Below are 84,127 nucleotides of genomic sequence, written 5' to 3'. Positions count from 1 at the left end.
CATTAGAAACCACCCACTTATAGTAATGATTCAATTATAAACAAAAAAAAGGCAGAAACGCTTTTCAAAATTCAACGTTTCTGCCTTTTCTTTAATTTAGAGACTTTTTCAGTGGCCTCCACTCAGCAGGGGGGTCCTTGTATGATAATCAGACTTCTTCGCAATATTTATCAAAAGCATCCTGAAGCTTTTGGACTACTGCCATCGGTTCGTGCCCTTCGATCTCATGACGCTCCACCATTTTGATGATTTCTCCGTCCTTCATAAGTGCGAAGGATGGTGATGATGGAGGGAATCCGGTAAAATAAGATCGCGCCTTTTCTGTCGCTTCCTTGTCCTGTCCCGCAAAGACCGTCACAAGCTGGTCAGGACGCTTATCATAATGCAGAGAGTGAGCTGCAGCAGGGCGGGCAATCCCGCCGGCACAGCCGCAGACAGAATTGACCATGACTAGCGTAGTGCCTTTCTGGGACAGCGCATTATCCACATCCTCCGCAGTAGTAAGCTCTGTATATCCGGCTGCCACAATTTCCTGGCGGGCCTGGCGAACGACATCGTTCATAAACAAATTAAAATCCATATTCATTCTTTATCGCCCCTCATATTAAATAATTTGAGTTATATCTCTTCTAATAATAGCAATTTCATGCTGCTCTTTTCAATGCATTCAACTCAAAGAGGCTTGCTTAGGCAAGCAATAATAAAATCCGTCCAGTATAAACCAATAAAATTCTAAAATAAAGTTTATTAGCCAGATATTGGGGAATGATAACAGTACAGCTAGATCCATACCCCTAAACTCCCTAGATATGGCCGGTGTTCCGTTGAACACCGGCCGCTTTTTTATTTTCTTGCCTCTTTAAAGAGAGCAAATAAATGCTCGACGGCAGAAGCAACCGTCCTGCCGCCCGATATAACTTCATTTTCCATTTGCGGCAGCTCTTTTCTGACATCAGGATGCTGGAAGAAGCTATACTGAAGCTGATCCATTATCATGCTGTTTATCCACTCCTTCGTCTGCTCCCGCCTCCTCTGGCTGAACACGCCGGAATGGGAGGCAGAGCCCTTAAAACTTTCAATGTCATCCCAAATTTCCGGGATGCCTTTCCCGGTCAGGGCAGAGCAGGCATGCGCTTTCGTTTCCCAGCCCTTTGTAGCAGGCTGGAGAAAATGGACAATGCGGGAATATTCTTCTCTTGTCTTCAATGCCTGAGGTTCATTTGCACCGTCTGCTTTATTGACGATTATGGCATCTGCAATCTCCATGATACCTTTTTTCATTCCCTGGAGTTCATCCCCGGCCCCCGTCAGGACAAGCAGCATAAAGAAATCGACCATTTCTCTGACAATGATTTCGCTCTGGCCGACTCCGACTGTTTCAACGATGATCACATCATAGCCTGCCGCCTCGCACAAAAGCATGGTCTCCCGCGTTTTCCGGTGCACGCCGCCAAGCTTCCCCCCTGCAGCTGAAGGCCTGATAAAGGCATTTGGATTTCTCGAGAGATTTTCCATCCGCGTTTTATCGCCAAGAATGCTTCCGCCGCTGATGCTTGAGCTCGGATCGACCGCAAGCACTGCCACTGAATGCCCCTGACCGCACAAAAGGCTCCCGAACGCTTCAATAAAGGTGCTCTTTCCTGCCCCGGGCACTCCAGTAATGCCGATTCTGATGGAATCGCCGGTATGGGGAAGAACCTCCTGCAGCAATTCCTGAGCAGTCCTGAAATGACGCTCTGCATTACTCTCTACCAGCGTGATCGCTTTCGCCAGGAGGCTCCTGTTTCCTGAAAGAATCCCCTTCTTCAGCTCATCCACCGACAGATGATCCGCCTTCTTTTTTTGAAATTTCGGGCCCTTCTGCACAAAAGACGGGGGGCCGGCCATCTCTTTCCCCTCACGAAGGGAAGTGGAGAAAAGGTCAGGCGGACCGCCATCATGCCAGCTCGGCTTTTTGTCCTTCATTATTCAGCCACTTCCTCATAGCCAAGCTTTCTGTAGATCTCCTGCACGACCTTTTGGGCAGCGGCAGGAATGACCGTCCCGGGACCGAAAATGGCTGCTGCTCCGTTATCGTATAAATATTGATAATCCTGAGCTGGTATCACTCCCCCGATTATGACGAGTATATCCTCCCTGCCCAGCTTTTTAAGCTCTTCAACCAGCTGTGGAAGAAGTGTTTTATGGCCGGCAGCAAGTGAGCTCATGCCTATCACATGGACATCATTCTCCACTGCCTGAAGAGCTGTTTCGGCCGGGGTCTGGAAAAGCGGTCCGATGTCCACATCAAAGCCCAGGTCAGCAAATGCTGTGGCAATTACCTTCGCTCCCCTGTCATGGCCGTCCTGTCCCATCTTGGCAATAAGGATTCTCGGACGCCTTCCTTCGTTTTCAAGGAATCCGTCCGTAAGGCTTTTCACCTCGGCAATTTCTTCCTCGTTGGTAAAAGCAGAACTGTATACACCGCTGATAGAACGGATGACTGCTTTATGGCGCCTCGCTGATTTCTCGATTGCAAAAGAGATCTCCCCGAGTGTGGCTCTGGCCCTGGCAGCCTTCACCGCAAGGTCCAAAAGGTTCCCCTCTCCTGTATCAGCAGCTTTCGCAAGGGCATCAAGCGCCGCGGCAGCTTTTTCACTGTCCCTGGTGTTCTTCAGCTTTTCAAGCTTATCTAATTGCTTAAGCCTTACTGCTGTATTATCAATATCCAGTATGTCAATCGGATCTTCTTTTTCAAGCCTGTATTTATTGACTCCGACGATTGTTTCTTTCCTGCTGTCAATCTGGGCCTGCCTCCTGGCAGCCGCTTCTTCGATCCGCATTTTCGGGAGACCGGTCTCAATCGCTTTGGCCATTCCTCCCAGGCTCTCAATTTCTTCAATATGCTGCCATGCTTTTTGAATCAGCTCATTGGTCAAAGATTCTACATAGTAGGATCCTCCCCACGGGTCGATCACATCTGTGATGCCTGTCTCTTCCTGCAGATAAAGCTGGGTATTGCGGGCAATCCTTGCGGAAAAATCAGTCGGAAGGGCAATGGCCTCATCCAAAGCATTCGTATGCAGTGACTGGGTATGCCCCATTGCAGCTGCATGTGCTTCTATCAGCGTCCTTGTTACGTTGTTGAATGGATCCTGCTCAGTAAGGCTCCACCCCGATGTTTGGGAATGCGTCCGCAAAGCCATGGATTTCGGATTTTTCGGATCGAAGGATTTCATCATTTTCGCCCAGATATACCTTGCCGCCCGCATTTTGGCCACTTCCATAAAATAGTTCATCCCAATTGCCCAAAAGAAGGAGAGGCGAGGGGCAAAAGAGTCAATATCAATTCCGGCCTTCAGACCGGTCCTGACATATTCAAGCCCGTCTGCCAGCGTATAGGCAAGTTCGATGTCTGCAGGCGCCCCCGCCTCCTGCATATGGTAGCCTGAAATACTGATAGAATTGAACTTTGGCATATATTGTGAGGTGTATTCAAAAATATCGGCAATGATCTTCATCGACATTTCCGGCGGATAGATATATGTATTGCGGACCATATATTCCTTTAGAATGTCGTTCTGGATCGTTCCTGACAGCTTTTCCTGGCTTACACCCTGTTCCTCGGCCGTAACGATGAAGAATGCCATGACAGGCAGGACAGCGCCGTTCATTGTCATCGACACAGACATCTGGTCAAGCGGAATCCCGTCAAACAGGGTCTTCATGTCAATGATCGAATCAATGGCCACCCCCGCTTTTCCAACATCACCTACCACGCGCGGATGGTCAGAATCATAGCCTCTGTGTGTAGCCAGATCAAAGGCAACCGATAATCCTTTTTGCCCCATTGCCAGGTTTCTGCGGTAAAACTGATTGCTTTCTTCTGCCGTTGAAAAGCCGGCATACTGGCGGACCGTCCATGGCCTGTTGACATACATGGTCGCATAAGGGCCCCTGGTATACGGCGGCAGACCTGGCTTATCATCCAGATGGTCCAACCCTTTAATATCTGATTCTGTATACAGCGGCTTGATCTCAATATGTTCATTGGTCTCGAACCGCAGGCTGCCGGCATCCCCTTCAGCCAGCCTGTCTGCCTCCTGCTTCCAGTCATTTTCCGGTTCTTTCTGGCTTGCGCCGAACAAACTGATGCTCTTGAAATCCGGTTTGTTAGCCATTCAATTTCACCTCTGTTTCTTCTAGTAGGTTTGCAAGAATTGAACAGACATTGCTTTTGGCAGTGATAAAGTCATGAATGCCAAGCCCTCTCCATTCATCCGCCGGTGAATCGGGAAGCCCTGCAAGATAAACAACTGAATCCGGATACTTCTCCTTTAATTCTTTCAGCAGCTGTTTTCCAGCAGCCTCATACTGCTGATTGGTGCCGCAAATGCAGTAGCAGGTATATCCCCTTTCCAGAAGCTCTTCTGCATCAGAAAAGCCAAGGACACCCGGGCTGTGTTCGGCAGCGATTCCCCCAGCAGCGAAAAAGCCGGCAGCAAAGTCGGTTCTTGTTTTATGCTCCTTTAATTCCCCGAGCGAAATCAGCCCTGCCCGCAATTGCCCGCCGCCGCGTCCCAATTCCTGAGCCTTTATCCTGAGATTCTCAAAGGTGGCTGATAGCCTCTCCTGGTGAAGCGGCCTGATTGTCCAGCTGAGGGAATCTTCCTTTTTAGGCTGGCCTCCCCTGTCAGGCAGCTTATCCTCAAGATTGGCATATACATTTGTACCTATTATACTTTCCTTCCTCGTCTCGGCATCATGCTTCTTTTTCTCCAGGATATCTCTTGTCTGTTCCTGGATCCATCCTTTCTCCAGCGCATCAGCCATGCCGCCGAAGGATTCAATTTTAAGGAAGATATTCCACGCTTCTTCCGCCAGTTCATTTGTAAGGCTTTCAATATACCAGGATCCGCCTGAAGGGTCTGCCACCTTCAGGAGATGCGCCTCTTCCCTGAGAAGCAGATGTATATTGCGGGCAAGCCGCTGTGAAAAAGATCCTGAATTCCCCAAAACTTCATCGAATGTTCTTACCTGCAGGTATTGGACTCCTCCAATCACCGCGGCAAACGCTTCATTTGCTGACCGAAGCAGATTGACATAAGGATCTGCCATCGTTTTTGTAAAATAAGATGTTTCTGACGCAATGACCATTTTTTGCAGTTTTTTTGGAGCTCCAAAGGCTGCTGCGATTTTCCCCCATATCATTCTGGCGGCCCGCAGCTTGGCAATTTCCATAAAAAAGTTTCCTCCTGATGCAAAGCTGAAGACCAATTTTGAAAGTATATCCTCAAGGGAAAGATGGCGGTCCAGAAGCCTGCTCACATGCTCTGTCGCTGCAGCGGCTGCAGCTGCGACTTCCAGCGCAGCATGGGCTCCCCCGTTATGATAAGGGACAGCATCGGCGAGAATCGTCTTGAGCTTCGGCATTTCAGCAGCCGCTTTCTCCAATATAACCGCCCAATCATCATAAAGCCCTTCTACAACCTGACCTGCAGGAAGACCATTGGATGCCGCTTCAGCCAGCGGATCCTTTCCTATGTAACCGTGTATCTCCTTAGAATGCGGCAGGTTTTCCAGAACAGCAAGCATGCTGGATTGACTCCCTGCAGCATTAATGGCAAAAGGAAATTCTTTTTGAGCTCCATCCAGTATTTCCGGGAAGCTTTCAAGGAAATGCTCCTCAACAGGAAGAACAATAGCATTCTGGCCATTCTCCAGCGCCCGCTTTAACTCATGCTTCAGTTCTTCTGCAGTTTCTCCAGAAATCCTCTGGGCAATTTTCCAGTCATTTTTGCTGTAGCCCAGCGGGTGGATGCCCCGGCGGTAATCCTCCTGCCCCGGATATTGCGATATTGGAGCCAGTGCTGAAGTTTCCGCTGAATAAAGCGGTTTCAATTTTATGTTTTCATAGGTTAGCCGGACTAACGATTCTGCCGCCCTTCCTTTTAAAGCGGATTCTGCTGCCCGCTTCCAATCTTCCATCGTTTTTTCGGGAAATGATATTTTCTCCATCTCTTGATAACTCATAGAACGCTGCTTGTGACAGCAGCTTCCCTCCTCCCAGGAACTGAAATTCATCAATATTCTAAATTATTTTTCTAATATTATTGTAGTATACAAGAGCTCAACTGGCAATGAAGGACAAAAGGACGATCTCCCTTTTCAAACAAAGCTAAAAAACGCTGCAGCTTGATTAAACTGCAGCGACTTTCGTTCTTCTTAATAGACAGATGTATTTTCTATTGATGTGTTCTCAAGTATCTCTTTAACCCTCTGCAGAAACCGTCCGCACACAAGGCCATCAAGGACACGGTGGTCCAGTGACATACAAAGGTTGACCATATCCCGGACTGCGATCATGCCATTGTTCATGACGACCGGGCGCTTAACAATCGATTCAACCTGCAGGATTGCAGCCTGAGGATAATTGATGATGCCCATTGACTGGACAGACCCAAATGAGCCGGTATTATTGACTGTAAATGTGCCGCCCTGCATTTCTGCTGAAGTCAGCTTGCCGCTGCGCACTTTGCCGGCAAGCTCTGCGATTTCACGGCCGATGCCTTTGATCGTTTTTTCATCAGCATGCTTGATTACTGGCACAAACAGCGCATCGTCCGTTGCGACTGCAATGGAAATATTAATATCTTTTTTCTGGATGATCTTGTCCCCTGCCCACATTGAATTAATCTGCGGATATTCCTTAAGCGCCTGGGCTACCGCTTTGACAAAGAATGCAAAGAAAGTAAGGTTGAATCCTTCCTTTGTTTTGAATTCATTTTTGATGGAGTTGCGGTAGTCGACAAGATTTGTAACATCTACTTCCATCATTGTCCACGCATGCGGCGCTTCATGCTTGCTTCGAAGCATATTTGCGGCAATTGCCTTGCGGACACCTGTTACTGGAATTTCTATATCTCCAGGCATGACTGAAACATTTGGCGCAGCAGCTGGCTGCTTTGCTGCCGGCTCAGCTTGAACCTGAGGCTGTGCAGCAGGCTCTTGTGCCTTCTGCGAGGCTGCCGGCGCTTCCTGCCTTCCCTCGGCCTGAGGAATATTCCCTGAATCAATCAGCTTCTGGAGATCCTTCCTTGTAATGCGGCCTCCTGCACCTGTCCCGTTCACAAGGTTCAGGTCGATGCCGTGCTCCTGGGAGAGCTTTAGCACTGCAGGCGAGTATCTTGCCTTTGATGGACTGCTGTCTTCCAGCTTAGTTTCTGAAGGTGCTGCCTTTTCTTCTGTTTTAAAATTCTCTTTTCCTGCTGCCTCGTCAGTATTGCCGCCTTCAACTTCTATCGTCAGAATCACTTCACCGACGGCGAGTGTGTCTCCCTCGCCGGCAATCAGTTCTTTGATTACACCGGTAAAAGAAGATGGGACTTCTGCATTCACTTTATCTGTCATGACCTCAGCTAAAGGGTCATATTTATTTACTGTATCGCCGACGGAAACAAGCCACTTGGAGATGGTGCCCTCTGTCACACTTTCACCAAGCTGCGGCATTTTTATTTGTTCAATAGCCAATTGGCATAACCTCCATTGCTATATATTTTTTTATGGGCGGCGCTGCCAAGGCAGCGCCCTCCGCTTTTCTTCTGTCCAGCTCCAGGCGCTAGGTGCTCGAGTCATAAGCCACACAAGAATCAAAGGCAAAGAACGCCTTTTATTCTTCCGCGTCTTATGCTTGTCGCACCTGAACAGTCGCCTCCGCTTTTCTAGTACTCAGCGAGTTCTCTCATGGCTTTTTCTACTTTGTCAGGGTTGACCATGAAGTATTTTTCCATTGTTGGCGCATATGGCATAGCCGGGATATCAGGCCCTGCAAGACGCTTGATTGGCGCATCCAGTTCAAACAGGCAGTTTTCGGCGATAATGGCGGACACTTCGCTCATGATGCTTCCTTCTAAATTATCTTCTGTAAGGAGAAGTACTTTTCCTGTTTTGGAAGCAGCTTCAATAATTGCTTCTTTGTCAAGCGGATACACAGTCCTCAAATCAAGGATATGTGCAGAAATGCCGTCCTTCGCAAGTCTCTCTGCAGCCTGGAGGGCGAAGTGCACACAAAGGCCGTAAGTGATGACTGTGATGTCTTCGCCTTCCCTTTTCACATCTGCTTTGCCGATTGGCAGTACATAATCATCATCAGGGACTTCTCCCTTGATCAGGCGGTATGCCCGCTTATGCTCGAAGAACAGGACCGGATCTTCATCGCGGATAGCTGCCTTCAGCAGCCCTTTTACATCATATGGTGTAGAAGGCATGACAATCTTCAGTCCTGGCTGATTGGCAAATACGGCTTCAACGGACTGGGAGTGGTAAAGGGCACCATGGACTCCCCCGCCATATGGGGCACGGATGACCATCGGACAGTTCCAGTCATTGTTTGAACGGTAACGGATTTTGGCAGCTTCCGAAATGATCTGGTTAACGGCAGGCATGATGAAATCGGCAAATTGCATTTCTGCAATCGGGCGCATTCCGTACATCGCTGCACCAATTCCAACACCCGCGATGGCAGATTCAGCAAGCGGGGTATCGATTACGCGCTCTTCGCCAAATTTTTCATACAAGCCTTGAGTCGCTTTAAATACGCCGCCTTTTTTCCCAACGTCTTCCCCTAGAACAAATACTTTTGGATCTCTTTCCATTTCTTCCCGTATTGCCATAGTTACGGCATCAATATAAGAAATTACAGCCATTTTCCTTCCCCCTTACTTCTCAGCATAGACATATTTCATCGCATGTTCCGGATCGGCATACGGTGCGTTTTCTGCATATTCAGTTGCTTCATTAACCAGTTTCATTACCCGGTCATTGATTTCTTTTTCCAGCTCATCATTCATCAGGCCTGTTTCCTTCAAATAAGCGCCAAAAGTGATAATCGGATCCTTTGTCTTTGCTTCAGCCACTTCATCCGGTGCACGGTAGCTGCGGTCATCATCATCTGATGAGTGCGGCGTCAGTCTGTACGACACTGTTTCAACGAGTGTAGGACCTTCTCCGCGGCGGCCGCGGTCGGCAGCTTCCTTCACAGCCTTGTAAACTTCAAGCGGATCATTTCCGTCAACAGTCACGCCGGGCATTCCATAGCCAACAGCACGGTCGGCAACATTCTCACATGCCAGCTGCTTTTCAATCGGGACGGAAATCGCATATTTGTTGTTTTCACACATGAAGATGACAGGGAGCTTATGGACTCCTGCAAAGTTTGCACCTTCATGGAAGTCACCCTGATTGGAGGATCCTTCTCCAAAGGTAGTGAAGGTTACAAGATCTTTTCCTTCCATCTTTCCTGCAAGGGCAATTCCTACAGCGTGAGGGACCTGAGTTGTAACTGGGGAAGATCCCGTTACGATCCTGTTTTTCTTCTGCCCGAAGTGGCCTGGCATCTGGCGGCCCCCTGAGTTCGGATCTTCAGCCTTTGCAAAACCTGACAGCATCAGCTCTGTTGCCGTCATTCCGAATGTAAGCACCACGCCCATATCCCGGTAGTATGGCAGTACATAATCCTTATCAGTGTCAAGGGCGAAAGCAGCGCCTACCTGTGCTGCCTCCTGTCCCTGGCAGGAAATAACGAAGGGGATTTTGCCTGCACGGTTTAAAAGCCACATCCGCTCATCAATCCGGCGGGCCAGCAGCATGGTTTCATACATTTTCATTACCCTATCATCGCTTAACCCTAAATCTTTATGACGATTTTCAGCCATTTGTTTGCCTCCTCAAATTTCAATATGTAGCAAGAGCGCGGGGCTCTTTTGTGTTGTTAATAAACTTATAATGTTAGAAATACAGCGGGCAAGCGCCCTCCGCTTTTCTCTCTGTCCAGCTCCGGGCGCTAGCCCCTCGAGTCATAAGCCACTTTAGGATTGAAGGCAAAGAACGCCTTCTATCCTAAAGCGTCTTATGCTTGTCGGGGCTGAGCAAGCGCCCTCCGCTTTTCTAATTGTCCAGCTCCGGCTCCTAGGTGCTCGAGTCATAAGTCACTTTGGAACCGAAGGTAAAGAACACCTTCAATTCCAAAGCGCCTTAAGCTTGTCGCACCTGAACAGTCGCCTCCGCTTTTCTTTCTGTCCAGCTCCGGCGGCTAGAGCCTCGAGTCATAAGCCACCCAAGAATTAAAGGCAAAGAACGCCTTTTATTCTTGCGCGTCTTATGCTTGTCGGCTCTGGGCAAGCCGCCTCCGCTTTTCTAGCCATGTATTGCTTTGCCGTCTACTGCTAAGGCTGCTTCTCCGATGGCTTCGGAAAGTGTTGGGTGCGGGTGGATGGTATGGGCTACTTCCCATGGTGTGGCATCCAGCACTTTTGCCAGTCCGGCCTCGGATATCATATCTGTGACATGAGGGCCGATCATATGGACTCCAAGGATGTCATCTGTTTCCTTATCAGCGACGATTTTGACGAAGCCGTCCGATTCCCCGAATACAAGGGCTTTGCCGATGGCGCGGAAAGAGAATTTACCGGTCTTAACTTCAAAGCCCTTTTCCTTTGCCTCATCTTCAGTAAGCCCGACGCTCGCTGCTTCCGGGGAGCTGTATATGCATTTGGATATCAGGCTGTAATCCAGCGGTGAAGGATTTTCATTTGCAATATGCTCTACTGCAGTGATCCCTTCATGGGATGCCACATGGGCAAGCTGCAGTCCGCCGATTACATCGCCGATCGCGTAAATATGCGATTCTTTTGTCTGGAAATATTCATTGACCGAAATAAAGCCTTTTTCAAGCTGGATGTCGGTGTTTTCCAGGCCAATGCCTTCCGTATTAGCCTGGCGGCCCACAGAAACGAGGATCTTTTCAGCAGAGAACTCCTTCTGCTCGCCTTTTATTTCAGCAGAAATTCTCACTTCTTCTCCTTTTTGGAGTGTTTCCGGAAGGACCTTGGCCCCAACGGCAAACTTAACGCCTTTTTTCTTCATCAGCCGCTGCATTTCCTTGGAGATTTCCTTATCTTCTGTTGGAATGATGCGGTCTGCATACTCGATGACTGTAACCTCTGAACCGAAATCGGAAAGCATGGAAGCCCACTCGATCCCAATAACCCCGCCGCCTACAATAATAATAGACTTTGGAATCTCGGTCATTTCGAGTGCTTCGTCAGATGTCATCACCTGGGTACCGTCAATTTCGAGCCCAGGAAGCGTCCGCGGGCGGGAACCCGTTGATACGATGACGTTTTTTGGAATCAGCATTTCATTCTCGCTGCCATTGTTCATTTCAACTGAAATGGTTCCCGGCATAGGAGAAAAAATGGATGGGCCCAGGATTCTGCCAAGACCTTCGAAAACATCGATTTTCCCTTGCTTCATCAGGTGCTGGACACCTTTATGGAGCTGGTCGATAATCTTGTTTTTCCTTTCCTGCACCTTGCCGAAGTTGACCGAGACATCCCCGGTCAAAACGCCGAATTCTTCAGAATTCCGGGCAGTGGCATATACTTCTGCACTTCTGAGGAGCGCCTTGCTCGGGATGCATCCGTTATGAAGGCATGTGCCCCCCAGTTTCCCTTTTTCGACAACTGCCGTCTTCAGGCCGAGCTGTGAAGCGCGGATCGCGGCTACGTAGCCCCCTGTGCCTCCGCCGAGTATGACTAAGTCGTATTCTTGTGCCAAATCTATTCCTCCTAAACCGTTGCTTTATTTTTTTCCGAGCCAGGATAATTCTTTTCCGCTTCCTCGCCGAGCAGCACCCTGAGGGCTCCTTCAGCCAATGCCTGAAGCTCGTTCTCGCCAGGCTGCACAATGACATCCGCTATCCAGTTGATCCGGCTGCTTATATCCTTGATAAATTCCTTCCCGTAGGCAAGTCCGCCTGTCAAAATAATGGCATCCACCCTGCCGGAGAGGGCTGCGCCAGCGGATCCAATTTCCTTGGCAACCTGATAGGCCATCGCGGAATAGATCAGCTTTGCTTCTTCACTGCCCTTTTCAATCATCTTTTCGACCTCGACGGCATCGTTTGTCCCCAAATAACCGACAAGACCGCCTTGGCCAACAAGCTTTTTCATGATTTCATCGCGATAGAAGTTCCCTGAGAAACAAAGGTCCACCAGATCCCCTGCCGGGACGGTGCCTGCCCTTTCGGGGCTGAATGGGCCATCTCCATGAAGCCCGTTGTTCACATCAGTGACTCTCCCCATTTTATGGACGCCCACAGTGATCCCGCCGCCCATATGGGCAACAATCAGATTTAAATCTTCATATTTTCTGCCCAGCTTTTTAGCGACCCGTCTGGCTACCGCTTTCTGATTAAGGGCATGGAAGATGCTCTTTCTTTCAATCAGCGGAAATCCTGAAATCCTCGCAATATCTTCAAGCTCGTCCACTACAACAGGATCTACTATATAGGAAGGAATGTTCAGGCCTGACGCTATCTCGAAGGCAATGATCCCGCCGAGATTGGATGCGTGCTGGCCTGAATAGCCTTCCCTCAGGTCGCGGAGCATCATTTCATTGACTCTGTATGTGCCCCCCTCGATCGGCCGCAGAAGGCCGCCGCGTCCGCAGACGGCATCAAGCTTGGAGATATTCATGCCTTCTGTGTCGAGTGCTTCGAGGATTGTCCTTTTCCTGAAGGCATATTGATCGATGATTTTTTCAAACGAATTGATTTCCCCGGAATCATGGCGGATCGTCTTTTCAAAAATGGATATATCATTATCGAATACTCCGATTTTCGTGGAAGTTGAACCCGGGTTGATTACGAGAATTCGATGGTTGTGTACCTGCAAGATTAAACCTCCAATTCAGATGGTCTCTTTCTATCATTATAGCCGCAGGATCTGCTGCTATATCATTAAAATCAAAGAGGCTGAATAAATTATTCAGCGCTCTTGTTGTCTTGTTTCAGCATCCGGGGATTAGCGCCTGCTAAGGATGTGGTGCCCGTTCTGAAGAAATTGGCTCCGTGAATTACGCATTCTTTCGATTCTTTCTTCAGCCATACGGTCAGCAGCCTTATAAGTAGGTATAGCATCCCTTTTGGCAATTTCGATTACCTTTTCAATATTGTTGTAAATAGTCTCAACCTTTTTCATAGCCCTGTCGCGGTTGTATCCGTACAGCTCGTCAGCTACATTGATGACCCCGCCGGCATTGATGACATAATCAGGAGCATACACGATTCCCATTTCATGGATCAGATCGCCGTGGGCAGTATCTTTCAGCTGGTTGTTGGCTGCACCGGCGATGACTTTCGCCTTCAGCTGAGGAATGGTTGAATCATTGATGACAGCTCCGAGGGCGCATGGTGCATAAATATCGCACTCTACTCCGTAAATTTCATCCGGATCCACTGCCTTTGCACCGAACTCATCCACAGCGCGCTGAACTGCCTCTTTATTGATATCCGTCACAATAAGCTGTGCACCTTCTTCATGCAGATGACGGCACAGATTGAATGCCACATTTCCCACTCCCTGAACAGCAATGACTTTGCCTTCAAGAGAATCGCTGCCGAAAGCTTCTTTTGCAGCTGCTTTCATTCCGCGGTACACGCCGTATGCCGTGACCGGGGAAGGATTCCCTGAAGATCCGAAAGCCGGTGAAATGCCCGTTACATAATCTGTTTCCTCATGGATCATATCCATATCTGCTACCGTTGTGCCTACATCCTCAGCAGTGATATAACGGCCGTTCAGCCCTTGGATATAGCGGCCGAATGCACGGAACAGCTCCTCATTCTTATCCTTGCGGGGATCTCCGATGATGACCGTTTTGCCCCCGCCCAGATTCAGGCCGGCTGCTGCATTCTTGTACGTCATCCCTCTTGCAAGGCGCAGGGCATCTTCAATTGCCGCCTCTTCAGACTCATACGTCCACATGCGCGTCCCGCCGAGAGCCGGTCCAAGGGTTGTGTCATGGATCGCGATGATTGCCTTCAGTCCTGATTGTTTATCCTGGCAGAATACAAGCTGCTCATAATCATAAGTCTCCATATATTTGAATAATTCCATTTTAATATTCCTCCCCTGTTTTTCAAAAAATTAAGATGATGCAGAGCAAAGGGCCAAAGCGAGTGAATTCAGCTTGCTATCTGCCGAATCGGCCCGTGATGTCAGGACGATCGGCGCTTTGGCGCCTGCAATGACTGCCCCGACCTTTGCACCTGCAAAATACATCAGCGATTTATATAAAGCGTTGCCAGTCTCAATAGCAGGGACAAGCAGTATATCCGCATTTCCTGCTACATCGCTGGTGATTCCTTTATGCCCGGCTGCAGCCGGCGAAATTGCATTATCCAATGCAAGCGGGCCGTCAACAATGCAATTTTTGATCTGGCCCCTTTTATTCATCATGGCCAGAGCGGCAGCATCCAAAGTTGCCTGCATAGCAGGATTGACGGTTTCAACGGCAGCAATCGGAGCCACCTTTGGATTGTCGATGCCTATGCTTCTCGCAATTCTGACTGTATTATTAATGATTTGCTCTTTCTGCTTCAAATCCGGCGCAATATTCATAGCGGCATCCGTAATGATGATGAGCCTGTCGTAGCCAGGCACTTCAAAAACAGCTGCATGGGAAAGGACATTGCCCGTTCGAAGCCCATATTCTTTATTAAGGACTGCTTTTAATATAATCGAAGTTGAAAGATTGCCTTTCATCAGCACGCTGGCTTCTTTTTGGCTTACTGCCCTTACAGCCATTTCAGCTGCTGCTTCTGCTGTTCCTGTATGGATGACTTCTATCTTCCCAGCTTCATTCTCCAGATTTTTATCATGGAGCAGTTCTTTAATCGCTTCTCCGTCGCCGAATAATTTAAAATGAGCCAAATTGCGCTTGGCCGCTTCCGCTACTGCTTCCATTACTTCATGGTCTTCTGCTGCGGCAACTGCGACTGTCTGTTTTCTGTTTCCTGCTGCTTTTTCTATGAGCGAGCTCAACCTCAATTTGTTTTCAACCCCTTTAATCAAATGCTGCGACACCAATATTACAATATGCAAGAACCGTGCCAGCCTGCATTTACTGAAAACGCTTTATTCATCACACTAAAGAGCCTGCAGGATCTTTCACACTATGAAAATTATTGCATGCTATTATTTGCAAGGTTATATTTTTCAAGCTTATAATACAAATTCCGGACTGACAGCCCCAGGCTTTTAGCAGCTGCCGTTTTATTGCCCTTATGCTTCTCCAAGGCCTTTTTTATCATGGATGCTTCAAAGCTTTCCACAAGCTCGGCAAGCGAGGCATCATTGCCGCCATATTCTTCCGAAACTGAGCTTGTATTCGTTTCTCCTCTATGCTGCTTCAGAATCATTTCAGGAAGATGCCTTACCTCAATTTCTGTTTCATGATAGCCCATAAAAATAATGGCGCGGCCGAGAATATTATCCAGTTCCCTTACATTGCCCGGCCAGTCATAGGAAATCAGGGCTGAAATGGTTTCATCGGAGGCTTTATCCACATTGCGGCCATATTCCTGGTTGATTTTCTGGATCAGCCTGCTGCATAGCTGGGGAATATCCTGTTTCCGATTCCTTAATGGCGGGATATGTATTGGCATCCGGTTTATGCGGTAATATAAATCCTCCCGGAAAGTCCCTCCAGCAATTCCCTTCTCCAGATTAACATTGGTTGCCGCAATGATTCTCACGTTTATCGGAATCGGCTTAGTGCCGCCAACTCTTGTGATCTCATTCTCCTGCAGCACCCTGAGCAGCTTGGCCTGTGTATTGGCTGTCATTTCGCCGATTTCATCAAGGAAGATGCTGCCGTTATTGGCCTCTTCAAACAGGCCGCGCTTCCCTCCCCGCTTGGCGCCTGAAAAGGCACCCTCCTCGTAGCCAAAAAGCTCGCTCTCCAGCAGGGATTCCGATAAAGCCGCACAATTGACCCTAATGAATTTATTGTATTTTCTCCCGCTTGCATTGTGGATGGCATGGGCAAACAATTCCTTACCCGTACCGGACTCTCCTCTGAGAAGGATGGTTGCCGGCGTTTTAGCCCCCAGCTTGGCCTGTTCAATCGCCAATGTCATTTCTTCTGATGTGCCGATGATATCTTCAAACGAATACTTGGCTTCAAGCGTACGGATAATTTGCCGTGCCCTTGTAAGCTCCCTGTTCAGGCTTTTGATTTCAGACATATCATGGATGACACCGACGCTTCCCTTCAGCTTGCCGTCCACAATTACGGGAGCGACATTAACAACCACTTCTTTTTTGCCGGGGCCGACTCTCATCGCCGCTCCCCTTACTGCCCTTCTGGACTGAAGGACCTTCATATGTACACTTTCCCCTTCAGAAATATCCGCCGTAGCCGGCTGTCCGATTACCTGTTCCTCTGTCAGCCCTGTAATCCTTGTATAGGCTGGATTGATCAGCAGCCCCTTTCCATTTTCGTCCACCACCGAAATAGCTTCATCGCTTGACTGGATGATAGCCTGGAGCATGGTCTGTATTTCTTTCAGGTTTGTAATTTCTTCGGCGAGATTGACCACTTCGGTAATATCCTTAAAAACGGAGAACGCACCGATCAGCTCTCCCTTTTCTCCGATCATCGGAATTCTGGTCGTTATGATTTCCAGCCCGTTGGCAAGCACAAGCTCCTGATTAAGCTCTGTCCTTTTCGTTTCCAATACCCTCGGAAGGCAGCTGCCGGGTATTACATCAAGAACGTGCTTTCCGATAGCCCTTTCCCCAGGGATGCCTGTCATCCTCTCGGCGCTGCGGTTAAAGAGAATGATCAGGCCTTCCCTGTTGACGACGACCATTCCGTCATCTGTGGAATTGAAAATCAGGTCATGCTTATATGTTTCATTTTTAAATTCCTCGATAAGCTCTTCTTTCTCCTCGAGAAGCTTGCTGATGAGAAAGGCTACACTTCCGGGAATAAGCACTGTATTTTTCGAACGTGCTTCCCTGAGATCAATAAAAACCTTCTCTTCACCTGTCACTTCAATGATGATATCAGGATCATCTTTTATGTATTCTCTCCAATCCGGACCGGTCCGAATCCCTTCCAGGCGGGCAAGCTGGATACCCGGGGCATTGTCATTAATATCGACAACCGCTGATACATCAAGGACCGCGGTTTCTCTCAGCAGCCGCAAAATGGCCGTTCCGCCTTTCCCGGCACCGACTATCATAACTGTCTGCATGGCTATCCCTCTCTTAGTACGAAGATTTTTTCACTGATAGTCTGCAAGATCTTTCAATACTATTGTAATTATTTTCTCCATGCTTGACAAATTTCTTCTATAATTTATCATTACCGATGAAGAGACTTTTTTTAATGAGGGGCAAAATATGATAAGAATCGCTGCATTAGTCATTTTATTGATACCCGGCTTTATTGCTGCCATTGGTGTTAAACTGATGAGGGATATGGTATTTGGCATTCTCCAAAGTCCTTTCCCATATTTATGGCTTCAATTCCTGGCTGGCCTGCTCTTCTTTTTGCTGGGGCTTGGGTTTGTTGCCGGCTTCATACTGTACCGCGACCGCAAAAGGAATAAGGTGCAGGACCGCTTTAGAAGAGAGAGGGCTCAGGCGAAAAAGGCTGATTGATTATATATTATAGACTTCCTGCAGCGCTAATATTTCGATCAAAGCCTTACCATAAAAAGAACAGCACCCCGTTCGCTGCCGGGGTGCTGTTCTTTGCAGATAAGCATTTTTATTGGAAATTAATATTTTGCAGCAGATCTTTCAGAAGGGAGGGATGGAGATGAAGCCTTTGCAGATTTCTCCCGAAACGGCAATCAAGCTTGCCGAGAAGCTCAATGTTCCTTTAGAGCAAATCATGCATATGCCGCAGCACATTCTAATTCAGAAGATGATGGAACTTGAAAAAAAGGATTGAAGGGACTATTCGAAATGCATGCTGTTCCTGACAGCATAGAAGGTGCCCCTCACTGAAGTATCCAGCTTTCTTGATTGGCTTTTGATCTGGAGCTGCGTTTCCGGATAGGCGACCTGCAGGATGGATACTTCCCCTTCTCCCTTCGTCTCAAGCAGGCCCATCAATATCTTCCTTTGATGGTCCAGTACGGCGATTTCCTCCATCTGCCTCTCAAAAAGGCTTAATGTCTGTTCATATTGCTTATACTGTTTTTCACTCAGCTGATTTATGTATTGTTCAAAGATTTCAAGCTGCTTTTTGCCCTTTTCCATTTCAGCAGCCATTTTTCTATATGCCAGAAGGAGCGTCTCAAGCTCTTCATTGACTATATTCCTGTCAAATCCTTCAATTTGTATAATGGTTTTCCTTTCCAGCCTGTTGCCGATGATGCCTGCCTGCACTCTGCCTTTTGCCTCGATCAGGCCTCCAATCAGCTTCCCCTTTCTTTCATCCGCAAAGATGTTTCTTCCTTTCAAAATTCCGCCGATCGAATAATAGCCGATATGGATATCCCCGCCCGCTGTCAGGCTGCATTCATTAGAATGCTTAATATAAATGTTTTTTCCTGCAGTTATCCTGCCGGAGCCCTGGCCGAACGCGCCTCCTTTAATGAAAATATCCCCTTTTTCCGAAACGATTTCTTCAAACCCGCTGACGCCAAGTTCTCCCAATATAGAGATATCAAGTGAAGCATTGACGCTGTATCCCGGCTTGACAATGCCCCTGACTGTTATGCTTCCGTCAAATTCGATATTGCCTGTTTCAGGGCCTGCATCACCTTCTATAACCAGATGGCGGCCTACAGAAATTTTGCCGCCCCGGAATGTGACAACACCGTCGCATAACGCCCTCAGCACGATTTTACCGTCTTCTTCGCACGCTTTTACTGTTTTTTTGTCATATAGCAGTTTTTTATCTTTCCCTTTTAACGGAGGAACCGGATCTCCTGTCAGCGTCTCACCATAAATTCCTTCTTCAGCAGGGATTTTTTCGCCGAGCCAGTCCCCTTCCTGAACCTCATCAATGAAATTCATATCAAAATAATTGGCTGTGCCGTCCTCCCTTATGGCCGGCTTCCTTTCGCTCTGCTCATAATAGCAGATGACAGCATCGCTCCCATGCTGGGGAAGAAGGCCTTTTGCAATGACAGCTTCACTCTGCACAGGAACATTTCTCAGCACATCCTCCTCAACCGCATGTTCAACCCCAAGTTCCTGAAGCTGCAAGGATATCTGATCGGCTATAGCCTTGAATTCTGCTTTAAAATAAGCTTCCGTGCAGTTCAGCCGCAGCTTTGCTTCCATCATGTCCCTGGAAAGACTTACAGCTGCCAGGGGTTTCAGCTCGCCAATCAGCTTCCTTTCTGAATTTGCCAGTTCAAGCGCCTCTTTCAGCACCATAAATTTTGTAATAGAGATTCTCGGATAATCGAACAGTTCTTTTTCCAGTCTTTTTAAAGAATAGCCTTTTTTAAGGACAGTTATATAAACTTGATCCTCCTCACATTCGATTGTTAGTGACTCATCAGAAAATATTTCCATAGGACTATTCCCTTCCCAATAGGCATTTGTATTAAGTATAGCGGAAAAATAGGCATTTTGGCAGGTTCCTGCATAAATTAACAGAATTTTTGCCATTATCCCGCCTTTTTTATACAAAATAAAAAGCACCCCAGAATGGAATGCTCAGCTTTAAAAAAAATATGATTTCATTTTTAAGGTCTTCTTTCAGGCAGCCGCGGCATAAATTAAAAAACCTTAAAAATGCCTAACCCTTTCAAGAAGCTTTATGCTCGAGGCGCAGTTTATCAGCGACCATTGCGATGAATTCTGAGTTGGTGGGCTTTGCTTTTGTCATGCTCACAGTGTAGCCGAAAAGAGAAGAGATGCTATCGATATTCCCCCTGCTCCATGCCACCTCGATTGCATGGCGGATCGCCCTTTCCACCCTGCTGGCAGTTGTATTATACTTTTTGGCGATATCCGGGTAAAGGACCTTTGTAATGGATCCGAGCAGTTCAATATCGTTATAGACCATGGATATTGCTTCGCGCAAATATAAATAGCCTTTAATGTGGGCAGGGACGCCAATTTCATGAATGATGCTAGTGATGCTTGCATCAAGATTTTTAGGCTTGGATTCCGTTTGGCTTCTGTAGGCGGATGACTGGGACTTGCGGATGACCTGATTGGATTTGCCGCTCACCTGGCGGATATGGCCGGCGAGATTCTCCATATCAAATGGTTTGAGAATGAAATAAGAAGCCCCAAGGTCCACTGCTTTTTTCGTAACATCCTCCTGGCCGAAAGCAGTAAGCATGATGACATTCGGCATTGTTGATCTCCGCGATTCACGCAGCTTTTCAAGCACTCCCAGCCCATCCAGATGAGGCATGATTATATCAAGGACAAGAACGTCCGGTTCAGTTTCTTCGAGCACCTCCAGGCATTCCTGGCCATTATGGGCCACCCCGCTCACTTCCATATCCTCCTGGGATGCGATATATTCTTCCAGAAGCCCGACAAGCTCGCGATTGTCATCCACGATACATACTTTTATTTTTCTCACGTATTGTTTCCTCCTCAAATCCATTTGTGGTCTCTTTTTCTATCTAGTTCTATTCTAAATGACAAATTCGACAATGCAACCGAAATTCCTTTTGTTTTTTGAACTTTTCTTAAAAACCTGATAAAACCTTTATTTTTCTTCTGTTTTCTCCCACATTCGACTTAATTCGCAAATACAGTGATGATTCAGATGGATTTTGTCGATTATTCTTTAAATTGGACAAAAAAAAGAAGGCCAGGTGCATGCCTTCTTCATCGATGCATTTCAGCTTGCTTTTTCTTCGCTTTTTTCATAAATGTCTATTCCTGCTTCATTAAGCATCCACTCTATATGGACGCCGTACCCGCTGGTAGGATCATTTACGAACACGTGTGTGACTGCCCCGACAACCTTTTCGTTCTGAATGATCGGGCTCCCGCTCATCCCCTGGACAATTCCGCCGGTCTTATCGAGCAGCTCAGGATCTGTCACTTTGATGACCATCCCTTTTGTAGCCGGGAATTTCTGCGGTATAGTGCTGACAATCTCAATATCAAACAGGTCTACTTCGTCATCATCTACAACCGTAAGGATCTGGGCGGGGCCTTCTTTTACTTGATGCGAAAGCGCTATTGGCATCGGCTTATCCAGAATGCCGTTCTTCATGCCCCTGTTCAGTTCGCCAAAAATGCCAAAGGGGCTGTTTCTTTTGATATTTCCAATCACCTGTTTATCTGAAGAAAATCTTGCGAGCTTCTCGCCAGGATTCCCGTTGCTGCCTTTTTCAATGGATGTAACAGTCGAACGGACAATTTGCCCATCATCGACCACGATTGGTTTTTTTGTATCCATATCACTGATTACGTGCCCGAGGGCTCCATATTTCATTGAACCTGGATGATAAAAGGTCATGGTGCCGATTCCGGCCGCAGAATCCCTTATATACAGGCCCAGTTTAAAGTTATTTTCCGCCTTATCTTTAAGGGGCATCAATTCAGTGCTGATTTTTCCGTTTTCCCTTGTAAGTGTGAGCTTCATTGCCTTGCCAGTCTGGCCGGCTTCCTGGACAAAAGGCGCCACATCGGACATCTTCTCAATATTTTGGCCGTTTATCTGTGTGATGATATCTCCTACTTTGATTCCTGCAGTTTCGCCGGGGGACGCCTTTCCGTCTTTTGCATCCACAAGGTGATGGCCGACAACCAGCACCCCGACCGTATTCAGTTTAACCCCGATTGACTGGCCTCCGGGAATGACCTTAAAATCCTTCAATACATTTACATCAACTTTTTTCACTGGAAATCCTGCCAGTTCAAGCAGCATTTCGTCTTTTCCAATTTTTTTCCCCTGTACAGCAACCTGGCTTCCCTCCTGCTTAAGAGCTGCTGCCGCTTCTGTTTTCATTGATGCTGACACAGGTGCCGCCTTGCTGAAATTGTATGTTTCACCTTCAAATAGGGTAATCTCTTTGGGAATGCTGATATATTCTTGAAAGGGTTTGGAAAACCCTGCTGCAATTAATGAAACAAGGAGAATTCCACCAATTATTTTTCTTAGTAGCTCTAAATTCAAAACTTTCACTCTCCTCGCTTCTAGTCCACTCGTCAAATGGCTACATCTTTAATTTTGCCTCCTTAGTGAGCATTTATAACCTTTGCCCATATAAAAAAAGCTACCCTCTTTGGATAGCTTTTCAAGTTATTTTTATTTGCTGGGCAAGCTGGAGCAATTCTTTCGCATGCTCTTTCGTCAAATCAGTAATTTCCACCCCGGATATCATCCGTCCGATTTCCTTGATTTTATCCTCTGCATTGAGGGGTTTCACTGTTGTCTTGGTCCTGCCGTCACGTGTAGATTTTGCAATGAACAGATGTGTATCTGCCATTGCAGCAACCTGGGGAAGGTGGGAAATGCACAGAACCTGTGAATCCCTGGAAACATGATGGATTTTCTCCGCAATGGCCTGTGCAACGCGTCCGCTGACTCCTGTGTCAACCTCATCGAAGATAATCGATGTGACCCCCTGATGCTTTGAGAAGATGCTTTTCAGGGCCAGCATGATTCTGGACAGCTCACCGCCTGAGGCAACCTTTGAAAGAGGCTTGAGCGGCTCGCCAGGATTGGTGGATATATAAAATTCTACCTTGTCAGCACCATTGCGGTGGTAGCCGCGGCTGGACAATTCCTCGAAATTCACTTCGAATACCGTCTTCGACATATACAGCTCTTTCAATTCCCTATGAATGAGAGAGGTGAGCTTCTTTGCACTCTTTCTCCGAAGCCTGCTTAGTTGCTCGGCTTCAAGGCTCAAGTCCTTCTGGAGCGAGGAAAGCTCCCTTTGAAGCTGGTCAATATGCGTTTCCTTATTTTGCAGTGTCTCGATTTCTTCTTCTATCCCTGAAGCATATTCAAGGATTTCCTCGATTGTCTTGCCGTATTTCCTTTTCAGCTGATTGATTTCTGTCAGCCTTTCTTCAATTTCATTCAGCCTGGCAGGATCATATTCAAGAAAATCGAGCTTGCTCCTCAGACTGCTCGAAACATCCTCAAGCATATAGAAGCTGTTGGATACGGCATCGGCCATTTCCTTATACTCAGGATCCAATTCAGCAGCCTCCTGCAGGTGCCCCATGACAAGGCCGATCCAGTCCAGCCCCTTCTGCTCCCCCTGCAGTGCTGTGTAGCCAGCCTGCATGCTGTCATATATCCGTTCAAAATTTCCGAGCTTCGTTTTTTCTTCATACAGCTCTTCGTCTTCGTTGATTTTCAGCCCGGCTGTCTCAATTTCCTCCAGCTGAAATTGAATCAGATCAAGCCTGTGGGCCATCTGCTGTTCATTCTCGCTCAAATTCCTGAGCTTTTTGGCTGTTTGTTCATACGATTGGAATACTTCCAGATATTCGTGCAGGGCCGGCATGATCTCCTCAGAGCCGAACTGATCAAGCAAAGATAAATGCAGGGTTTCATCCATCAATTCCTGGTGCTCATGCTGTCCATGGATATCGATGATGGTCGACCCGATCTCACGGAGCGCAGCAATCGTCACCAGCTTCCCGTTCACCCGGCATACACTCTTGCCTGTACGTGAAATATCACGGCGAAGAACGACCATCCCTTCCTCAATGTCAATGCCGAACTCCCTTGATTTTCTATAGCAGGGATGATCCGGGCCATCTATTTGAAAAAGCCCTTCGATTTCAGCTTTCTGCTCGCCGTGCCGGACAAACTCTGAAGAGCCCCGGCCTCCCACTAAAAGGTGGATGGCATCGATGATGATTGATTTGCCTGCACCCGTTTCCCCCGTCAATACAGTTAAGCCCTTTTCAAAAGAAACAGAAAGGGCCTCTATAATAGCGAAATTTTTAATGGATAATTCACTTAGCAAAGATTTTCACCCCAATTTAAAGCATATCGATGAAGCGGTTGGATATCACTTCAGTATCTTCAGGTGTTTTGCAGATGATCAGGCAAGTATCATCGCCGCATATCGTACCGAGAATCTCTTCCCAGTCAAGATTATCTATCAGCGCGCCGATTGCCATCGCATTCCCGGGCAGCGTTTTCATAACCAGCAAATGGCCGGCAGTATCAATCCTGACAAAAGCATCCATTAAATTGCGTTTTAGTTTCTGCAGCGGATTGAACCTTTGATCCGCCGGCAGGCTGTATTTATATCTTCCATCCATTAAAGGAACTTTTACAAGATGCAATTCTTTTATATCCCTTGACACAGTTGCCTGGGTCACATTAAAACCGGCATTTTTCAGCTCGTCTACAAGATCATCCTGTGTTTCAATATCGTTATTGGCAATGATGTCTCTTATTTTAATATGGCGTTGTCCTTTATTCACTTTATCACCTCTATAGGCAGTCGAAACCTGATTTCTATCCATATGTTAGCCGATTTTCTGCTGAATGTACAATTTTTTCTGCAATAGACAGCAGGAATAGCCAGGAATCGCCATGATTCGAAGGCCCGGCGCCGAAAAAAAGGAATAAGCCTGATGCTTATTCCTCTTCTTTCTGCTGCTTTGATTTCAGCTCAGTATGAGCTTCCTTGACTACTTCATCCACAGAAGCAGAAAGTCCATTTTCGCCTTTTTCCTTTTCCCCTTCCCACCTCAGGTGAAGAAGAAACTCAATATTTCCGTCCCCTCCTGTTATGGGGGAATAGGAAAGGTTTCTGACATCATAGCCCTGTTCCAGCGAAAAGCGGATCATTCGCTCAATGACGTCTGCATGGACCTTGGGATCGCGGACAATCCCTTTTTTTCCGACCTGCTCACGGCCTGCTTCAAACTGCGGCTTTACAAGCGCGATAATATCACTCCCGGAAACCAGCAGAGTTTTCAGAACAGGCAAAATAAGCTTCAAGCTAATAAACGATACATCAATCGACGCAAAGTCAGGCATCTCCCCTGCCAGATCGGCAGGTGTCACATAGCGGAAGTTGGTCCTTTCCATTACCTCCACCCGCTCGTCCTGCCTGAGCTTCCAGGCAAGCTGATTATAGCCCACATCCAATGCATATGACATTTTCGCCCCATTCTGAAGCGCACAGTCAGTGAAGCCGCCGGTTGATGCCCCAATATCAAGAAGCACCTTGCCTGAGATGTCCACATCAAACTCTTTGATTGCCTTTTCCAGCTTCAGTCCGCCGCGGCTCACATAAGGGATCAGCTTGCCTTTAACTGTCAGCGGAATATCAGCGCCGACCTTTTCACCAGGCTTATCGAGGCGGCTTTCATTCGTATACACAAGCCCGGCCATGATGGCGCGCTTTGCCTTTTCCCTTGTCTCGATAAGCCCTCTTTCTACAAGCAATACGTCTAAACGTTCTTTCTTACTTTTCATCTGTTAAGCCCTTTTTTGTTTTTTTCTCGCCAGCTTTGCGAGCTTTTGTACAGCCATCTCAGAGGTCAGGCCGATTTCTTCGAGCAGTTCCTTTACGCTTCCATGTTCAATATACTCATCTGGGATTCCCATGCGTTCGATAGCTGCCTGATGGAACCCGTTTTCATGGGCAAACTCAAGGACGGCGCTTCCGAATCCGCCCTGCAGGATAGCTTCTTCTATTGTTAGTATCGGCATATTTAAACTTAATATTTCTGACAGCATCTTCTTGTCAAGCGGCTTGATGAACCTGGCATTGACGACTTTTATAGAATAGCCCTGCCTTTCCAGCTGGTCTACTGCTTCCATTGCCATCGGGATGGTTGTACCAAAGGTAAGGATTGCAGCATCGTCCCCTTCCTTCAGCACTTCCCAAGTGCCGATAGGAATCTTGATCAGTGTCTCATCCATCGGCACACCGATCCCATTGCCTCTTGGGAAGCGCATCGCAATCGGGCCGTCATCATACGCAAGAGCTGTGTTGACCATATGCTGGCCTTCATTTTCATCTTTCGGCATCATCATGACCAGATTCGGCACATGCCTCATGAAGGCAATGTCAAAGACACCCTGATGGGTTTCACCGTCAGCGCCCACAAGGCCTGCACGGTCGATACCGATGAAGACATTCAGGTTCTGGCGGCAGATGTCATGCACAACCTGGTCATAGGCGCGCTGCAGGAAGGTCGAATAGATAGCCAGGAACGGCTTCATATTTTGTGTGGCAAGCCCTGCTGCGACAGTTGCTGCATGCTGCTCGGCTATCCCCACATCAAACATGCGGTCCGGGAACTCGCTCGCAAAGCCCTCGAGCTTTGATCCGACAGGCATGGCAGGAGTGATCGCAACAATCCTGCTGTCCTTTCTCGCCAGCTTCCTTACGGTTTCACTGACAAGCTTGCTCCAGGCCGGCGGCGGGTTGATCGGTTTGACAAAGTCACCTGTGTCAATTTTGTATGGGCCTGTCCCATGCCAAGTCCCAACTGTATCTTTTTCAGCCGGGGAATAGCCTTTCCCCTTCTTTGTAACCACATGAAGAAGGACCGGCCCTTCTGTTTTCTTAGCATAGCTCAGTGTTTCGAACAGCTCTTCGAAATTGTGGCCATCGATCGGACCAAGGTACGTAAAACCCATTTCCTCAAAAAACATGCCGGAAACCAGTAGATATTTCAAGCTGTCTTTTACTCTTTCAGCAGTTGAAGCAAGCTTTCCGCCGACTGCAGGAACTTTTTTGAGCAGAAGCTCGAGCTCATCCTTCACCCACTGGTACTTGCCGGCTGTCCGGAGTTTTCCGAGAACATTGTGCAGGGCCCCGACATTTGGTGCGATCGACATTTCATTGTCATTGAGGATGACAATCATATTTTTTTGCTCGTGTCCGATATGATTGAGCGCTTCAAGAGCCATCCCGCCTGTCAGTGCGCCATCCCCGATGATCGGGACGATATGGGAGTCCTCTTTTTTCAAATCCCTCGCAATAACCATGCCCATGGCTGCTGATAAAGAAGTCGAGCTGTGTCCGGTCTCCCACACATCATGCTCGCTTTCAATCCGCTTCGGAAAGCCGCAAAGGCCTTTATATTGCCTGAGCGTATCAAATTCGCAGGCTCTGCCTGTAAGGATCTTATGGACATAAGACTGGTGGCCCACATCCCAAAGAAACTTGTCCTTCGGGCTTTCAAAGCATTTATGGAGGGCAATCGTCAGTTCAACGACACCAAGGTTGGGTCCGATATGGCCGCCTGTCACTGAAAGTTTTTCTATAAGAAAATTCCTGATATCCTGGCTGAGATCTTCAAGTTCTTTATTTGAGAGCCCTTTTAAAAATGAAGGGTCCTTAATTGATAATAGATCCATGTCTTGGATCACTCACTTTCATTTCTATTTAAAACTCTGTTATTATTAATTCTCTTTTATTATAACGATATGACAATTTTCCACAACAAAATATAGCATATTCCCTGCATTGTACCATAAGAGTAACGCATTGCACCCGATTTTCCAACTGATTTCCCTTTTGGGGCATCCCTCCCTGCTGAAGGGCAGGGTCAGTTTAAATCACAAAAGCTTAAAGCTGCTGCATGCAAACAGGGAATTCAGTACTATCAAAAGCTGCAAAATCAATACATTCCTAACCAAGAACAAAAGCGCAAGCGCCTTGATCACCCATAAGGATCACAGACTATGAACGCCACGTCCTGTGGCAACGTCTGCATGACCCCCAACCTGGGGGCCTTATGACGAACCTCCCGAAAAGGCGTTCTTTGCCTTTTCGGGAGGTTTGGCTTGTTGCCCCGGCGCAGCTGCTGGACGCTGATCAAGAATTGATAATAATCCACAAGACATACAATTTATAATTTCCTTAACAAAGAAAAAGCCGTTGGCCCGATGCGGCAAACGGCTTCCATCTCATATCCGGCATTTGCAGGATCAACAGGAAATGCCAATTAGTCAGTGATCTCTGTTCGCCACCAGATTGGTTATCTCCTCCAGCAGCTGGATTTCAAGGCCTGTTTCCTGCAGCCGGGCCTTAGCCATCCCTATATGATGTTCAAGCGCCTGGTTTGCCCCTTCCATAGTGAGGATGGATGGGTAGGTGCTTTTATTATTGGTCTCATCGCTGCCAACCGGTTTTCCAAGGACCTCTTCATTTCCTTCCAGGTCAAGGATGTCATCCCTGATTTGGAAAGCAAGGCCAAGATGGTGGGCAAATTCATTCAGGCTTTTCAGCTGGCTTTCCCCTGCACGCGAGAGGAGCGCCCCTGCTGCAACACTGAATGCAAGGAGCTTGCCGGTTTTGTGCACATGTATGTATTCAAGCTCTTCAAGGTTAAGGTCTTTGTCCTCTCCTTCAATATCTGCCGTCTGGCCGCCGACCATTCCTTCAGCACCCGAAGCCCTGGCAAGCTCATTGATCAAAGCCAGTTTCACTTCCGCATCAGCATGCTCAGGAGCTATCTGTGCAAGAATCTGGAAGCTGTATGTCAGCAGTGCGTCTCCAGCAAGAATGGCATTTGCCTCGCCAAACACCTTATGGCTGGTCGGCTTCCCCCGCCTGAGATCATCATCATCCATGCTTGGAAGGTCATCATGGATAAGGGAGTAGGTATGGATCATCTCCACAGCAGCGGCAGCCTGCAGGCCTTTTTTTGTATCTTCCCCAAAAGCCTTCAGTGTAGCGAATACGAGGAGCGGCCTGATCCTTTTGCCCCCTGCCTGGAGGGAATAATGCATTGCCTCCTTCAGCACCTCCGGGGCGGCCAGCCTGCCGACACTTTCCTCAAGCTCGCGCTCTAGCATCTTTATATGGACCTCTGAAAAAGAATCAAGCTGTACATCCGGCACCATTACTCCTCCTCCTCGACGACAAATGGTTCTTTCTTGCCTTCTTCTGTCAGAACCTCCGTCAGCTGTTCTTCTACCCTTTGCAGCTTATCATGGCACAGCTTTGACAGCTCCATGCCCTGCTTATAGATGGCAATGGCTTCTTCGAGCGGCACATCGCCTTCTTCCAGCTTTTCTACAATTCCTTCAAGCTTTTTCATCGCTTCTTCGAATGTGAGTTTTTCTTCTGCAGCCATTTTTATCACTCCTCTTTGCCTGTCACCTTGCAATTAAAAGTTCCATCTGCCAATTTCACCTGGACATCATCGCCCTTTTCAACCTGGGAGACACTCTTCAGGAGCATGCCTTCCCTGCTGTAGGCCAAGCTGTAGCCCCTGTCCATAATCTTAAGCGGGCTCAGCGCCTCAAGGGTTGAAACCATGCCGCCGAATTCCTTCTGCTTCTTGGTCAAAACCTCTTTCATAGCTCTGCCGAGTGCACGGTTGCCGCGTAAATGGATTTCCTTCGCTTCTTTGTACAAATCTTTCGGATGATTCCTCAGAAGCCTTTGCAGCAGTCTGTCCCGCTCCTCGCTTTTCAGCTCTGCAAGCCTGCCGGCGCTCCTTTTAAGCTGTTCTGTCATCCTGTCTGCCTGTTCAAGCTTTTGTTCATACAGCCGCTGCGGATAGCGGAAAGCATAAGATTTCTGAAGCCTGCCCAACCGTTCCCGCTGCAGGACTGCCCTTTCCTTCATCGCCCTGATAAGCCTGGACTGGCGGTTTAAAATCCGTTCAGCCAATTCATCGATATGCGGAACCGCAATTTCGGCCGCCCCGGTTGGTGTGGGCGCCCGGCGGTCGGCGGCAAAATCGGCAATTGTAAAGTCGGTTTCATGCCCCACAGCCGATATGACCGGAATGGAAGATCCAACGATTGCTCTGGCAACCTGCTCTTCATTGAAGGCCCACAGCTCTTCAATCGAACCTCCGCCCCGCCCGACAATCAGGACATCAGCCTCGGCCTGCCGGTTTGCAAGTTCGATGGCACCAGCGACAGAAGGAGCTGCCTGAGCGCCCTGTACAAGTGCCGGATAGATCAATATATTGGCGATCGGAAAGCGCCTTTTTATTGTTGTGATGATATCTCTTACTGCAGCTCCTGTCGGAGATGTTATAACTCCGACTGTTTTAGGGAATTTCGGGATGGGCCTTTTGCGTTCTGGAGCAAACAGCCCCTCTTTCTGGAGCCTTTCCTTCAGCTGCTCAAAGGCCAGGAAAAGATCTCCTACTCCATCCGGCTGCATCTGCTTGACATAAATCTGATACTGCCCGCTTGGCTCGTAGACGGAGATTTCACCGCTGATCAGGACCTTCATCCCGTTCTCAGGTTCAAATTTCACTGAACGTGCAGAACTGGAAAACATGACTGCCAGGATCCTGGATTTCTCATCCTTCAGCGTAAAGTACATATGTCCGCTTGAATGCCTCTTGAAATTAGAGATTTCGCCTTTGACAAATACCTCCTGCAGATGCGGATCATGGTCGAATTTTCGTTTTATGTATTTAGTAAGAGCGCCTACGGTCAGATAACGCTTTTCCTTCATAGCATACTCCTTTTAAAGGGCTGGGTATCCAAATGCAATTTGCTGTTTGTGTGTATAATAATCTAAACAGCGTAAAAAGCCCTTCCCTATTATAAGTTTAAATAAGGCCATCCGTCACGCCAAAACGGCTGCATATCGCACATTTAAACTGGATAGAGACAGGGCAATTAATGCTAAGTAAAGCCTGGAAAGGCAGGACTTTAAGACTCCAGGCTATCCTTCACCTTCGAGAGAACGCCGTTGATGAAACGGCTGGACTGGTCATCGCCAAATATCTTTGCAATTTCAATTGCCTCATCAATGACAACATTTGCGGGGACGTCTTTGCTGTATTTCAGCTCATAGACCCCTTGGCGGAGAAGGTTGCGATCTACTGTTGCAAGGCGTTCCAGCTTCCATTTTTCAAGATACTGTTTGATCATATTGTCAATTTCTTCTTTATTTTCCAGGACACCGGTTACCAGAAGTGTCAGATAGTCGTCGCCTTCTTCTCCCTCGAGCACATGGTCGATTGCTTCCGAAGGATCTGCCTGGCTCACATCAATCTGAAACAGGGCCTGTAATGCTTTTTCTCTTGCTGTTCTTCTTTTCATTATATTCTTTAACTCCTTTTAGGCATCTTTGTCCAAATAAACATAAGAAGATAATAGCATAAGTAAAGCAGGTTCGCACAGCCTTCATCAATATTTTTGCCATTATGCCTTAGATTCATAGGTGTTTTTTGATACTAACTGCAAGAAAGTTCCATATCCTTCACCAGGTCCAGTAATGGAAAGAGCCAAAGACATTAGCTGTCTTTGGCTCTTCTGATCAGATTTCCTGTTCAATTTCCGGCTCAAGCTTCTGGTTCTCGAATAAGATGCCCACCACATGAATATTAATTTCCTGTGCTTCAAGAGCAGTCATGTTCAACAGGGCCTGGCGGATATTATCCTGGATTTCCTGGGCCACGGCAGGGATGGAGATGCCAAATTTCATCAGGCAGTACACCTCGACCTTGATGCCCTCCTCAGTCAATTCAACCTTGACGCCTTTGCCATGATTTTTCTTGCCTAAACGCTCGACGACTCCTGAGGCGAAATTGCCGCGCATCTGTGCAACTCCTTCTACCTCAGAGGCAGCGATACCTGCAATCACTTCAATGACTTCAGGAGCTATTTCTACTTTTCCATGCCCAGTATTCCCCTGGCTCATTTCCAAAATGTTCTCGCTCATTACAGCACCTCCGGTTAATCTTCAGACTTCATCACTTCGTACATCTCAAGGAACTTGGTATTGAACTGTCCTTCCACAAATTTCTCGTGGCTGAGCAGCTTAAGATGGAATGGAATGGTCGTGTGCACGCCTTCGACCACAAATTCGCTTAAAGCCCTCTTCATGCGGGAAATGGCTTCTTCCCGGCTGCTGCCATAAGTAATGACCTTCGCAATCATGCTGTCATAATAAGGCGGGATCATATAGCCCGGATAAGCTGCAGAATCGACCCGGACGCCAAGGCCTCCTGGAGGCAGGTACATACTGATCCTCCCGGCTGAAGGCATAAAGTTCTTCTCCGGGTTTTCCGCATTGATCCTGCATTCGATCGCCCAGCCATTGAAAGTAACTTCGTCCTGGCGAAGGGCAAGCTTTTCACCGGATGCAACCTTGATCTGTTCTTTGATCAGATCGACTCCCGTCACCATTTCTGTGACAGGATGCTCTACCTGTATCCTGGTGTTCATTTCCATGAAATAGAACTTTCGGTTCTGATAGTCATATATAAATTCTACAGTGCCGGCGCCTGTATAATCAACCGCTTTTGCAGCTTTAACGGCGGCTGCCCCCATTTCTTCACGGATTTCTCCGTCAAGTGCGGGAGATGGCGTCTCTTCAAGGAGTTTTTGAAGCCTTCTTTGAATCGAGCAGTCCCTCTCGCCCAAATGAAGCGTATTGCCATAATTATCAGCAAGCACCTGAATTTCCACATGGCGGAAATCTTCAATATATTTTTCAATGTAAACGCCAGGATTGCCAAAAGCAGTCAGGGCCTCCTGCTGGGTAATATTGATCCCCTTCACCAGCTCTTCCTCGGTGCGGGCTACACGGATGCCTTTACCTCCACCGCCGGCCGTCGCCTTGATGATAACGGGATAATCAATTTTTTCGGCCAGTGCCTTGGCGTCATCCACATCCTTTATGACACCCTGTGAACCAGGGACAATCGGCACTCCCGCTTCTTTCATTGTTTCACGGGCAATATCCTTTGTACCCATTTTGCTGATGGCTTCGGGAGTCGGGCCTACAAAGATGATGTTGCATTCACGGCACAGCTCTGCAAAGGCAGCATTTTCCGCCAGGAATCCGTAGCCGGGATGTATGGCATCACACCCTGTCAGTTTAGCAACACTAATGATATTCGTAAAGTTAAGATAGCTGTCTTTAGAGGCTGTCGGGCCGATGCAGTATGCTTCATCAGCCAATTGTACATGCAATGCTTCTTTATCAGCTTCCGAATAGACAGCAACAGATTCTATATCCATTTCCTTGCAGGCACGGATGATCCGTACAGCAATTTCCCCTCTGTTTGCAATTAATAATTTTTTTATCATCGAAAGCTCTCCTTACTCAGGCTTCACCAAAAATAATGGCTGTCCGTATTCGACCAGCTGGCCGTCTTTCACCAGAATTTCCACAATTTCCCCATTCACTTCTGCTTCAATTTCGTTGAACAGCTTCATTGCTTCAACAATGCATACGACAGAATCCTTGGATACCTTTGAACCTGTTTTAACGTACACATCAGCATCCGGAGACGGAGAAGCATAGAAAGTCCCAACCATTGGCGAAGTGATTTTATGTAAGTCAGCATCCTGTACAGTTTCTTTTGGAGCTTCCTGAACGGCCGCCGGGGCTGCCTCCTGAATTGGAGCTGCAGGCGCAGCAGGCTGCTGGACAGGTATCTCAACGGCTCTTTGAACTGCTGCAGGCTGAACAGCAGCTGCCTCTGCAGCCACGGTTTTCTTCATTTTGATTTTAGATCCTTCATGCTCATATTCAAATTCATCAATTGTAGACTGATCAACCAGTTTAATCAGCTCGCGTATTTCTTGTACTTTTAACATACCATTCGGCACCCCTTGTCCTAAATAAATTATGACTAGATACTAATATCATACGATAAGACCACACCAAAGTTCAACCGGCTTCTTTCAAGCTGCAGGACCTTTTTGTATCCTGCCCTTCTATTTTAATGTTTTTTTTAATTTTTGTGAAATTCCGCAGAGGAAATATGCCTGTGCACAGAGAAACCTTACAGTATTAGACTTTTTTCGACGGAGGAAACCATAATGGAAAAGCTTGAGAGCATAAAAAGGGAAGATTTGGCCCGAAAAAATTCACTCATTGTCAAGTCGACTTTTGTAAGCGTTATCTTAGCTGCTGCTGTAGATATTATAATGAAAAAGGAACTGGCTGTCATCCTTGCCATTCTGATTGCCGGCGGCATCGGCTTCTGCGTTGTTTGGATGCTGCACCGCATTCCATCCGCCATTCGTATCGTTCCGTACACAAGCATGATCCTGATTACTGCCGTCATGTTCATCATCATGGAAAACAGCGTCTCGCCAACAGCTTTTTTCCTCGCATTTTTCATCATTGCTGCGGCAGCCATCTATATGGATACACTTTTGCTCTGGCTGGCTTTTTTACTTGGAATTGTACTCATAACAGTCTTTGCAGCACTTCACCATGACTTCCTTCCATTGGAATTGAAAAATTATGTGACGATTTATCTGCTTTACCTTTTAGTAACAGTGCTACTTTCGTTTCAATTCTCCATATCGCGCAAGCTGGCCGAGAACATTGTCTTTTCTCAGGAAAAGACTGCACAGCTGCTGAAAATCGACCAGGAGATCAGGAAAGCCATAGACAAGAGTACAGCTGATATTTCTGAAATGATTGAACAGGTGAAAGAGAGGAGCGGCCAAAACTTTGAGGCTGCATATTCCATGTCCCACTCGATCGCCGAGGTTTCCGCCGGAATTCAGACCCAGGCCGGGGCAATCATGGGAATCAACCAGTCATTGGCAGTTGCAAACAAGCAGGCAGAAGATACTGCCATCCTGTCGGAAAAACTCCATCAGGATGCAGCTGCTGCCGAGCTGATCACCCAAACAGGCGATGCCCTGGTAGGCAAATTGGCTGAAGAAATGAGCGTATCTTATAAGGAGATGCAGAATGCGATTGTGAAGATGAGCAGCCTTTCACTGCGGATACAGGATACCGCCGCGTTTACCGATTCAATCCAGGAAATAGCATCTCAAACAAATATGCTTGCATTGAATGCATCCATTGAGGCTGCCAGAGCAGGAGAACGCGGGAAGGGATTCGCAGTAGTGGCAGATGAAGTCAGAAAGCTCGCCGACCTGACAAGGAAAACGGCCATCATGATTTCTGAAAACCTGCAGGAGGTTATTTCGGAGACAGAAGCCGCCAAAGAAGACCTGGGAGCTGCAGGAAAAACCATTACCGGCAACCTGACACTCACTTCAGATACCCAGCAGGCGTTTGAGGAAATTTTCACAGCCTTCATCAGGCTGAAAGAGGATATTGCCAGATACAGCTCCATGACAAGGCAAATCAAGGAATCTTCCCATTCGATCGGGAATGCAGTCACAGAATTCAGCTCTGTGATTGAGCAGGCAAGCGCCGCCCTGGAGGAGCTTTCCGCCTCTGTCGGAGAGCAGGCAAAACAAAACGAAAACATATTCTCATCGATAAAAAAGGCGCATCATTCACTGGAGGATCTGGTGGAGTTTCAGAAAAAGTAGGCTGAGACTCAGCAGATTTCACCTTTCCCTGCATGCTTATCATATGCCAAAGAGAAATAAAGAGGGAGTGCATCACTGGATGCACTCCCTCTTTATAGTACAAATCAGGCAAAAGAGCTGAGCAGCGCCCTCCGCTTTTCTATTTCCCAGGTTCAAATTCTACTGATGCTACCTGCAGCTGAGGGATTTCGCCTTTTACCATTTGGATGATTTCGTTGGCGGCTGTTGGCGAGTGTTCTTTTGATTTGATGGTGATGCGGACTTTTTCTCCGTCTGCCCTTACAAGGACGTCTTCATAGTCCATGGCTTTGATGACTGTTTCAAGGAGAATTTCTTTTTGGGCAACATCTCTAAGCTGGTCGATTTTTTCTTTCGCTTCGTTTCGTTCTTCAGCGGAAAGATCTGTGGATGCCATGACATTGGTCAGTTCCTCTTCCATCCGGCTGCGCTCATCTTCCATCTGCATGCGGAGCGTTTCGAACATTTCATCGCTGGAAACCCCGGAGATGACTGTTTCGCCATCTTCTGAAGCAGTTTCTTCAGCTGAGGACTCTTTTGCACCTGCGGTTTCTTCATTTGCCTTTTCTTCGACTGCGGCCAGATCATTGCTTTTTTGTTCAGGAGTGGTAATGTAGTATACAGAGAGCACGACAACTAAACTTAGCATTGTTAAAAGCCAGACTGTTTGTTTTTTCAATAGCATTTCAGGATTCCCCCTTAGATTTTTTTGGCATTACAGCTACACGGTGGCTTGGCACATCCAGCGACCGCGTTACAGCCTCAATGATCCACTTTTTTACTTGTATGTTATCGGCGCCTTTAGCGACGACGAGTACTCCCCGTATGACAGGTTTCTTCGTTTCAACCACTATCGGAACCTCTTTTTCTCCATCTCTGATAATCACCAGCTGGTCTTCCTTGGACAAATCCTCCACTTTCCTTTTTCCTCCCTCCCGATCTGTTTCATCGGTCGTTTGGGACTTGGTTGTGGAGTTCTTTTCCAATACCTTCTTCTCGGTCGCATCCACATTGACAACAACCGTGACATCATCCACACCAATAATGGAATCGAGCGCTTCCTTCAGCTGGGCTTCATAAGCTTTTTCGTAATCAGTAATAGACCCGTTCCCGCCGGTCTTCTTCTGGCCAAAGGCCGGGACATCTTCAGCTTCCTTCCCTTCCTCGTTGCTGAAAGCCGGAAGCACCCCGCCAGCTGCTTCCTCCTTGAAAAAGGAGCTGCTGATGAGCATGATTGCTGCCCCGAACAATAAGGCAATCAGCAAATATTGATATTTTCCCTGCTTCTTATTTTCACCGCTTCCCATCAGGTGTTTCTTTATCCAAGCCAGCGGCCCCTTTTCATTGTCCATTAATCCTTATTCCCCCCTTCTATCATGACTTCGATAGATTCTTCCTTGATATTCCATTTTTGAGCAAGAAGTGAAGCGATATTGTTTGATTCATCTGTTTCTGTGCTAGATGGAAAGGGTTGATTCGTATTGATTTCTACCATGGAGACCACTTCGACTGCTTTTTCTTCAGGAACCTGCTGCCTTAGCTGGATGGCGACCCTCTCCAGATTTTCCGGGAAGGCACTCTGATCATTTTCATCCACGATTAGACTGACATCTTCAATTTCCAATCCGTACTGGTCCATCAGCTCCTTTTCTGCGTCCGTTTTCATTTGGACAGCCATTTCTTCTAAAATATATGCACTGGTTGAGGCTTGTATTTCTTTTTTCTTCATTTCTATTAAATTTTCCATATTATCATCTTCCGCTGTTTCAAAAACATTGATTTTCCCAATGGCTTCTTCAAAGTCCTGTGTAAACAGCTTGAGGACCGGAGACAGGATGATCGTGATCAGCAGCAGCCCGGTCACCATCTTCGTATACTTCTGCAGGCTTGAATTCGGCAGGAGCATGTCCACAACAGTAGCCAGCAAAACAAATAGTATGATGTTTGTAACCCACTCTTTTATAAAGTCCATATCGGTCACCCCTATCTCATCATCATGGTCAGATTTCCTGCAGCGATTATGACGGTTATGCTTAGGAAAAACATAAGAGACACAAGGGCGAGTGCCGCAAATACGTAAATGACGCTCTTGCTGATGATGTCGAGGCAGGCGATGACCGGGCCCCCGCCGAGCGGCTGGAGAACAGCTGCTGCAAATTTATATATAAAAGCAATCATAAGAATCTTGATTGCCGGAAACGCTGCGATGATCAGCAGAATCGCGACTCCTGCGATCCCGACTGTATTTTTCAAAAGCACTGATGCACTGATGACCGTATCTGTGGCATCCGTGAACATCCTTCCGATTACGGGGATGAAATTTCCTGTTATGAATTTCGCTGTCCTCAAGGTCACCCCGTCCGTGATTGCGGCAGAAGCACCCTGCACTGAGATGACTCCAAGGAAAATGGTCACGAACAATCCCAAAAGGCCTATGCTCCAGTTCCGCAGAAGATTGGCAAGCTGCGTCACCTTGTAATTCTCTGAAAGGACACTCACAATACTGAGGACCGCCGAAAGAAACAGAAGGGGCAGCACCGCATACTGAATGAACATACCGCTGATATTCATCAAGAACAGTATGACAGGGTGAAAAAATGCAGCTGACACCAGGCCGCCAGACGAAGCGATCAGAGCCAATAGGAGCGGGACAAGCGCCAGGATGAAAGATGTCATCGTGCTGATGGCTTCGATGCTGTAATCAACCGCAACACGGAAGCTGTTCAGTGCGATGATCACCAGAACCATAAAGATGATGGAATAAGCGGCCTTGCTGACAGAGCTCTTTTCAAAAGAATTCTGAAGGGACTGCAGAAACATGCTGAAGACTGTCAGGATGATGAGAGACCCGAGAAGCTTTCCATTGACGAGAAACTCATGAAAGAGAAACTTCATCCCCCCGAGCATCCACTCCTTCAAGGAAAACTCTTTATCTCCCTTAATAAATTCATATAAACTGCCTTTCTGGCTTTCCGGCAAAAAGCCGCCATATTCAGTTGAAACTTTTTCCCAAAAACCTTTCAGCTCATCAAGCTCAAGGGTTTCAAGCTGGGCCTCAACCAGCGCCTCAGCCCCCCTGGGCCCGTTCTCTCCTTCGTTTTCCCCGGAGGCTTGTACAACTGGCATCACACAGAAGGTGGCGAGAAATAATACTAGAAAAATAAACGGCAGCCGCTGCTTCATCTTTTCACCTCATTTAAAGAAACATGATTGCTGGGACATCAACTGGGAATCAGCTGGATGATTGTTTCTATCAGGACAGTCAGGATTGGGATAGCCATCGCCAGAATCAGTATTTTGCCGCCGAGCTCAATCTTTGATGCGATTGCACCCTGTCCTGCATCCTTCGTTATCTGGGCGGCAAATTCCGCTATATAAGCAATTCCGATGATTTTAAGGATCGTTTCTACATAGACAAGATTCACCTTGGCATTAACTGCAATTTTCTCAAGCATATGGATGATGGCATAAATCTGGTCAACGAGAAACAGGAAAATGCTGCATCCGGTAAAGACAACGAGCAGAAAGGCAAAGTTAGGCTTCTGCTCTTTTACTACAAGGGCGAGGAATGTTGCAACCAGCGAGATGCCTGCTATCTGAAAGATCTCAATCGCTGAGCCCTCCCTTATCCTTGAAATAAAAAGACCGACTTAATTTTCTGGAAGAGGTCGTCCACAATCGAGGCGACCATAAACAAGATATAGATAAAACCGAATAAGGTGACCCACTGTGCGTACTCTTTCTTTCCGACCTGGTCCAGAATGGTGTGCAAAAAGGCGACTACGATGCCGACCCCGGCAATTTTAAAAATAATATCAACCTCTAATCCCATCATTTCTCCTCCTATACGCTGCTTTAATATTCCTTGCATCGTGTGCGAGCCCTGATTTAAATCAATAGAATGATCAACAGGAGACCTGACAGGAAGCCAAGGCTTTTTACCATCCGTTCGTATTTTGCCTGTCTTTCATAGGCATCAGCTTCTTCCCTTTCCAAATGGGAGAGTGCCAGCATGATTTGTTTTTGCTGGGAAAACCGGTCATGGCGGCCGAGTGTCTCCCCGAACTGCTTCATGATCTCAAATTCTCCCTGCTTGAAGGCCGTCAGCTTCCATACCTCTTTCAGGCTTTCTTCCCAGGCAGCCCTGACTGTTGTTTCCGAATCTGTAAGCTTCTTTGAGAAAGATTCAAAAAACCAGGACAGCGGCTTTGAAAGCTGGGCAGCCAGCCTTCTTGCCGCTTCATGGAGCGGTGTATGCCCGTACATGATTTCAGCCTCCAGCGATTGAAGCGCGGATTTAAGCTGCCGAAGCTGGCGCGGCCTTTCGTTCAAATGCTTTGATGCTTCAAACCCCGCCCATGTAGTGGCCAGGATAATGAAACAGGCGCCGATGATCTTCATCATGCCAGGTTCACCGCCGCTTCCCTGTGGATTTCCCTGCCTGACTTGTCCAGGATTGATGCAATATTCCCCGGGCCGCCTGTCCGGTCCAGAATCACATATCTTTCAAAAATTCCGCTTTCAAGGATTTGCTTTAATGTCGGTCTGTTCTTTATTTCCTCCCATGAACGTCCATGAGTTGTCATCATCAGCTTGATTCCCGCATGGACAGCCTCCATGATGGCATCCCCATCCTCTTGCCTCCCGATTTCATCAACGAGCAGGACATCCGGGCTCATGGAACGAATCATCATCATCATCCCTTCCGCCTTTGGGCAGGCATCCAGGACATCCACCCTCGGGCCAAAGGTCATCTGGGGTATGCCGCTGACACTTCCGGCAATCTCAGACCGCTCGTCCACTATGCCGGCCTTCTGTGCCTGAATAGCTGGTTTCGATGCACCAGAGGAGACGATCCGGGCAATATCCCTGAGAAGCGTTGTCTTGCCCGTCTGCGGCGGGCCGACGATCATAGTGTGGAGCCAGCCGCTGCTATATAAATAGGGAATCAGCCTGTCTGCTGTCCCGACTTTCTCTCTTGCCACCCTGATATTAAAGGAAGAGATATCACGGATGGCCTTGACCTTCCCTCCATCCAGAATGACTTTTCCGGCAAGCCCCACCCGGTGCCCGCCCTCTATCGTGATATAGCCCCTCTTTAGCTCTTCTTCCAATGTGTAGATTGAAAAATGGCTGATTTTATTCATTAAATGGACGGCATCTTCTGCACCAACTGTATAGGGCAGGAAGCAGGGGATTCCTTTGGCTGTCACTTCAAGCGGCCTGCCAATCCTGATCCTGATTTCCTCAAGATGCTCCATCATTTCAGGAGGGACATTTTTCAGCTTGTCTGATAAATTTTTTGGCAAAAAGGCTGCAACTGTTTCCACAAAAATCCTCCTTATAGCTTTACTGTCTTTTATTTTCGCTACTAAGAAATGTATGTTGTTCCAGGAGCAATATGACAATATTTGTCCCTTTTCCATAAATGGATTATCCGGCGGAAACAAAGAAGAGATTCTTTATCAAGCAGCAAATATGGGTATCATGAATAATGGCAGGGAAAGGAGAGGGATAGGCTGTTTACTAGGTATAAAGAGGAAATTCAGAAGCTTCCTTTAAAAAATACATATACAAAAGAAGAGCTGCTGCAACCAGGATTGCTGATTGAAGAAAATGGTGCTCTCCAGATCTATTACTCGCCCCATAATGAATATGTGAATAGCAGAGCTAAAGTGTTGATACTTGGCATTACGCCTGGATGGGCGCAAATGAACAAAAGCATCACGCTCGCAAGGCGTTTGATTGGAAAGGTTCCTGACTCAGAGGTGCTGAAGAGGGTGAAAGCAGAAGGGCGCTTTTCAGGACCCATGAGGAAAAACCTGGCGGAAATGCTGGACAGCATCGGCCTGCCGGAGCGGATGGGACTTGACCATTCGATGATGCTCTTCCACGAAGCGGACACACTCCTCCATACATGCTCACTTGTGAAATATCCTGCTTTTTATAAAGGAAGGAACTATACTGGCCATAGCCCCGGATTGAGCAAAAGCCCTTTTCTGAGCGGCTATGCTGAGGAAACACTCAAAACTGACATCATGCCGCTTGATTCCCCCTTGATCATCCCCCTGGGAAAAGCGGCGGACAGCATATTGGCTGGATGGATTAAGATCGGGCTGATTAATCCTGAAAAATGCCTGTCCGGATTTCCGCATCCATCAGGGGCAAACGGACATCGTTTCAGGCAGCTGGATGAGAGAAAAGAAGAACTGTCAGGAAAAATCAGGCAGTATTTCCATTGATGATTTTGTTCTGCCGTCCGGCGTACTTCAATAACTTAAAGAAAGAATAGCTTTTGGGGAGGAGAGTACATGTATAAAAATCACGGTATATCAGGACAGCCCTTACAGAAACAGGGCCGGAATACTATCAGGGTTACAGGAAAGGGAACTGTCGAGGCAAAGCCGAATAAGGCGGAAACTATCTTTGGCGTTTCAGCCGAAAGCAGTTCCCTGGCAGAGGCACAAGCTGAAGCCGCCCAAACAATCGCCGGTATAAAGGATGGATTGATCAGGATCGGGATACCGGAAGAAAACATCCAGACAAAGGACTATTCTGTTTTTCCGCAATATGATTTTCAGGATGGCAAGCAGATCTTCAGAGGATATAAAGCAGAGCATTTATTAAGGGTGATTGTATCGCCTGTTGAAGCTGCCGGCAGGGTATTGGATGCCGCTGCAGAAAATGGAGCGAACATCATTTCTTCTGTCAGGCTTTTAGCGGACGATGGAAAGTGGCAAAAGCAGGCATTGTCTCTCGCAGTCATCGATGCGTATGAGAAGGCTGCTGCTATCGCAAAAACTCTGAACGTACAGCTGATTAAAACACCAGTGTCAGTCACTGAAGGAATCATTGCCCCCGGCCAGCCAATACCAAGGGAAGCCGGCCAGTTTGTCAAAAGCGCGGCCGCTGGTACTTCAATAGAACCTGGCACTACGGAAATTACTGCCTATGTTACAGCGGAGTTTGTTTATTAAAAAAAGCAACAGCCGATTGGCCATTGCTTTGGGATAACCTTATTAGGGCCGCAGTTGCCGCCGATTTATATGGAGTTTCAAACCTGCTCCAACAGGTGGGTGTCCGCAGGAATTCCTTCCGTGTGTCCTCATGCAGAGGCATGCCGTCCTGATTCCGATATAGGGCTCCCTATTACTACATAAAGGTTGAAACTTCATATACAAACGAACAACGCAGCTTGTATTAATTATATTACAATAACATTACCAAAAAGGCAATAGCTTTAAGCCATTTTTTCATAAGCTGGAGGATAATAGCGCATACTAAAGAGAGTGCGGCAAAAAGAGGACCGAAAGGATGGCTACTGAATGGTAAATGAAAATCATGAAAAATTTTTAAAAGAGCAGCGGGATCCGGACCAGTATCTTGGCGGAACAAAAAGCAACAGGAAGCCGGCATCCTCTGACCCGGAATATAATAACCCGGGGAATACCGAACAATCCCCGGGGACAACCGGAAGGGAACTTTAACTGAATGCAATAAAAAATACCCGCCGGCCTGATGCCCTGCGGGTATTCCTTTTCACCGATTATGCCCTGGATACATAAGAGCTTTCAGTTGTGTTGATGATCAGAACATCTCCCTGGTTGATGAAGAAAGGAACCTGTACAATCAGGCCTGTCTCAAGTGTGGCAGGCTTGGTTCCGCCAGAAGCAGTATCACCTTTGATTCCAGGCTCAGTTTCTGTCACTTCAAGCTCAACAGTGTTTGGAAGTTCAACACCAAGCGTTTCTCCCTGATACATCATGATCTGTACTTCCATATTTTCTTTAAGGAACTTCAGCTCATACTCGATTGAGTTTTCAGGCAGTTCGATTTGCTCGTAGGACTCGTTGTCCATGAATACGTGCTGATCTCCGCTTGCATACAAATATTGCATCCTGCGGTTGTCGATCTGGGCCTTTCCTACCTTCTCGCCGGCACGGAAAGTTTTTTCCTGGATAGCGCCGGTACGGAGATTGCGGAGCTTTGAACGAACAAATGCTGCGCCTTTCCCTGGCTTAACATGCTGGAAATCCATTACTCTCCAAATGCCGTTGTCTACTTCGATGGTCAATCCTGTACGAAAATCATTTACAGAAATCATGTGTTATGTCCTCCTAATATGCAATTACAGAATGATTAGTTCTTTAGTTGAATGAGTCAGCTTTTCGTTATGGTCCTTAGTAATGATTGTATCATCCTCAATGCGCACCCCGCCTAGTCCAGGTATATAGATGCCTGGTTCGACTGTAACGACCATCCCTTCTTCAAGGATGGCATCAGATCTGGATGCAAGCCCAGGCCCCTCGTGGACCTCAAGCCCGATTCCATGTCCTGTGGAGTGGCCGAAATATTCGCCATAGCCTTTGCTGCTGATATGGTCGCGCGTAAGGGCGTCGGCTTGCTTACCGGAAATGCCCGGTTTGATGCCCTCGAGCCCCTTCAGCTGTGCTTCAAGGACAATATGGTATATGTCCTTCAGCTTGCTGTCCGGCTCACCCACAGCAAGGGTGCGGGTAATGTCGGATACATAGCCATTATAATAGGCGCCAAAATCAAGTGTAACCATATCCCCTTTTTCAATCACCTTATCGCTAGCCACTCCGTGCGGAAGGGCAGATCTGTATCCGGAAGCAACAATGATGTCAAAAGAAGAAGAGGCTGCACCAGCTTTTTTCATAAAGAATTCCAGTTCATTCGAAACCTCCAGCTCTGTCCTGCCGGGGCGTATATAGTCCAGAATATGAGTATATGCCTTGTCGGCAATGCTCGCAGCTTCCTTTAATATCTTAATCTCTGAATCCGTCTTAATCAAGCGTAACTTTTCAATTGCTCCGCTTACCGGAACAAGCTCTGCTTCCACTGCTGCTTCATAGGCTTTAAAGGAGGCAAATGATACATGTTCCTGCTCAAAGCCAAGCTTCTGGATCCCAAGATTTTTGGCCTGCCTGGCCGCCTCTTCAACGATATTGCCTGAATGCTGAACGATTTCAAAGCCTTCACACTGCTTCCCGGCCTGTTCGACATAGCGGAAATCGGTGATGAACTGTGCTTTTTCCCCGCTGATCAGCACCAGTCCTGCAGAGCCGGTGAAACCGGTTAAATATCTTCTGTTATAATTGCTTGTAACCAGCATCCCATCAATTGAATGCTGTCCAAATGCGGCGCGAAGCTTCTGTAGTTTCTCCATCCTAATTTCTCCCCTTTTCCAGTAGTGCGGCAAATGCCAGCTCATACCCCTTGAGCCCCAGGCCAACGATCTGACCCGCCGTAACTGCTGCGGTGACAGACACATGGCGGAATGGCTCACGGGCATGGATATTCGATATATGTACTTCGATGACAGGCACGCTTATGCCTGCTATGCAGTCCCGGAGGCTGTAGCTGTAATGTGTAAATGCCCCGGGATTAAAGATCACGCCATCGACTCCGGCTTCGTTCGCTTCGTAAAGCTTGTCGACAAGCACCCCTTCATGATTGGACTGGCAGGCTTCCAGTTCTGCCCCGTATTCGCGGGCCAGCTCTGCAATCCGCTCTTCCAGCTGCTTCAGTGTGGTCTCTCCGTAAATACCGGGCTCCCTTTTGCCCAGCATATTCAGGTTCGGCCCGTTTAATAGTAGTATTTTTGTCATAATCAGGCTCCCGTGAAAAAAAGAATGTCCATAAGAACATTCTATCACAATTGAAAACGGCAGCACACCGAAAGCATATTATGTTGCTGCTTCTTTTTCCTTATCTTCCCTGAACCTGATTTCATTTTCTTCATAAGAAATTGAGAAGCCGACGAATACTCCATAAAGAATATAAAAACAGACAGAGGCAATGATTGTATTTTTATCCAGGTCCCTCAGCGGGCTGATGCCTGGAAAAATGGGATTCAGCACAAGAAAGACCAGCAGGAAAAGTGCAATTCCGTAGGCTGCCCCCGCAAAGATGCTTTTGATCTTTCTAAGCAGGGCATAATAGATGATTGCTGCCCCGATGGAGACAATCCCGATGAATACAAGCGAAATGACCGTACCAAGCCACGTCTTCTTCCATCCCCCTATAGCCCATGGCTCCAGGATGACCCTCGGATGGATTTCAGTCAGGTTAAAGACGTAAGCCAGATAAGCCAGCCCGCTCCAAAGCACTCCACCGACAAATCCAGTGATGATGACCATAGCCATGAAGGACATCGGCTTTTCCCTCTGATTTTGTTCAAGCTTTTCATGTTCTTCCTTCATTTTTCCACCTCCATTGCCTTAGTATGCCCATGGTTATATTTTCAATCACATCTAAAGCAGAAATTGAAGGTTCATCTGCCATGAGAAAAAATCTTACTTTTGCTCCGCTCTAGAGGTTTTATCCGTTTTTTAGTAGAATAAATATAGGTACATTCAGCTTATGCAAAAAGTGCCTTGCAGGCACGATCCACTTTTTCCAATATGCTGTTTCGGCCCAGTACACAATAGGTTGGTGTTACATATATGTCTAAAGATCAAAAGCCCGTTTATGGCGGCCAGGCAGTTGTTGAAGGCGTCATGTTCGGCGGCAAGCATCATTATGTTACAGCTGTCAGAAGGAAGGATGAGTCTATCGAATACTTCCATCTGCCGAGAAAATCAAACCCTTCCCTTCAGACAATCAAGAAAATCCCCTTTCTGAGAGGGATAGCAGCTATCATTGAAGCCAGTGCGAACGGTTCGAAGCACTTGAATTTCTCAACAGAGAGATTTGATCTTGATCCAAGCGAGGATCATACCTTAAAAGAACAGGAGCCATCCAAGCTCACCATGTGGCTCGGCGTGGCAGCCATCGGGGTCATTTCCTTCCTGTTTGGAAAATTTATCTTTACCCTTGTTCCTGTATTCCTGGCGGCTTTGACAAAGCCGATTTTTCCAAGCGATGTTGCGCAGGTATTGGTAGAAGGATTTTTCAAGCTCATTCTTCTCCTTGGCTATATTTATTTCGTTTCATTGACCCCGATCATCAGGCGGGTGTTTCAGTATCATGGTGCAGAGCATAAAGTAATAAATGCTTTTGAGAACGGCAAGGAGCTGACGGTTGAAAATGTTCAGGCCCAGTCCAGGCTCCATTATCGCTGCGGCAGCAGCTTTATCCTCTTCACCGTCATTGTCGGCGTCTTCATTTATATGTTTGTGCCGACCGATCCGCTTTGGGTCAGGATTTTAAACCGCCTTGCCCTGATTCCCGTCGTACTCGGAATTTCATTTGAGGTCCTGCAGCTGACGAATAAGGTCAGGCATGTGCCTGTCCTGAAATGGCTCGGCCTTCCCGGACTCTGGCTTCAGCTATTGACGACCAAAGAACCGGATGATAAACAGACAGAAGTTGCCATTCTTTCGTTTAATGAACTGCTAAAAAAGGAAAAGGAAACCGAGGACACTAATAAAACAGAAGAAATTGTATAAAATATAGTTTAAAAGCAAGTGAAAATGCTCATCATGCTCATAGGGAGGTGGCTTTTTTGAATAACCGGACTTCATTGTATATTGTTGCCGGCCTCATCGGCCTCGCAATAATCGGAATAATAGGCAGATTGGTAAACGACCCTGCCGGTTTTTTGCAGAGTATAGCCGTAATAGCCCTCATTGGTGCTGCCGTATATTTTCTGTTTCGCCGTTTCTACAAAGCTGGCCCTATGAAAAAAGAGCAGCAGGCATTTGTTAAAGCAGCTAAGAAATCTAAAAGGAAATATCAGAAAGAACCTGCCAGCACCAGGAAGGCAAGTGTCGGTTCGCTCACATCCTTAAGGAAAACAAAAGCTCGCAAATCTCCACCTCATTTAACCGTCATTGACGGGAAAAAAGGCAAAAAAAAGAACCGGGCAACTCTCTGATGCCCGGGGCTGTTTAAATTTCAAGCTCACTGGCGGCTGTATGCAGCCGGCCATTGGAAGGCACTGCCAATTCTGGCAGTGCTTTTTAATTCCCTCAGTATGTCCATAGAGAGAAGAACTTCCTCGCTGACCGCCTCCCAAGCTCCAGCAGCTCTTCTTTTCTTTCAGCGGTAAGGCCAAATTCTGTAGAGACGATGCCTTCTGTCGGAACAAAGATGATATTTTTTGCATGCTTCCGGGAAATATAGCGGGCATCATGGGCATCCTTCATTGTCTCAAAGAGCGCCTCATACAGCTGGATCGCATTATTGATTTTATTTTTCTCCCTGTCCAAGACATCATGGCTCAGCTTGATCCCAAGTACCGGCCGGACCTTTTTAACATTTTCCTTATCAAAGAGCCACATCGGAAAATTGCTCAGCACTCCTCCATCAACTAGGAGACTTGTTTCCCCTTCAAATGACTTCAGTTTGACCGGTTCAAAAAAATAGGGCAGGCTGCAGCTCATCCGGATAGCTTTCGCTACTGAGAATCGGCCAGGGTCGACCCCGTAGCTCATTAAATCATCCGGGAGGACGACAAGCCGGCCGTTCGTCAGATCTGATGCAATAACCCTGAGCTTCTGGGGTGCAAGATCGCCAAATGTACGGATCCCCCTTGCGGCGAGCTTCTCTGCAATCCACTTCTCCAGCTCGTTTCCCTTGTACAAGCCAAGGCGCCAATACAAAAGCAGCCACTTAGCTGCCGAAAAAGGCAGCAGTGTCCTCCTGGCATCCAGCAGCTTCTTCAAATCAAGTTCATTCATCAGATCGAACATTTCCCTGCTTGTGTATCCTGCAGCGGAAAGTCCGGCCACAATGGAGCCAGCGCTCGTGCCCGCCACCCTTTCAAAGCGGAATCCTTTCTGCTCAATGACCTCCAAAGCACCGATCAGCGCAAAGCCTTTAATGCCGCCGCCTGAAAAAACGCCGTCTATATACATGCAAGCCACTCCCGTCGATGATACCTGCTTGATACATCTTTAATCGGGCAGCTGCAAAAATAGTACGGCGGACAAATTAATTATTCAGGATAAAATATCAGATTACGTAAAATACTGAACTTCAGCTTCTGGAAAAAAGGAATGGACATAGCTTCGGATGGTTTCTTCCATTTCCTTTGCTTCATCATTCTGGTATACATATTTTCCTATTCCGTAGCGGCCCCACTTATATTTCCGCTTTTCTTCATCCATTTCAAGCTTTGTTTTCGGATAGCGTTTTTCAATGACCTTCTTGGCAGGCTTTGTGAAACGGTGCTGAATGAGTTCAAAAGTGAGATCTTTCAGTTCGATGCCATCAAGCGACTGCTTCAGCCTTTCAAAAAGCTCAAAATAGCCTTCCTTCCAGTTTTCATGAAGATAGATCGGCGCAACAATAAAGCCTAAAGGATATCCTGCCCCCGCAACCTTCCTGGCCGCTTCGAGCCGTTCATCGAAAGTGGATGTGCCTGGTTCAAAATTCTTGATCACATATCGCGAATTAACGCTGAAACGGAATCTTGTTTTGCCGTTATGCTTGGCATCGAGCAGATGGTCGACATGATGGTACTTTGTCACAAAGCGGAGCCTTCCATACTCTGTACCGCCAATGAATTCAATCGTCTTTTTCAATGAGTGTGTTAAATGGTCCAGCCCTACAATATCCGAGGTACAGGCAGCTTCAAATCGGGTGACTTCAGGCGCCCGCTCCTCCATATATTTTTCAGCCTGGGCAAAGATATCCTCAAGGTTTACATATGTGCGGATATACGGCTTGCTCCCAAGGGTTGTCTGCAGATAACAGTAATGGCAATGCCCCATGCATCCAGTTGCCAGCGGGATTGCATACTCAGCGGACGGCTTGGACGTATCGAATTTTAGCGTCCTCCTGATTCCTACTACGAGTGTCGATTTTGCATTCCGGTACTGCTGAAGCTCATTATTCCCCGGGATGCCGCGCACCTGGTTATGGGAAGTGGTTTCGCGGATTTCAATGCCAAGCTCCTCAAATTTTTCCTTCAGCTCCTTCCCCAAAGGATACTCGAGTGCTTTCGGTTCGATATATACAAGCTGCGGCATGAATGGTTTCATCTTTATAACCCCGTTTCTATGTTTGCTTGGCTCAGGCATGTCGCCGGCACTTTTTTGTAGTATGAGCATTATTGGGGCAAAACCGAAAAAAAGAGGACGGAAAAATTTTTCCATCCTCTTTTTACTGTTTATGAAAATTTTACAAGCCGCATTTCAACTGGGCATTGCAGTTTGTGCAAGTGTTGCATCCGCCGATTTCTTTTACCTTGCCCTGGCGGCATACCGGACAGGTGTTGCCTACTTCAGAGCCGATAGTTACATCTGTCGATCTGAGGTCACTGATTGTGTCGACCAGTACAACACGCTGCTTCGGCTTTTCTTCTTTAGCTTCTTCCTCATCGAAGGTGTTTTCTTCCGCTTTTAGCGTAAGGACCTGCGAGTCGCGGGAACCGTCGACATATACTGTTCCGCCTTTCGCTCCGCCGCGGTACAGTCGTTCATACACACCTTCCACCTGTTCAACGCTATAGCCCTTCGGTGCATTGACCGTCTTGCTTATAGAACTGTCAATCCAGCGCTGGATGACACATTGAACATCGGCATGTGCTTCAGGGGAAAGCTCCATAGCGGAAATAAACCATTCCGGCAGGTTCTCAGGATCTGCATCAGGGTTGCGGTCCAGATACTCTTGTACGATATCTGCCTTCACCTCAATGAACTTTCCTAATCGGCCGCTCCTGAAATATGAGAAGGAGAAGTATGGTTCAAGCCCTGTTGAAACCCCGACCATGGTACCTGTAGATCCTGTCGGTGCGACAGTCAGCAGGTGGGAATTGCGGATTCCTTTTTCAAGGATGGACTGTCTCACATCTTCCGGCATTTTCTGCATAAAGCCGGTTTCTGTGAAGTTCCGGCGGAGCCTGTTTGTTTCTTCTTCCGTCTCTCCTGTCAGGAACGGGAAGCTGCCTTTTTCGCCGGCAAGCTCAACTGAAGCTTTATATGCTGTTACAGCAATCGTTTCAAATACTTTATCGATCAGCTCATTGCCTTTTTCTGAACCGTATTCAGTCTCACAGTAGATCAGCAGATCATGCAGTCCCATGACGCCAAGTCCGACACGGCGCTCTCCCAGAGCCTGCTTTTTGTTTTCTTCAAGGAAATATGGCGTCGCGTCAATGACGTTATCCTGCATGCGGACGCCAACTTCAACAGTCCTGGCCAGCTTTTCAAAGTCGACTGTTCTGTTTTCCTTATCAGCCATTTCAGCAAGATTGACAGCGGCCAGATTGCAGACAGAATATGGCGCAAGCGGCTGCTCCCCGCAAGGGTTCGTCGCTACTACCTTCTGTCCGTAGGCTTGTGCATTTGTCATATCATTCGCATTGTCGATGAAGAAAATGCCCGGCTCTGCGGAATAGGTCGCACAGATATTGATCAGGTTCCAAAGCTCTTTTGCCTTGATTTTGCGGTAGGTGCGCACTTTATGGCCCAGCTTTTCCCATTCGCGGACATCGCCGATCTTATGCCATTCTTCATTGTAGATCTTCATCGTTTCGGCATCATATGACTCCACATCAGGGAAGCGCAGCTCATACTCTGCATCTTTTTCAACTGCATCCATGAAGTCCTTTGTCAGGCACACAGAGATATTGGCACCTGTCAGGAACTCCGGATTATGGACAGTATAATTGCCTCCGGCAGCAAGCTTATTTTCCGCATCTCTGATGATCTTCTCGTTGAAGCCGCCAAGTCCGGGGATTTGTTTATAGTTGATGATTCCCTGATACATATTGGTCTCCTGCTCAGTCAGCGGAGTGAACTTCAGCTTTTCACTGGCATAGCGCTTGATTGTTTCATCCTGTGTATTTTCAAGCAAAAAGCGGAGGATGCGCGGGTTCTGCATTTTTGAGATGATGAATTCAATGATATCCGGATGCCAGTCTGTCAGCATGATCATTTGGGCGCCGCGTCTTGAACCGCCCTGCTCAACCAGATGAGTCAGTTTTGCAATATCATCCAGCCAGGAAACCGATCCGGAGGATTTGCCGTTTACTCCGCGCGCAAGCGTGTTGCGCGGCCTTAAGGTCGATCCGTTTGTTCCGACTCCGCCGCCCCTGCTCATGATTTCCATTACCTGCTTGCGATGCTCTGAAATCCCTTCGCGGGAATCCTGCACAAACGGCATGACATAGCAGTTAAAGTAAGTAACATCCGTATCCGCCCCAGCGCCATAAAGCACCCTTCCGGCAGGGATAAAGTTCAGGCTGACAAGCTCGTGGTAAAATTTCTCAAACCATTCCTTGCGCTTCTCTTCTGTTTCCTCAGCTGCTGCGAGGCCTGTCGCATTCCGCTTTGCAATCTGCTCATAATAGATCTCAAGCGGCTTTTCAATCACATCCAGCGATTTCGTGATTACCGGTTCATCCGGATTATCAAGGACGCCGCGGAATTCTTCCTCCACCAAAACTCTGGCTGTCTTGTTCTCCCAGTCAATCTCCTGGATGAAGCCAAGGCCGCGGGCAGGGAATTTTGGATCTTCTTTGACAGTCAGGACAACGAAGTCCCCGTTTGCCAGAGTGATCTTTTCTGTATCCTTGAACGTATAGCGGTCCAGCATGACCAGACGCGAAACCCCTTTATGGGTGATTTTCATATCAGGGGTGATCGGATGCACCTGGGGGAATAGGCGGATATCCTTGTTTAATTGTTCGATGTTCACTTTTGCTTTTTGTCCCAGCACGACAGACATACACACAGCTCCTTCAATGTATCTTTCTATTTTTAATAGAAAGCCAAGCTTCTATTTGTTTTTTTGAATACCCTTAAGTTATCATATCCAAAACCTCAAAATCAATATATAGTATATAAAATATTTTCGACACCACTATATATTGTATTAGAGGTCAAATCAATTTAATTTTGTCAAACTCAGAAAAAACTAGATTTCAGAGATAAAAAGAGATATTGCCCGATTAATGACAGTAAACGATTATTTTCGGCAAATTTCGGGGCTTGCGTTTTAAGTATGAACCACATGGAAAAATATTCATAATTTGGATGTGCGGAATTCCGCATCAAACAGAAAAAAAGCGACAGGGCCGCTTTTTTTCTTTTGGCTTTGTTAAACATTGTTATTGATTTTGGGCTCATTTCAGCTGTGCTGAGATGCGTGTGAAAAAGAGTTTCACACGAATGAGCCCAAAATCAACGAGGTACACTAACACAGTCTATCTTTTAAAATTCCATTCATCGTTTTCATATCGGTGTTTTGCAATTTTGTTCACATATTCCATTTCTTCAGCGGAAAGCTCATAAGGTTCAAGCTGAATGCCAAGCCCTTCCTCAAAGCCCTTTCTGAAGGCTTCCTTGGCCTGTCCGATTGTGACTTTGTCCCGGCTAAGCTCGTTGATGGCAACGGCTTTGCTTTTGAACGCTCTCTGCATCCTTTCCTTCACACGGTCATTCGGATACTTGAACAGGCTGAAAAGCTTATCTTCATCCAGGTCGAGCAGGATGGATCCGTGCTGGAGGATGACACCCTTCTGCCTTGTCTGGGCGCTTCCGGCAACCTTTCTCCCCTCAACAACAAGCTCATACCAGCTTGGTGCATCAAAGCAGACGGAAGAACGCGGGTTCTTAAGCGACTCCCTCTCCTCGGCTGTCTTCGGGACAGCAAAATAGGCATCCATTCCAAGATTGTGAAACCCCTTAAGAATCCCTTCAGAGATCACCCGGTACGCCTCGGTAACGGTTTTCGGCATTTCAGGATGGTCCTCTGAAACGATGACACTGTACGTAAGCTCATGCTCATGCAGGACGCCCCGTCCGCCTGTCGGACGGCGGACAAATCCCAGACCATGTTTTTTGACGGCGTCCATATCGATTTCCTTTTCCGCTTTTTGAAAATAGCCAATGGAAAGCGTTGCCGGATCCCATCCGTAGAAGCGGATGACAGGCGGAATCTTCCCCTCGCTGTTCCACTCGAGGAGTGCCTCATCCAAAGCCATATTGAAAGATGGGGAACCAAAGCCCGAATCGATAAATCTCCAAGTTTCTTTTAGCATATGTAACCCTCTTTTTCATGTTATGAGTCTTGCACATGTTTTCTAGTCTATCAAAATGGGCGGAAAAAACAAAGCAAACAGCCCTTGCCTAATATTTCAAAATCCCGTCTTGCCCGCTTTGTCTGCAGCAAATCCGAAAACATGAGAAATACGTGAATTTTGCAGGAATTCCTTTACTCGCATAGCTGCCGGCTTATATAATAAAAGCTGGCGTAGCTATACGTGAAAGGAGAAGTCACATTGGATACACTTTATATTCTTTTAATCATTATCGGGGGCTTTGTTACCTACTCTGTCGTATCATGGCTCTATCAGCGCAAAGTCGTCAAGACCTTGACAGAGGATGAATTCCGCGCAGGATACCGGAAGGCTCAGCTGATTGATGTCCGGGAGCCGAATGAATTTGATGCCGGCCACATTCTGGGGTCCAGGAATATCCCGTTATCACAGATGAAAATGCGCATGAAGGAAATCCGCCCGGACAAGCCTGTATACCTGTACTGCCAAAGCGGAATGCGCAGCGGACGTGCAGCCCAGTTCTTATACCGCAGAGGCTATAAAGACCTCCACCAGCTGCAGGGCGGCTTCAAAAAATGGTCAGGCAAAATCAAAGCGAAGAAATAAGGGAAGCACTCCCTTCTATACATGAGCAAAAAAGGGTCCAGCCTTAAGGCTGGACCTTTTTTTCATATGGTCATATTAAGCATTTCAAAACGGTGCACTCCAATCCTGAATAGAAAGGTGTCTGAAACAAAGTTTCACACGAATATATATGCCTAAAATCAGCTGGGAACATACTAAGCCATAATAAAGGGCGAAGCACAGCGCCAATGCCGTGTTTCGCCCTCTAATGCCTCTAATGCCAATCAGAACTAAGCTTCTTTCTTATACCGGAGGACCGGTTTTCTTGCAGCCAGGGTCTCATCCAGTCGGCCGATTACCGTTGTATGCGGCGCTTCCTGCACGATTTCAGGATTTTCCTCCGCTTCCTTGGCAATCTGGATCATTGCTTCAATGAAGCTGTCCAATGTTTCCTTTGATTCTGTTTCAGTCGGCTCGATCATGATGCATTCCTCTACATTCAGCGGGAAGTAGATGGTAGGCGGATGATAACCGAAGTCGAGCAGGCGCTTCGCAATGTCAAGCGTTCTGACGCCAAGCTTTTTCTGGCGCTTTCCGCTGAGTACAAACTCATGCTTGCAATGCCTGTCAAATGGAAGATCATAGTATTCCGCCAGGCGCCTCATCATATAATTGGCATTCAGGACGGCGAATTCTGTAACATTTTTCAAGCCGTCCGGCCCCATTGTGCGAATATAAGTATAAGCGCGCACATTGATGCCGAAGTTTCCATAATACGGTTTGACCCTTCCAATTGATTGCGGGCGGTCATAATCAAGGACAAATTCCTCACCGCGCTTAGCAACGATTGGTTTAGGAAGATATGGTATCAGGTCTTTCTTGACTCCGACCGGACCTGACCCTGGCCCTCCCCCTCCGTGAGGACCTGTGAATGTTTTATGGAGATTCAGATGGACAACATCGAATCCCATATCTCCAGGCCGCGCTTTGGAAAGGACCGCATTCAGGTTCGCACCGTCATAATAAAGCTTGCCGCCGGCACCATGGACAATCTCTGCCATTTCAAGGATGTTTTCTTCAAACAGCCCAAGAGTGTTCGGGTTCGTCAGCATCAGGGCAGCTGTATCGGATCCGACTACACGGCGAAGATCCTCAAGGTCCACAAGGCCGTTTTCATTCGATTTAACGGTGACGGTTTCAAAGCCGGCGACCGTTGCTGATGCGGGATTGGTCCCATGCGCTGAGTCAGGGACGATGACCTTTGTCCTCTCTGTATCCCCGTTCGCTTCATGGAAGGCCCTGATCATCATCAATCCTGTCCATTCTCCATGTGCACCCGCAGCAGGCTGAAGTGTCACTTCGTCCATTCCGGTAATTTCAATCAGATGCTCCTGCAGGTCATACATAAGCTCCAATGCCCCCTGCACTGAGCTTTCCTCCTGAAGAGGATGGATATGGGCAAATCCGTTGAAGCGTGCCACATTTTCATTGATTTTGGGATTGTATTTCATCGTGCACGACCCAAGCGGATAAAAGCCAGAATCCACACCATGGTTTCTTTTGGATAAAGCGGTATAATGCCTCATGATATCCAGTTCTGATACTTCTGGAAGCTCAGGCTCTTCTTCACGCAGATATCCTTCAGGCAGCAATTCAGCCAAATCCACTTCAGGTACATCCAGTTCCGGAAGGCTGTAGCCTGTTCGGCCCGGCTTGCTTATTTCAAAAATCAGCGGCTGGTCTTGATTATGCATGGTAATCCCCCAATTCTTTAACAAAAGTATCGATTTCTTCTTTCGTGCGAAGCTCTGTCACGGCAACCAGCATATGGTTTTCCAGTGTAGGATAGCTTCTGCCGAGATCATAGCCGCCAATGATTTCTTTATCGAGCAGGCTCTTATTGATCTCCCTGACTGGTGCATTCAGCTTTACGACAAATTCATTAAAGATCGGGCCTTCAAAGGCAAGCTCGAAGCCGGCCTTCTTGAACTGATCCCTGGCATAGCGGGCTTTCTGCATATTCTGGACTGCAATATCCCTGACGCCCTTTTTGCCGAGGGCTGTCATGGCGACAGACGCAGCAAGAGCATTCAAAGCCTGGTTGGAGCAGATATTGGAAGTCGCTTTATCACGGCGGATATGCTGTTCCCTTGCCTGAAGGGTAAGTACGAAACCGCGGCGGCCTTCTTCATCGACCGTCTGCCCGACAAGGCGGCCCGGCACCTTCCTCATCAGTTTGGAGGTGACCGCAAAATAACCGCAATGAGGTCCCCCGAATGCCGTCGGGATCCCGAATGGCTGCGCATCGCCTGCCACAATATCAGCGCCGAACTTTCCTGGAGGCGTCAATGCACCAAGGGAAAGCGGATTGCTTGATACAACGAACATGGATTTATGAGCGTGGATGACTTCCTCCAGCTCTTTAAGAGGCTCTATGCGGCCGAAGAAGTTAGGGTATTGGACAATGACTGCAGCTGTGTCGCTGTCCATTTGTTCTTTCAGTGCATCCATATCTGTAATTCCGTCACTATGCGGGATTTCCACAACTTCAATATATTGCCCCTTGGCATAGCTCCTGACAACATCCTTCGATTCAGGATGTACAGCCTCGGAGATCAGGATTTTCTTGCGGCGCGTCTGGCCGGCTGACAGCATGGCTGCCTCAGCGAGGGCAGTCCCTCCGTCATACATGGAAGAGTTGGCTACATCCATGCCTGTCAGCTCGCAGATCATCGTCTGGAATTCAAAGATGGCCTGCAGCTCCCCCTGGGAAATCTCCGGCTGATACGGCGTATAAGCTGTATAAAATTCTGAGCGGGAAATAACGTGGTCCACAATCACTGGCATATAATGATCATAGACACCGGCTCCAAGGAAGGAAGAGTTGGACCTGAGGTCGGCATTCTTTCCTGCCAGCCTGGTAAGCTCCTTCAATAATGCCGTTTCCGGCTTTGCCGGTTTAATATTGTACTCTCCCTTAAACCTGACAGCTTCAGGTATATCACTGAACAGTTCGTCAATCGAACTTGCCCCGATCTTCTCAAGCATTTCCTTTTTGTCTGTTTCCGTCATAGGCAGATAGCGATGCGTCATGTTTTTCCCCTCCGTCACTTCTTATCTCTTTTATAAAAAGGTGTGGCAGCTACAGCTGCTTTCAGCCGTTTGCCGCGGATTTCAACTTCAACCTCATTGCCCAGCTCTGCATATTGGGTCTTGATCAGGGCAAGGCCGATGTTCTTCTTCAGGGTCGGTGATTGTGTACCTGTCGTCACTTCGCCGATCTGCTCACCATTCGCCAGCACCGGATAGCCGTGGCGCGGGATTCCCCTGTCAATCATTTCAATTCCGACCAGCTTTCTCGGCACACCGTTTTCTTTTTGCTGCTTAAGGACGGGCTTGCCGATGAAATCTGCTTCTTTATTAATCTTTACAGCAAAACCGATTCCGGCTTCAAGGGGGGTAATGTCAGGCGACAGCTCCTGCCCGTACAGCGCAAGGTTTGCTTCAAACCTTAGAGTGTCGCGGCAGCCAAGCCCGCAAGGCAGCACACCTTCTTCTTTTCCGGCTTCAAGGATATCATTCCAGAGGCTTGCGGCATCACCCGAATTGCAGTAAATTTCGAATCCATCCTCACCCGTATAGCCGGTGCGGGAAACCAGCGCTTTTTTGCCATTCAGATCCACATCATTGGTGAATTTAAAAAAGCCTATTTCGCTTAAATCGTTTTCGCCTGCCAGCTTCTGGAGGATCACTTCAGCTGCAGGACCCTGCAAGGCAAGCTGGGCAGTCTGATCGGAAATATTTTTGATATCAGCGCCCTCAATCAGATGCTCTTCAAGCCACTGATAATCCTTTTCTATATTTGCCGCATTGACAACCAGCAGATAATGATCGTCCTCGAATTTATACACAAGCAAATCATCCACAGTGCCGCCGCTTTCATAGCACATCGCGGTATACTGTGCACCGCCGCTTTTCAGCTTGGAGATATCATTGGTCATCATTTTTTGCAGGAAATCCAGGCTGGCCTGCCCCTTCACTTCTATCTCGCCCATATGGGAAACATCGAACAGACCTGCTTTTGTTCTGACCGCTTCGTGCTCATCTTTGATGCCTGTGAACTGCACTGGCAGGTCCCAGCCGCCAAAATCGATGGTTTTTGCTCCAAGCTTCCGGTATTCCTCATATAATGGTGTTCGTTTTAGCTGCGACATTCACTTGTCCCCCTTGATCCAAATAATAAATACAAGATTGCTAACCATGAGGCTCTAGCGCCTGAAGGTTTTGGGCACGAAAAAAGGACAGAGCAATCCCCCGTTCCTAACGAGGGTCTCTGTCCTGGCACCTGAAAGTTTACCTTTTACCGGTTTTCCCCTTTGGTGGCTTCCTAAATGAAGCACTCTCCAGAGCCGCGTCCAACAAGGGTTCTTTTGCCTGAGAGATTCACATGAATGCTTGCTCCTTCGGCGCTGTATACACAGTCTCTCCCCTTATTCTCATCCGCATTTATAATTTTTTCCAATATGGCCATACTATTAAAGAAGAATCAGCAGCTTCACGCTGCAGATGGCCGTTCGGAGCCAAAATTTGTTTAATGACAAATTTCGAAACATTCAAAGCTATTATCATCCTACCATCCTATTTCAGATTGGGCAATATATAATTTGAGACGCTTCTTTTTACCTGCAAGACTCCCCGGAGGGCATTGCCCAGTGGGGCTTAACTACAAGCGAAGGAGCTGTTTTTCATGCCAGTCCAGATCGATTTTGATTCTACATGGCAAACCGAGTTTCTATCAAGAATATCCAATGACGGACCCTGGGGGAATTGGGAGCTTTACAGACTTGCAGCAGAGGTCGAGCAGCATACCATTATCCCCGAATTCCATGGCCTCCAGGCTCCGGGGCACTTGCCTGACCTGACGCCGCTCCCCCACCAGCTGGAAGTTGCCAGGCAGGTAGTTGAAAATATGAACGGAAAAGCGATACTGGCTGATGAAGTCGGGCTCGGAAAAACGATTGAAGCAGGGCTCATTTTAAAAGAATATATGATCAGGGGTCTCGTGAAAAAAGTCCTTATCCTGGTTCCAGCCTCTCTTGTCACCCAGTGGGAAATCGAGCTGAACACAAAATTCTACATACCAGCAGTTGCCCAGCGCAAGGCTTATGTGTGGGAGCAGTGCGACGTGGTGGTCTCTTCCATTGATACAGCCAAAAGGAATCCGCATCGCGATATCATTTTCTCCCTTGATTATGATTTAATCATCATCGATGAAGCACATAAGCTGAAAAACAGCAAAACGAAAAACTATGAATTTGTCCAAAGCCTCAAAAAGAAATTCTGCCTGCTCCTAACTGCTACACCAATTCAGAACAGGATAAGCGAGATTTTCAACCTCGTTTCGCTATTGAAGCCGGGCCATTTGGGAAATGAAACAGCTTTTTACGAAAAATATAAAAAGGATTCACGCTCGCTCGATGACAATGCCCATCTGAAAGAGCTGGTCAATAAAGTGATGATCCGGAACAGGCGGGCAGATACCGGGATTGAATGGACAAAACGCCATGTAGAGACCATTCCGATTGAATTCTCCGCAGAAGAAAGGGAACTGTACGAGTCTGTCACAGCATTGAGAGGGGAAGGAGATTGGGTCAATTCAAGCCAGTTCTCCGTCATGACCCTGCAGCGCGAGGCCTGCAGCAGCCGGGAGGCAGTCTTTTATACTCTCCGCAATATGGTCGCCCGCCAGGAAGCACCTTCTGATATGTTTCAGGAGCAGATTCAGTTCCTGGTCAGCAAAGTGGAGAAGGTGCAGAGAAATTCCAAAGCAGAAAAAGCACTCGAGCTCATCAAAGGCATCGATGACAAGGTCATCATTTTCACTGAATACAGGGCGACCCAGCTTTACCTTCAATGGTTTCTAAAGCAGCACGGCATCAGTTCAGTCCCCTTCAGGGGCGGCTTCAAGAGGGGAAAGAAGGACTGGATGAGAGAGCTGTTCAAGAACAATGTCCAGGTCCTGATTGCCACAGAGGCCGGGGGTGAAGGGATCAACCTCCAATTCTGCAACCATATTATCAATTATGACCTGCCATGGAACCCGATGCGCCTTGAACAGAGGATCGGAAGGATCCACCGTTTGGGCCAGGAAAAAGATGTGATGATTTATAACTTCGCAGTTAAAGATACTGTTGAAGAACATATCCTCAAATTGTTGTATGAGAAGATTCATCTGTTTGAAAAAGTCATCGGGGAGCTTGATGATATCCTCGCCAAGCTTGACTTCGGAAGCATTGAGGACCATCTGACAGATATTTTCGGAAGATCGGCTTCAGAGGGAGAGATGAGAATCAAAATGGAGAACTTGAATAGCATGATTCAGCTTGCTGAAGAAATGAAGGAGGATGGCGCACATGCAGCAGCAGGAAATACGTAAATTCCTGGCACGCTATTTTACCGCAAACGGCTGTGATATCACTGAGGAGGGGCCAGGCTATATGACGGTCCAGCTGACCATTGAGCTTGATAAAGAGCTGATGAACCGTCCTTTCTACTGGCATTATCTCGAGAAAACCGGCGGCATCCCGAACCCGATGAAGCTGACGTTCATTACTAACCGGCAGCTTGCGCCTCCTGATTTAAAGGGGGAAACAATTCATTTCGGTTCTCCGCGCCTGCATCAGATATTTCAATCAGCACGGAGCCTTGCAGGCTACATCCGCCTGTACGAACAGCATACTTCCCCGCCGGGCAGGCAGACGCCTTTAAGGCCATGGCTTTGTATGAATGTAAAGATTTCTTATCAATGCGACAGGAAAAGAGATGTATTCAAATCGATCGGACTGCAGCTCCTCAATGGCCAAATGGTGGAAGACTTCCATGACCGCCTGCTGCAGCTGCAGCTTACACCGAAGATCCCGGACTATTCGTTTACATTGTCGCCTCTGATCATGCCAAAGAGCGGCATCAGCAGGATTGAAGGGTTCCTGAAGTCGCAGATTGATTCAGAGGAGCACGGCTGGGCTGACGAAGCAAGGGAACGGTGGAAAAAGGATCTTGAGCTGCTTGAACATTTTTATGAAGATATGGAAGAGCCGAACGAGACATATGAAAATGAAAAAGCTGCCCTGCAGGAGCAGTATGAGCCAAAAGTTAATGTCAGCATTGTGAATGGCGGACTTTTCTATCTGACAGATGCGGCCGTTTAGGCTGAAACTGCATGGCTTTTACACATTTTCAATGCTTGTCCGGTATTCGCCGCTCCCCTTCTCCTGCTGCAGCATAAGCTGGTACAAGATAAGGGAGTATCCTAAGGCTGTACTTCCTTATCACCACCCCTTGATAGTTTCCAGTAAATATCTCTTCATCTCCCGAAAAAAAGAGAAGTGCAGGCCAGGCCCGCACTTCCCTTTTTTATTTCCGGCACTTTCATTGCCCTCTATCAGGCTGGCATGCTTCCTAATTTCTCAGGCAAGCCTGCTCATACCTCCTTTTCTATGGCCGTTTTGCCGCTTTTGCTTTTTTCAGACCAGCCAGCAGTGCATATGGTATGATTCCGAACCATTTAAACAGGAACGGCTCTTTTTCATCCTTGCGGCTTTCCTTCTGTTTTTTCCGCTCATCCTTCGGCTGGTCCATATACTTCACGAAAGTCTGGGTGACATATTTCACATAATCATTGGTCTTCATCGGACACACCTCTCTTTAGTCAAAGTATGTCCCGGCCGTCAGCATTTCAAACACAGCTCCGCTTCTGCAGCGATGGAACCGATTGTCCTCCCATCAGTCTCAATGATATGGTCGGCGGCATCCTTATACAATGAAAGCCTCGATTGATAGAGAACTTTGACTTTCTGTTCAAGCCCGCCTTCGAGCAGCGGACGTGCCGTATCAGCAGCAAGCCTTTTAATCGTTTCCTCAGGCGAGGCATGCAGGAACAGGACAGTTCCGGTGTTTTTTAGAAGCTCGCGGTTTTCCTCCCTTAAGACGACACCGCCCCCTGTAGTGACGATAATATCCCTTGCCGACAAACGCTTGAGCATTTGCGTCTCCAGCTTCCGGAAATAATCCTCGCCACTCCGGGCAAACATCTCCTTAATGCTAATACCTGCTTCCTTTTCTATTTCCTCATCCATGTCAAAGACGGGCTTTCCAAGGGCCGAGGAAAGCTCTTTGCCGACAGTTGTCTTCCCCGCTCCCATAAAGCCGATTAAGTAGATTGTGTTCATCAGGCGGATCTCCGTTCACTTTTTTTCTGTCCATTTTATCATTTTTCCGCGGTCTCTGTCATAAAAAGCATACGAAACGATCGGTTTCTGAGATCCTATAGCCAAGGTAAAGGAGATTTCAAAGAGTGAGCCAGCCAGTTCTGTCATTGTATATGTCACAGTCCCTTCTTTAAAGGTAAAACTGCCAGGCTGGAGGGTTTCTTCCTCCCCCATATCCGCCAGGTGCCTCTCAAGCCTTTTGACAGAGCTGAGCAAATAATAATCCTGTTTGAGGATTTGTTCTTTTTCGTTCAGTAACTTTGCTTCTGACACATTCTGTCCCAGCAGGATAAGAAGAAATAAGCATGAAGCCAGAAGAATGCTCAGAGACAAAGGAAAAGCAAACCCTTTTTCATTCCGGAGCAATCTGGTTCACCTCGATAAATGGCACAATCACTGTGTAAAAATTCTCCCCGCTCAGGCTTTGGGCTTCTACGAGCAGGCTATTGCCCTGAAAGGAAAAAGAGGCTGCCTGGATATTCTGCAAAACCACTTCATGCCCTTTCCCGTTAACCCTCCTTCTGAGATTGCTTCCGTATTTTTCAAAGCTGACAGACTCGCCGCTATCCGCAAGCGTCAGCCGCCCTTCATCTACTGCAATATTTCCGCTCATATGAACCTCTTTTTTCAGCTGTGCAGAAAAGATTTCCCATTCCATTCTTCGCAGCCTCTTTTCTGAAGCTTCCCCATCTGCCAGAAATCTGAGCGAAAGGGGGAGCAGTGAAGCTATAATGATGAAGATGCTGAAGCTGAAGAGCATCTCAGCCAGTGTAAAGCCGTTACTCTTTAAAATAAATGTCACAAATTCTTTCTTTTTGCCTGTTCTTTTTCTCATATTGAACACAAACCTCCACTGCCAGAGCATCCAATTCCAGCTCCTTTATGGGATAGGCTTCATGGTCAAGCATAGAAGGGGCAGATCCCGCAGCTTTCATCTGAAGATATTCATATAAGACCTGAACCGCTTCAGAGCTTTTTCTGTGTTCCTCCGCCTGATCTGACGCATGCAGGAACAGCGGAAACAGCACACAGGCTGAAACAAGCCAGGCAGACAGGCTGAGGATAAGCTCCGCAAGAAAGAAGCCTTCATTCTTTAACAATATAAAACCTTCCTTTCCCTATTAAAAATGTAATCCTGTATGTGTCCCCGCCGGCTTCGGCATACATTGAACCGAAACTGCTTAAATTTCCGCTTGGGAGAAAACGGAAGGATAATTTCATTGTATCTTCGTATATGGTGATATCCTCCTCATAGCTTCTGTCGATAATAGAAGCAGAATCGGGGGGGACGGCAATATAACGGTTTTCGTCCGGAAAAACATAAAAGGAAATGGTCTGCTGGCGGGAAATCGCATATTGCTGTGCGAAAAAGAGGTCTGATTGAAGCTGAGACAAGAACAGCCTGCTTTCAAGCCGGCTTGCCTGAGGGCCGATATATACAGCTGCCAAAGAAGAAATCAGAAGGAATATTGAGAAGACAAGCAGTGTTTCAACGAGTGTGAAGCCCCTTTCCCCTTTAGCCATTATTCAGCTGCGTGACCTCCCCATCCTCACTGATAGAGATGCTGCTGCCGTTCGGACAGGAAGTTTCACCTTCTTTTAAATATCCCTCGCTGACAAGCTCCTCCATTCCTGAAGGATACTTTTTATGCTCAATCTCATATGACTGGACCTGGGCCTGGACCATCTTGATGAATGCCTCGCAGCCTTTGCTGTTGATCTTGGAATTATGCTTGGTGATATTCGGCACGGTTATGATGAGCAGTACAGAAATAACAAGCAGGACGATCATCATTTCTATAAGGGTAAAACCTTTTTCGTTTTTCATTTGTTCCTCTCCTTTATAATCCATTTAGTAAATGAAACATGGGGAGCATCACGGCCAGATACATGGATACCACGAGCCCGCCGATGAGGGAAAATAATACTGGCTGGACGATTTTGAGGCCTGCAGTGATCTTCTGCTCGAATGCTTCCATGCAGTGGATACTGTAGAACCTCAGCTCCTGTCCAAGTTTTCCGTTTCTCTCGCCATGGCGGATGATCTGGCAAAGATCTTCCTGAAAAAAAGCAAAGCCGGACAAAATATCATCCAGTTTCTCCCCTGTTCTGAGCCTGGTTTTTATGGATTCTCCCAGTTCACTGTAAAAAGGCTGCTGGGGATTTCGCTGGAATAAGAGGAGAGCCTCAGAGACTGAGAGCCCCCCTCCCAATAGATAGCCCAGCTGGGCCGTGAAATACTGGGTGTAAAACAGCCGGAGCAGAGGGCCGGCTGCAGGGAGCATGGCCAGGCGCCGTTTCTGGTCAATCTGGGGGAGATGCCTGAACTTAAAGCAATAATACAATAATGAAGCTGCTGCGATGGCAAGGAAGAGGACAGCAAAAATAGGGAATGCGGCACCTGCAAGCATTACCGCTTCAGTAAAGAAATTTGTTTCTAAATCCATGGAAGAAAACAGAGAAGTAAATCTGGGGAGGAGAGTCTGCTGCACAAAGAAAAAAAGAATAGATGTGGCTGACATCAGGAAAAGCGGATAATAGAGGATTTTTCTGAGGCTGCTGATATCCTTGCTTCTTCTTTCCATAATAGCGCTGCCGTCTATAAAGGCTTCTGCAAGACCGCCATGCTGCTCGGCAAAATAGACATAGCCGATTAGAGTGGGGTTGAACTTGAGGTTTGTGAGGATCCGGAAAAAAGGATGCCCCTCTTTCAAATCATTTAGACTATCTGAAATTGCAGTTTTTCTGTAATCAGGCAGATGATAGGCAAGGGATTCGATTGCTTCGCTGAGGGGGTAGCCCCTCTGCAGCAGTTCGCCTGTCCGTTTCAGGAACCCCGCCTGTTCATCCAGCGTCCATTTACGAGTCCTCATTATACACCCACCGATCCATTTCTGCCTCCTTGATATAACCAAGCGCAATCCCTTTGAGGATGGCATTCCTCAGAGTAGGATACTGATAAGGGCTCCCTTCCCCCCTGGCCTCCTTCATGACCGCAGAAAGGGCTTTGCCTGTTAATAGCTCAAACACACTCGCCCTTTTTCCCGCTGCGGCACCCCGGCAGTGCGGCGGGCAGGTACCGCTGCAGTATGGGCATGACAGTTCCACGAGCCGCTGAGCTGTTACTGCTATCAGGGTCTGCTCAATCTCCTGCCATCCAATCCCGAACTCACTCAGCCGGTATATGGCACCCCTGGCATCCCGGGTGTGCATTGTACTCAGCACCAGATGGCCTGTCAGCGCAGCCCGTACGGCAATTTCCGCCGTCTCTGCATCGCGAATCTCACCGACCATAATGATGTCCGGATCATGCCTCAGGATGGCCTTCAGCCCTGATGCATATGACACTCCCGCTTTTTCATTTACCTGCACCTGAAGCACAAGGTCGCTGTCCTTCTCAATCGGGTCCTCAAGCGTGATGACATTTCTTTTGAATAAGGATGAAGTTTCATGAAGGAGGGAATAAAGGGTGGTCGTTTTTCCGCTGCCGGTCGGACCGGTAAAGAGAACCAGTCCATGGGCATGCTTCAGCAGTGCCAGGAGCTTATTCGACATAGCCGGGAACAGGGAGATCTTTGAGATGTGGATATTGTCTTCCTGGGGAAGGATGCGGATGACCAGGCTTTCGTGGTGGGAAGAAGGAAGGGTGGACAATCGGAGGCCGATCAGCTTCTGATCAATCTCCAGTGAATACGCGCCGCTTTGCGGCCTTCTGCGGTCGCCGATATCCATCGAAGCAGAGAACTTGAAATGGGAAATAAGCCTCTCACATTCATCGGTCGGCAGCACCTGCCGCGATATGAGCCTGTCAGCGATCCTGAGCTGGACCAGAGTGTCATGCCTGCGCGGGAGGATGTGGATATCCGAGGCATTTCTCCTGACCGCATCACATACAATGCTGTCGGCCAATCGTTCAATTTTACTCAACCATATAACACCGCCTTTCTTTGGGATAATACTTATTTCGACAGATCCTGCAAATGTCCTCCCGATATTTTTATTTTTTTGCATAGGATTTCCGCTTTTCCATATACTATGATTACACAGCAGCAGTGGGCTATAGCCAAGCGGTAAGGCAACGGACTTTGACTCCGTCATGCGTTGGTTCGAATCCAGCTAGCCCAGTTTCAAGCGGCAGAAAAAGGGGAATCAGCACGGCTGATTCCCCTTTTTCTGTTCAGCTGCTCAGCTTCAGCGTTTCTTTCCTGCTGGCAATCCCCTTTAATGCATCGGGATTATAGCCGACGACCAGCTTCTTCCCGTCAGTCAGAATGGGCCTTCTCAGCAGCTTCGGCTCTTCCACGATCATTTTTACAACCTCTGACAGGGAGAGTTCATTAACATCGATGTTTAAATTTTTGAAGGTGCTGCTGCGGGTGGCCAGAACCTCATCAAGGCCTTCTGTGGTCAAAGACAGGATTTCAAGCAGCTCTTTGCTGGATGGTGTTTCACGGAACAGATGCCTTTCTGAAAAGTCAATTGAGTTTGCCTTGAGCCAGCTTTTGGTCTTTCGGCATGATGTACAGCTCGGGTAGGTGAAAAAAGTCAGTTCATTCATTTATATCCCTCACTTTTCTGGTTTTTAGTAGTTAGATAGTTTGTTGTTAAATGAATTGTACACCATTTGTATAACCTTTGTACAGTAAATTACACCTGTTATTCTATACTTTTTTGTGAACTTTTTTCTAACATTCTTTTTCCCTTCCCTGTTTCTGCTGCCGCTGTATTATAATGGAAGTGGTTGGGTGGAGGTGATGGAATGGATCAAATACTAAAGGTGACTAATGTGCTGGCTGATCCAACCCGCTATCATATTTATCAGTTCATAACAAAGAAGCACAAGGATGTCACTGTCCAGGAGATGGCTGAAAACTTCAGCATTCATGCAAATGTTGCCCGCCTGCATCTGTCAAAATTGGAAGATGCCGGTTTATTGGTTTCCGAATCCGGCAAGACGGGAAAAGGGGGAAGGCCAAGCAGGCACTATAAGCTCTCTGATGAATTGATCCAGATGAATTTCCCATTCCGGGATTTCCAGCTGCTTGCAAGAATCAGCATTGAATCAATGGTGGATCTTGGTGATGCCGGCAAAAAAGCCCTGAAAGAGACCGGAAGGAAATTTGGCAGGGAGCTTCTTATACAAGAATTGAACAGGCAGGGAAAAAAAGAGGAAGACCTTTCTTTTGATGAAAGATTCTTCATGCTAAAGGGTGCAGCCATGGCGGCTGGATTTTTCCCTGAGTTCAGCATGAATGCCGAAAAAAACAAAATATACTTCCAAATTTACAACTGCCCTTTTAAAGAGGTGGCAGCCAAGCATCCGGCCGCTGTGTGCGAAATGCACTTCGAATACCTGGAAGGAATGCTCGGTGCACTCTTCCCTTCGGCCGAACTTGCTGAAACGGAGAACATGATGAATAACTGCAAATCATGCTCATACTATGCAGCGGTTACAAAGTAACAGCAAAGAGTTGTTTACTTTTTAATAAGAATTACTTTATAATATGGTAGTGATTGAACTGCTTGCTTTAAAGGAGGGATACATATGGATCGCATGTACAGAGTATTGGGATTCTGGACGGGCATTTTTGCTGTCATGTTCTTCTTGGGGGACATGTATACAACGTCTCTAATCTTCTTCGGCCAAACAGGATTTTTCCTGCTTCTAAGCTATTTAAAGCTTTCCGAACGTATGTATATTTATATTTTTGGCGCTTATTTAACCGTTTTCTTTGTTGGCTTCACCTACTGGTCAACTTTTATGATGACCCCAGGAGCCGGAGGGCACTAATTTGCGCAAAAGAAAAAGCGATGGATACCCATCGCTTTTTTCTATTTCAAGATAAGAAAGTATATTTTTAAAACTTGATTTACTGTGCAGCAGAGTCTGCATTCCTTAAGGGAGCAGTGCCCTTTTGCTTTTCTTATCCTGCACCCAGCCCCTTCGTCTGCACGATGCTATGAAAGGCAGCACTCATCCCGGAAGGCATGATCAGCTGCCTGATCGCCCGGTTCCGCCTGCTGGCCGCAGAAAAGGGATCAGGATCATTATGATTTTGCAGAGCCTTCAGGATGCCGCAGGAAAGGAGGAATCCATCCTGCCTGTACTTTTCTTCAAATTTCAAGTCCCGCTTCTCTCCTTCACGGATAAAAGAATCGAAATGGACATGGCTGGTTATGTCCATTTTGCCGGGACTGCTTAAGAAATCCTCGATCAGCTTATGATTTGAATAGCCCCTCAAGCTTCCTCTTTTCCTGGCAGGCTCCATCAATTCTTCATCTGTATATCCATAATCCACCGTCAGGACAATCCCCTTCTGAAGCACTGCAGAAATGGAGGAAATCAAATCAATCATCCTTAGAGGGATTTCCAGGCGCTGATTTTCTTTTAGCTTAAGACCGTTATCCCTAATGTAGGCAAGGACAGCAGAGTCTTCAAGGGTAACAGCTTCTTCCTTAAGCTTCCCGTTTTCCATTGCAACCATAATTTCCATCATGTTACCCTGCTGTTTTTCAACCAGTCTGACCGGCAGGGCATCGAATAATTCATTAGAAAAAATCAAACCGCAAAAAGGCATAAGTTCCCCGAGCGAATCGATTTGCTGAACACTGGCTCCTAAAAGAGAAGACTGCAGGCTTTTATGATATGGGCTTTCTTCTTTAATAAAATATGTGACAGGCTCCACTGACAGTTTATTCCACTCGTCAATGAATGCTGAAGCAAAACGGCCGTCACCTGCCCCGATTTCACAGACACAGGAAGGGAGCCCCCGCTCCTTTGTCTGGCGATAATACCACATGGCAACAGCCCTTCCATAGATATCAGAAATATTTGCTGTAGTGATGAAATCCCCATTGCGGCCGACTTTCGGCCCGGGAACCATATAATAGCCTTTATTTTCGTCATATAGTGCGATATCCATATACTGCTCAGCCGTTATCCTTCCCGATGGGCTGCGGCTGATGATTTCAGTCAAAAGTTCCAGCACCCTTCATCCCCGCCTTTATGTAATAGCTCAGAATCCATTAAGGAATGGATTGGAGTCCATTTCCTGCCCGATATAAGTAGCAGGCCCGTGCCCTGACAGGACCAGGGTATCCTCCGGCAGCACCAGTAGCTTGTCGTGGATGCTCTTCAGCAGCTTTTCATGGTTTCCGCCGGGAAGGTCTGTCCTTCCTATGCTTCCGCTGAACAATGCATCCCCTGAAGCTACCAGGCCGGACTCGGGGAAGTAGAATGAAACACTTCCAGGCGAATGGCCGGGCGTCTCAAGAATTTTGAATGAAAATGCGCCGATTTTCATTTCCTGATCTCCTGAAAGAAGATTCTCCGCAGGCTTGGCAGTGACCTTGCCCATCCTGAAAAACTGTGAGCCGTTCAGGGAAGGGTCACGCAGCCATGAAGCTTCCTTTTTATGAAGATAAGCAGGACAGCCGAATTCTTCCCTGATTTCATCCAATGCTCCAATATGGTCAAAATGGGCATGCGTCAGCAGAACAGCAAGCGGCTTCAGCTTATTGCCTTTAATATATCCCGCCAGCTTTGCCGCCTCTCCACCCGGATCTATGACCAGGCAGGTTCCATCCTCTCTTGAAAGAACATAGCTGTTTGTCTGAATCGGACCTAAAGGTATCTGTTTCCACTCCATTTAAAAAGCCTCCAGTTGAACATTTATTTATGTATATTTTACACTATTACTAATACCATCTAAAGCTGATTGCATACGGCGGAAAAAATAAACCGGGGGGTGCTGAATTGAAGATTGTTTATGCGGCAGAGGCTTCAAGCCTTATAGAGGAATTGCCGGAGTTTGATTTGCTGCTCAGAAATGAAACAAACCTGAAGGATAAAGCAGGCACCATATATTTGTACGACTCTGCACAGGATAGGGAGACAGCGGTCTCTTTGCTGACAGAAGGGCATCTGCTCGAAGACCAGCACCTCCTCATAAGCCTGGAAGATGCCATTATAGGGGAACATTTTGATGATTGCGGAACCATTTCTGAAAACGGGGGATACTATCTTTGGCTGGAGCTTGTTCTCCCATTTGCCATTACAGACGGGGATCCGACCCAGCGGGAGATGGCCCTGCTGCAATTAGAAGAGCATCTGGCGGCATCCTCTTCCCCGGCATGCGGGCACGTTTATTTTATCGGGGTACATCTGAAGGAGCTGGCTTCAGGGATTGCAAGGGCATACGACATAGAAGTGTCATTTTTAGACCTCGACAAATCGGGTATATAAAATATATAATAATAACGAATGTAAACCATTACTTACATACGGATTTTACTAATCTGATCATACGATAAAGGGGGCTTTTCAACATGGGCTTGGTCATTGTCTTTGCTTTGGTTTCATTGCTTGCAGCATACGGCACCTTCTCTGCGCTTAAAAATAAGAATCTCCTAGGAATTGTGTTTGGGGGAGGCTCTTTTGCCGTTTTCGGCTGGTTTGCAGTTATGACTCTTATTCACCACGGTTTTCCGGCGGCACACTAATGCATTGAAAAAAGCTTCTGCCCTGCAGCAAGCTTTTTTTATTTTCACAGAAAAAAACAGGACTGCTTGAAGCAGCCCTGTTATTCCGATTCCTCCAGGCGGCTTTGCACCCTTGCCACCTTGTCTTCCATCTTTCTTGCAACATCGCGCCTGTCATCTATCCGGATGTTGGTTGCAGCACGTGCAAGCCCTTTTTCGAATGGCACTTCATGCATCGCTTCGATAACCTTGAATAAATCCGGCAGCTCTCCTTCAATAAGCGTGCTCATAGGGGTCAGCTGAAACCTGATCAGCCCTTCGCTTTCAAACTTCTGCAGAACTCTTTGAATATCTGCCACATATGCACTGACACTTGGCGAATCAGTTCCGATCGGAATGATTGTTACATCTGCAATAGCCACTTACATCACTCTTTCAATCTTATTCAAAGCCTCTATAGAGCACAGAGGTTTCATTTTGTATTGTAGACCTTTCCTTATTTAAACGAAAGGGAAAACTATTCTTTTTTTACAAGATCAACCGTTGTTTTATCAGTCATATTCAGAAGCTTTTCAAAATAAAACCCGTACAGGCACCAGCTGCCTTCAGGAGTGCAGCTCAAAGGCTCGTTTTCCATCTCCTCGAATAGGATATCCCTGGTCTGTTCATCAGGATTATAGCTGATCAGCCTGAAACCTTCTGCGTAGGCATCTGCTTCTGTACTGTAAAGCGGTTCAAAGGTATAAAAATTACCGGCAGATTGATCATATGCATAGTAAGGAACCAGCCAATCCGAATATCTTGTCAAATGAGGCATCGAAAAAGAAGATACACGCTGGAAGCTTCCGTCATAGAAGGTATACTCAGCCATCCCTTCCTGCTCCTGATCGACAGAAAGAGCCACAATGCCTTCAGGCAGGGCTTCTGCTTTAATTAGATCATCAAGGACAGTTACGGCCTCTCCATTCAAAAGCCCTATCGTTTTCATAGGAGCAAAGAGAGAAGGGCTTTGCTCGCTCCAATCCAGGTAAAACAAATCATCCTTGGAGATCCATTGGGCAAAAGGCTCAGGCAGTTTAATTTTTTCAAGCTTCTTCTCGCTGATTTGAAGGCGGAACACTTGAAACTCCCAATCCTCATTGAACACTGAAAGCAGGAGGCTGTTCTCGTCAAAAGGATTCCACTCAACTGCAAGCTCATAAAGCTCCATGGTTTCTTCAGCTAATTGGGCTCCTTTGTGATCAATGATGGTTATGGTGCTTTCGTTGCCGGCATGTGGTGACTGGATGAGCAGATATTTCCCTGATGGGCTGACTGTTACAGCAGCGATCGAATCTTCACCCTCATAGATTGTTTGCTGTTTCCCTGATTTAATATTATGGGTAATCACTTTTGTTCCTTCCTGTCCCGCGACAGTAAAGGCAAGTATGTTCTTTCCAACCCATCCGCTGATGGACTGGATTTCCCCCTCTTCGACGGTTACAGGCTTCACTTTGAATTTTTCTTCCTGTTCTCCCTGCCCCTTGCCAGCTGCCTGGGGCGCCGATTGATCTTTCCCATTTTCCCCGCCATCCCGGCTGGCAGGCTCGGGGCTGCACCCGAAAAGGAAGAGTGTGGATAAGGCAAATACAAACAGGAATGGGCCTAAAAACTTAAAAAATTGGTGAGAGTCTTCATGTTTCATTCCACACATCCTTTTTCCCTTCTGAGTCCATAAATGGTTTTCAAGTAAATTTATCTTTTATGTTACAAATATATTATATTTTAATAACAATAAATTTTAAACCGATAATCGGCGAATATATGAATTACATATATATGGAAGCGAGGAAGATACCGAGCGTCTCTTCAAAAATCTCATCAAACTGTGACAAAGGAAGCGGATTGATCCCTTTTCCCAATTCAATCGTGAAACCGGGTCTCTGGAATTCTTTTATAAACCAATCCTTGTATCCTGCAAAACTGTCTACATACTGGATGGGCTCATAGCCGCTCACCCTCTCAAACTCGCTGGCAAGCACGGCAGATTCAGGCGGCTCCAAGCCCTCGTATCCCCAATAGAATTCCTCGCCCTGGGTATGGTATGCAAGCATCCTGCCAAACTCCCGCTCCCGAGCGAGTGCCGCCATCGCTTGAGCCTCAGGTTCTGTCAGAGGTGCGGTTCCCGGAAAATCCCTTGGTGCCGGACCCTTCTCTTCCTTCCGCTCTTTTTCAACCTCCCACTTGGCCGGAAATTGATTATTCAGGTCGACTCCCCGTATATTTGCTTTCCAGCCTGTAAAATCCAGGCTGCCCCTGTTGATTTCTGCCAGTTCTCCTTCCATACCCCCGGGAGGCCCTTCCAGGACCAGGTTCACCCCATCCGGGTTTACCATCGGTACGATGGATAGATCGACTGAATCATACAAAGGGAGTGTGGTGATGCCTCTTATCGGGGTGCTGTTGGTTAGAGACAGCAGGAATGTGTTCAGTTGGAGCATCAATACAGATGATGTAATCCATTCATTAGCATGGAATGAGGCATTCAGGTGCACCTTCTTGCTCCCATTGCCCAGCCTGATTTCATAGAGGGTCTTCCCGAGGACGCTTTCCCCTGCCGAACCTACCTTTATGAAGGGAAAGATGTCTGCAAGCTCCCTGATATCAGTTTCAAGCTGCCCAAATGTATATTTTTTCCTCCCATCTACAACCGGGGAAACTGCTCTCACAGGAATCAGTATTTCCTCTCCGGGCTGAATCCTGTTTGGGTTGACATCCTGGTTCAGGAGAAGCAGGGCATCCACTGAAAGGCTGCGGGAGGCGCTTATTTTCCAGAAGGTATCATTTTCGCGGATTATATAGGATTGTACAATAAAGCCGGGAATCGCTATTTCCTGGCCGATCTGCAGCCTCGCTGGATCCACCCCGGGGTTGGAATCAGCCAAAAGGCCTGCGGGCACCATAAAAAGACTGCTGTAATACCAAAGCGAATCGCCTGATCGGACTGCTACTTTCATGAAGATCCCCCTTTCCATCTTCTCATATGTATGACGGAAAGGGGCCAATCATTACAGTCCATAAAAGAAGGAGCTGCATTTTCACTGGCAGCCCCTTTTTCCTTGTGATTCAATTATTGCCCTTGTGTTTGATATACGGAGAATCCTCATAAAACCTTAATAGGTCACCATAAATAATTTTATCGGAATATTCAAGTTCATTTTTCGCTTTCTCAATATATGGCTCACAGGCTGCTGCGTCAGCCGGTTCGGCAGTTTCCTTGCTGTAGCAGGTATCCCGGGTATAAATGTAGTCTTTTGTAATGAAGCTGCCATCCCTGAGCACAGTAAACTCCTGGCGGTCATTTGCAAACAGATCTGCCCCAAAATCGATGTCATTCCTGGTATCTATGCCGAGGAGATGGAGTATGGTCGGCTTTAAATCGATCTGACCAGACACTTTCGAAATCGTTTTTCCCTCCTGGCCGGGAATGTGTATGATGAGAGGGACCCGCTGCAGCTGGGTGCTTACAAACGGAGTAACCTCTGTGCCGAGGAATTCTCCCATCGCTTTATTATGGTTCTCTGATATGCCGTAATGGTCACCGTATAGGATGATGATGGAATCTTCATATATGCCCTCATCTTTAAGCTTTTGAATGAAATTTTTAATTGCTTCATCAGTGTAGCGGACCGTTGGGAAATAGTTATCAACAGTCTTGTTGCCGGACGTATACGGTTCAATGAACTGATCTTCTTCCCCAAGCTCGAAAGGGAAGTGGTTGGTCAGTGTGATGAATTTTGCATAATAAGGCTCAGGCATTTCCTTTAAGTGCTGTATCGACTGTTCAAAGAAATCGATATCTTTCATCCCCCAGCCGACTGAATTGTTCTCTGTCACCTCATAATCCGGAAGAGAATAAAAACGCTGGTACCCAAATGAGTCATACATGATATCCCTGTTCCAGAAGCTCTTATTGTTGGCATGGAGTGATGCTGTATAATATCCGTTCTGATTCAGAATCTCAGGGGCAGCGGCAAATTTATTCCCGGAATGCGTGAAAAATACTGCTCCCCGGCTGAGCGGATAAAGGGAATTATCTACAAGGAATTCAGAATCAGATGTTTTCCCTTGTGCTGTCTGATGGTAAAAATTATCGAAATAGTAGCTTTCTTTTATGAAGTCATTTAAAAAAGGTGTGATTTCCTGCCCATTGACCTTTTCATTGATGACAAAGTTCTGGGTGGATTCCATTGAAATAAGGATGACATTCTTCCCTTTGGCAATGCCGAACATATCATCCTCCGGGGGAACGTAGCTGGCCCGCGCATAGTTTCCTATGTCCGCCAATTCGCTTCCATCGGCCAAGGCACGCTGTGCTGACGATTTCGACTGCAGGAAAACGTCGTAAATATGATAATTATAGGTGCCGATATTCTTGACCAGCATTTCCCTGTCAAAGGTTCGTGTCAGCAGCTGGGGACGCTCGGTTTCTGCAAGCCCTAAATTAAAAAAGGCAATGGCAACGGCCGCCAGGAAAAAAGCCCTCCGGTTCTTTTGGGAAGGTTCGCGGTACAGCAGGCCTTGAGGTCTAAACATCATGATGATGGCCAGAATAATGAAATCTGCAAAATAAAGCAAATCAGTCAAGTTAAGCAGCTCGCTCACACTGCTTCCAAGATCGCTCATATTGCTCGTTTGGAACAGGACCGGGACAGTCAGAAAATCATTGAAAAACCGGTAAAAGACCACATTTGCAAAAAGGACCGCTGATATAATGAAGCTGGAAATAACAACATACCTGACCTGATTTTTCTTCTTCATAAAAAGCCCGAATCCCAGTACAAACATCAAAAAGCTAAGAGGATTGATCAGCAGGATCAATTCCTGTTTGAAATTCTCAATTTTTATATCGAAGCTAGTTTTATAGGCGATATAGGTTTTAAGCCAGAGCACTGCTACCGCAAATCCAATCAGGTGGAGTGCAGGCCATCTTTTATTCCCCATGATATACCTCCCTGCATTGCCGAATGAAAGACAATCATCTGCTAAATTATGGAAACAACAAAGATAATCTTAATGCTTTCTCAATAAAAAATCAATTTTACTTTTACATTCCGAATGTATAATAGGTTATTGGCTGTTCCTTCTTACCCACCTTATTAGACGTTTCAAACAATGAAAGGTTTCTGGTTTGTCCTGTTCCGCCAAAAATGCTTCTATAGTCTGATGACTGTCTCCCGCCATAGGGGGACTTTTTACTTTGATTTTATGGTTTCCTTTTTCCCCATCCTTAAATCGCAGAAATTCTTCCTGTATCTCCTGTTTTCATCACAAAAAAAAGCCCTTCTGCAGAGGCAAAAGGCTTTTTTATATTATTTGTTTTTGATAAGCCAGGCAGCGCCAATGACCCCGGCGTCATTGCCAAGAGTGGCAATATCGATCGACGTGGACTCGGCAACCCTTGGAAAAGCAAAGCGGGCAAAATGGGCTTTGACCGGATCCAGCAGTATGCTTCCGGCTTTGGAAACGCCGCCCCCGAGTACGATTTTCTCGGGATTGAGTGTATTGGCAATATTGGCCAGTACGAGCCCCAGATGGAAGGAGACTTCTTCAATAACCTTGCCGGCTGTATCATCGCCCTGTCTGGCTGCATCGAAGACATCTTTAGCAGATAAGGATCCATTACTCCTGTTCAATTCATGCAGCATGCCTTCATCTTGTCCCTTTTTCATATTGTCCAGCGCAATCCTCACAATACCAGTAGCAGAAGCGATTGTCTCCAGGCAGCCGGTTTTGCCGCAATTGCAGGGGGCACCGCCTTCAGGAATGGCGGCAATATGACCGATTTCCCCGGCTGCTCCGCTTGTTCCCTGGACTATATCCCCGTTGGCGATCACTCCTCCGCCTACTCCAGTTCCAAGCGTGACACACACAAGGTCTTTAGCGCCATCCCCGGCACCCTTCCACATTTCACCCAATGCGGCACAATTGGCGTCATTGTCTATGATGACCGGCAAAGAGGTTTCCACTTCAAGCAAATCCTTTAAAGGATAATTATCTTTCCAGCCAAGATTCACAGTATTATAAACAACACCTGAAGCGAGATCTACCGGACCAGGTGCTCCCATGCCGATACCGGCAACATTTTCCTTGCTGTGATCCAGTTCTTCAAGCTTTTGGTCGATTGCTTTGGCAATATTAATGGTAATATTCTTGCCAAAATTAGAATTATCAGTCGGGATCTCCCATTTGTGAATGATTTCGCCGTAAAAATTCAAAAAAGCCAATTTGGTTGTCGTGCCTCCCAAATCCACTCCGATTAGCCATTTTTCAGCCATTATTGTCACCTTTTCTTTCTATCGTTTTGTTTTTATGAGCAGCTGCCTTTCATGCCTGACGAGCAAAATGGCAGTCTGAAAATCCTTTGTGTCAATCAGCTGGGACTGGCGGAGCTCCATCAGCTCCTCTTCCATCAGCTCAAGGTCAGCCGACCTGTCACCAATATAAATGAATGTCCCATACTTTTTTAAAAATTGCTGTACATCATAAATGCTTTTCATTCTCAACCCTCTTACTATTGGTTTGCTTTCATATTTTTGCAGCGGTTACATCACTAAAAGTATAATCGAAAAACATGGCTATCTCAATGGAAAACCGCAGCTTAAGGTCTTTTTAAGACGGAACAGGACAGTTTGAGGCGCGGGCAGCAGTTCAGGGTGCCTTGCAGAGCTGACGGCACGAGATAAAGTTTCCCATTTTGTCTTATTCATACGGCTGCTGTAAAAAAAGTTTCACACAAAAAAGCCAACTAAAAAAGCCCCTCCAATTAAGAGGGGCTTTTGCCGGTATCCACTGCATCCTTCAACGATCAGGATCTTTGGGATGGAGAAACCGCGGACGCCTGTTTTTCAGAGGAATCGGCGATCTGAGCAGGACGTCCCTGAATGCCCTTAAATTAAACGGAAGAAACGGCCATAAGTATGGGACGCCAAACGAATTAATCCTCGCAAGCATAAAGATCAGCAATGTTACTGCAAGTATGAAACCATATTCATGGAATGCTGCTGTGGCCAGCAGCAGAAATATTCTAACAAGCCTGTTGGCAAGGCTCATTTCATAGCTTGGAGTTGAAAAGGTGCCGATCGCCGCGATGGCGAGGTACAATACAACCTCATTAATAAACAATCCCACCTCCACTGCCACCTGTCCGATCATCAGTGCTGCAACAAGCCCCAGGGCTGTTGCAAGGGCGGAAGGAGTATGTATGGCCGCCATCCGGAGCATATCGAGTCCAAGCTCTATAATCAGGAACTGCAGGATAAGGGGCAGCTCCCCCATTTCATTCGGACCGATATACGCGAGGCCTTCCGGAAGCAATTCGGGCTTTATGGCCAGCAGATAATAAAACGGAAGCAGGAAGATTGATGCCCAGACAGCCAAAAAACGGACAAAACGCAAATATGCCCCAATCATTGGCTTGTTCCTGTACTCTTCTGCATGCTGAAGATGGTGCCAGAAGGTGGTCGGGGTTATCATCACACTTGGCGAGCCATCAATCATAATGCATACATGGCCTTCGAACAAGTGGGTCGCTGCTGTGTCGGGGCGTTCAGTATATCTGACCATGGGAAACGGGTTCCAGTGCCTGCCTGAAATGAACTCCTCAATCGTTTTTTCTGCCATTGGGAGTCCGTCCGTATCAATCTTTGATAGTGCTTCCTTTATTTTCTTCACTGTATCCGGATCGGCAATGTCCTCGATATAGCTGACCACAATATCAGTCTTTGACCTTCTCCCTACCTGCATATATTCCATGCGCAATGTACGGTCACGGATCCGCCTCCGTGTTAAGGCTGTATTGAAGACGAGTGTTTCAACGAATCCATCCCTTGATCCCCTGACAACTCTTTCCGTATCAGGCTCTTCCGGCCCCCTGACAGGATAGGTCCGCGCATCAATCAGGATCGCTTTTTCCACTCCATCTGCGAGCAAAGCAGTAGGGCCTGACAGTACAGCATCCACAACCTTATCCAGATCATCCAGGGTCTCTACCTCAACATACGGGATGTAGGTTTTGACAAGCTTTGCCAGGGTGTCCCCTTCCAGCTGTTCTTTGTCCAGGCTTGAAAGCAATTTCATCAGATAATGGAGAATATCATCTTTTACAAATCCATCAACCAGATACAGTGCCATTTCCCTTTCAGCATATTCCACATTCAGCTGAATCACATCAAAGCTTTTATCAACCCCAAGCGCTTCTTTCAGATAGGCTGTATTCTCACTAAGAACGGGGCTGACACGCTTTTTCGTTTCTTCCATCTTCAACACATCCTGACAATATGAACATATTATTCCAAACAATAGTCTCATCATAGACAATGGTTGGAAAAAACATACCATGCCGGGAAATTATCCAGTTATCGAACGCCACTTCCTGGGGCAGCGTCTGCATGACCCCCTGCCTGGGGGCCTCAACACGAACCTCCCCGAAAGACGTTCTTTGCCTTTTTGGGAGGTTTGGCTTGTGACCTCAGTGCTGCTGGACATTGGTCAGGAATTAAGAACAATCCGCAAGACTTACAATTTATAAATTTTTAACAAAAAAAAGCACAGCTTTATTCAAGCTGCGCCTCAGTACTGCTGATTTCATCCAGCAGGCGTTTATAATCCTCTTGAGAAGGGTTCAGTTCAATAGCATGCTCTGCATACTCTTTAGCCTTTGAAGGATCCTGCTCATTATAGGATATAACGGCAAGATAGTAATACGCCCCATCCAGATCCGGATGCTCACTGACAAGCTCCTCAAGCCTGTTCTTCGCCTTTACTGCTTCTCCTCTCTCCAGCTCCAGATAGGACAGAAGGAGCCGCATTTCAGCAGAAGAGCTTTCAGAGCCTTCCACCTTTTCACTTACAAGGCTGTATGCTTTGTCATATTCCCTGTTCTTGGTATATTCCTGCGCCATTATGAACACCGATTCCTCATCAAGCTCCCTGTCAGGACTGTAGCCGTATGAAATCCCGGTATAAATGACGGCAGACGCCAGAACAAGGAAAAGGAGCTGTATCCCGAATCTTCTTTTTCGGGGCAAATTGACCATTCCCGCTGCAAGGAATCCTCCTGCAAGGCCGCCAAGATGACCCGCATTATCTATGCCCGGTACAGAAAAACCAAAAAGCAGATTGATGCCGAGTACAATCAGGATGTTCAGCCCCATGGTCCTGAAAAAGAGCTTGGGCTGAATCAGGCCAAAATAGAGAAGTGCCCCGAAACAGCCAAAAATGGCTCCGCTTGCACCAGCAGAAACACTTGAGTTGAACAGGAAGCTGGCCAGGGCGCCCATGAAGCCGGCCAGTATATAAATGAACAGGAACCTTGTGCTTCCGTATATCTTTTCTACAGCTGTTCCCAGATAATAAAGGGCCAATGTATTCATGACAAGGTGCAGCAGCCCGATATGAAGCACAATCGGTGTGAAGAAACGCCACCACTCCCCTTCTAAAATGAGCGGATTGTATTTTGCCCCGTATTGAATCAGCACTGAGGTCTTCTCGCTTCCTCCATTGGCTTCCAGCCAAAAGAACATGGCTACCTGGATAAAGATAAAAAGGTAAGTGAAAATCGGCCTCCCCTGATTAAAGACAGCTCTTTCTGCTTTAACTTTATCAGCTGCTTTTCCCAGGGCAGCACGCTTTATGCTTTCAACTTCAGATTCTTCATATTCCTGCTTTAAGTCAAATGTAATAGAAGTTTTGAGAAAATCCCCTGCTTGCTTCAGCCCTTCTTCATAGCCTGCCCGGTCAATCAGGATATTGGCCACCTTCGTTTTGCCTCCTGCACCGGATGGCGGATCAAGCCTGAATGTATAATCATCAACCGGGGGATAAGCTGTTACATATATATTGAGGATAGTCAGCTCTCTTTTTCTGACTTGCTTCCTTATGTTTTCTCCATTTGCTGCTGTGAGGTCAATATCGCGCTGAAGTGAATTTCCCCAATCCAGATTTCTCCGCAGCAGCCTGACGACCTGTGTATCCTTGCTTTCCAGTTTTTCAAGCCAGATTTCGTTCTGGTTCTTCGACATCTGCACAAGCCTGTAATCTTTTTCGGCTATCAAAAAATAGGCCAGCCTCCAAAATAAATAATCTTCCATGTATACCAATGCTTCCCCTACTTTCTTTGGCAACTCCGGCGCAATTATCCTCTTACACTATAGGCAATGCTCTCTCCTTTTGTCTAGCACCGGCTCCTGAACGTTCAGCAGTTATACATTTTTTCCTTATTTCCCCTCATCCTAAACAGACTTAAACAGATTGAACGGCATTTTCCCAAAATAAAAAGGCCCTTTCTGGACCTTTTTCCGGACAGTTCCGGCAAGCTTACCAGCTTGTATTTCCGGAAAAAACCGATTTCATCATTTTATTCCTTACGCCTGGTACATTCATCAATGAAGTAACAAACAGACGGCGCAGGACAGAGCTTCCCAGCACTATATTGACTACGCGAAAACGGTTTTGATAAAGATAATATCCCCCGACGCCAATGGCTAATATGGAAATAATCCGTGACATACATCATCCCTCCTGAGATTATTTTTAACGAAAAACTCCATATTATCCATCAGCATTCAATGATTACAGCGGGTTCCTGTATGTATTATGACAGCCAAAGCACGCAGCCAATCCCCAAAAGGGCAGCAGCTGACCCGCTTGCAAAATTGACAGCATCGTTGGTCATCCATCTGTACCCGGAAACCAATTCGGCCCGGCTTCCGCAATGTTTGCTTTTTTCTATATCAGCCCCGCAATAGGCACATCTGTATGAAGCCTGCCAATACGCACCAATAAAGGTATCCAGTATATTACCGATGCATCCGAACAGAAAGATGGCCATCATATGCCCTGATGGAAAGGAAAAAAGCAAACCTGCTCCGCCAGCTATAAAAAGTGAGCCTGCTGCACCTGCTGCCGATCCAAGGACGCTGACTGCCCCGGATGTCCCTGCTGCTGCTTTTCTCCATGTCCTGATGGAGATAGGGTAGGATTTGCTCAAAGCCCCTATCTCAGAGGACCAGGTATCAGAATTGGCACTGGCCAGGGAAATAGAAAAGGCAGAAAGCCACAATATTTGCGGGTCAAACACGTATATGATGCTGAAAACCGCAGCAAGCCCGCCATTGGCTGCGACCTGAAGCCAGTTTCTCCGGGCTCCTTTTCCCTGTTTTTCTTCCATCATTGTTTTTTGTTTCTTTTTGTAAACCGACCATAAGCTGGATGTTAAAAAAAACAGCCCCAGCAGAGCCAGGCCCCGCCAGCCGGTACCAAATGCTATGCATATCCCCGCTGCAGCGGCTGCAATGCTCCCAGATGGAGCCAGAAGCCGCAGCTTCAAGCTTAGGATAGATGCAAGCAGCACAAAAGCTGACAGCCATAAAAAATCAAACATCATCAGGAGCTGTAATGATCATATCAATTTTTTTATCATGGGGCTCAACAGGCAATTCAGTAACCATTTGCATGCGGAAGGCAAGGGCAATGGTGTTCCCGCCATATCCAGCGAGCCAGCGGTCATAGTAGCCTCCTCCGAAGCCAAGCCGCTGGCCGCCGGAAGAATAAGCAAGGCCAGGGACAACCGTCAGGCCGATTTCCTCCGGCTCAATCTTTTCTGTCAACGATTCAATCGGCTCTAATAAGCCATAGTACACAGATTCCAGCTCAAGGAAGGAAGACAGCAGCCTGAATTCCATCCTTCTATCCGCAGGAAAGCACTTAGGGACTGCGACTCTTTTCCCTTCCTCCCAGGCGCGGCGGATGATCTGCAGGGTATCCGGCTCAGGAAACCTGGAAACGGTTATCCCGATTGTTCCTGCCTTTTTCCAGCTTTCTTCATTATATAGCCTTTGTGCGAGCTGATAGGAATATTGTTCATATTCCTGTTTAGCTATTTTCGAAAGCTTCTCTTTCACTTCTTTCCGAAGCTTGTTTTTATCTGCCAAGTCAATTCCTTCCCTTCCCAGCCATTTTCTTCATCATAGCATAATCATGGATATGGCGATGATTAAAAAATGAAGAATAATAAAAAAGCCCGGACATGTCCGGACTCCTGAAAATGGGCACAAAAAAACAGTGGAAGAATCCACTGTTTATTTTGTTTCGCGGTGCAATGTAACACGCTTCAATCTTGGGCTGTATTTCTTAAGCTCAAGACGATCTGGGTTGTTACGTTTATTTTTTTTAGTAATATAGTTACGATCACCAGTCTCTGTGCAAGCCAACGTAATGTTCACACGCATGTAATTTCCCTCCAAACTATGTTTCATCCTAGTTCGTTCATACGACTTTTCTATAATATCATTAATTCAGCTTAAATGCTAGTCCGTTTTTTCATGACTTTTTAATTTTTGATTTAAACATTCTTATCCAGCGGCCTTATCGAAACAGAAGCCCCTCCATGGACCATTTCTTTTGCCGGTACAGAGATCTCCAGAAGCAGCACACTGGAAGACTCCCCCCTGATCATCGGAACATAATTCAATATCCCCCTTTTTTCATGCTTCCAGATTTGTCCGTCTAAAGCAGCACTTAAAGACAGGGCTGAAAGCTGTGTCCGATTCCTGCCGGGCGAATCTGGAGAGATCAGGAACAGTTTGTTATTGCATGCGTGGTAAATCGCCTCTCTTGAAGGTGAAACAAACGAAAAAGCTTCGCCCCCTGCTTCCTGATAAAAAGCAAATAATAATTTGACGGAGACAGAAGATGCTTGGTCATTCACCACTTTTGCAAAAAATTTATCAGATTCTGTTTCGCCCTTTTTATGGCCAAAAGAGACCGAAACTCCTTTTTCAGGATAAATGTCTCCGCCATATCCCTTTTCCTGCCAGCAGGTCCGGCCTTCCAGCCATACTCCCTGCCTGACGAGCAGCCTCCCGCCTGCCCGTCTGCTATCTTGGTCTAAATCATGCAGATTGGCTGATTGTCTCATTTCCTCGCACCTTTATCCCTTCTATGTAGTCAATAGTCTGCGAAATGTACGATAGCCCGCTAAATTCTGCAGCCCAGTACACAGTCTTCCATCACCCTTTTGGTTTCTTCAGCAATCCTGTCCCAGCTGAACAGCTGCAGAGCTGCAGTTTTTCCCATGCTTCCGATCACTTCGGCTTCTTGTTTATTGCAAAGAAGGAAAGCAGCTTGTTCCTTAAAGCTTAGAGCACTTCCCGGCTCCATCAGCAGACCTGTCCTTTTATGGCTGACAATCCCTTTTAGGCCGCCTGTGTCTGACACGATGGTTGGTTTGCCATGTATCATCGATTCCAGCGCCACTATACCAAAAGGCTCATATTCACTTGGAAAAACCGCGATATCACATAGTGAAAATAAAGCGTTGCGCTGCTCATCACCAATGAACCCTATAAAGAATACGGTCCCGGACAGCCCCATTTCTTCCGTTTTCCTTCTATAGAAATCCAATAGCGGACCTTTTCCGGCTATAAAATAATACACATCCGGAAACTCTTCTTTCATGAGGGCTGCTGCATCCAATAGGGTATCAAAGCCTTTTTCCTTCACCATTCTGCCAAGGGAGAATACAAGCCTTCTGTGCGGGTCAACTGGCAGCTGGCTTAAAACATCCATATCCGGCTGGCGAAAATCACCAGGATGAATTCCGTTGGCTATGATGTGAACAGGCTTTCCTTCGATATGAAAGATCTTTTGGATTTCCTCTCTCATATACCTGCTGCAGACAATCAGCATGTCTGCAGCTTCAGCCAGCCTGCTTTCCTTCTGATGGATAAACTTCTGGATTTCCGTATATATGCCATTATTCCTTCCATGTTCAGTTGCATGT

At 47.1% G+C, this 84,127-nt stretch carries 87 protein-coding genes, 1 tRNA gene, 1 other RNA gene and 2 riboswitches (1 of these 91 cut by a window edge); of the genes, 17 read left to right on the top strand and 72 right to left on the bottom strand.

What is annotated here, in order from left to right; translation table 11 throughout:
• Nucleotides 1-148 precede the first annotated feature (148 nt).
• The 12 genes from LCM00_RS06770 to LCM00_RS06715 form a co-directional block, all read right to left on the bottom strand.
• Nucleotides 149-586 carry a BrxA/BrxB family bacilliredoxin gene (locus LCM00_RS06770; protein ID WP_224899281.1) on the bottom strand — a complete coding sequence of 146 codons (438 nt, stop codon included), beginning with the start codon at nucleotides 584-586 and terminating at the stop codon, nucleotides 149-151.
• Nucleotides 587-843: 257 nt separating this feature from the next.
• Nucleotides 844-1,965: a methylmalonyl Co-A mutase-associated GTPase MeaB gene (gene meaB / locus LCM00_RS06765; RefSeq protein ID WP_224899278.1), complete on the bottom strand. Its 1,122-nt coding sequence runs from the start codon at nucleotides 1,963-1,965 to the stop codon at nucleotides 844-846.
• Nucleotides 1,965-4,160: a methylmalonyl-CoA mutase gene (scpA, locus tag LCM00_RS06760; RefSeq protein ID WP_224899275.1), complete on the bottom strand. Its 2,196-nt coding sequence runs from the start codon at nucleotides 4,158-4,160 to the stop codon at nucleotides 1,965-1,967. The genes meaB and scpA overlap by 1 nt, the downstream gene beginning before the upstream one ends.
• Nucleotides 4,153-6,012 carry a methylmalonyl-CoA mutase subunit beta gene (locus tag LCM00_RS06755; RefSeq protein WP_224899272.1) on the bottom strand — a complete coding sequence of 620 codons (1,860 nt, stop codon included), beginning with the start codon at nucleotides 6,010-6,012 and terminating at the stop codon, nucleotides 4,153-4,155. The genes scpA and LCM00_RS06755 overlap by 8 nt, the downstream gene beginning before the upstream one ends.
• 192 nt (nucleotides 6,013-6,204) lie before the next feature.
• Nucleotides 6,205-7,509 carry a dihydrolipoamide acetyltransferase family protein gene (locus LCM00_RS06750; protein WP_224899269.1) on the bottom strand — a complete coding sequence of 435 codons (1,305 nt, stop codon included), beginning with the start codon at nucleotides 7,507-7,509 and terminating at the stop codon, nucleotides 6,205-6,207.
• 191 nt (nucleotides 7,510-7,700) lie between these two features.
• Nucleotides 7,701-8,684, bottom strand: coding sequence for an alpha-ketoacid dehydrogenase subunit beta (locus LCM00_RS06745; protein ID WP_224899266.1), 984 nt, complete (start codon nucleotides 8,682-8,684; stop codon nucleotides 7,701-7,703).
• A 12-nt stretch (nucleotides 8,685-8,696) separates the two neighbouring features.
• Nucleotides 8,697-9,692 (bottom strand): thiamine pyrophosphate-dependent dehydrogenase E1 component subunit alpha, encoded by a 996-nt coding sequence (locus LCM00_RS06740; RefSeq protein ID WP_224899263.1) that lies wholly within the window; start codon nucleotides 9,690-9,692, stop codon nucleotides 8,697-8,699.
• Between the two features lie 481 nt (nucleotides 9,693-10,173).
• Nucleotides 10,174-11,595: a dihydrolipoyl dehydrogenase gene (gene lpdA / locus LCM00_RS06735; RefSeq protein WP_224899260.1), complete on the bottom strand. Its 1,422-nt coding sequence runs from the start codon at nucleotides 11,593-11,595 to the stop codon at nucleotides 10,174-10,176.
• 11 nt (nucleotides 11,596-11,606) lie between these two features.
• Complete coding sequence (gene buk, locus LCM00_RS06730; RefSeq protein ID WP_224899257.1) at nucleotides 11,607-12,713, bottom strand: butyrate kinase; 1,107 nt, start codon at nucleotides 12,711-12,713, stop codon at nucleotides 11,607-11,609.
• Nucleotides 12,714-12,842: 129 nt separating this feature from the next.
• Nucleotides 12,843-13,937: a branched-chain amino acid dehydrogenase gene (gene bcd / locus LCM00_RS06725; protein ID WP_224899254.1), complete on the bottom strand. Its 1,095-nt coding sequence runs from the start codon at nucleotides 13,935-13,937 to the stop codon at nucleotides 12,843-12,845.
• A gap of 30 nt (nucleotides 13,938-13,967) precedes the next feature.
• A complete protein-coding gene (gene yqiS / locus LCM00_RS06720) occupies nucleotides 13,968-14,870 on the bottom strand; it encodes a phosphate butyryltransferase (protein ID WP_224899251.1) in 903 nt (300 codons plus the stop codon).
• Nucleotides 14,871-15,004: 134 nt separating this feature from the next.
• Nucleotides 15,005-17,083, bottom strand: a complete 2,079-nt coding sequence (locus tag LCM00_RS06715) for a sigma-54 interaction domain-containing protein (RefSeq protein ID WP_224899248.1) — start codon at nucleotides 17,081-17,083, stop codon at nucleotides 15,005-15,007.
• A 148-nt stretch (nucleotides 17,084-17,231) separates the two neighbouring features.
• On the opposite strand from LCM00_RS06715, the gene LCM00_RS06710 reads away from it, so the two are divergent.
• Nucleotides 17,232-17,492 (top strand): DUF2627 domain-containing protein, encoded by a 261-nt coding sequence (locus LCM00_RS06710; protein WP_224899245.1) that lies wholly within the window; start codon nucleotides 17,232-17,234, stop codon nucleotides 17,490-17,492.
• Between the two features lie 160 nt (nucleotides 17,493-17,652).
• Nucleotides 17,653-17,787: a YycC family protein gene (locus LCM00_RS06705; RefSeq protein ID WP_224899242.1), complete on the top strand. Its 135-nt coding sequence runs from the start codon at nucleotides 17,653-17,655 to the stop codon at nucleotides 17,785-17,787.
• A 5-nt stretch (nucleotides 17,788-17,792) separates the two neighbouring features.
• Here LCM00_RS06705 and LCM00_RS06700 read toward each other — a convergent pair whose 3' ends face one another.
• The 14 genes from LCM00_RS06700 to accB form a co-directional block, all read right to left on the bottom strand.
• Nucleotides 17,793-19,367 (bottom strand): DUF342 domain-containing protein, encoded by a 1,575-nt coding sequence (locus LCM00_RS06700; protein ID WP_224899239.1) that lies wholly within the window; start codon nucleotides 19,365-19,367, stop codon nucleotides 17,793-17,795.
• 235 nt (nucleotides 19,368-19,602) lie between these two features.
• Nucleotides 19,603-20,394 (bottom strand): sporulation transcription factor Spo0A, encoded by a 792-nt coding sequence (spo0A, locus tag LCM00_RS06695; RefSeq protein ID WP_224899236.1) that lies wholly within the window; start codon nucleotides 20,392-20,394, stop codon nucleotides 19,603-19,605.
• A gap of 264 nt (nucleotides 20,395-20,658) precedes the next feature.
• Nucleotides 20,659-21,954: a SpoIVB peptidase gene (spoIVB, locus tag LCM00_RS06690; protein WP_404802143.1), complete on the bottom strand. Its 1,296-nt coding sequence runs from the start codon at nucleotides 21,952-21,954 to the stop codon at nucleotides 20,659-20,661.
• 112 nt (nucleotides 21,955-22,066) lie between these two features.
• Nucleotides 22,067-23,758: a DNA repair protein RecN gene (gene recN / locus LCM00_RS06685; protein ID WP_224899228.1), complete on the bottom strand. Its 1,692-nt coding sequence runs from the start codon at nucleotides 23,756-23,758 to the stop codon at nucleotides 22,067-22,069.
• A 16-nt stretch (nucleotides 23,759-23,774) separates the two neighbouring features.
• Nucleotides 23,775-24,224: a transcriptional regulator AhrC/ArgR gene (gene ahrC / locus LCM00_RS06680; protein ID WP_009794964.1), complete on the bottom strand. Its 450-nt coding sequence runs from the start codon at nucleotides 24,222-24,224 to the stop codon at nucleotides 23,775-23,777.
• Between the two features lie 157 nt (nucleotides 24,225-24,381).
• Nucleotides 24,382-25,227 carry a TlyA family RNA methyltransferase gene (locus tag LCM00_RS06675; RefSeq protein WP_224899225.1) on the bottom strand — a complete coding sequence of 282 codons (846 nt, stop codon included), beginning with the start codon at nucleotides 25,225-25,227 and terminating at the stop codon, nucleotides 24,382-24,384.
• 3 nt (nucleotides 25,228-25,230) lie between these two features.
• Nucleotides 25,231-27,123, bottom strand: coding sequence for a 1-deoxy-D-xylulose-5-phosphate synthase (dxs, locus tag LCM00_RS06670; protein ID WP_224899222.1), 1,893 nt, complete (start codon nucleotides 27,121-27,123; stop codon nucleotides 25,231-25,233).
• A gap of 594 nt (nucleotides 27,124-27,717) precedes the next feature.
• Nucleotides 27,718-28,614 (bottom strand): polyprenyl synthetase family protein, encoded by an 897-nt coding sequence (locus LCM00_RS06665; protein WP_224899219.1) that lies wholly within the window; start codon nucleotides 28,612-28,614, stop codon nucleotides 27,718-27,720.
• Nucleotides 28,614-28,847, bottom strand: coding sequence for an exodeoxyribonuclease VII small subunit (locus LCM00_RS06660; RefSeq protein ID WP_224899216.1), 234 nt, complete (start codon nucleotides 28,845-28,847; stop codon nucleotides 28,614-28,616). The genes LCM00_RS06665 and LCM00_RS06660 overlap by 1 nt, the downstream gene beginning before the upstream one ends.
• A 5-nt stretch (nucleotides 28,848-28,852) precedes the next feature.
• On the bottom strand, nucleotides 28,853-30,193 hold the full coding sequence (gene xseA, locus LCM00_RS06655; protein ID WP_224899213.1) for an exodeoxyribonuclease VII large subunit: 1,341 nt from the start codon (nucleotides 30,191-30,193) through the stop codon (nucleotides 28,853-28,855).
• Nucleotides 30,194-30,393: 200 nt separating this feature from the next.
• Nucleotides 30,394-30,786, bottom strand: coding sequence for a transcription antitermination factor NusB (gene nusB, locus LCM00_RS06650; protein ID WP_224899211.1), 393 nt, complete (start codon nucleotides 30,784-30,786; stop codon nucleotides 30,394-30,396).
• 217 nt (nucleotides 30,787-31,003) lie between these two features.
• Entirely contained in the window at nucleotides 31,004-31,408 is a 405-nt protein-coding gene (locus LCM00_RS06645; protein WP_009794956.1) for an Asp23/Gls24 family envelope stress response protein, read from the bottom strand.
• 14 nt (nucleotides 31,409-31,422) lie between these two features.
• Complete coding sequence (gene accC / locus LCM00_RS06640; RefSeq protein ID WP_224899209.1) at nucleotides 31,423-32,781, bottom strand: acetyl-CoA carboxylase biotin carboxylase subunit; 1,359 nt, start codon at nucleotides 32,779-32,781, stop codon at nucleotides 31,423-31,425.
• Nucleotides 32,782-32,793: 12 nt separating this feature from the next.
• Nucleotides 32,794-33,294: an acetyl-CoA carboxylase biotin carboxyl carrier protein gene (gene accB, locus LCM00_RS06635; protein ID WP_224899207.1), complete on the bottom strand. Its 501-nt coding sequence runs from the start codon at nucleotides 33,292-33,294 to the stop codon at nucleotides 32,794-32,796.
• A gap of 225 nt (nucleotides 33,295-33,519) precedes the next feature.
• Here accB and LCM00_RS06630 point away from each other — a divergent pair, with 225 nt between their 5' ends.
• On the top strand, nucleotides 33,520-35,001 hold the full coding sequence (locus tag LCM00_RS06630; protein WP_224899204.1) for a methyl-accepting chemotaxis protein: 1,482 nt from the start codon (nucleotides 33,520-33,522) through the stop codon (nucleotides 34,999-35,001).
• Between the two features lie 139 nt (nucleotides 35,002-35,140).
• Here LCM00_RS06630 and LCM00_RS06625 read toward each other — a convergent pair whose 3' ends face one another.
• From LCM00_RS06625 to spoIIIAA, 8 genes are read right to left on the bottom strand one after another with little or no spacing between them, the layout of a single operon-like run.
• Nucleotides 35,141-35,704 carry a SpoIIIAH-like family protein gene (locus LCM00_RS06625; protein WP_224899202.1) on the bottom strand — a complete coding sequence of 188 codons (564 nt, stop codon included), beginning with the start codon at nucleotides 35,702-35,704 and terminating at the stop codon, nucleotides 35,141-35,143.
• A gap of 1 nt (nucleotide 35,705) precedes the next feature.
• Nucleotides 35,706-36,371, bottom strand: a complete 666-nt coding sequence (gene spoIIIAG / locus LCM00_RS06620) for a stage III sporulation protein AG (RefSeq protein WP_224899200.1) — start codon at nucleotides 36,369-36,371, stop codon at nucleotides 35,706-35,708.
• A complete protein-coding gene (spoIIIAF, locus tag LCM00_RS06615; protein WP_224899198.1) occupies nucleotides 36,371-36,991 on the bottom strand; it encodes a stage III sporulation protein AF in 621 nt (206 codons plus the stop codon). Before spoIIIAF ends, spoIIIAG begins: the two co-directional genes overlap by 1 nt.
• Nucleotides 36,992-37,002: 11 nt before the next feature.
• A complete protein-coding gene (spoIIIAE, locus tag LCM00_RS06610; RefSeq protein ID WP_224899195.1) occupies nucleotides 37,003-38,202 on the bottom strand; it encodes a stage III sporulation protein AE in 1,200 nt (399 codons plus the stop codon).
• A 38-nt stretch (nucleotides 38,203-38,240) separates the two neighbouring features.
• Nucleotides 38,241-38,630, bottom strand: a complete 390-nt coding sequence (gene spoIIIAD, locus LCM00_RS06605; protein ID WP_224899334.1) for a stage III sporulation protein AD — start codon at nucleotides 38,628-38,630, stop codon at nucleotides 38,241-38,243.
• A 14-nt stretch (nucleotides 38,631-38,644) separates the two neighbouring features.
• Nucleotides 38,645-38,851 (bottom strand): stage III sporulation protein AC, encoded by a 207-nt coding sequence (spoIIIAC, locus tag LCM00_RS06600; RefSeq protein WP_009794945.1) that lies wholly within the window; start codon nucleotides 38,849-38,851, stop codon nucleotides 38,645-38,647.
• 56 nt (nucleotides 38,852-38,907) lie between these two features.
• Nucleotides 38,908-39,423, bottom strand: a complete 516-nt coding sequence (gene spoIIIAB / locus LCM00_RS06595) for a stage III sporulation protein SpoIIIAB (RefSeq protein WP_148974549.1) — start codon at nucleotides 39,421-39,423, stop codon at nucleotides 38,908-38,910.
• Entirely contained in the window at nucleotides 39,420-40,349 is a 930-nt protein-coding gene (gene spoIIIAA, locus LCM00_RS06590; RefSeq protein WP_224899192.1) for a stage III sporulation protein AA, read from the bottom strand. The genes spoIIIAB and spoIIIAA overlap by 4 nt, the downstream gene beginning before the upstream one ends.
• Here spoIIIAA and LCM00_RS06585 point away from each other — a divergent pair.
• From LCM00_RS06585 to LCM00_RS06575, 3 genes are all read left to right on the top strand, one after another.
• The gene (locus LCM00_RS06585) at nucleotides 40,306-40,581 is read left to right on the top strand and encodes a hypothetical protein (RefSeq protein WP_224899336.1); all 276 of its coding nucleotides are present in this window, start codon (nucleotides 40,306-40,308) and stop codon (nucleotides 40,579-40,581) included. The genes spoIIIAA and LCM00_RS06585 overlap by 44 nt on opposite strands.
• Before the next feature lie 38 nt (nucleotides 40,582-40,619).
• On the top strand, nucleotides 40,620-41,261 hold the full coding sequence (locus LCM00_RS06580) for a hypothetical protein (protein WP_224899189.1): 642 nt from the start codon (nucleotides 40,620-40,622) through the stop codon (nucleotides 41,259-41,261).
• Nucleotides 41,262-41,330: 69 nt separating this feature from the next.
• On the top strand, nucleotides 41,331-41,996 hold the full coding sequence (locus LCM00_RS06575) for an SIMPL domain-containing protein (protein ID WP_224899186.1): 666 nt from the start codon (nucleotides 41,331-41,333) through the stop codon (nucleotides 41,994-41,996).
• 41 nt (nucleotides 41,997-42,037) lie between these two features.
• Here LCM00_RS06575 and ssrS read toward each other — a convergent pair.
• Nucleotides 42,038-42,219, bottom strand: a non-coding RNA gene (gene ssrS / locus LCM00_RS06570) — 6S RNA.
• 125 nt (nucleotides 42,220-42,344) lie between these two features.
• Here ssrS and LCM00_RS06565 point away from each other — a divergent pair.
• Nucleotides 42,345-42,506 (top strand): hypothetical protein, encoded by a 162-nt coding sequence (locus tag LCM00_RS06565; protein WP_224899183.1) that lies wholly within the window; start codon nucleotides 42,345-42,347, stop codon nucleotides 42,504-42,506.
• Between the two features lie 59 nt (nucleotides 42,507-42,565).
• On the opposite strand, the gene efp is transcribed toward LCM00_RS06565, so the two are convergent.
• The 4 genes from efp to LCM00_RS06545 form a co-directional block, all read right to left on the bottom strand.
• Nucleotides 42,566-43,123, bottom strand: coding sequence for an elongation factor P (gene efp, locus LCM00_RS06560; RefSeq protein ID WP_009794939.1), 558 nt, complete (start codon nucleotides 43,121-43,123; stop codon nucleotides 42,566-42,568).
• Between the two features lie 24 nt (nucleotides 43,124-43,147).
• The gene (locus tag LCM00_RS06555) at nucleotides 43,148-44,209 is read right to left on the bottom strand and encodes a M24 family metallopeptidase (protein WP_224899180.1); all 1,062 of its coding nucleotides are present in this window, start codon (nucleotides 44,207-44,209) and stop codon (nucleotides 43,148-43,150) included.
• Nucleotide 44,210: 1 nt separating this feature from the next.
• Nucleotides 44,211-44,651, bottom strand: coding sequence for a type II 3-dehydroquinate dehydratase (gene aroQ / locus LCM00_RS06550; protein WP_224899177.1), 441 nt, complete (start codon nucleotides 44,649-44,651; stop codon nucleotides 44,211-44,213).
• Between the two features lie 78 nt (nucleotides 44,652-44,729).
• Nucleotides 44,730-45,245 (bottom strand): YqhR family membrane protein, encoded by a 516-nt coding sequence (locus LCM00_RS06545; protein ID WP_224899174.1) that lies wholly within the window; start codon nucleotides 45,243-45,245, stop codon nucleotides 44,730-44,732.
• A gap of 243 nt (nucleotides 45,246-45,488) precedes the next feature.
• Here LCM00_RS06545 and LCM00_RS06540 point away from each other — a divergent pair, with 243 nt between their 5' ends.
• Together LCM00_RS06540 and LCM00_RS06535 are read left to right on the top strand one after the other, a co-directional pair.
• The gene (locus LCM00_RS06540) at nucleotides 45,489-46,433 is read left to right on the top strand and encodes a DUF1385 domain-containing protein (RefSeq protein WP_224899171.1); all 945 of its coding nucleotides are present in this window, start codon (nucleotides 45,489-45,491) and stop codon (nucleotides 46,431-46,433) included.
• A gap of 47 nt (nucleotides 46,434-46,480) precedes the next feature.
• A complete protein-coding gene (locus LCM00_RS06535) occupies nucleotides 46,481-46,861 on the top strand; it encodes an SA1362 family protein (RefSeq protein ID WP_318247595.1) in 381 nt (126 codons plus the stop codon).
• 94 nt (nucleotides 46,862-46,955) lie between these two features.
• On the opposite strand, the gene LCM00_RS06530 is transcribed toward LCM00_RS06535, so the two are convergent.
• The 4 genes from LCM00_RS06530 to LCM00_RS06515 form a co-directional block, all read right to left on the bottom strand.
• Nucleotides 46,956-47,843 carry a patatin-like phospholipase family protein gene (locus tag LCM00_RS06530; protein ID WP_224899166.1) on the bottom strand — a complete coding sequence of 296 codons (888 nt, stop codon included), beginning with the start codon at nucleotides 47,841-47,843 and terminating at the stop codon, nucleotides 46,956-46,958.
• A 102-nt stretch (nucleotides 47,844-47,945) separates the two neighbouring features.
• Complete coding sequence (splB, locus tag LCM00_RS06525; protein ID WP_224899163.1) at nucleotides 47,946-48,971, bottom strand: spore photoproduct lyase; 1,026 nt, start codon at nucleotides 48,969-48,971, stop codon at nucleotides 47,946-47,948.
• Nucleotides 48,972-49,110: 139 nt separating this feature from the next.
• On the bottom strand, nucleotides 49,111-51,660 hold the full coding sequence (locus tag LCM00_RS06520) for a vitamin B12-dependent ribonucleotide reductase (protein WP_224899161.1): 2,550 nt from the start codon (nucleotides 51,658-51,660) through the stop codon (nucleotides 49,111-49,113).
• 478 nt (nucleotides 51,661-52,138) lie between these two features.
• Nucleotides 52,139-52,975, bottom strand: coding sequence for a lipoate--protein ligase family protein (locus LCM00_RS06515; protein ID WP_224899158.1), 837 nt, complete (start codon nucleotides 52,973-52,975; stop codon nucleotides 52,139-52,141).
• Nucleotides 52,976-53,215: 240 nt separating this feature from the next.
• On the opposite strand from LCM00_RS06515, the gene LCM00_RS06510 reads away from it, so the two are divergent.
• A complete protein-coding gene (locus LCM00_RS06510; RefSeq protein ID WP_224899156.1) occupies nucleotides 53,216-53,599 on the top strand; it encodes a rhodanese-like domain-containing protein in 384 nt (127 codons plus the stop codon).
• 248 nt (nucleotides 53,600-53,847) lie between these two features.
• Here the strand turns inward: LCM00_RS06510 and gcvPB are convergent, their stop codons facing one another.
• Genes gcvPB through gcvT form a run of 3 tightly spaced genes read right to left on the bottom strand, consistent with a single transcriptional unit; the run spans nucleotide 53,848 to nucleotide 57,771 of the window.
• Entirely contained in the window at nucleotides 53,848-55,311 is a 1,464-nt protein-coding gene (gene gcvPB, locus LCM00_RS06505) for an aminomethyl-transferring glycine dehydrogenase subunit GcvPB (RefSeq protein WP_224899152.1), read from the bottom strand.
• A complete protein-coding gene (gene gcvPA, locus LCM00_RS06500; protein ID WP_224899149.1) occupies nucleotides 55,304-56,650 on the bottom strand; it encodes an aminomethyl-transferring glycine dehydrogenase subunit GcvPA in 1,347 nt (448 codons plus the stop codon). The genes gcvPB and gcvPA overlap by 8 nt, the downstream gene beginning before the upstream one ends.
• A 14-nt stretch (nucleotides 56,651-56,664) precedes the next feature.
• A complete protein-coding gene (gene gcvT, locus LCM00_RS06495) occupies nucleotides 56,665-57,771 on the bottom strand; it encodes a glycine cleavage system aminomethyltransferase GcvT (protein ID WP_224899147.1) in 1,107 nt (368 codons plus the stop codon).
• Nucleotides 57,772-57,888: 117 nt separating this feature from the next.
• Nucleotides 57,889-57,966, bottom strand: a riboswitch (glycine riboswitch).
• 3 nt (nucleotides 57,967-57,969) lie between these two features.
• Nucleotides 57,970-58,057: riboswitch (glycine riboswitch) on the bottom strand.
• A gap of 247 nt (nucleotides 58,058-58,304) precedes the next feature.
• Here gcvT and LCM00_RS06490 point away from each other — a divergent pair.
• Together LCM00_RS06490 and LCM00_RS06485 are read left to right on the top strand one after the other, a co-directional pair.
• Nucleotides 58,305-59,993 carry a DEAD/DEAH box helicase gene (locus LCM00_RS06490; RefSeq protein ID WP_224899144.1) on the top strand — a complete coding sequence of 563 codons (1,689 nt, stop codon included), beginning with the start codon at nucleotides 58,305-58,307 and terminating at the stop codon, nucleotides 59,991-59,993.
• On the top strand, nucleotides 59,971-60,765 hold the full coding sequence (locus tag LCM00_RS06485; protein ID WP_224899141.1) for a YqhG family protein: 795 nt from the start codon (nucleotides 59,971-59,973) through the stop codon (nucleotides 60,763-60,765). The genes LCM00_RS06490 and LCM00_RS06485 overlap by 23 nt, the downstream gene beginning before the upstream one ends.
• A 286-nt stretch (nucleotides 60,766-61,051) precedes the next feature.
• Here the strand turns inward: LCM00_RS06485 and LCM00_RS06480 are convergent, their stop codons facing one another.
• From LCM00_RS06480 to comGA, 9 genes are read right to left on the bottom strand one after another with little or no spacing between them, the layout of a single operon-like run.
• On the bottom strand, nucleotides 61,052-61,246 hold the full coding sequence (locus LCM00_RS06480; RefSeq protein WP_224899138.1) for a YqzE family protein: 195 nt from the start codon (nucleotides 61,244-61,246) through the stop codon (nucleotides 61,052-61,054).
• 38 nt (nucleotides 61,247-61,284) lie between these two features.
• Nucleotides 61,285-61,785, bottom strand: a complete 501-nt coding sequence (locus tag LCM00_RS06475; protein ID WP_224899135.1) for a shikimate kinase — start codon at nucleotides 61,783-61,785, stop codon at nucleotides 61,285-61,287.
• Nucleotides 61,786-61,800: 15 nt separating this feature from the next.
• The gene (gene comGG, locus LCM00_RS06470; protein WP_224899132.1) at nucleotides 61,801-62,157 is read right to left on the bottom strand and encodes a competence type IV pilus minor pilin ComGG; all 357 of its coding nucleotides are present in this window, start codon (nucleotides 62,155-62,157) and stop codon (nucleotides 61,801-61,803) included.
• A 19-nt stretch (nucleotides 62,158-62,176) separates the two neighbouring features.
• Nucleotides 62,177-62,659, bottom strand: a complete 483-nt coding sequence (gene comGF / locus LCM00_RS06465; RefSeq protein WP_224899129.1) for a competence type IV pilus minor pilin ComGF — start codon at nucleotides 62,657-62,659, stop codon at nucleotides 62,177-62,179.
• Entirely contained in the window at nucleotides 62,604-62,924 is a 321-nt protein-coding gene (locus tag LCM00_RS06460; protein ID WP_224899126.1) for a phosphatase, read from the bottom strand. The genes comGF and LCM00_RS06460 overlap by 56 nt, the downstream gene beginning before the upstream one ends.
• Entirely contained in the window at nucleotides 62,911-63,348 is a 438-nt protein-coding gene (comGD, locus tag LCM00_RS06455; RefSeq protein WP_224899123.1) for a competence type IV pilus minor pilin ComGD, read from the bottom strand. Before comGD ends, LCM00_RS06460 begins: the two co-directional genes overlap by 14 nt.
• Nucleotides 63,341-63,652: a competence type IV pilus major pilin ComGC gene (gene comGC / locus LCM00_RS06450; RefSeq protein WP_224899120.1), complete on the bottom strand. Its 312-nt coding sequence runs from the start codon at nucleotides 63,650-63,652 to the stop codon at nucleotides 63,341-63,343. Before comGC ends, comGD begins: the two co-directional genes overlap by 8 nt.
• A 13-nt stretch (nucleotides 63,653-63,665) precedes the next feature.
• Entirely contained in the window at nucleotides 63,666-64,697 is a 1,032-nt protein-coding gene (comGB, locus tag LCM00_RS06445) for a competence type IV pilus assembly protein ComGB (RefSeq protein ID WP_224899117.1), read from the bottom strand.
• Entirely contained in the window at nucleotides 64,684-65,751 is a 1,068-nt protein-coding gene (gene comGA, locus LCM00_RS06440; protein WP_224899114.1) for a competence type IV pilus ATPase ComGA, read from the bottom strand. The genes comGB and comGA overlap by 14 nt, the downstream gene beginning before the upstream one ends.
• A gap of 126 nt (nucleotides 65,752-65,877) precedes the next feature.
• Here comGA and LCM00_RS06435 point away from each other — a divergent pair.
• Nucleotides 65,878-65,949 (top strand) — tRNA-Gln (locus tag LCM00_RS06435).
• 52 nt (nucleotides 65,950-66,001) lie between these two features.
• Here LCM00_RS06435 and LCM00_RS06430 read toward each other — a convergent pair.
• Entirely contained in the window at nucleotides 66,002-66,382 is a 381-nt protein-coding gene (locus LCM00_RS06430; protein WP_224899111.1) for a Spx/MgsR family RNA polymerase-binding regulatory protein, read from the bottom strand.
• A gap of 201 nt (nucleotides 66,383-66,583) precedes the next feature.
• On the opposite strand from LCM00_RS06430, the gene LCM00_RS06425 reads away from it, so the two are divergent.
• The gene (locus LCM00_RS06425; RefSeq protein WP_224899108.1) at nucleotides 66,584-67,285 is read left to right on the top strand and encodes a helix-turn-helix transcriptional regulator; all 702 of its coding nucleotides are present in this window, start codon (nucleotides 66,584-66,586) and stop codon (nucleotides 67,283-67,285) included.
• A gap of 84 nt (nucleotides 67,286-67,369) precedes the next feature.
• Entirely contained in the window at nucleotides 67,370-67,615 is a 246-nt protein-coding gene (locus LCM00_RS06420) for a DUF2626 domain-containing protein (protein WP_009794909.1), read from the top strand.
• Between the two features lie 133 nt (nucleotides 67,616-67,748).
• Here LCM00_RS06420 and LCM00_RS06415 read toward each other — a convergent pair whose 3' ends face one another.
• Both LCM00_RS06415 and LCM00_RS06410 read right to left on the bottom strand, forming a co-directional pair.
• Nucleotides 67,749-68,813: a class I SAM-dependent methyltransferase gene (locus LCM00_RS06415; RefSeq protein WP_224899104.1), complete on the bottom strand. Its 1,065-nt coding sequence runs from the start codon at nucleotides 68,811-68,813 to the stop codon at nucleotides 67,749-67,751.
• Nucleotides 68,814-68,840: 27 nt separating this feature from the next.
• On the bottom strand, nucleotides 68,841-69,473 hold the full coding sequence (locus LCM00_RS06410) for an MBL fold metallo-hydrolase (RefSeq protein ID WP_224899101.1): 633 nt from the start codon (nucleotides 69,471-69,473) through the stop codon (nucleotides 68,841-68,843).
• A 107-nt stretch (nucleotides 69,474-69,580) separates the two neighbouring features.
• On the opposite strand from LCM00_RS06410, the gene LCM00_RS06405 reads away from it, so the two are divergent.
• Together LCM00_RS06405 and LCM00_RS06400 are read left to right on the top strand one after the other, a co-directional pair.
• Complete coding sequence (locus tag LCM00_RS06405; protein WP_224899098.1) at nucleotides 69,581-70,069, top strand: hypothetical protein; 489 nt, start codon at nucleotides 69,581-69,583, stop codon at nucleotides 70,067-70,069.
• An 83-nt stretch (nucleotides 70,070-70,152) separates the two neighbouring features.
• On the top strand, nucleotides 70,153-70,326 hold the full coding sequence (locus tag LCM00_RS06400; RefSeq protein WP_009794905.1) for a DUF2759 domain-containing protein: 174 nt from the start codon (nucleotides 70,153-70,155) through the stop codon (nucleotides 70,324-70,326).
• Between the two features lie 80 nt (nucleotides 70,327-70,406).
• On the opposite strand, the gene LCM00_RS06395 is transcribed toward LCM00_RS06400, so the two are convergent.
• The 14 genes from LCM00_RS06395 to LCM00_RS06330 form a co-directional block, all read right to left on the bottom strand.
• Nucleotides 70,407-70,727, bottom strand: coding sequence for an MTH1187 family thiamine-binding protein (locus LCM00_RS06395; RefSeq protein ID WP_148977208.1), 321 nt, complete (start codon nucleotides 70,725-70,727; stop codon nucleotides 70,407-70,409).
• Between the two features lie 95 nt (nucleotides 70,728-70,822).
• The gene (locus LCM00_RS06390) at nucleotides 70,823-71,989 is read right to left on the bottom strand and encodes a YqgU-like beta propeller domain-containing protein (RefSeq protein ID WP_224899095.1); all 1,167 of its coding nucleotides are present in this window, start codon (nucleotides 71,987-71,989) and stop codon (nucleotides 70,823-70,825) included.
• A 124-nt stretch (nucleotides 71,990-72,113) separates the two neighbouring features.
• Nucleotides 72,114-73,301 carry a M14 family metallopeptidase gene (locus tag LCM00_RS06385; protein WP_224899092.1) on the bottom strand — a complete coding sequence of 396 codons (1,188 nt, stop codon included), beginning with the start codon at nucleotides 73,299-73,301 and terminating at the stop codon, nucleotides 72,114-72,116.
• A gap of 109 nt (nucleotides 73,302-73,410) precedes the next feature.
• Nucleotides 73,411-75,288, bottom strand: coding sequence for an LTA synthase family protein (locus LCM00_RS06380; protein ID WP_224899089.1), 1,878 nt, complete (start codon nucleotides 75,286-75,288; stop codon nucleotides 73,411-73,413).
• A gap of 368 nt (nucleotides 75,289-75,656) precedes the next feature.
• Nucleotides 75,657-76,622: an ROK family glucokinase gene (locus tag LCM00_RS06375; RefSeq protein WP_224899084.1), complete on the bottom strand. Its 966-nt coding sequence runs from the start codon at nucleotides 76,620-76,622 to the stop codon at nucleotides 75,657-75,659.
• An 18-nt stretch (nucleotides 76,623-76,640) separates the two neighbouring features.
• Nucleotides 76,641-76,844 (bottom strand): YqgQ family protein, encoded by a 204-nt coding sequence (locus LCM00_RS06370; protein WP_224899081.1) that lies wholly within the window; start codon nucleotides 76,842-76,844, stop codon nucleotides 76,641-76,643.
• Nucleotides 76,845-77,145: 301 nt separating this feature from the next.
• A complete protein-coding gene (locus LCM00_RS06365) occupies nucleotides 77,146-78,603 on the bottom strand; it encodes a spore germination protein (protein WP_224899078.1) in 1,458 nt (485 codons plus the stop codon).
• 296 nt (nucleotides 78,604-78,899) lie between these two features.
• Nucleotides 78,900-80,435 carry a rhomboid family protein gene (locus LCM00_RS06360; RefSeq protein ID WP_224899075.1) on the bottom strand — a complete coding sequence of 512 codons (1,536 nt, stop codon included), beginning with the start codon at nucleotides 80,433-80,435 and terminating at the stop codon, nucleotides 78,900-78,902.
• Nucleotides 80,436-80,661: 226 nt separating this feature from the next.
• Nucleotides 80,662-80,853, bottom strand: a complete 192-nt coding sequence (locus LCM00_RS06355) for a hypothetical protein (protein ID WP_224899072.1) — start codon at nucleotides 80,851-80,853, stop codon at nucleotides 80,662-80,664.
• Nucleotides 80,854-80,938: 85 nt separating this feature from the next.
• On the bottom strand, nucleotides 80,939-81,727 hold the full coding sequence (locus tag LCM00_RS06350; RefSeq protein WP_224899068.1) for a DUF92 domain-containing protein: 789 nt from the start codon (nucleotides 81,725-81,727) through the stop codon (nucleotides 80,939-80,941).
• On the bottom strand, nucleotides 81,720-82,277 hold the full coding sequence (locus tag LCM00_RS06345; protein WP_224899065.1) for a 5-formyltetrahydrofolate cyclo-ligase: 558 nt from the start codon (nucleotides 82,275-82,277) through the stop codon (nucleotides 81,720-81,722). The genes LCM00_RS06350 and LCM00_RS06345 overlap by 8 nt, the downstream gene beginning before the upstream one ends.
• 147 nt (nucleotides 82,278-82,424) lie before the next feature.
• Nucleotides 82,425-82,574, bottom strand: a complete 150-nt coding sequence (gene rpmG, locus LCM00_RS06340) for a 50S ribosomal protein L33 (RefSeq protein WP_022544192.1) — start codon at nucleotides 82,572-82,574, stop codon at nucleotides 82,425-82,427.
• Nucleotides 82,575-82,687: 113 nt separating this feature from the next.
• The gene (locus LCM00_RS06335) at nucleotides 82,688-83,263 is read right to left on the bottom strand and encodes a hypothetical protein (protein WP_224899062.1); all 576 of its coding nucleotides are present in this window, start codon (nucleotides 83,261-83,263) and stop codon (nucleotides 82,688-82,690) included.
• Nucleotides 83,264-83,322: 59 nt separating this feature from the next.
• Nucleotides 83,323-84,127, bottom strand: the end of a protein-coding gene (locus tag LCM00_RS06330; protein WP_224899059.1) for a glycosyltransferase. The gene runs 1,535 nt beyond the window's last position; 805 of the gene's 2,340 nt are visible here — the last part of the coding sequence; the start codon falls outside the window, past its right edge; it ends in the stop codon at nucleotides 83,323-83,325.

This window comes from Bacillus infantis (assembly GCF_020171945.1).
GTDB classification, from domain to species: domain Bacteria; phylum Bacillota; class Bacilli; order Bacillales; family Cytobacillaceae; genus Bacillus_AB; species Bacillus_AB infantis_A.
The sequence above is the reverse complement of the archived record's forward strand: the minus strand, read 5'-3'. Positions and strand labels throughout refer to the sequence as shown.

Coding starts and splice junctions, on each gene's coding strand:
- LCM00_RS06770 (WP_224899281.1), bottom strand. CDS start 586: ATGAATATGGATTTTAATTTGTTTATGAACGATGTCGTTCGCCAGGCC.
- meaB (WP_224899278.1), bottom strand. CDS start 1,965: ATGAAGGACAAAAAGCCGAGCTGGCATGATGGCGGTCCGCCTGACCTT.
- scpA (WP_224899275.1), bottom strand. CDS start 4,160: ATGGCTAACAAACCGGATTTCAAGAGCATCAGTTTGTTCGGCGCAAGC.
- LCM00_RS06755 (WP_224899272.1), bottom strand. CDS start 6,012: ATGAGTTATCAAGAGATGGAGAAAATATCATTTCCCGAAAAAACGATG.
- LCM00_RS06745 (WP_224899266.1), bottom strand. CDS start 8,684: ATGGCTGTAATTTCTTATATTGATGCCGTAACTATGGCAATACGGGAA.
- LCM00_RS06740 (WP_224899263.1), bottom strand. CDS start 9,692: ATGGCTGAAAATCGTCATAAAGATTTAGGGTTAAGCGATGATAGGGTA.
- bcd (WP_224899254.1), bottom strand. CDS start 13,937: ATGGAATTATTCAAATATATGGAGACTTATGATTATGAGCAGCTTGTA.
- LCM00_RS06715 (WP_224899248.1), bottom strand. CDS start 17,083: ATGCAGACAGTTATGATAGTCGGTGCCGGGAAAGGCGGAACGGCCATT.
- LCM00_RS06710 (WP_224899245.1), top strand. CDS start 17,232: ATGATAAGAATCGCTGCATTAGTCATTTTATTGATACCCGGCTTTATT.
- LCM00_RS06705 (WP_224899242.1), top strand. CDS start 17,653: ATGAAGCCTTTGCAGATTTCTCCCGAAACGGCAATCAAGCTTGCCGAG.
- LCM00_RS06700 (WP_224899239.1), bottom strand. CDS start 19,367: ATGGAAATATTTTCTGATGAGTCACTAACAATCGAATGTGAGGAGGAT.
- LCM00_RS06675 (WP_224899225.1), bottom strand. CDS start 25,227: ATGAAAAGTAAGAAAGAACGTTTAGACGTATTGCTTGTAGAAAGAGGG.
- dxs (WP_224899222.1), bottom strand. CDS start 27,123: ATGGATCTATTATCAATTAAGGACCCTTCATTTTTAAAAGGGCTCTCA.
- LCM00_RS06665 (WP_224899219.1), bottom strand. CDS start 28,614: ATGGTGCCGGATGTACAGCTTGATTCTTTTTCAGAGGTCCATATAAAG.
- LCM00_RS06660 (WP_224899216.1), bottom strand. CDS start 28,847: ATGGCTGCAGAAGAAAAACTCACATTCGAAGAAGCGATGAAAAAGCTT.
- xseA (WP_224899213.1), bottom strand. CDS start 30,193: ATGAAGGAAAAGCGTTATCTGACCGTAGGCGCTCTTACTAAATACATA.
- nusB (WP_224899211.1), bottom strand. CDS start 30,786: ATGAAAAGAAGAACAGCAAGAGAAAAAGCATTACAGGCCCTGTTTCAG.
- LCM00_RS06645 (WP_009794956.1), bottom strand. CDS start 31,408: ATGAGCGAGAACATTTTGGAAATGAGCCAGGGGAATACTGGGCATGGA.
- accC (WP_224899209.1), bottom strand. CDS start 32,781: ATGATAAAAAAATTATTAATTGCAAACAGAGGGGAAATTGCTGTACGG.
- accB (WP_224899207.1), bottom strand. CDS start 33,294: ATGTTAAAAGTACAAGAAATACGCGAGCTGATTAAACTGGTTGATCAG.
- LCM00_RS06630 (WP_224899204.1), top strand. CDS start 33,520: ATGGAAAAGCTTGAGAGCATAAAAAGGGAAGATTTGGCCCGAAAAAAT.
- LCM00_RS06625 (WP_224899202.1), bottom strand. CDS start 35,704: ATGCTATTGAAAAAACAAACAGTCTGGCTTTTAACAATGCTAAGTTTA.
- spoIIIAG (WP_224899200.1), bottom strand. CDS start 36,371: ATGGACAATGAAAAGGGGCCGCTGGCTTGGATAAAGAAACACCTGATG.
- spoIIIAF (WP_224899198.1), bottom strand. CDS start 36,991: ATGGACTTTATAAAAGAGTGGGTTACAAACATCATACTATTTGTTTTG.
- spoIIIAE (WP_224899195.1), bottom strand. CDS start 38,202: ATGAAGCAGCGGCTGCCGTTTATTTTTCTAGTATTATTTCTCGCCACC.
- spoIIIAC (WP_009794945.1), bottom strand. CDS start 38,851: ATGGGATTAGAGGTTGATATTATTTTTAAAATTGCCGGGGTCGGCATC.
- spoIIIAB (WP_148974549.1), bottom strand. CDS start 39,423: ATGATGAAGATCATCGGCGCCTGTTTCATTATCCTGGCCACTACATGG.
- LCM00_RS06575 (WP_224899186.1), top strand. CDS start 41,331: ATGTATAAAAATCACGGTATATCAGGACAGCCCTTACAGAAACAGGGC.
- LCM00_RS06565 (WP_224899183.1), top strand. CDS start 42,345: ATGGTAAATGAAAATCATGAAAAATTTTTAAAAGAGCAGCGGGATCCG.
- efp (WP_009794939.1), bottom strand. CDS start 43,123: ATGATTTCTGTAAATGATTTTCGTACAGGATTGACCATCGAAGTAGAC.
- LCM00_RS06555 (WP_224899180.1), bottom strand. CDS start 44,209: ATGGAGAAACTACAGAAGCTTCGCGCCGCATTTGGACAGCATTCAATT.
- aroQ (WP_224899177.1), bottom strand. CDS start 44,651: ATGACAAAAATACTACTATTAAACGGGCCGAACCTGAATATGCTGGGC.
- LCM00_RS06545 (WP_224899174.1), bottom strand. CDS start 45,245: ATGAAGGAAGAACATGAAAAGCTTGAACAAAATCAGAGGGAAAAGCCG.
- LCM00_RS06540 (WP_224899171.1), top strand. CDS start 45,489: ATGTCTAAAGATCAAAAGCCCGTTTATGGCGGCCAGGCAGTTGTTGAA.
- LCM00_RS06530 (WP_224899166.1), bottom strand. CDS start 47,843: ATGTATATAGACGGCGTTTTTTCAGGCGGCGGCATTAAAGGCTTTGCG.
- splB (WP_224899163.1), bottom strand. CDS start 48,971: ATGAAACCATTCATGCCGCAGCTTGTATATATCGAACCGAAAGCACTC.
- LCM00_RS06520 (WP_224899161.1), bottom strand. CDS start 51,660: ATGTCTGTCGTGCTGGGACAAAAAGCAAAAGTGAACATCGAACAATTA.
- LCM00_RS06515 (WP_224899158.1), bottom strand. CDS start 52,975: ATGCTAAAAGAAACTTGGAGATTTATCGATTCGGGCTTTGGTTCCCCA.
- gcvPB (WP_224899152.1), bottom strand. CDS start 55,311: ATGCATAATCAAGACCAGCCGCTGATTTTTGAAATAAGCAAGCCGGGC.
- gcvPA (WP_224899149.1), bottom strand. CDS start 56,650: ATGACGCATCGCTATCTGCCTATGACGGAAACAGACAAAAAGGAAATG.
- gcvT (WP_224899147.1), bottom strand. CDS start 57,771: ATGTCGCAGCTAAAACGAACACCATTATATGAGGAATACCGGAAGCTT.
- LCM00_RS06490 (WP_224899144.1), top strand. CDS start 58,305: ATGCCAGTCCAGATCGATTTTGATTCTACATGGCAAACCGAGTTTCTA.
- LCM00_RS06485 (WP_224899141.1), top strand. CDS start 59,971: ATGCAGCAGCAGGAAATACGTAAATTCCTGGCACGCTATTTTACCGCA.
- LCM00_RS06480 (WP_224899138.1), bottom strand. CDS start 61,246: ATGAAGACCAATGATTATGTGAAATATGTCACCCAGACTTTCGTGAAG.
- LCM00_RS06475 (WP_224899135.1), bottom strand. CDS start 61,785: ATGAACACAATCTACTTAATCGGCTTTATGGGAGCGGGGAAGACAACT.
- comGF (WP_224899129.1), bottom strand. CDS start 62,659: ATGAGAAAAAGAACAGGCAAAAAGAAAGAATTTGTGACATTTATTTTA.
- comGD (WP_224899123.1), bottom strand. CDS start 63,348: ATGGCTAAAGGGGAAAGGGGCTTCACACTCGTTGAAACACTGCTTGTC.
- comGC (WP_224899120.1), bottom strand. CDS start 63,652: ATGAAAAACGAAAAAGGTTTTACCCTTATAGAAATGATGATCGTCCTG.
- comGB (WP_224899117.1), bottom strand. CDS start 64,697: ATGAGGACTCGTAAATGGACGCTGGATGAACAGGCGGGGTTCCTGAAA.
- LCM00_RS06430 (WP_224899111.1), bottom strand. CDS start 66,382: ATGAATGAACTGACTTTTTTCACCTACCCGAGCTGTACATCATGCCGA.
- LCM00_RS06425 (WP_224899108.1), top strand. CDS start 66,584: ATGGATCAAATACTAAAGGTGACTAATGTGCTGGCTGATCCAACCCGC.
- LCM00_RS06420 (WP_009794909.1), top strand. CDS start 67,370: ATGGATCGCATGTACAGAGTATTGGGATTCTGGACGGGCATTTTTGCT.
- LCM00_RS06410 (WP_224899101.1), bottom strand. CDS start 69,473: ATGGAGTGGAAACAGATACCTTTAGGTCCGATTCAGACAAACAGCTAT.
- LCM00_RS06400 (WP_009794905.1), top strand. CDS start 70,153: ATGGGCTTGGTCATTGTCTTTGCTTTGGTTTCATTGCTTGCAGCATAC.
- LCM00_RS06390 (WP_224899095.1), bottom strand. CDS start 71,989: ATGAAACATGAAGACTCTCACCAATTTTTTAAGTTTTTAGGCCCATTC.
- LCM00_RS06385 (WP_224899092.1), bottom strand. CDS start 73,301: ATGAAAGTAGCAGTCCGATCAGGCGATTCGCTTTGGTATTACAGCAGT.
- LCM00_RS06380 (WP_224899089.1), bottom strand. CDS start 75,288: ATGGGGAATAAAAGATGGCCTGCACTCCACCTGATTGGATTTGCGGTA.
- LCM00_RS06375 (WP_224899084.1), bottom strand. CDS start 76,622: ATGGCTGAAAAATGGCTAATCGGAGTGGATTTGGGAGGCACGACAACC.
- LCM00_RS06370 (WP_224899081.1), bottom strand. CDS start 76,844: ATGAAAAGCATTTATGATGTACAGCAATTTTTAAAAAAGTATGGGACA.
- LCM00_RS06365 (WP_224899078.1), bottom strand. CDS start 78,603: ATGGAAGAAACGAAAAAGCGTGTCAGCCCCGTTCTTAGTGAGAATACA.
- LCM00_RS06360 (WP_224899075.1), bottom strand. CDS start 80,435: ATGGAAGATTATTTATTTTGGAGGCTGGCCTATTTTTTGATAGCCGAA.
- LCM00_RS06355 (WP_224899072.1), bottom strand. CDS start 80,853: ATGTCACGGATTATTTCCATATTAGCCATTGGCGTCGGGGGATATTAT.
- LCM00_RS06350 (WP_224899068.1), bottom strand. CDS start 81,727: ATGTTTGATTTTTTATGGCTGTCAGCTTTTGTGCTGCTTGCATCTATC.
- rpmG (WP_022544192.1), bottom strand. CDS start 82,574: ATGCGTGTGAACATTACGTTGGCTTGCACAGAGACTGGTGATCGTAAC.
- LCM00_RS06335 (WP_224899062.1), bottom strand. CDS start 83,263: ATGAGACAATCAGCCAATCTGCATGATTTAGACCAAGATAGCAGACGG.